78 protein-coding genes and 1 pseudogene (1 of these 79 only partly in view) are annotated in these 82,976 nt (G+C 67.1%); 35 read left to right on the forward strand and 44 right to left on the reverse strand.

The annotated features are described in order from the left end of the window. The 11 genes from AC1DY7_RS11895 to AC1DY7_RS11945 form a co-directional block, all read right to left on the reverse strand. On the reverse strand, nt 1-490 hold the 5' end (the start) of the coding sequence (locus AC1DY7_RS11895; protein ID WP_477493889.1) for a lipopolysaccharide biosynthesis protein. Its footprint begins 749 nt before the window's first position; the window shows 490 of its 1,239 coding nt (coding positions 1-490); its start codon is at nt 488-490; its stop codon lies beyond the left edge, outside the window. An 8-nt stretch (nt 491-498) separates the two neighbouring features. Next, complete coding sequence (locus tag AC1DY7_RS11900) at nt 499-1,350, reverse strand: glycosyltransferase (RefSeq protein WP_477493890.1); 852 nt, start codon at nt 1,348-1,350, stop codon at nt 499-501. 18 nt (nt 1,351-1,368) lie between these two features. Beyond that, a complete protein-coding gene (locus AC1DY7_RS11905) occupies nt 1,369-2,070 on the reverse strand; it encodes a YveK family protein (RefSeq protein ID WP_477493891.1) in 702 nt (233 codons plus the stop codon). Further along, nucleotides 2,054-3,277: an O-antigen ligase family protein gene (locus tag AC1DY7_RS11910; RefSeq protein WP_477493892.1), complete on the reverse strand. Its 1,224-nt coding sequence runs from the start codon at nt 3,275-3,277 to the stop codon at nt 2,054-2,056. Before AC1DY7_RS11910 ends, AC1DY7_RS11905 begins: the two co-directional genes overlap by 17 nt. Before the next feature lie 101 nt (nt 3,278-3,378). Then, nucleotides 3,379-4,155, reverse strand: coding sequence for a hypothetical protein (locus tag AC1DY7_RS11915; RefSeq protein ID WP_477493893.1), 777 nt, complete (start codon nt 4,153-4,155; stop codon nt 3,379-3,381). Beyond that, the gene (locus tag AC1DY7_RS11920; RefSeq protein ID WP_477493894.1) at nt 4,152-4,781 is read right to left on the reverse strand and encodes a YveK family protein; all 630 of its coding nucleotides are present in this window, start codon (nt 4,779-4,781) and stop codon (nt 4,152-4,154) included. The genes AC1DY7_RS11915 and AC1DY7_RS11920 overlap by 4 nt, the downstream gene beginning before the upstream one ends. A 19-nt stretch (nt 4,782-4,800) precedes the next feature. Next, on the reverse strand, nt 4,801-6,273 hold the full coding sequence (locus AC1DY7_RS11925; protein ID WP_477493895.1) for a sugar transferase: 1,473 nt from the start codon (nt 6,271-6,273) through the stop codon (nt 4,801-4,803). Nucleotides 6,274-6,301: 28 nt separating this feature from the next. After that, nucleotides 6,302-7,594, reverse strand: coding sequence for a WcaI family glycosyltransferase (locus AC1DY7_RS11930; RefSeq protein WP_477493896.1), 1,293 nt, complete (start codon nt 7,592-7,594; stop codon nt 6,302-6,304). Between the two features lie 386 nt (nt 7,595-7,980). Beyond that, nucleotides 7,981-8,949 (reverse strand): GDP-L-fucose synthase family protein, encoded by a 969-nt coding sequence (locus tag AC1DY7_RS11935; RefSeq protein WP_477493965.1) that lies wholly within the window; start codon nt 8,947-8,949, stop codon nt 7,981-7,983. Beyond that, complete coding sequence (gmd, locus tag AC1DY7_RS11940) at nt 8,946-9,989, reverse strand: GDP-mannose 4,6-dehydratase (protein WP_477493897.1); 1,044 nt, start codon at nt 9,987-9,989, stop codon at nt 8,946-8,948. Before gmd ends, AC1DY7_RS11935 begins: the two co-directional genes overlap by 4 nt. A gap of 1,047 nt (nt 9,990-11,036) precedes the next feature. Next, nucleotides 11,037-12,116 (reverse strand): NAD(P)H-dependent amine dehydrogenase family protein, encoded by a 1,080-nt coding sequence (locus tag AC1DY7_RS11945; RefSeq protein ID WP_477493898.1) that lies wholly within the window; start codon nt 12,114-12,116, stop codon nt 11,037-11,039. Nucleotides 12,117-12,365: 249 nt separating this feature from the next. Between AC1DY7_RS11945 and AC1DY7_RS11950 the strand changes: the two genes are divergently transcribed. Then, nucleotides 12,366-14,201 carry an acyl-CoA dehydrogenase gene (locus AC1DY7_RS11950; protein WP_477493899.1) on the forward strand — a complete coding sequence of 612 codons (1,836 nt, stop codon included), beginning with the start codon at nt 12,366-12,368 and terminating at the stop codon, nt 14,199-14,201. A gap of 64 nt (nt 14,202-14,265) precedes the next feature. Here the strand turns inward: AC1DY7_RS11950 and AC1DY7_RS11955 are convergent, their stop codons facing one another. Continuing rightward, nucleotides 14,266-15,165 carry a hypothetical protein gene (locus AC1DY7_RS11955; protein WP_477493900.1) on the reverse strand — a complete coding sequence of 300 codons (900 nt, stop codon included), beginning with the start codon at nt 15,163-15,165 and terminating at the stop codon, nt 14,266-14,268. Between the two features lie 220 nt (nt 15,166-15,385). Between AC1DY7_RS11955 and AC1DY7_RS11960 the strand changes: the two genes are divergently transcribed. Both AC1DY7_RS11960 and AC1DY7_RS11965 read left to right on the forward strand, forming a co-directional pair. Then, nucleotides 15,386-15,985, forward strand: coding sequence for a ClpP family protease (locus tag AC1DY7_RS11960; RefSeq protein WP_477493901.1), 600 nt, complete (start codon nt 15,386-15,388; stop codon nt 15,983-15,985). Continuing rightward, nucleotides 15,982-16,575, forward strand: a complete 594-nt coding sequence (locus AC1DY7_RS11965; RefSeq protein ID WP_477493902.1) for a ClpP family protease — start codon at nt 15,982-15,984, stop codon at nt 16,573-16,575. Before AC1DY7_RS11960 ends, AC1DY7_RS11965 begins: the two co-directional genes overlap by 4 nt. Here AC1DY7_RS11965 and AC1DY7_RS11970 read toward each other — a convergent pair. After that, nucleotides 16,572-16,865, reverse strand: a complete 294-nt coding sequence (locus AC1DY7_RS11970; protein ID WP_477493903.1) for a helix-turn-helix domain-containing protein — start codon at nt 16,863-16,865, stop codon at nt 16,572-16,574. The two genes, AC1DY7_RS11965 and AC1DY7_RS11970, sit on opposite strands and share 4 nt — an antisense overlap. Nucleotides 16,866-17,087: 222 nt before the next feature. Next, a complete protein-coding gene (locus AC1DY7_RS11975; protein WP_477493904.1) occupies nt 17,088-17,996 on the reverse strand; it encodes a TIGR03564 family F420-dependent LLM class oxidoreductase in 909 nt (302 codons plus the stop codon). A gap of 26 nt (nt 17,997-18,022) precedes the next feature. On the opposite strand from AC1DY7_RS11975, the gene AC1DY7_RS11980 reads away from it, so the two are divergent. From AC1DY7_RS11980 to AC1DY7_RS12000, 5 genes are all read left to right on the forward strand, one after another. After that, nucleotides 18,023-19,147 carry a TDT family transporter gene (locus tag AC1DY7_RS11980; protein ID WP_477493905.1) on the forward strand — a complete coding sequence of 375 codons (1,125 nt, stop codon included), beginning with the start codon at nt 18,023-18,025 and terminating at the stop codon, nt 19,145-19,147. A gap of 212 nt (nt 19,148-19,359) precedes the next feature. Beyond that, a complete protein-coding gene (locus AC1DY7_RS11985) occupies nt 19,360-20,274 on the forward strand; it encodes an NHL repeat-containing protein (RefSeq protein ID WP_477493906.1) in 915 nt (304 codons plus the stop codon). An 87-nt stretch (nt 20,275-20,361) separates the two neighbouring features. Further along, entirely contained in the window at nt 20,362-20,820 is a 459-nt protein-coding gene (locus AC1DY7_RS11990; RefSeq protein WP_477493907.1) for a hypothetical protein, read from the forward strand. An 11-nt stretch (nt 20,821-20,831) separates the two neighbouring features. Continuing rightward, complete coding sequence (locus tag AC1DY7_RS11995; protein ID WP_477493908.1) at nt 20,832-22,136, forward strand: hypothetical protein; 1,305 nt, start codon at nt 20,832-20,834, stop codon at nt 22,134-22,136. After that, complete coding sequence (locus AC1DY7_RS12000; RefSeq protein ID WP_477493909.1) at nt 22,133-22,825, forward strand: esterase; 693 nt, start codon at nt 22,133-22,135, stop codon at nt 22,823-22,825. The genes AC1DY7_RS11995 and AC1DY7_RS12000 overlap by 4 nt, the downstream gene beginning before the upstream one ends. Here the strand turns inward: AC1DY7_RS12000 and AC1DY7_RS12005 are convergent. Further along, entirely contained in the window at nt 22,822-24,120 is a 1,299-nt protein-coding gene (locus AC1DY7_RS12005; RefSeq protein ID WP_477493910.1) for an acetyl-CoA C-acetyltransferase, read from the reverse strand. The genes AC1DY7_RS12000 and AC1DY7_RS12005 overlap by 4 nt on opposite strands. A 46-nt stretch (nt 24,121-24,166) precedes the next feature. Between AC1DY7_RS12005 and AC1DY7_RS12010 the strand changes: the two genes are divergently transcribed. Together AC1DY7_RS12010 and AC1DY7_RS12015 are read left to right on the forward strand one after the other, a co-directional pair. Next, nucleotides 24,167-25,519, forward strand: a complete 1,353-nt coding sequence (locus tag AC1DY7_RS12010; protein ID WP_477493911.1) for a 3-oxoacyl-ACP reductase — start codon at nt 24,167-24,169, stop codon at nt 25,517-25,519. Between the two features lie 2 nt (nt 25,520-25,521). Then, nucleotides 25,522-26,367: a MaoC/PaaZ C-terminal domain-containing protein gene (locus AC1DY7_RS12015; RefSeq protein WP_477493912.1), complete on the forward strand. Its 846-nt coding sequence runs from the start codon at nt 25,522-25,524 to the stop codon at nt 26,365-26,367. Here the strand turns inward: AC1DY7_RS12015 and AC1DY7_RS12020 are convergent. Genes AC1DY7_RS12020 through AC1DY7_RS12030 form a run of 3 tightly spaced genes read right to left on the reverse strand, consistent with a single transcriptional unit; the run spans nt 26,364 to nt 29,202 of the window. Continuing rightward, complete coding sequence (locus AC1DY7_RS12020) at nt 26,364-26,975, reverse strand: TetR/AcrR family transcriptional regulator (RefSeq protein WP_477493913.1); 612 nt, start codon at nt 26,973-26,975, stop codon at nt 26,364-26,366. The two genes, AC1DY7_RS12015 and AC1DY7_RS12020, sit on opposite strands and share 4 nt — an antisense overlap. 51 nt (nt 26,976-27,026) lie before the next feature. After that, the gene (locus AC1DY7_RS12025) at nt 27,027-28,040 is read right to left on the reverse strand and encodes an alcohol dehydrogenase catalytic domain-containing protein (protein WP_477493914.1); all 1,014 of its coding nucleotides are present in this window, start codon (nt 28,038-28,040) and stop codon (nt 27,027-27,029) included. A 10-nt stretch (nt 28,041-28,050) separates the two neighbouring features. Further along, the gene (locus AC1DY7_RS12030) at nt 28,051-29,202 is read right to left on the reverse strand and encodes a glycoside hydrolase family 3 N-terminal domain-containing protein (RefSeq protein WP_477493915.1); all 1,152 of its coding nucleotides are present in this window, start codon (nt 29,200-29,202) and stop codon (nt 28,051-28,053) included. Between the two features lie 153 nt (nt 29,203-29,355). Here AC1DY7_RS12030 and AC1DY7_RS12035 point away from each other — a divergent pair, with 153 nt between their 5' ends. Together AC1DY7_RS12035 and AC1DY7_RS12040 are read left to right on the forward strand one after the other, a co-directional pair. Next, nucleotides 29,356-30,411 carry a sulfate ABC transporter substrate-binding protein gene (locus tag AC1DY7_RS12035; protein WP_477493916.1) on the forward strand — a complete coding sequence of 352 codons (1,056 nt, stop codon included), beginning with the start codon at nt 29,356-29,358 and terminating at the stop codon, nt 30,409-30,411. Then, nucleotides 30,411-32,135, forward strand: coding sequence for a SulP family inorganic anion transporter (locus tag AC1DY7_RS12040; protein WP_477493917.1), 1,725 nt, complete (start codon nt 30,411-30,413; stop codon nt 32,133-32,135). The genes AC1DY7_RS12035 and AC1DY7_RS12040 overlap by 1 nt, the downstream gene beginning before the upstream one ends. Here the strand turns inward: AC1DY7_RS12040 and AC1DY7_RS12045 are convergent. Further along, the gene (locus AC1DY7_RS12045) at nt 32,123-32,410 is read right to left on the reverse strand and encodes a hypothetical protein (RefSeq protein WP_477493918.1); all 288 of its coding nucleotides are present in this window, start codon (nt 32,408-32,410) and stop codon (nt 32,123-32,125) included. The two genes, AC1DY7_RS12040 and AC1DY7_RS12045, sit on opposite strands and share 13 nt — an antisense overlap. 30 nt (nt 32,411-32,440) lie before the next feature. Between AC1DY7_RS12045 and AC1DY7_RS12050 the strand changes: the two genes are divergently transcribed. Together AC1DY7_RS12050 and AC1DY7_RS12055 are read left to right on the forward strand one after the other, a co-directional pair. Next, complete coding sequence (locus AC1DY7_RS12050; RefSeq protein WP_064961435.1) at nt 32,441-32,614, forward strand: DUF2613 domain-containing protein; 174 nt, start codon at nt 32,441-32,443, stop codon at nt 32,612-32,614. Then, complete coding sequence (locus AC1DY7_RS12055) at nt 32,592-36,833, forward strand: alpha-(1->3)-arabinofuranosyltransferase (protein WP_477493919.1); 4,242 nt, start codon at nt 32,592-32,594, stop codon at nt 36,831-36,833. The genes AC1DY7_RS12050 and AC1DY7_RS12055 overlap by 23 nt, the downstream gene beginning before the upstream one ends. Here the strand turns inward: AC1DY7_RS12055 and AC1DY7_RS12060 are convergent. From AC1DY7_RS12060 to AC1DY7_RS12070, 3 genes are read right to left on the reverse strand one after another with little or no spacing between them, the layout of a single operon-like run. Then, complete coding sequence (locus AC1DY7_RS12060; RefSeq protein ID WP_477493966.1) at nt 36,770-37,786, reverse strand: PDR/VanB family oxidoreductase; 1,017 nt, start codon at nt 37,784-37,786, stop codon at nt 36,770-36,772. The two genes, AC1DY7_RS12055 and AC1DY7_RS12060, sit on opposite strands and share 64 nt — an antisense overlap. Nucleotides 37,787-37,833: 47 nt before the next feature. Beyond that, a complete protein-coding gene (locus AC1DY7_RS12065; protein WP_477493920.1) occupies nt 37,834-38,730 on the reverse strand; it encodes a metal-dependent hydrolase in 897 nt (298 codons plus the stop codon). Nucleotides 38,731-38,776: 46 nt separating this feature from the next. Then, a complete protein-coding gene (locus AC1DY7_RS12070) occupies nt 38,777-39,940 on the reverse strand; it encodes an acyltransferase family protein (RefSeq protein WP_477493921.1) in 1,164 nt (387 codons plus the stop codon). 91 nt (nt 39,941-40,031) lie between these two features. Here AC1DY7_RS12070 and pgfA point away from each other — a divergent pair, with 91 nt between their 5' ends. The 3 genes from pgfA to AC1DY7_RS12085 are packed head-to-tail and all read left to right on the forward strand — an operon-like array spanning nt 40,032 to nt 43,196. Then, nucleotides 40,032-41,243, forward strand: coding sequence for a cell envelope lipid trafficking protein PgfA (gene pgfA / locus AC1DY7_RS12075; protein ID WP_477493922.1), 1,212 nt, complete (start codon nt 40,032-40,034; stop codon nt 41,241-41,243). Between the two features lie 20 nt (nt 41,244-41,263). Then, nucleotides 41,264-42,871, forward strand: coding sequence for an MmpA family trehalose lipid delivery protein (locus AC1DY7_RS12080; protein WP_477493967.1), 1,608 nt, complete (start codon nt 41,264-41,266; stop codon nt 42,869-42,871). A gap of 40 nt (nt 42,872-42,911) precedes the next feature. Next, on the forward strand, nt 42,912-43,196 hold the full coding sequence (locus AC1DY7_RS12085; RefSeq protein ID WP_477493923.1) for a hypothetical protein: 285 nt from the start codon (nt 42,912-42,914) through the stop codon (nt 43,194-43,196). Nucleotides 43,197-43,199: 3 nt separating this feature from the next. Here AC1DY7_RS12085 and AC1DY7_RS12090 read toward each other — a convergent pair whose 3' ends face one another. After that, on the reverse strand, nt 43,200-44,363 hold the full coding sequence (locus AC1DY7_RS12090) for a glycosyltransferase family 4 protein (protein ID WP_477493924.1): 1,164 nt from the start codon (nt 44,361-44,363) through the stop codon (nt 43,200-43,202). Nucleotides 44,364-44,396: 33 nt separating this feature from the next. On the opposite strand from AC1DY7_RS12090, the gene AC1DY7_RS12095 reads away from it, so the two are divergent. The 3 genes from AC1DY7_RS12095 (at nt 44,397) to AC1DY7_RS12105 (ending at nt 47,035) form a co-directional block, all read left to right on the forward strand. Continuing rightward, nucleotides 44,397-45,167 carry a class I SAM-dependent methyltransferase gene (locus tag AC1DY7_RS12095; RefSeq protein WP_477493925.1) on the forward strand — a complete coding sequence of 257 codons (771 nt, stop codon included), beginning with the start codon at nt 44,397-44,399 and terminating at the stop codon, nt 45,165-45,167. Between the two features lie 52 nt (nt 45,168-45,219). After that, on the forward strand, nt 45,220-46,692 hold the full coding sequence (locus AC1DY7_RS12100) for an aldehyde dehydrogenase (RefSeq protein WP_477493926.1): 1,473 nt from the start codon (nt 45,220-45,222) through the stop codon (nt 46,690-46,692). Between the two features lie 121 nt (nt 46,693-46,813). Then, nucleotides 46,814-47,035, forward strand: coding sequence for a hypothetical protein (locus AC1DY7_RS12105; RefSeq protein ID WP_477493927.1), 222 nt, complete (start codon nt 46,814-46,816; stop codon nt 47,033-47,035). Here AC1DY7_RS12105 and AC1DY7_RS12110 read toward each other — a convergent pair. From AC1DY7_RS12110 to AC1DY7_RS12140, 7 genes and pseudogenes are all read right to left on the reverse strand, one after another. Beyond that, nucleotides 47,032-47,562, reverse strand: a complete 531-nt coding sequence (locus AC1DY7_RS12110) for a hypothetical protein (protein WP_477493928.1) — start codon at nt 47,560-47,562, stop codon at nt 47,032-47,034. The two genes, AC1DY7_RS12105 and AC1DY7_RS12110, sit on opposite strands and share 4 nt — an antisense overlap. 40 nt (nt 47,563-47,602) lie before the next feature. After that, nucleotides 47,603-48,016 carry a hypothetical protein gene (locus AC1DY7_RS12115; RefSeq protein WP_477493929.1) on the reverse strand — a complete coding sequence of 138 codons (414 nt, stop codon included), beginning with the start codon at nt 48,014-48,016 and terminating at the stop codon, nt 47,603-47,605. Between the two features lie 222 nt (nt 48,017-48,238). Then, nucleotides 48,239-48,718 (reverse strand): hypothetical protein, encoded by a 480-nt coding sequence (locus AC1DY7_RS12120; RefSeq protein ID WP_477493930.1) that lies wholly within the window; start codon nt 48,716-48,718, stop codon nt 48,239-48,241. Continuing rightward, on the reverse strand, nt 48,715-50,397 hold the full coding sequence (locus AC1DY7_RS12125) for a TNT domain-containing protein (RefSeq protein WP_477493931.1): 1,683 nt from the start codon (nt 50,395-50,397) through the stop codon (nt 48,715-48,717). Before AC1DY7_RS12125 ends, AC1DY7_RS12120 begins: the two co-directional genes overlap by 4 nt. Nucleotides 50,398-50,405: 8 nt before the next feature. Further along, nucleotides 50,406-50,708 carry an ESX-1 secretion-associated protein gene (locus tag AC1DY7_RS12130; RefSeq protein WP_477493932.1) on the reverse strand — a complete coding sequence of 101 codons (303 nt, stop codon included), beginning with the start codon at nt 50,706-50,708 and terminating at the stop codon, nt 50,406-50,408. Nucleotides 50,709-50,912: 204 nt separating this feature from the next. After that, nucleotides 50,913-52,744, reverse strand: a pseudogene (locus AC1DY7_RS12135) (acyl-CoA dehydrogenase). Between the two features lie 25 nt (nt 52,745-52,769). Continuing rightward, entirely contained in the window at nt 52,770-53,552 is a 783-nt protein-coding gene (locus AC1DY7_RS12140) for a crotonase/enoyl-CoA hydratase family protein (RefSeq protein WP_477493933.1), read from the reverse strand. A 180-nt stretch (nt 53,553-53,732) separates the two neighbouring features. Between AC1DY7_RS12140 and AC1DY7_RS12145 the strand changes: the two genes are divergently transcribed. Together AC1DY7_RS12145 and AC1DY7_RS12150 are read left to right on the forward strand one after the other, a co-directional pair. Next, entirely contained in the window at nt 53,733-53,867 is a 135-nt protein-coding gene (locus AC1DY7_RS12145) for a hypothetical protein (protein WP_477493934.1), read from the forward strand. Nucleotides 53,868-53,896: 29 nt separating this feature from the next. Continuing rightward, nucleotides 53,897-54,466 (forward strand): TetR/AcrR family transcriptional regulator, encoded by a 570-nt coding sequence (locus AC1DY7_RS12150; RefSeq protein ID WP_477493968.1) that lies wholly within the window; start codon nt 53,897-53,899, stop codon nt 54,464-54,466. Here AC1DY7_RS12150 and AC1DY7_RS12155 read toward each other — a convergent pair. The 4 genes from AC1DY7_RS12155 to AC1DY7_RS12170 all read right to left on the reverse strand — a co-directional run bounded on the left by AC1DY7_RS12155 (nt 54,463) and on the right by AC1DY7_RS12170 (nt 57,884). Further along, nucleotides 54,463-55,104, reverse strand: a complete 642-nt coding sequence (locus AC1DY7_RS12155; protein WP_477493935.1) for a hypothetical protein — start codon at nt 55,102-55,104, stop codon at nt 54,463-54,465. The two genes, AC1DY7_RS12150 and AC1DY7_RS12155, sit on opposite strands and share 4 nt — an antisense overlap. A gap of 916 nt (nt 55,105-56,020) precedes the next feature. Next, the gene (locus tag AC1DY7_RS12160; protein ID WP_477493936.1) at nt 56,021-57,037 is read right to left on the reverse strand and encodes a DUF1214 domain-containing protein; all 1,017 of its coding nucleotides are present in this window, start codon (nt 57,035-57,037) and stop codon (nt 56,021-56,023) included. After that, the gene (locus tag AC1DY7_RS12165; RefSeq protein WP_477493937.1) at nt 56,995-57,354 is read right to left on the reverse strand and encodes a DUF1254 domain-containing protein; all 360 of its coding nucleotides are present in this window, start codon (nt 57,352-57,354) and stop codon (nt 56,995-56,997) included. Before AC1DY7_RS12165 ends, AC1DY7_RS12160 begins: the two co-directional genes overlap by 43 nt. Further along, nucleotides 57,351-57,884, reverse strand: coding sequence for a dihydrofolate reductase family protein (locus AC1DY7_RS12170; protein WP_477493938.1), 534 nt, complete (start codon nt 57,882-57,884; stop codon nt 57,351-57,353). Before AC1DY7_RS12170 ends, AC1DY7_RS12165 begins: the two co-directional genes overlap by 4 nt. A gap of 27 nt (nt 57,885-57,911) precedes the next feature. Here AC1DY7_RS12170 and AC1DY7_RS12175 point away from each other — a divergent pair, with 27 nt between their 5' ends. Together AC1DY7_RS12175 and AC1DY7_RS12180 are read left to right on the forward strand one after the other, a co-directional pair. Beyond that, entirely contained in the window at nt 57,912-59,054 is a 1,143-nt protein-coding gene (locus AC1DY7_RS12175; protein ID WP_477493939.1) for an acyl-CoA dehydrogenase family protein, read from the forward strand. Next, the gene (locus AC1DY7_RS12180) at nt 59,051-60,034 is read left to right on the forward strand and encodes an acyl-CoA dehydrogenase family protein (RefSeq protein ID WP_477493940.1); all 984 of its coding nucleotides are present in this window, start codon (nt 59,051-59,053) and stop codon (nt 60,032-60,034) included. Before AC1DY7_RS12175 ends, AC1DY7_RS12180 begins: the two co-directional genes overlap by 4 nt. Nucleotides 60,035-60,082: 48 nt before the next feature. Here the strand turns inward: AC1DY7_RS12180 and AC1DY7_RS12185 are convergent, their stop codons facing one another. Then, complete coding sequence (locus tag AC1DY7_RS12185; RefSeq protein ID WP_477493941.1) at nt 60,083-60,922, reverse strand: arylamine N-acetyltransferase family protein; 840 nt, start codon at nt 60,920-60,922, stop codon at nt 60,083-60,085. A gap of 117 nt (nt 60,923-61,039) precedes the next feature. Here AC1DY7_RS12185 and AC1DY7_RS12190 point away from each other — a divergent pair, with 117 nt between their 5' ends. From AC1DY7_RS12190 to AC1DY7_RS12210, 5 genes are read left to right on the forward strand one after another with little or no spacing between them, the layout of a single operon-like run. Continuing rightward, nucleotides 61,040-61,849 (forward strand): 1-acyl-sn-glycerol-3-phosphate acyltransferase, encoded by an 810-nt coding sequence (locus tag AC1DY7_RS12190; RefSeq protein WP_477493942.1) that lies wholly within the window; start codon nt 61,040-61,042, stop codon nt 61,847-61,849. 52 nt (nt 61,850-61,901) lie between these two features. Further along, nucleotides 61,902-63,464, forward strand: a complete 1,563-nt coding sequence (gene fadD12 / locus AC1DY7_RS12195) for an acyl-CoA ligase FadD12 (protein WP_477493969.1) — start codon at nt 61,902-61,904, stop codon at nt 63,462-63,464. Continuing rightward, entirely contained in the window at nt 63,457-64,653 is a 1,197-nt protein-coding gene (locus AC1DY7_RS12200; protein WP_477493970.1) for an alpha/beta hydrolase fold domain-containing protein, read from the forward strand. Before fadD12 ends, AC1DY7_RS12200 begins: the two co-directional genes overlap by 8 nt. A 48-nt stretch (nt 64,654-64,701) precedes the next feature. Continuing rightward, a complete protein-coding gene (locus AC1DY7_RS12205; protein WP_477493943.1) occupies nt 64,702-65,340 on the forward strand; it encodes a GntR family transcriptional regulator in 639 nt (212 codons plus the stop codon). Continuing rightward, nucleotides 65,337-66,575: an MFS transporter gene (locus AC1DY7_RS12210; protein WP_477493944.1), complete on the forward strand. Its 1,239-nt coding sequence runs from the start codon at nt 65,337-65,339 to the stop codon at nt 66,573-66,575. Before AC1DY7_RS12205 ends, AC1DY7_RS12210 begins: the two co-directional genes overlap by 4 nt. 68 nt (nt 66,576-66,643) lie before the next feature. Here the strand turns inward: AC1DY7_RS12210 and AC1DY7_RS12215 are convergent, their stop codons facing one another. The 3 genes from AC1DY7_RS12215 to AC1DY7_RS12225 are packed head-to-tail and all read right to left on the reverse strand — an operon-like array spanning nt 66,644 to nt 70,159. Beyond that, nucleotides 66,644-67,435: a hypothetical protein gene (locus tag AC1DY7_RS12215; protein ID WP_477493945.1), complete on the reverse strand. Its 792-nt coding sequence runs from the start codon at nt 67,433-67,435 to the stop codon at nt 66,644-66,646. Between the two features lie 44 nt (nt 67,436-67,479). Beyond that, nucleotides 67,480-68,895: a WS/DGAT/MGAT family O-acyltransferase gene (locus tag AC1DY7_RS12220; protein WP_477493946.1), complete on the reverse strand. Its 1,416-nt coding sequence runs from the start codon at nt 68,893-68,895 to the stop codon at nt 67,480-67,482. Nucleotides 68,896-68,920: 25 nt separating this feature from the next. Beyond that, complete coding sequence (locus AC1DY7_RS12225; protein WP_477493947.1) at nt 68,921-70,159, reverse strand: alpha/beta hydrolase fold domain-containing protein; 1,239 nt, start codon at nt 70,157-70,159, stop codon at nt 68,921-68,923. Between the two features lie 124 nt (nt 70,160-70,283). On the opposite strand from AC1DY7_RS12225, the gene AC1DY7_RS12230 reads away from it, so the two are divergent. Beyond that, a complete protein-coding gene (locus AC1DY7_RS12230; protein ID WP_477493948.1) occupies nt 70,284-72,452 on the forward strand; it encodes an acyl-CoA dehydrogenase in 2,169 nt (722 codons plus the stop codon). Between the two features lie 52 nt (nt 72,453-72,504). Here the strand turns inward: AC1DY7_RS12230 and AC1DY7_RS12235 are convergent, their stop codons facing one another. The 6 genes from AC1DY7_RS12235 to AC1DY7_RS12260 are packed head-to-tail and all read right to left on the reverse strand — an operon-like array spanning nt 72,505 to nt 78,185. Next, nucleotides 72,505-73,302: an ABC transporter permease gene (locus AC1DY7_RS12235; RefSeq protein ID WP_477493949.1), complete on the reverse strand. Its 798-nt coding sequence runs from the start codon at nt 73,300-73,302 to the stop codon at nt 72,505-72,507. Next, a complete protein-coding gene (locus tag AC1DY7_RS12240) occupies nt 73,277-74,143 on the reverse strand; it encodes a 2-aminoethylphosphonate ABC transporter permease subunit (protein ID WP_477493950.1) in 867 nt (288 codons plus the stop codon). The genes AC1DY7_RS12235 and AC1DY7_RS12240 overlap by 26 nt, the downstream gene beginning before the upstream one ends. Then, nucleotides 74,140-75,306, reverse strand: coding sequence for an ABC transporter ATP-binding protein (locus tag AC1DY7_RS12245; protein ID WP_477493951.1), 1,167 nt, complete (start codon nt 75,304-75,306; stop codon nt 74,140-74,142). The genes AC1DY7_RS12240 and AC1DY7_RS12245 overlap by 4 nt, the downstream gene beginning before the upstream one ends. Before the next feature lies 1 nt (nt 75,307). Further along, nucleotides 75,308-76,360 (reverse strand): 2-aminoethylphosphonate ABC transporter substrate-binding protein, encoded by a 1,053-nt coding sequence (locus AC1DY7_RS12250; protein WP_477493952.1) that lies wholly within the window; start codon nt 76,358-76,360, stop codon nt 75,308-75,310. A 13-nt stretch (nt 76,361-76,373) separates the two neighbouring features. Next, the gene (locus AC1DY7_RS12255) at nt 76,374-77,060 is read right to left on the reverse strand and encodes a phosphonatase-like hydrolase (protein ID WP_477493953.1); all 687 of its coding nucleotides are present in this window, start codon (nt 77,058-77,060) and stop codon (nt 76,374-76,376) included. A gap of 9 nt (nt 77,061-77,069) precedes the next feature. Continuing rightward, complete coding sequence (locus AC1DY7_RS12260) at nt 77,070-78,185, reverse strand: TIGR03364 family FAD-dependent oxidoreductase (protein ID WP_477493954.1); 1,116 nt, start codon at nt 78,183-78,185, stop codon at nt 77,070-77,072. Between the two features lie 109 nt (nt 78,186-78,294). Here AC1DY7_RS12260 and AC1DY7_RS12265 point away from each other — a divergent pair, with 109 nt between their 5' ends. The 5 genes from AC1DY7_RS12265 (at nt 78,295) to AC1DY7_RS12285 (ending at nt 82,934) form a co-directional block, all read left to right on the forward strand. Then, nucleotides 78,295-78,798: an HD family phosphohydrolase gene (locus tag AC1DY7_RS12265; RefSeq protein WP_477493955.1), complete on the forward strand. Its 504-nt coding sequence runs from the start codon at nt 78,295-78,297 to the stop codon at nt 78,796-78,798. Further along, nucleotides 78,795-79,493 carry a GntR family transcriptional regulator gene (locus AC1DY7_RS12270; RefSeq protein ID WP_477493956.1) on the forward strand — a complete coding sequence of 233 codons (699 nt, stop codon included), beginning with the start codon at nt 78,795-78,797 and terminating at the stop codon, nt 79,491-79,493. Before AC1DY7_RS12265 ends, AC1DY7_RS12270 begins: the two co-directional genes overlap by 4 nt. A 10-nt stretch (nt 79,494-79,503) precedes the next feature. Next, nucleotides 79,504-80,409, forward strand: a complete 906-nt coding sequence (locus AC1DY7_RS12275) for an alpha/beta hydrolase (protein WP_477493957.1) — start codon at nt 79,504-79,506, stop codon at nt 80,407-80,409. A gap of 176 nt (nt 80,410-80,585) precedes the next feature. Then, nucleotides 80,586-81,350: a GntR family transcriptional regulator gene (locus AC1DY7_RS12280; protein ID WP_477493958.1), complete on the forward strand. Its 765-nt coding sequence runs from the start codon at nt 80,586-80,588 to the stop codon at nt 81,348-81,350. A 129-nt stretch (nt 81,351-81,479) separates the two neighbouring features. Beyond that, nucleotides 81,480-82,934 (forward strand): aldehyde dehydrogenase family protein, encoded by a 1,455-nt coding sequence (locus tag AC1DY7_RS12285; RefSeq protein ID WP_477493971.1) that lies wholly within the window; start codon nt 81,480-81,482, stop codon nt 82,932-82,934. Nucleotides 82,935-82,976: the final 42 nt, after the last annotated feature.

The following is an 82,976-nucleotide window of genomic DNA, read 5'->3' on the forward strand; positions in this document are numbered from 1 at the left end:
AAACGTAGAAGGATGCGACCGCGGCGAACGGGATCAGTCGATGGCCCAGCACCAACAGGTTCGCGACGAGGTGCCGGTCGGCGGCAGTCATGTGCGCCACCGCGAAGTTGACGAACGTATCACCCAGGGCAAGTACCAGTCCGGCGTAGACGGCCCAGTGCGGGGCGATCACCCCGTACACGACTGCGCATGCCGCGGATGCGCCGCCGACCATCACTGCATACACCACGAATAAGGCGCCCGGCGTGGCTTCGTGGTCAGCCCCGGCCCGGAGAACGCGTGACGGCGCACCGAGTCCGGACAAGATGCCGACCACCAGACCCACGGAGTAGGCCAGCATGAAGACGCCGAACTGATCGAGCGTCGTCATCCGCGCAACCAACGCCAGCGTGGCACCCAAGGCGACCGAACTGAGTGCGCGGGCACCGATGCGGCCCACTGCGCGGCGCGGCAGTCGTCGTCGGGTATCGGTTGCGGTCGGGGACTGCATGTTCTGACCTAACGCACCACGCCGCGACGAACCAGCCGTCGGAAGCTGCGATAGGCCGGTGTCAACCGGAGCCGGAACAGCGGGCCGGCGACGATATGTGTCAACGTGCCTATCCGTGCCGCGGATTGTTGCCGCGCTCCATCGGCGTGACGCATCCGGACGGCGTGACTCTCCCGGACGAATTCCCGCCAGAGATTGGCGCTCTTGGAGGCTTCGTGAAAACGCAAGGCCCCGATGGGCGTTGCGATGACGGTCTGTCTCGGATTCGCGGCCGCCATCCGCAGCTGGAGCGACAGGTCCATCACCGTGTGCAGGTCCGTCTCGAATCCGCCGATGCGCGACAAGAACGACGTCCTCATCAGGATGGACCCGGAGAAGGCCGCACAGCCGCCGGCCACCATGGCGGGTATGGACAACGGTTTTCCCGCATACGTGTCAACTGTCGAACCATCCGCTCGCACAACCTGACTGGCGCCCATCACGACGTCCAGATCGGGGTTGTCGTTCAGCACGTCCCGAAGAGCACCGATGGCGGATTTCAGCACCAGATCGTCGGCGTTCAGCCAAAGCACCCACGGATTCACCACGCGCCGTAACGCCCGGTTCAGCGCGTCCGATTGCCCGTAGTCCCGTTCGACCACCGTCTTCACGCGTGGATCGGTACGCGCGAGATCGGCGAGGAGGTCTTGCGTCCCGTCGGTCGAACCCGCGTCCTGAACTACGATCTCGTCATCCGCACCCAATTGGTGCAGTGCGCTCTCCAGGGCGTCACGGAGGTACACGCCCGGGTTGTACGACGGGATGATCACACTGATCGCCGTTCCCGTCGTGGTACGACGCTCGTCTACCTCAATCACCATCTGCTCCAGGTCACTTCGTCAACGAATCGAATGGCCGTTGGTGTTGACCAGAACCGCATGTCTGGGCGCGGAGACTTGGTTCAGCTCGGCCTCGGGGCCCGGACCCTTCTGCTTCGGTGTGGGCTCGGGCTTCGTCTTACGACGCGGCAGGACTCCGGCCAGCACGATCCCGGTGACGAAGCCGAGAAAGGCACCGAGCATGACGGGTTTCGGCTTGAACCGGCCCACCGTGGCGATACCGGAACTCGCGGGCTGAATGGTCAGCAGACCTTGGGCACGGGCACCGCCGTTGATGGGTGTCTCGACCTGGGTTGCCAATTCGGTCAATTCGCCGGCGACCGCATCCGCCAGTGCGGCGGCGACGGTCCGATCGTTGTCCGTGACCGTTATTTCCAGGATCACGGTTTCGGGTATCGGCACCACGGTCAACCGGCTGGCGAGGTCGGTGCCCGACACACCCGTGTGTGACCTCTGGCCCGCCCGCTCCAGCACCAGCGGCCCGGTCGCGAGCACCGCATACGTCTTGACCCGCGCCTGCCCCGCGATATCACCCTGCGCCGCGGCGATGGCATCGGTTGCGGAGGTGCTCACGAAGAGTCGAGCGGTGGCGCTGTAGCCCCCGCCTGTCGTGTAGCTGTAGCCGACACCGCCCGCCAGACCGAGGACAGTGAAAATCACCACCCAGACGAAGCGGCGCTTGATCTTATTGAGTGTTTCCATCGTTTCCCTTTCCGGACATTGCTCGGTGTCGCCCTACTGCTTCGTGACTCTTGGTCTTCTCTTCGACGTGGCCGATGGGTCTTCCCGGCCCACCGAGGAATGGCAGGATCGCGACGAAAGGCAGGATGGCCAACAGGTATGGGACATAGATCGACTCCAACGCCGAAATGGCAAGCAGCGTCGTGAAATAGAACAGCAAGGTGTCTCGCTCCGGGCTGTCGGCCAGGTAGAACTTGACAGCAACCGCGATGACCAGTACCAACAGTCCGGTGAGCCCGATCGACAGGGTGATATCCAGCCACGCGTTATGTGGCGAGTAGTTCAAATTGTGAATGGATGTCTGCGCCATGGTGAACCACGCAGTCGGACCTGATCCCAGCACCGGCCGGTCGGCGATGGCGAGACGGCCCTCATTCCACAGAAAGCCGCGGAAGGTGAACTGACTGCCGCCGAAGGGATATATCGCGGGAACGATGGAGAACGCGAGTGCCGTCGCAAATCCGGTGATGAGGATGGGTCGGCGCTGCGACGGCATCAGCCAGATGCACAACACGAGCAGCCCCGCGGTGACGATTCCGACCTCGGCCGTACGGCCGCCTGCGATTTCGGCGGTAAGGCCGACGGCGGCCAAGATCGAGAAGGTACTGACGAGATCGATGTTCGCGATCGCGAAAGGAATGAGCATCGCCATCGCCAGGCCCAGAATGTTCCCGTTCCCGGCGAAGGGTGAGGTCATGGTCTCACCCGCGATGCCGCATTTGTCCAGCCTGCACGATTCGAGCACCCTGGACGGATTCACCAGTACGGCGGCGAGCACCGCACCCAATATCAGCACGAGGCTCGCGCGGCACCCCCAGCCGACGGCTGCGGATCCTCGAATGTCGGTTGGCTTCACCAACGTCACCAGCAACAGGGTCATCGGTATCGCCAACTTTGCGATGTCCGATGTTCGCATGCTTCCCACCATCAAGAACGCCAGCGAGATCGCAAGGCTCGAATACTGCACGAGCGCAGCCAGATCGAACCGCGATCCTTCGGCGAACAGGCCGTGCACGAAATACACAGCCGCGAAGACAAAAGGCGGCAGGTACCACAGTGTCGGATGCAGCGGGCCTGCGCTTTCGGCATGCGTCCAGAACAGGGGTGCGACGAGGAAAGTCATCACCTGTGGCCAGCCGATGATCAACACCACATAGATGCCGACCAATTTCTCGTACTTGGTGAGATCGTGCCAGGTCCGATTCCGGTACGCGGCGAACCCGGCACAGGTCAGTGCCAGTACGGCCATGGCCACGACGAGGAGTTGCATCAGTCGGCCCACCCCGACCATATCTGGCGGATGACGGCCGGCGTCGTACCCGCGGTGGCCTCATGGAGTTCCCAATTCGACCATGCGCCAGACCAATCGCCAATGCGTCGGTCCGAGACATTGCGGACCTTGCCATTCGGCAATGCGATCACGAGGCCATCGCCGGTTCTGGTGATGTCGACGCTCCGATCACCGGCCAAGGGCGGCATGAAGCGCCCCTTGTCCAGCACCTCTTGGCTGCCACCGCGACCCCACACCGCGACGAGCCACGTTTCCCGTTCAAACACGAAGTGAATGCCCAGATTCGGGAACTCCGCCCCGGATGCCCCGTCCGACGGAATCGGATCTGCCGTGACGATGAGCGCCACCGCGCCGGGGACGCTCGGTGGGGGAACATCGAAGTTGGCCGTGACGCCGATGCGGTTGACCGCGCCGGGCATCTGGCGCTGAAGGTACAACGCCGAATTGTCCTCGGTGGCCGTGCCGAGAGCCAGTCCGCGCGGCGTCAGGGTGAGCGGTGATTCGTTGCCGCCACGGTAGATGACGTCGAATCCCGTCAACGCGTCGGCCGTGTCGGCCTGCTCCCCCGCGAAGGTCCGGTGATCGCTGGAACCGCCGCTGCGGGAAAGCAGATTCGTCCACCGCGTGGTGTCGACGGTGCACACCACCGCGATCAAGAAGGCGACGGCCAGCGCTGCCACGATGGCCTGACGATGCCGTCGGAGCCGGTCGGCGACACTCTCCCGCCGTACGTGACGAGCGCCCACATCGGTCATCGGACTCGCTCCGCTTGTCTACGCCCGCTGAGGCCGACCAAACCCCCGACAAGGACTGCCGCGAAGATGAATCCGAGCGCGGAGCATTGCAGGATGATTCGGCGCCGCTGCGGTTCGGCGGGCAACCTCGGCACCACTGCGCCTTCGGCGACCGTCGCACGCATCGGTAGCCTGGGCTCCCGTTCCGGGATCACCCTGGCCAACACATTCGCCGTCGCATTGGCCACATCGGCTGCGGTCACCGGCGAGCCCGACCGCACGGTGATCATGATGAGCGAACTGTCCTTCGGGGACGTCATTGTCATATCTCTGGAGAGATCAGCGGGCTTGACCGGCAGGTGATTCGTCTCGATGACGCGACGCAGGAAGGACTCGGTCGAAGCGAAGGTCGTGTATTCGACGATGCGAGACTTGATGAATGAGGTCGAGGCGAGTCCGCCGGAGTAGCGCGGATCGAGCGGATCCGTTGTGCCGTCGGCGAGTACGGCCATGACCTTCGCGGTGGCGATGTAGGTGGGCCTCGTCAGAGTCGACGCCGCTACGCCCGCCCCAGCGCCGATGGCCACCCCGGCCAACAACACCAGGATGTAACGGCGCACCACAGCCACCAACTCGTCTACTGTCAAACCGACGCCCCTCGCCCCATCAGAAGGCCCCGTCCGCACGCACCACAGCGCTGATCGTCTTGAGGATGATCCCCACATCGGTGATCATCGACCAGTTGTCGACATACGAAAGATCCAGTCGCACAGCCTTGTCCCAGGACAGATTTGCGCGGCCGCTGATCTGCCAGATGCCGGTGACACCAGGTTTCACCAAGAGCTTGCGCCTGATGTCCCCGTCGTAGTTCTCGACCTCACGACGCAATGGCGGCCGCGGACCCACCACGCTCATTTCCTGCCTGAGCACATTGATGAACTGTGGAAGTTCATCGATGCTGTAGCGACGAAGCACACGCCCCACCGGTGTCACCCGGGGATCGCCACGAAGCTTGAACATGACCCCGCCGACAATCTCGTTGAAGGGCAGAAATTCGTCGAGACGTTCCTCTGCGCCGACCACCATGGTGCGGAGCTTGATCATCGTGAACGGCTTGCCGTCCAGTCCGATGCGTTCCGATCGGTAGAAAACCGGCCCGGGGCTGGTGATCTTGACCGCGATCGCCGCGACGAGCAGCAGCGGCGCCATACCGATCAGTGCCAGCAGCGCAAAGCCAGAATCAAAGGCCCTCTTCTGAAAACGCTTGGCGCCGTGATACTGCGGCTTCTCTACGTGCAGCAGCGGCATACCCGCTACCGGTGTCATGGCGAGACGCGCACCCGCGACGTCGAGCAATCCGGGCGACACCACCAGGTCGACGTCCGATGCTTCCAGGCGCCAGCCGAGGCGCTGGATGCCGAAGACACCGAAATGCTCTGCGTCCGTCAGCGCAACGGTGTCTGCAGGACACCCGTCCCCAAGGGCCGCCAGGGCATCGTTCTCGTCACCGAGGATCGGAATCGCGATCTCGCCGATCTCGATGACGTCGCCTCGCTCGACACCGCCGCCTGGTATGCCCGCGCCGACCACCACGTAGCCGTCACCGGGGTCGTTCATCAACTCGCCGGCCAGGACGGCGATCGCAGTTCTGTCACCGATGGCGAGAACCCTCGTCTGGCAGTCACCGGCCCGGCGGCGGGCACGCAACCGCTGTCGCCAGTACTTGCGCCCGATCAGCAGGCCGCACGTCCCGAGTGGGAAGGCCAATGCCAGGTAACCCCGTGCAATATCCACCCGGGCGAGTAGAGCGACGATTGCCAGCACTCCGAATGTCCCGAACGACGCGGCGACCACGCGGCGGTATTCCTCGATGCCGGATCCGAGGATCGCCGCCGAGCGAGCACGGTGCAGGCTCAGCACGCCCAGCCACAAAGCCGCGAGAGCAGCCGAGTACACCATGAACTGCAGCGCTGTCGACCCGTCGTAGCCATCTGCGCCGCTGAACCGAGCCCACTGCGCGAAGAACACCGCAAAGACGACCATCGCAGTGTCGGCGATCAATATCCGACGCGCGAAAACGGGCTGCCACACCGTGCGCGAACGCGGGAGCCGCGTTGCTGCAGTGATGGAGAGCGTCATCGATGGATCCACATGGTCGATTCCCCGGTCAGTTGGTTGGCACAGCCCACAGAACGCGAAGATCTTTCAGTGGCGGCGCCGACAGACGGCGTCGCCGGTGCGTGCGCATCAGCTCTTCACACCAGGACTCATATCCGTCTATCGCCGCTTCAGGCTGAAGGATGCGTCGCGCGAAGGCTTTTCCGGCCGCACCGAGCCGCGCCCGGAGCGCCGGATCTGCCACCAGAATCTCGACACCGTGTACGAGTGCCTCCGGGTCTCCGCCGCGCACGACGATCCCCCCGGACGATGCGTTCACCTCACACGCTGTCGCACTTCTGGACTCGGTGGCCGCCAGAACCGGTTTCCCGACGGCAAAGTAGGACGTCAGCTTGCTCGGCAGGGCCATCTCCGCGATTCCCGGCAATTCGTTGACGAGCAGGATGTCGGCGGCGTTCAGGACCGCGCCGAATTTCTCTTCCGGCACGGGCGGAACGAACTGCACGGTGGACACGTCTCGAGCCATCTCCTGTAAGGCCGCCCGGCGGTTTCCGTCGCCGACGAGAACGAACTGGGGTGACTTCTCCGCAGACTGCCGATGTGTCAGACGGCCGGCGGAGATCACCGAATCCAGGCCTTGCTTGACGCCCATGTTACCGGCGTGCAGGACGACGACCTTGTCTCCACCCCAACCGAATTCGCGTCTGACGTCCGCGCTGCTCTGGCCCGATCCGCCCGTGTCGACGTGACTCCAGTTACGGATGATCGAGATCTTGTCGGCGGGTATGCCGAGCTTCTCGATTGACCGCGCGAAGCGCTCGTGAATCACGCTCACGCCGGTGGCATTCCGTAGGACAGCGGTCTCCAGGTCGGTCGTGAGTTTGGCGCCGCGACCCCCCATCGCAGCAGTCTCGACAACCGCGTGACTGTAGATGTCCTGGACGATCACCCCGACCGGTATACGCATGGCGCGTGCCTTGGCGACAACGGCGGCTGCAGACATCAGTGCCGGACTCACGGCGATGACGACGTCGGGATGCCCCCAATCCTTCGTCATGACCATCCGCGAAAAGGACAGCTCCATATGAACTCTGGAACTTGCGGTCAGTTGACTGGGCACAAAGTGGGGTACTCGCTGCACCGTCACGTTTCGGATGACGGAGGTTTCGCCATGGCTGTCGCGGTATCCCTCGGCCACTTTCCATTCGGGATAGTGCGGCAGGCCCGTGAGCACTTTGACGCTGTGACCCCGTGCAGCCAAACCTTCGGCCAACCCAGTTGTATATGGTGCAATGCCGGTGGCATCCGGCCAGTAGTTGAGACCGACGATGACAATCTTCATATCGAATTACCCTCGGAGGCAATCGATGTGTGAGAAATCGACCATGAGTGCAGTACCTTCCACGCTGAATGACGCACTACTTCGCCGAGACGGTGAGATCAGCCACACTCCTCAATCGAGAGTGCGAGAATCCGCTTGCCCCCTCCCCCGGAGAACACCTCGCGGTGTCAGTCGGATAATCGATCCGTACTGTGTGCCGTTGTATTGACAGTAGCGTTAGTTAACGCGAACGGGCGGTATTTCAGGAATATTCCAGCGCTCATCTTTTTCATGAAAAGGACAGCTTGACCTGCCCAGGCGCACCACTGACGGTGCCTTCCCGGGTTTCACGGAATTGGATCTTCGGCAAATCTTTTTCACGATGCGGCCCCACCCCTTTCATCCGCTCATACACGCAAGTCCTCCAGATGCGCGCGATACCAGTCGACGGTGGACGAGATACCCGTCCGCAGGCCGATACGGGGGGACCAGCCGGTGCTGCGCAGCAACCCGACATCGAGGAGCTTTTGCGGGGTGCCATCCGGTTTCGTTGTATTCCAGTGCGTTTCGCCGCCATAGCCGACTGCGTCGGCCACCATCGAGGCGACTTCGGCGATGGTGCAGTCGCGGCCGGTACCGATGTTCACCTGCCGTGCGCCGTGGTAGTTCTCCAACAGATGCAGGCATGCCGACGCCATGTCGTCGACGTGGAGGAACTCCCGGCGCGGCGAGCCGGTCCCCCAGTTTGTGACGGAAGGGGCTTCGGTCCGTACCGCGTCGTCGTAGCGACGTATCAACGCCGGCAACACATGCGAGCCGTCCTGTGAGAAATTATCCTCTGGCCCATAGAGATTCGTCGGCATCGCCGATATCCAGGGCAAACCGTACTGACGCCGAACCGCCTGCACGTGGATGATGCCGGCTATCTTCGCGATCGCGTAACCGTCGTTGGTCTCTTCGAGGGGACCCGTGAGCAGACTGGCTTCATCGATCGGCTGAGCGGCCAGTCGCGGGTAGATGCACGATGAGCCCAGAAACAACAGCCGCGGGGTGCGGTACGCCGCTGCCGCATCCAGAACGTTGACCTGGATGCGAATGTTGTCGGAGAGAAAGTCGACCGGATACGTACTGTTGGCGAGGATTCCGCCCACCCTCGCCGCGGCGAGGATGACAAGTCGAGGCCTGGTTTCGGCGAAGAACTCGAAGACCGCCTCACGCTCACGGAGGTCGAGTTCTTCAGAACTACGCCCCACGAGGTTGCAGAATCCACGAGCTTGTAGTGCGCGCCATAGCGCGGAGCCCACCAGGCCACGGTGGCCGGCCACATAGACCGGCGCCAAGGGATCGAGCGCTGTCGGCGGGTATGCAGCTGTCATACGGGCAATCGCCACCCCTCCAGCTTCACCGCGTCAACCCACGGGGTGCCGCCGTGCGCCACGGCTTCGATATCGGCGTCGACCATGATCCGGGCCAGTTCAGGGGCCAGCACCGTCGGCTTCCATCCCAGCAGGCCCTGGGCCTTGTCCGCGCAACCGATCAGCGCGTCCACTTCGGTAGGACGTAGGTAGCGCTCGTCGAACTCGACGTGTTCCCGCCAGTCCAAGCCCGCATGCGCGAACGCGAACTCGGCGAAGTCGCGCACTGTGTGGCCGACACCGGTGGCAAGCACGAAGTCTTCGGGCTTGTCGGCCTGCAGCATGCGCCACATTCCTTCGACGAACTCCGGGGCGTATCCCCAATCGCGCACCGCGTTCATATTGCCGAGGTGCAGGTGCTGGGGCCGTCCCGCCTTGATTTCCGCGACGGCACGGGTGATCTTGCGGGTGACGAATGTTTCGCCCCGCCGGGGAGATTCATGGTTGAACAAGATGCCGTTGACCGCGAACATGTCGTAAGCCTCACGGTAGTTGCGGGTTGCCCAGTATGCGTACACCTTGGCAGCACCGTAGGGCGAGCGGGGATAGAAGGGTGTCCCTTCGTGCTGAGGAGGCGGAGCAGCGCCGAACATCTCGGAACTGGACGCCTGGTAATAGCGGCAATTGAGCCCCACCATCCGGACGGCTTCCAGAAGTTGCATCGAGCCGAGGCCGGTGATGTTGCCCGTATATACGGGGTCGTCGAAGCTCACTCGAACGTGCGATTGCGCGGCGAGGTTGTACACCTCATCGGGCTGGATATCGTGCAACAGCGCGGCCAGCCGGCTTCCTTCGCTGAGATCTCCGTAGTGCAGGAACATGCGCGCGTGGGGATCGTGCGGGTCGCGGTACAGATGTTCGATACGCAACGTATTGAAGGTCGACGCCCGACGTATCAGCCCGTGGACTTCATAACCTTTGCGCAGCAACAGTTCTGCCAGATACGAGCCATCCTGACCGGTGACGCCAGTGATGAGTGCCTTTTTCGCCACGAAGCACATGCCCCCTTCAGTTCGCAGAACAAGCGCCGTGCGATGTGTCCGACTATCAGCCGGGGGCCACGGCCATCGAATCGTAACGGGCCGAACAGTTACGCAACCGTAAATTCAGCGATTTTTTCGTTAGCTCTTTCGGCGCGGTCGCCGGGTCTCAGCGTTGTCGGCACGAGCACACAGCCAGCCACCAGCCTGCCTGAATCCTTAGGTAGGCAACATAATCCGCGTTCGCACTTCCCGTCGGAAGGAACGGGAACACCTAACTTGTTTCGAAAGCAAAAAGTTCGCGGGCGTCGTTGCTGGGCCGCGCGTCGCCGACGTCAATTTGAGCAACGTTCCCGCGCGCTGACCGCGAAGCCCGCTGTGCCCCAAGGACATGCGCCCGGCGCCCGTCGAGTGCGCCGTGGCGAATCCCCGGGGAGCCGGCCGACACTGCGAACGGCAAATGCATCTGCCACCACCTTCAGGTCGAACGCGCCGATGGAACGCGACGCGCTCCGACGTCTGCACGAATGGTCGCTGACGATCGGGGCCAGCGGCGCCCACGATGATTGCGGTTGGCGGCGGCGATAACCGAGGACTCCGGCGTCACCCGTGCGCGTCGGCGAGCGGGTGCGAATGCAGCAAATCGTCCGAGAAATCATTGTCCCATCTCTACGAGGAAAGGGTCTGCGCCGACCGCCCGGCAGGTGTCACGCCACGCGATTCCCAGCTATGAACGGATAGCTCCCTCAGATAGTCGTGCTATACACGCACATATCGATCAGGCAATTTCCGAGTTCAGAATTCCGGCCACAATGTGGGAGCTCCGCCGATGAAAAAGACTGCGGTCGCGGTTGCTGCATTCGCGGCAGTAGGAATCGGCGCGTATGTCTGGCGTACGGTCTCGTCCTTCATCGCGGACTACGAAGCGCGGTCCCGGGCCATGGAACGTGCCAGGACCGGTGAGCCCACCCAGAGTTCCACAGGCCAACCGAAACGGTCGCGGGCAGACCAGCTGATCGGGTAGTTACACCGTATTGCGCGATTCGAGCAAACGGGCTGCCCTGACAACTAAGCCCAGCGCGTCGCTTCCACGTCGGCGGGCAGCGCCGAGCGCAGCGGCACATCCAGCCCGTCGTAGATTCCGGCGGGTTGGCCGGCCAGCCAGTCGATGGCACCCAGCAGCCGGTTGGCGGCGGTGGTGTTGCCGCCGTCGGCGCGGGTGCCCCCAGGCACGTCGGCGCGGGTGGTGATGGTCAGCTGCGGGTCGCCGTCGACGATCACGCGATGGTCGCCCACCCCCTCGTCGGGCTGCGGCCAGTCGGGCGCACAGCTCGGATGGATGCGGGTGATGTGCTCGATGATGACGCGCTGTTTTCCCTGCGACCATCCGATGACCTTGAGGAAGAACGCGCCCTGGGTGCCCTTCTCGAACGGCCCCATGACGGTGTCGACCGTCTCCTCCAGCGGCAGGCGCTCGACCTCCTCGGTGATCTCGTCGATCTCGATGCCCAGACCGCGGCCGATCAGCCGGACATTGCCGCCCCACACCATCGTCGGAATGGTCGAAAGCAGCATCATCGGCGTCTCGTCCATGGAGCCCCCGAATCCACACGACACCTTGACCGCGAACGGCTGGTTGTAGGTGGAGTAGTCGAAGATCTCCTGACAGGTGATCGTCTTGATGCGGGTGCACAGGCTCGCGGCCGTCACCGCGAGCGCGTCGTTGCCCCAGCCCGGGTCCACGCCGCTGACCAACAGGGAGGCCCCGCCCGCCTCGGCAGCTGAGGTCAGCCGCGCCAGCCATTCCGGCGGTGCCGAGCGGGGGTCGTAGAGCGAGTACAGCGACGGCGTCACCACGTGCGCGCTTGCCCGCAGCGCGCGTTCGATATCGGCGATGGCCTCTTCGGGCCGGATGTCGCCGGAGGCCATGTAGGCCACCGCATCGGCCCCGGCCAGGGTGGCGTCGACGTCGGTGCCGGCCAGAATGCCCGTCGGATCCGGTAGTCCGGCAAAGCCGGCCGCGTCCCGCCCCGCCTTCTCCTGCGACGACGTGATGACGCCGGCCAGTTCAAGACCCGGAAATCCGACCGTGGAACGGATCGCCGTCGAGCCCATATTTCCTGTTCCCCAGACCACCACACGCCTCATGCGCATCACACTAGAGGTTTGATGCAGCCCTTCGTGGCGAGCATCACAGATCGATCTAATGAGCAGGTCAGACGGTAAAAATGCCCGACACGGCGAGCCCAATCAACCAGGCGGTTGGTTCGCTGGCGACAATTTGCTCAGCACCCCTTTGCGATGTGGTTACCGGACGGTATAGTTCAGGGCAGTTACTGGTGGGTAACTTAGCCCTGAGTACCCAACCGACAGCTTCCATCTCATTGAGGAGAAATCGTGGGCCACTACAAGAGCAACGTCCGTGACCAGGTCTTTACCCTGTTCGACGTACTCGGTCTCGACAAGGCGCTCGGCGCCGGCTCGTACAGCGACCTGGACGCCGACACCGCCAAGGAAATGATCGGCGAGATGGCTCGGCTGGCCGAGGGCCCGGTGGCCGAATCGTTCGCCGACGGCGACCGCAACCCCCCGGTGTTCGATCCCAAGACGCACACCGTGAAGCTGCCGGAGTCGTTCAAGAAGTCGGTGAAGGTCACCATCGACGGTGGCTGGAACAAGGTCAGCCTCGACGAGGACCTCGGTGGCGTGCCTGCCCCCAAGGCGCTGCTGTGGGCGCTCAACGAGCACATCCTCGGCGCGAACCCGGCCGTGTGGATGTATGCCGGTGGCTCCGCCTTCGCGCAGATCTTCGCCCACAACGGCACCGAAGAGCAGAAGAAGTGGGCCGTCATCGCCGCTGAGCGCGACTGGGGCGCCACCATGGTGCTGACCGAGCCCGACGCGGGCTCCGACGTCGGCGCCGGCCGCACCAAGGCCGTCCAGCAGGAGGACGGCTCCTGGCACATCGACGGCGTCAAGCGCTTCATCACCTCTGCCGAGGCCGATGACATGTTCGAGAACATCTTCCACCTGGTGCTGGCCCGCCCCGAGGGCGCCGGCCCCGGCACCAAGGGTCTGTCCCTGTTCTTCGTGCCGAAGTTCCACTTCGACAAGGAGACCGGCGAGCTGGGCGAGCGCAACGGCGTCTACGTCACCAACGTCGAGCACAAGATGGGCCTGAAGGTCTCCACCACCTGCGAGCTGACCTTCGGCCAGCACGACAAGCCTGCCAAGGGCTGGTTGGTCGGCGAGGTGCACAACGGCATCGCGCAGATGTTCGACGTCATCGAGCAGGCCCGAATGATGGTGGGCACCAAGGCCATCGCCACCCTGTCGACCGGATACCTGAACGCACTGGCATACGCCAAGGAGCGCGTGCAGGGTGCCGACCTGACCCAGATGACCGACAAGGCCGCGCCGCGCGTGACCATCACGCACCACCCCGACGTGCGTCGTTCGCTGATGACCCAGAAGTCCTACGCCGAGGGCATGCGCGCGCTGTACCTGTACACCGCGACCTTCCAGGACAACGAGGTCGCCCAGGCACTGCACGGCGTGGACGAGAACCTGGCGCTGCGGGTCAACGACCTGCTGCTCCCGATCGTCAAGGGCTACGGCTCCGAGCAGGCCTACGCCAAGCTCACCGAGTCGCTGCAGACCTTCGGTGGGTCCGGCTTCCTGCAGGACTACCCGATCGAGCAGTACATCCGCGACGCCAAGATCGACTCGCTGTATGAAGGCACCACCGCCATCCAGGCGCAGGACTTCTTCTTCCGCAAGATCATCCGCGACAAGGGCCAGGCGCTGTCCTACATCGCCGGCGAGATCGACACGTTCATCAAGAACGAGTCGGGCAATGGTCGCCTGAAGGCCGAGCGTGCGCTGCTGGCCACCGCCCTGGAGGACGTGCAGGGCATGGCCGCCACCCTGACCGGTTACCTGATGGCCGCGCAGGAAGACGCCGCAAGCATCTACAAGGTGGGCCTGGGTTCGGTGCGCTTCCTGCTCTCGGTCGGCGACCTGATGGTCGGCTGGCTGCTGCAGCGTGAGGCTGCCGTCGCCATCGAGCAGCTCGACGCCGGTGCCACCGGTGACGACAAGGTCTACCTCGACGGCAAGGTCGCGGCTGCGTCGTTCTTCGCGAAGAACTTCCTGCCGCTGCTGACCAGCACCCGCAACGTCATCGACGGTATCGACAACGAGGTCATGGAGCTGGCGGAAGCCTCCTTCTGATCTTCAAAGACCAAGTGCCCCCGGCGATCCCGGGGGCACTTGTCGTTGTGGGGGCGTGTGTTCGTCACGCCGAGCGCGAGCGTGCAGTCAGATCGCGAATTGAGCGCTTTGGGTGATCTGCGTGCACGCTCGCGGCCCAAGCCAGCGACAACCTGCGCAGCACGTTTTGTTCACCATGCCGTTTGGTCACGCGAACCCGGCGCCAGTCGAGCTCGTCGAGGTCTTCCGAACGCACGATGTCCCGCGCGAACTGGATGGGGTCGTACCGATGGTGGTCGCCGTCGTACTCGATTGCGAGTTTGCGCGGCGCCCAACCCATGTCGAGGAAATAGCGCCGCTGCCCGTCTGCGCTGAGCACAGGTATCTGAGTGGTCGGCCGGGGATAGCCATTGCGGATCACCAGCAGCCGCAACCATGTCTCACGCGGCGACTCCGCTCCGGCGTCGTAGAAGTCCAGTGCCTCCACCAATCGGCGCATACCTCTGGCGCCGCTGTGTCGCTCACGCGCCATCCGCAGGACATCGACAGCTTTGAAGCCGGTTGCGTTTCCGAGCGCATCGAGACGCGCCACTGCTTCGTCGAGCGGATCCAGGCGACCGAGATCGAACGCCGTCCGCTCCACCGTCGTGATCGGAACACCGCCTCGATCGACTATCTCTGATGCGGCGATGCCGCCCTTATGCGTGACGATTCCGACGGGCGGCCTCCGGCTCGGCGAGTAGAGCTCAATGGGCTCGGTTTCCTCGACGTACCGCGCACCGTGCAGCGCCGACGCTGTCAGCCCCGCGATCACGCCGGCACGTTTCGACCACAGCCAGGCCGCGTACGCGCGCTCCCATGTGGTGGGCTCCTGCTCGCGGGGCACGTAGATATTGGGAAAGATCGCCGTGTACTGGGTACGCAACTGGTGCTTGTGCAGACGTCCCGATGCAACCGCTTCACTGCCGACGAACGGAAATGCCATGCTTCACCGTGCCGCAGCGTAGCGCCCACGGGGATAGTGCTCGGCTGCATCTGTGCATGAATCGGTGACTGTGAGCCGACGACCGTCGCCGAGCGTGCAGTGAGATCGCGATAATCGTGCCGAACGCACTCTCACTGCACCGTGGCGGCAAGCGAAAAAGCATTCTGCTCACAGCAGCGTAGGCAGCGCGCGCACCCCCCGACCCGGCAATGTCGACGGCATGACCGAGAAACCGCCCCTGTTCAGTCGGCAACTACGCGAAGACCTGTTCCGCAAAAGAGTTCTCGTGCTCGACGGCGCGCTCGACGACGACAACGGGACGGTGCTGGTCACCCAGTTCCTGACACTGGCCGCCGACTCCGCCGACGACATCTGGCTGTGGATCCACTCGCCGGGCGGATCGGTGCCGGCCATGTTGGCGATCCGCGACGTGATGCGGCTGGTCCCCAGCAGCGTCGGCACCTTGGCACTCGGGTTGGCCTGCAGTGCAGGACAATTCCTGCTGTCCTCGGGCACCCCGGGTAAACGGTTCGCCCTGCCACACGCCCGCATCCTGATGCACCAGGGTTCGGCCGGCATCGCCGGATCGGCCGTCGAGGTGGCTGTGCAGGCCGACGACATGCGCCACACCCGCGACACCGTGCTGGGCCTGATCGCGGCCGACACCGGCCAGCACGTCGACCGGATCTTCACCGACTCGCTGCACGACCGCTGGTTCACCGCCGAGCAGGCTCGCGACTACGGCTTCATCGACCACGTCGTCGGCGACTTCACCCAGATCGCTCCGAACCAGAAGCAGCAGTTGGGAATTCACGCATGAGCACCTACACGATCCCGAACGTGGTCGCGCGCACCCCCGGCGGCGAACGGATCATGGACGTCTATTCGCACCTGCTCAGCGAGCGCATCGTCTACCTCGGCACCGCGATCGAACCGGGCGTCGCGAACGCACTGATCGCGCAGCTGCTGCACCTGGAGGCCGACAACCCCGAGCAGGAGATCGCGCTGTACATCAACTCCGAAGGCGGGGACCTGTCGGCGATGCTCGCCGTCTACGACACCATGCGGTTCATCAAGGCGCCGGTGGCGACGACGTGCATCGGGCAGGCCGTCGCGGCGGGCGCGGTACTGCTGGCCGCGGGTGCCGCGGGCCGCCGAGCGGTGCTGCCGCATACCCGGGTGGTGCTACACCAGCCGGCCGCGCAAGGAAGGGGCACCATTCCCGATCTGATCCTGCAAGCCGACGAGGTGGCGCGGGTGCGCACCCAGCTGGAGAACATCCTGGCGCGGCACACCGGCCGCAGTACCGAACAATTACGCCACGACACCGACCGGGACAGGGTGTTCGACGCCGAGGCCGCGGTGGCCTACGGCCTGGCCGACCACGTACTCGATCAACGGAATCGCTAGGCCGCCATCAACATCGGGCCGCTCAGGTCCGTCGAGATGCCGCCGACCAATCGTGCCAGGTCGGTCTTCAGAGCCCCACACACCGCGGCGATCATCTCGCTGGAGGGTTCCTTGCGACCCCGCTCGATCTCGGAGAGGTACTGCGGTGAGACGCCGGCGCGCTCGGCGACGTCGACCAGGCGCCGCCCTTGCTCACGACGGGTCTCACGCAGTCGGCGGCCGAGCACCTCGCGCCACAGCGGTTCCAGCGGCTTCAGCGGCCGGGGATGGAAACGGATGACCTCGCCCATGCCTGCATCCTCGCCGCAATCGCGCGCGGGCGTCGGCCTGTTCACCATGGGCGCAAAAAATGGGCGGGTTCGGGAAGGACCCTTGAGGAGCGTCTTCTCTACCTTGCGGTATGGCACGCGGCCGGATCTTCACCTCTTGTCCCGGCTCTCTGGATCAGTCACTTCCCGAACCCGTCGTGCGGTCGACTGTACGCTTGTGATCAAGATCACACCAGGGTTGATTCAGTCCGAATCGAGCGACCGCAGCAGGGCCCGGGTGCGCGCCCTGACCTCGGGTGATGCGTCGAACAGCACGCCGACGTACTCGTCGACCCCGGCGGCTTTGAGCTCCTCGACGCGGGCCGTCACCGTCGCCTCGTCGCCGATCAGCGCCGCGTCCGCCGGTCCGGCATAACCCTCCCGATCCAGCATCGCCCGGTAGGACGGCAGGTGGCCGTACATGGCGAACTGCTCGGCCGCCTGGGCGCGGGCCCCGTCGACGTCATCGGTGACGGCGACCGGCAATCCGGCGACGACACGCACCGGCCGGTCCCCCGCCGCATCCCGCAGCCCGGGGCCGACATGACCACTGAGCGTCTTGGGTCCCGTCATCCAGGTGATGGTGCCCTCGGTCCGGCGCCCGGCGATCTTCAGCAGTTGCGGGCCCAGTGCCGCGATGTACACGTCCGGGCGCGGCGCTCCGGCGATCTGCAGGGCACCACGGGTGGTGACGGTCTCGCCGGGTGCATCGGCGGGTTCACCGGCCAGCAGCGGCAGCAGCCCGTCGAGGTATTCGTTGAGGCGCCGGACCGGCTTGTCCCACGGAATGCCCCACATGCCCTCGGTGACCGCGGCGTGCGTCATGCCGAGCCCCAGGATGAACCGGCCACCCGCGATCAGGTTCAGAGTGAGCGCACGCTGCGCCAACTGCATCGGGTGCTGATTCTGGATGGGCACCACCCCGGTGCCGACCTCGATCCCGTCGACCTCCCGGAACGCGACGGCAAGCACGGTGAGAAGGTCTGGCTCGTAAGGCATCTGGGTCATCCAGACGCGCCGGAAACCCTCTTCCTTGGCCTGCGCGAGGTACTTCACGGTGCCGTCCACCGGCGAACCTCCGCCGCTCAACGAGCCGAAGAGACTGATCTGCATGGCACGCTCCTGTTGAATATCGCACCATGACCACAGAGCAGTCACGGCTGGGCAATTTCGGGCCGAACTGGTTCGCCTCGGTGATGGGGACGGGCATCGTTGCGAACGCGGGCGCGACATTACCCATTCACCTCCCCGGACTGCGCGGCTTCGCTGAAGTGGTGTGGGTGGTGGCCGCGGCGCTGCTGGTGGTGCTGCTGGTGGCGGTGTCGGTGCAGTGGGTGCGCCACCCCACCGTGGCCCGCGGCCACGCGCACAACCCGCAGATGGCCCACTTCTACGGCGCCGCGCCGATGGCGCTGCTGACCGTCGGGACGGGCGCCATCCTGGTCGGCCGGGACCTGATCGGGACGCGCCTAGCCGTCGACATCGACTGGATCCTGTGGACGGCGGGCACGGTGGGCGGCCTGTTCACCGCGATGACGATCCCGTTCATCATGTTCACCCAGATCGACGTCGGCCCGGACGCGGCCTTCGGCGGGTGGCTGATGCCGGTGGTGCCGCCGATGGTGTCGGCCGCCGCGGGCGCCCTGCTGATCCCGCACATGGCGCCGGGCACCGGGCGCACCACCATGCTCTACGGCTGCTATGCGATGTTCGGGCTGTCGCTGATCGCCGCGCTGATCATCATCAGCCTGATCTGGAGCCGGCTGATGCACTACGGGACGTCCGGGACGGCGCGGGTGCCCACGTTGTGGATCGTGCTCGGGCCGCTGGGCCAGGGCATCACCGCGGCCGGACTGCTGGGCACCAACGCAATGCTGGCCGCTCCCGCCGACGTGGCAGCCGGGATGAGTGTGTTCGCGATCCTGTTCGGCGTCCCGGTGTGGGGCTTCGCGGTGCTGTGGATCTCGCTGGCCACCGCGCTGACCGTGCGCACGTTGCGGCGCGGAATGCCGTTCGCGCTGACCTGGTGGAGCCTGACCTTCCCCGTCGGCACCTTCGTCACCGGCACCACCCAGCTGGCCGTGCACACCGGGCTCCCGGCGTTCAAGGTGGCAGCGGTGGCCGCCTATGTCGGCCTGCTCTGTACGTGGGGTCTGGTGGCGGTGCGCACCGCCCGCGGCAGCCTGGGCGGCAGCCTGTTCGCGCCGCCGCCGAACGCGGGACCGATCACTGCGCACAAGGAACCGAAGGTCCCGCGTAAGTAACCCCGAGAAACTAAAGAGCCCCGTGTTGCCGTCGGGTCGGGGGGTCAGACGGCAACACGGAGCTATCCGGTGTATCGACGCACTTCCGGGCGGCGTTACAGGTTTCCGGAAAAAATTTTCGGAACTTTTCCCGCCTGCCGAGAATCGCCCCAAGAGTTCGCCAAGTCGGTCGCCGCAGCCTTCAGGAGACACTTTCCCCAGCAAGGGACGACATGACCATCTTGATCGCGAAGCGCAGGCTGACATCCATCGCGGCGACCGTTCTCCTGCTCGCCACGTGCGGCCACCCGAGCCCACAGGCAACCACGCCGACGAACATGCCCGCGCCTGCGCCCGTCCAGTCCGTGCTCGGGTTCACGGATCTGAACGGACCTTACGACGTCGCGGTCGACACCGAAGGCAATGTGTTCGTCTCCGACATCGCAGGCGGACGAAACGGATCCAATCGCGTCCTCGAGTTACCTGCCGGCTCGACTGTCCAAAAAGTGCTGCCGTTTGCACGCGCCACCGTGATGACCGATCCCGCCGGTGAGGTGTGGGTGCTCGACGGCAGGCAGGAGCCGGGCACGCTGGTGAAGCTGGTGCATGGAGCCGACCAGCAGACGGTGGTGCCTCTGCCCGACCTCGGTGAGTGGAGCGCCGTCCGGGCGGTGGACAGCACGGGCAACGTCTACGGCATGACCGACGGTGGGGTGGACTCGGGAGGCGGATGCTGCCTGCCGGTTCAGATTGCCAAGGCGGCGCCGGGATCGACCGCCGAACGGTTGCCGTTCCAGCACATGAACATCGTGGCGGGCATGACGCTCGACACCGCAGGCAACCTGTATGTCGATGACGGCAACGGCAAGCGCGTGCTGAAGTTGGCGCCGGGATCGAGTAGTCCGTCGGTGGTGGCGTTCCCCGGCCTCAACGGGATCATCGATTTCACTGTCGATGCCAAGGGCGCACTGTATGTGATTGACGCACAACGGGATCGAATCCTGAAACTCGAGCCGGGATCGAACACACCAACAGTTCTGCCCTTCACCGGTCTCAAACGTCCCGTCAGCGTCGCCGTGGACAACAAGGGCGCGGTCTACGTCGTCGACGACGGTCACCGCCGGGTCGTGAAACTGCAGGGGATCTGATGCCCGCACGCGTCCGGCCACGTGTCGGATGACAAGAATTCGCCAAGGCACAGACCTCAAAATTCTTGTGAAAGAGAGGAAACCGACATGACCCGACCCCACCGCACGTTCGCTCTGACCGCCCTGGCGGTATTCACCCTGGGCGCCGTCATCCCCGCGACCGCACATGCCGACAACGACCCGGTCAATCTGCCGGTCACCGACGAGGTCCGCACCGAGTTGGTCCACACCGGAGCGGTGCTCACCGGCAGACCGGCGAGCGAGTTCGGCGGGTTGCGCGAAGGAAGAACCTTCTACGCCCGAGATGCGAGCGGCGCCCAATGGGCGGCGGCCGCGTTGTACGCCAAACCGGACGAATACTGGGCCGCCATCGAGCTTCAGGACCAGAACAGTTACTTCGCTTTCGTGAAGCCGGCCGACCCCGGGTCGACGTGGATTCCGACCGCAATCGGCTTCGGTCCCATCCCCGCGGGCCAGGAACCCTGTCCGCTACCACAAACCGTCCGCGACCTGTGGGCTTGGCCCGCAGGCAAGTGCCACCCGTGAGGAATGCCGAGATGAAACATCCAACACTCACCGTGGCGAAGATCGCCATGGTCGCGCTCGCGTCGATCCTGCCGGTCGGCTGCGCGTCGTCATTGGGACCGACAGTGGTGCAAGCCAATTCGCCCACATCCAGCGCGGCCGAGCAGTCGGCGCCGCCGCGCGGCACACCGGCGGCAGCCCCCGTCGTCACACATGGAGTCGAGCGCGACAGGGCCGACGTGCCATGGCCGCAGGTCGGCCCCGGCTGGACGTTGGCCATGTGGAGCCCCGTGACACCACGCCGGCCGGGCGAACAGCCCGCTCCCGGGGAACCGAGCTCAGACACCGCCGACACGACGCTCTTTCTCGTCGACCCACGGACGGGCGACCGGTACCCGATCACCACCTTCACCCCTGACGAGCACGACCCGCGACTGGTCGACTGGTCGGGCGACGGCGGCTACGCGCTGTTCACCCAGGGTGCCGACGCCATCTCCGTCGACCTGCACACCGGCGAACGCACCGTCGTCCCCGTGCACGGAACGCCTGCGTACACGCGCCCCGGCGGGAAGGCACTGCGTGTCTCGACGAGTTTCAACGGCGACGAGCCGGGCACACTGACACGAATCAGCTTGTCGGGCAACGAACAATTGCGGTATCCGACCGGCGATCTGGGCGGAGCGGGTCAGTTCAGCGGCGACTACCTCGAATCTCCCGACGGAACCCAGCTCGTGCTCGGGACCGCGAACCTCGGCAACGAGATCGTTCCCCGCTCCGACAACAGCCTGGTGGTGATGTCCAACGACGGGTCGATCATCCGCACCCTCCCCGTGCCGGTCCCGAAGGCATACTGCGCACCGGTGAAGTGGTGGAAGCCCATGGTGGTGCTCGCCCACTGCACCGCCGAAGGTAGTGCGGCCGAGCAACTTTGGACGATACCGCTCGACGGCAGTGCGGCCACCGCTCTGACCGCGCTCAACACCCACGACGACCAACCCGGATTCGAGGGGAACTACGGCAACTGGAATGCGTATGAAGTGCCCAGCGGCGTCTTCCTGCCGACGGCGGGGGCATGCGGCACGTCGTTCGTGTCCCGGCTCACCCCGGACGGCCACACCTCACGCGTGGACATTCCGGGCCTCGGTGACAGCACCGACCTTGCCGGCGTGAGCGGTGACAAGCTGTTGGTGGTCGGTCAGACCGGATGTGGTGGCGGTACGTCGCTGGTGACCTACGACCCGGTGGCCAACACCTCCACCGTCCTGCTCGGACCGCCGATCAACGGCGGCGGCGTCACCGGCGGCCGCGTCTTCCCGACCGACGGCGCGGCCCGATGAATCGCAGGATTCTGGCGGCCCTGGCAGTCGCTGCGCTGGCCGCCTCCCTGGCGACGACGTCGCTGGCTGTCGCCGAAACCGAGGCGGCGCACGCGTGCACGGAACTCGGCGGCACGGTGAAGCCCGACTCCACCTGCCACGTGCACACCGAAACCGGCACGTACACCGTCGACATGAGCTATCCGGTCGACTACCCGGACCAGCAGCAGCTCCGCGACTTCATCACCCGGGATCGCGCCGAATTCGTCGATTTCATGGCGAAGGTGCACCCACGCGATTGGCCGTTCGAGCACGGTCTGACCCCGCAGACCTACTCGACCTCGGGAACCCGCAGCGTCGTGTTCGAGATCTACGACGACACCGGCGCCCACCCGGTGACCGGCTACAAGGCGTTCAGCTACGACCTGAACACCCACACGCCGATCACCTACGACACGCTCTTCGAAGCGGGCGCGGACCCGGTCGCGGTGCTCGACCCGATCGTCCAGCGCGCGATGGACAAGCGCTGGAGAGGTTATGGCGGCCCGGCACCGCGAAACACCCTCGGGGCACGGGTGTATGAGAACTTCGCAATCACCGACGATGCGGTGGTGTTCTTCATCCCGCAGGGGATGTGGCTCCCTGAGGTCGCCGGGCCGATGCAGGTCTCGGTGTCCCGCGAGCAGCTCGCGGGACACCTGAGAACCTAAGCCTCCAGGATCGCCGTGACGCCCTGGCCGCCGGCCGCGCAGATCGAGATGAGGCCGCGGACCGGCTTGCCGGTCTCCTTCTTCTTCTCCGCGAGCTGCTTGGCCAACTGGGCCACGATGCGACCGCCGGTCGCGGCGAACGGATGCCCCGCGGCCAGCGACGAGCCGTTGACGTTGAGCTTGGACCTGTCGATGCTGCCCAGGGCCTGATCGAGACCGAGGCGTTCCTTGCAGTATTCGGCGGACTCCCAGGCGCCCAGCGTGGCCAGCACCACCGACGCGAACGCCTCGTGGATTTCGTAGAAGTCGAAGTCCTGCAGGGTGAGCCCGTTGCGGGCCAGCAGCCGCGGCACCGCATAGGTCGGCGCCATCAAGAGGCCGTCGGGCCCGTTGATGTAGTCGACAGCGGCGGTCTCGGCGTCGACGAAGTAGGCCAGCACCGGCAGGTTGCGCTCGGCGGCCCATTCCTCGGTGGACAGCAGGGCCACCGAGGCGCCATCGGTCAGTGGGGTGGAGTTGCCCGCGGTCATGGTGGCGTCACCGTTGCGCACGCCGAAGACGGGCTTGAGCTTGGCCAGCTTCTCCGGCGAGGATTCCGGGCGCAGGTTGTTGTCCCGGTACAGCCCGAGGAAGCCGCTGACCAGGTCGTCGAAGAAGCCGCGGTCGTAGGCGGCGGCCATGTTGCGGTGGCTGGCGGCGGCCAGCTCGTCCTGGTCGACGCGTTTGACGCCGAACTCCTTGGCCGTGACGGCGGCGTGTTCGCCCATGGACAGCCCGGTGCGCGGTTCACCGTTGGTGGGGATCTCGACCCCGACGGCCGCGGGCAACTTGCCCACCAGCTTGAGCCGGTCCAGGTTGGACTTGCTGCGGCGCAGGCTCAGCAGCACGTGGCGCAGATTGTCGCCGAACGCGATGGGCGCATCGGAGGTGGTGTCCACGCCGCCGGCGATACCGGAGTCGTACTGCCCCAGGGCGATTCCATTGGCGACCGCGATGGCCGACTGCAGGCCGGTGCCACACGCCTGCTGCAGGTCGTAAGCCGAGGTGTAGGGCGACAGGGAGGTGCCCAGGACGCTCTCGCGGACCAGGTTGAAGTCGCGGCTGTGCTTGAGCACCGCGCCACCCACGACCATGCCGATCCGTTCGCCTTTGAGGTGGAAGCGGTCGATCAGACCGTCCAGGGCGGCGGTGAACATATCCTGGTTGGAGGCGTTGGCGTAAGCGCCGTCCGAGCGGGCGAAGGGGATCCGGTTTCCACCGAGGATCGCGACGCGGCGAGAATTTGTGTTAGCCATATCCCAATGTTACCCGCCGTTCTTACTCTGGAGTAAGTTAGATCCCATGGCTTCCGATTTGTTCACCCAAGTGGTCAGCTCCGGGCCCGGATCGTTCCTGGCCAAGCAACTGGGCGTGCCCCAGCCCGAAACCCTGCGTCGTTACCGGGCCGGCGAACCGCCGCTGGCCGGCTCGCTGCTGATCGGCGGGGAAGGCCGCGTGGTGGAGCCGCTGCGCGCCGCACTGGCCGGCGACTACGACGTCGTCTCCAACAACATCGGCGGACGATGGGCCGACTCGTTCGGCGGCCTGGTGTTCGACGCCACCGGCATCACCGAGCCGACCGGCCTGAAGGCGCTCTACGAATTCTTCACCCCGGTGCTGCGCAACCTCGGCTCCTCCGGCCGGGTCGTCGTGATCGGAACCACCCCCTCGGAGACGGCGACGGCGCACGAACACATCGTGCAGCGGGCGCTCGAAGGATTCACCCGCTCACTGGGCAAGGAACTGCAGCGCGGCGCGACGGTGTCGCTGGTGTACCTGGCCGCCGACGCGAAACCCGCCGTCACCGGCCTGGAGTCGACGCTGCGGTTCATCCTGTCCGGGAAGTCCGCCTACGTCGACGGCCAGGTGTTCTGGGTCGGCGCCGCTGATTCGGCGCCCCCCGCCGACTGGGACAAGCCACTGGCCGGCAAGGTCGCCGTGGTGACCGGTGCCGCCCGCGGGATCGGTGCGACCATCGCCGAGGTGTTCGCCCGCGACGGGGCCGCCGTGGTCGCGGTCGACGTACCGCAGTCCGAAGAGGCGCTGGAGCAGACGGCCGCCAAGGTCGGCGGGACCGCGCTGGCGCTGGACGTCACCGCCGCGGACGCGGTGGACAAGATCGTCGCGCACGTCACCGAGCATCACGGGGGCAAGGTGGACGTGCTGGTCAACAACGCCGGCATCACCCGCGACAAGCTGCTGGCCAACATGGACGAATCCCGCTGGGATTCCGTCGTCGCGGTGAATCTCCTTGCGCCACTGAACCTCACCGAAGGCCTGGTGGCCGCCGGTGCCCTCGGGGAGGGTGGCCGCGTCGTCGGGTTGTCCTCGATGGCCGGGATCGCCGGTAACCGCGGCCAGACCAACTACGCGACGACGAAGGCGGGCATGATCGGCATCGCCGAGACCCTGGCGCCGTCACTGGGCGAGAAGGGCATCACCATCAACGCGGTGGCGCCCGGCTTCATCGAGACCAAGATGACCGAGGCCATCCCGCTGGCAACCCGCGAGGTCGGCCGGCGATTGAACTCGTTGTTCCAGGGCGGCCAACCCGTCGACGTCGCCGAACTGATCGCCTACTTCGCCAGCCCCGCGTCGAATGCGGTGACCGGCAACACGATCCGGGTCTGCGGCCAAGCCCTGCTGGGGGCGTGACGATGAGCGACCAACCCAACGGCCTACTGAACATGGCGCGGGCCGTGGCCGGTGCGCTGCCGTTCGTGCCGCGCTCCGGCGGTCTGCCGGATCGGACGGTGCACGTGCCCGATGTCCGGATCGACGCGGCCAACGTCGCGGCGTACGCCGGCGTGACGGGCCTGAAGTTCGGCGACTCCGTGCCGCTGACCTACCCCTTCGCGCTGACCTTCCCGACCGTGATGTCACTGGTCACCGGATTCGATTTCCCTTTCCCGGCAATGGGTTCGGTGCATGTCGAGAACCGGATCACCCAATACCGGCCGATCGCGGTCAGCGACACCCTGGACGTGGCGGTGCACGCGGAGAACCTTCGCGAGCACCGCAAGGGCCTGCTCGTGGACATCGTCACCGAGATCAAGATCGGCAATGACGTCGCCTGGCACCAGGTGACGACGTTCCTGAACCAGCAGCGCACCAGCCTCTCCGGTGAACCGCGCCCCGAACCGCCCAAGCAGACCAAGTTGCCGCCGCCGAATGCGGTGCTGTCGATCAGCCCATCGCAGATCCGCTCGTACGCAGCCATCGGCGGGGACCACAACCCGATCCACACGAACTCGTTGGGCGCCAAGCTGTTCGGTTTCCCCACCGTGATCGCACACGGGATGTACAGCGCCGCGGCGGTGCTGGGCAACATCGAAGGCCAACTGCCGGACGCGGTGGCCTACACGGTGAAATTCGGCAAGCCGGTGCTGCTGCCCGCCAAGGCCGGGCTGTGGGTGGACCGTGACGCGGCGGGCTGGGAGCTGGCGCTGCGGCACCTGAAGAAGGGCTACCCGCACCTGACCGCGACGGTGCGCGGGCTCTAACCCTCGGCGGGTTTGTCGCTCGGCCGGCCCTTGAGGCCCCGCCAGAACAGGTTGATCATCAGCTCGGTGGCGTCGAGGACGTCGGCGTCACCGGTGCTGACCCGGTCGGCGATAGCCTCACCGGCGCCCACCAGCGCGACGGCCATCATGTTGAAGTCGGCGTCGGGCTCCGGGTTACGGGTGCCCGACTGCAGCAGCCGGCCGACCAGCTCGATGATCCGTTCGCGGCCCTCACGCACCGTGTGGGCGAACGCCTGGGAGCTGGTGGCCTGGCTGTACAACACGATCCACGATGAGCGGTTCTTGTCGATGTAGCCGAGGAAGGCGCCGACGGCGTTGCGCAGCATGTCTTTTGGGCTCAGCGTGAAGTCGATCTCGCTGCGCACCACCTCGACGAACCGGTTGAGTTCCCGGTCCAGGCAGGCCCCGAACAGTTCTTCCTTCGAGCCGTAGTACAGATACAGCATCGGCTTGGAGATCTGGGCCTGCCCGGCGATCGCGTCCATCGACGTCTCGTGGTAGCCGTTGACCGAGAACATCTGTACGGCGGCGTCGAGCATCTGCTGCTCACGCACCGCGCGCGGCAACCGCTTCGTTCCACCTGCCATTTATCCAGGGTATGCAATATTGCGCCCTTTTCCACAATCAGGGCGCGCGTTTCAGATGGTGATGACCCCGCGGTACCGGGCGTGGCCCTGCTCCATGGCGGCGTAGGCGTCGGCAGCTTGGTCCAGTGGGTACTCCTGGATCTGGGCCCGGACATTGTGCAGCACAGCGAAATTCAGGGTGTCCTCGACATCGGAGGCGGTCCCGGACGGGTGCCCCGCCACGGTGAGCGCCGGGGTGATGAGGTCCAGCGGGCTGATGGGCAGTGGATCGGCGGACACCCCGATGACGATCAACTCGCCGCGCGGATTGAGGCCGCCGACCGTCTGGCCGATGGCGGCGGCGTTGGCCGCGGTGGCCAGCACCACCGCGACACCTCCGAGCGCGCGCAGCGACTCACTGACGTCACCGGCTGTGGAGTCGACGTAGTGGTGGGCACCGAACTTGCGGGCGTCGTCGGCCTTGTCCTGGCCGCGGGCGACGGCGATGGTCTCGAATCCCATGGCGCGAGCGAACTGGATGCCGAGGTGCCCCAGCCCACCCACGCCGAGCACGGCGACCCGGTCCCCGGCGACCGCGTGCGTGGAGCGCAACGCGTGATAGACGGTGACGCCGGCGCAACTCATCGGCGCCGCGTCGACGAAGGACAGCGCCTCGGGAATCCTGGCCAGCGCGGTAGCGGGCGCCGTCACCGACTCGGCGTAGCCACCCGGGTATTGCCAGCTGGGCACCTGACCGTTCTCACAGTGGATGAACTGGCCCTTGCGGCACTGCCCGCAATGGTTGCAGTTACCGCCGAACCAGCCGACCGCAACCCTGTCACCGACCGCGAAACCTTCGACGCCGGAACCGATCTCGGCGATGGTGCCGGCGATCTCATGGCCCGGCGTCAGCGGCCACGTCATCCCCGGGAAGTGCCCGCTGACGAACTCGCGGTCGGTACCGCAGACCCCGCAGGCAGCCACATCGATGCGCACATGTCCCGGCGGGGGCGAGGACGTCTCCACATCGACGAGTTCGAGCGGGCCCTGGGCCGCACCGACATGCACCGCGCGATGTGAGGTCATACGCGCCAGATTAACCGCATTTCGCCGCGGCCAACCGGCGAAGCGAATCATCCACCCGAGGCTCCGCGAGCTGACCGGCATTGACCGACTTCTCCAGGTGATCCAGCACCGCGGGCACCTCGCCGGTGCTCACCCACAGCGCGACGTCGGCACCGGCCTGCAGCGCGCGCAGCACCGCCTCGGCCACGCCGTAGCGCGCGTTGATGGCCGCCATGCTGGACAGGTCGTCGGTGAACACCACCCCGTTGAATCCGGGGCCGCCGTAACCGCCCGAGCGCAGCAGTCCGTAGGCCGCCCCGCTGAGGCTGGCCGGGTCACTGCCCGTCAGGCCCGGCACCTGCAGGTGCCCGACCATGACCGCGACGCCGGGCTCGGTGGTCAACGTCTGATACGGCACCAGGTCGTTGGCCTTCAACGCTTCCAGCGGCGGGGTCGTGACACCGCCGGTGTGCGAGTCGCCCGACCCGTGACCATGGCCGGGGAAGTGCTTGAGCACCGGCGTGACGCCGCCGTCGCGCAGGCCGCGGGCGTAGGCCCCGGCGAATTCGGTGACCTTGGCCGGGTCCGAGCCGAAGGACCGGTCCCCGATGACCTCGTCGTCGGACTCCTCGGTGACGTCCACGACGGGGGCGAAATCGACGGTGATGCCGAGACCGCGCAATGCCTGACCCCGTTGCAGCGCAATCTGATACACCTCGTCGGACGACTTGGTCTGCGCCAGCACCCGCGGTGAGGGCTGCGCGCCGATCAGGCTGGACAGCCGCGACACCCGGCCGCCTTCCTCGTCGACGCTGACACCCAGCGGCAGCGCCGATGCCGCCCCGGTGATGTCGGCCAGCGCCGGACCGAAGATCGACTTGTCGGTCCAGCTGCCGATGAAGATGCCGCCGACGTGGTAGTTCGTCACCACGGCCTTGGCGTCGGCGGCGTCGGTGACACCCACCATCAGCAGCTGTGCCAGCTTGTCCCGAAGCGGGATGCCGGTGACGTCCCCGCACAGCGGCAACGTCGGCGACGGGACGGGCGCCAACGGCATGCTCGTGGACGCGGGCGTCACGCTGCTGGTCACGGGTGAAGCCGTCGGTTCGGGTGCGGAGTGCGAACACCCCAGCAGCAATCCGGACAGCGCTGTCAGGGCACCCAGGGTGCGGGACATCGACATCCCAGAAACCTTAGTCGGCGCGCGGCGTGGTCCTGACGAACACCTGAGACCGGCCACAGCGGGCGGTTGCAATCACACAGATTCTCGTCAGTGCTGAGAAAGCCCTCAGTCGTTAACGTCAGGCGCCTATCGCTGCAGATCAAGGGGTTGCGAATGAGCGAGGCTCACAGCTTGGGGACGGCACGGTTCGGCCGTGTCCCGCTGCTCAACATCGTCGGTGTGGTGGCGATCGTGCTCGCCGGCGTCCTGCTGACGGTCAAGAACCTGCCCGACGACACCCCCAACCAGTTGCTCAACGTGTCCTACGACCCGACCCGCGAGGTGTACGCGGCCCTGGACAAGGCGTTCGTGGCGCAGTACCAGGGCCCACTGGAGATCAAACAGTCACACGGCGGCTCGGGGCGCCAGGCCCGCAACGTCATCGACGGCACCGAACCCGCCAACGTGGTGTCGCTGGCGCTGATCAGCGATGTCGATGCACTGCGCAAACGCGGCCTGATCTCCGACGACTGGCAGAAGCGGCTGCCCAACAACTCGGTGCCCTACACCTCGACGGTGGTCTTCGTCGTGCACAAGGGCAACCCGAAGAACATCCACGACTGGCCCGATCTGGTGCACGACGGGGTGTCGGTGGTGACACCGAATCCGAAGTCCTCGGGTAACGGGCAGCTGAGTTTCCTGGCCGCCTGGGGTTCGGTGACCACCCGCAACGGCACCCCGGAACAGGCCCAGGAGTATCTGCGCCAGCTGTACCGCCACGTCGCCGTGTTCGACGCGGGCGCCCGCACGTCGGCCACCAGCTTCGCCGACCAGAAGATCGGCGACGTCCATCTCACCTGGGAGAACGAGGCGCTGCGCGAGGTCGCCGCCAATAAGGACGAATTCGAGGTGGTATATCCGCCGGTGAGCATCAAGGCCGAACCGGCCGTCGCCTGGGTGGACGCCAACGACAAGGACGCCGCCACCGCGACCAATGCGAAGGCGTACCTGGAGTACCTGTTCACCCCGCCCGCGCAGGAGTTGTTCGCGCAGTACGGATATCGGCCGATCCTGTCCGACGTCCTGGCCAAGCACGCCGACACACTGCCCGCCATCTCGCTGTTCCCGATCACCGCGATCGCCAAGGACTGGAACGACGCGCGGCAGAAGTTCTACGCCGACAACGGCATCTACGACACCATCTCCTCCCCTGCGAAGGCGGCAAACTGATGAGTTACACGTGGAGTCTGGGCCGCCGGGACCTGGTCGCGGGTCTCACCGTCGCCGCCGTCGCGCTGCCGCAGGGCATCGCCTACGCGCTGATCGCCGGCGTCGACCCCAAATACGGGGTGTACTCGGCCATCGTCGTGACCTTCGTCGCCTCGGTATTCGGGTCGTCCTCGCACCTGATCAACGGGCCGACGAGCGCCATCTCACTGCTGGTGTTCAGCTCGTTGGCGTTCATCGACCCGGAGAACCGCACGCTGCTGTTCGAGGCGCTGTTCCTGCTCGGCGTCCTGGTCGGCGTCATCCAGATCCTGATCGCCGTCCTCAAACTGGGCGACCTGACCCGCTATATCTCCGAATCGGTGATCATCGGGTTCATGGCGGCGGCGGCGCTGATCCTGGCCCTCGGTCAGATCGGCAACGCGCTGGGTGTGAAGAGCAAGGGCGACGCGCACACCCCGATCCTGCAGAACGTCTACCTCACCGTGTTCCACTGCGACAAGATCAATCTGAAGGCCGTGTTCCTCAGCGTCTCGACGATCGTGATCGCCGTGGTGTTGCGCCGCCTGGTCAAGCGCTACGGCCTGCCGCAGGTCGACCTGCTGACGGTGTTGATCATCGCCGGGGCGGTCGCCTTCCTGGCCGGCTGGTCGACGCCCGCCGGCGGCAAGACCGCGGTGAACCTGGCGGCGAAGGTGCCGCAGAGCCTGCCCGGTTTTCACATCCCGACCATCGACCTGCACTCGCTGGCTGAGTTGTCCCAGGGCGCGCTGGCCATCGCGTTCATCGGCCTCATCGAGGCGCTGTCGATCGCCAAGGCCATCGCGCATCAAACTCAGCAGAAGATCGACTACAACCGGCAGATCCTGGCCGAGGGACTGGCCAACCTGACCGGCGGTTTCTTCCAGAGCCTGCCCGGGTCGGGATCGTTGTCCCGATCGGCGATCAACCATCAGGCCGGTGCGGCGACGCGGTTCTCGGGCATCCTGGCCGCGGCGGCCGTCGCGGTGGCGCTGCTGCTGTTCGCGCCGCTGCTGCACTACATCCCGCAGGCCGCGCTGGCCGGATTGCTGCTGGTGACCGCGGCCCGGCTGGTCGACTTCCGGCGGTTGTGGACGACGGTGAAAGCGTCCCGTTACGACGCGGGGCTGGTCATCATCACCGCGTTGACCGGTGTGCTGGTGGACCTCGATAAGGCCGTGCTGCTGGGCATCGCCCTGTCGATCCTGTTGTTCGTGCCGCGTGCCGCCAAGCTGACGGCCGCCGAGCTGACGGTCACACCGGAGCGGGTGGTCCGGGAACGGGTCGACGGCGACGTGGCCGACAAGTCGATCGTCATCTACGACCTGGAGGGCGAGCTGTTCTTCGGTGCCGCACCGGAATTGGATCGCTACTTCGAGATCCTGCGCGAACGCATCAAGGCCGAGGACATCAAATTCGTGGTGCTGCGGCTCAAACGCGTGCGCCACCCCGACGCCGTCACCATCGAACGGCTGGAACATTTCGTCCGTGAAACCGACGGCCACGGCGTCACCATCCTGCTGGCCGGAGTGCGGCCGGACGTCGCGAAAGTGTTGACCAACATCGGCTTCGACTCCTGGTTCCCTGCCGAGCAGCTGTTCCCCGAGGAGGAGCAGGAGTTCTCGGCGACGCTGCGCGCCGTGCGTTACGCCCGCACGAAACTGGAACAGCGCGACCAGGACGCGCAGCTCTACTACCTGGTCTGAGTCGCGATCCCTTGCGCGTGCAGCCAGCTGCGCTCGCCCCCGGGCATGATGTCCCCCACGTGGGCGCAGACGGCGTCGAGCACATCGGCGTCCTCGCCCACGCCCAGGGCGCTGCGCAACGTGGGGAACTCGGCGGCCGCGACGGTGACGACGTATTCGTATCCGTCGAGGTGGGCGCGGTCGTAGCCGCTGAACCGCAGCGCGCCCACGTCGTCGTAGCCGATCCACACCGTGGCGTCGCCGCCACGCCAGAATTCGCGATCGGCGCTCGTCATCCTCATATTCTCGCGTGCTAGGTTGGCCGAATGGATCGGTTCGTCGTGCCTGCCGCGGCCAGCATCGTCGTCGGCCTTTTGCTGGGCGCGGCCGCGATCTTCGGTGTGACGCTGATGATCCAGCAGGACACCAAGCCGCCGGTGCAGTCGGGTGACCCGGCGTCATCGGTGCTCAACCGCGTTGAATACGGCGACCGGGCCTAGCCCCGAGGCAACCGCTGCCTTGTCACGTCGCTGGCTGTGGCTGGTCGGCATCGTCTCGCTGGCCCTGTGTTTCGCCCAGTCGCCCGGCCGTATCTCCCCTGACACCAAGCTCGATCTCACCGCGAACCCGGTGCGGTTCCTGGCGCGTGCCGCCAACCTGTGGAACAGCGACCTGCCGTTCGGCCAGGCCCAGAATCAGGCCTACGGCTACCTGTTCCCACACGGCGCCTTCTTCCTGCTCGGAGACCTGCTCGGGCTGCCCGGCTGGGTGACCCAGCGGCTGTGGTGGGCGCTGCTGCTGACGGTCGGTTTCTGGGGTCTGCTGCGGGTCGCCGAAATCCTCGGTATCGGCAGCCCCACCTCCCGGATCATCGCGGCCACCGCGTTCGCGTTGTCGCCGCGCGTCCTGACCACCCTGGGCGCGATCTCGTCGGAGACGCTGCCGATGATGCTCGCGCCGTGGGTGCTGCTGCCCGTGATCCTGGTGATGCGTGGCGACCCCAGGATCCGGACGCTGGCCGCCCGGTCGGCGGGGGCCGTCGCACTGATGGGCGCGGTGAACGCCGTCGCCACCCTGACCGGCTGCCTGGCGGCCATGATCTGGTGGGCCGCGCACCGCCCGAACAAGCAGTGGTGGCGGTTCACCGCGTGGTGGGCCCTGTGCACGGCGCTGGCCATCATCTGGTGGGCGGTGGCCCTGGTGCTGCTGGGCCGGATCAGCCCGCCGTTCCTGGACTACATCGAATCCTCGGGCGTCACCACCAGCTGGCTGTCGCTGACCGAGGTGCTGCGCGGCACCGACAGCTGGACCCCGTACGTCGCGACCACCGCGACCGCCGGCTCATCGCTGGTCACCGGGACGGTCGCCGTGCTGGCCACCACGCTGATCGCCGCGGCCGGGCTGGCCGGGCTGGCGATGCGCACGATGCCGGCCCGCGGGCGGCTGATCGCGATCCTGCTGATCGGCATCGTCGCGCTGGCCGCCGGTTACTCCGGCGGGCTGGGGTCGCCGATCGCGCATCAGGTGCAGCTGTTCCTGGACGCCTCGGGCACCCCGCTGCGCAATGTGCACAAACTCGAACCGCTGATCCGGCTGCCGCTGACGCTGGGGCTGGCCCAACTCCTGGGCCGCGTGCCGCTGCCCGGCAGCGTGCCCCGGCAGGTGTGGTTGTCCGCGTGGACGCATCCGGAGAAGGACCGCCGGGTGGCGGTGGCCATCGTGGTGCTGGCCGCGCTGGCCGCGGGGTCGTCGCTGGCCTGGACCGGACGGCTCACCCCGCCCGGCAGTTTCACCGCGATACCGCAGCACTGGCATGACGCGGCCCGCTGGCTGGACGAGCACAACACCGACCGGGGCCGTGTCCTGGTGGCGCCGGGCGCCCCGTTCGCCACCCAGGTGTGGGGCAACACGCACGACGAGCCGCTGCAGGTGCTCGGCGAGAACCCGTGGGGTGTGCGGGACTCCATCCCGCTGACGCCGCCCGAAACCATCCGCGCGCTCGATTCCGTGCAGCGGCTGTTCGCGGCCGGCCGACCCTCCCCCGGCCTTGCGGATACCCTTGCCCAGCAAGGTATTTCGTACCTGGTGGTGCGCAACGATCTGGATCCGGAGACGTCGCGGTCGGCACGGCCACTGCTGGTGCACCGGGCCGTCGACAATTCCCCGGGGCTGACGAGGGTCGCCACGTTCGGTGAGCCTGTGGGGCCCGGCCTGTTGGCAGGCTTCGTCGCCGACAGCGGGCTTCGGCCGACGTACCCGGCGGTCGAGATCTATCGGGTCGACAATCCCGTCACGGGTCCCTACCTGGTGGACACCGACACGATGGCACGCGTGGACGGCGGCCCGGAAGCGTTGCTGCGCCTCGATGAACGACGCCGGCTGCTCGGCAAGACGCCGCTGGGTCCCATGCTGCTGACCGCCGATGCCCAGCGGGCGGGGCTGCCCACTCCCCTGGTCACCGTCACCGACACCCCGCTGGCCCGCGAGACCGACTACGGCCGGGTGGACAACCACTCCTCCACCATCCGCACCCCCGATGATCCGCGGCACACCTTCAACCGGGTGATGGACTACCCCGCCGGTACCGACCCGGTGTACGGCGCCTGGTCGGGCGGGCGGCTCACCGCGTCCAGTTCCGCCGCGGATTCGACTGCGCTGCCCAATGTCTCACCGTCGACGGGGCCTGCCGCGGCAATCGACGGCGACTCGTCGACCAGCTGGGTGTCCAATGCGCTGCAGACGGCGGTGGGCCAGTGGTTGCAGGTCGACTTCGACCATCCGATCACCAACGCATCGCTGACCATCACCCCGAGCGCCACCGCCGTCGGGGCCCAGGTGCGCCGGATCGAGGTGTCCACCGCCACCGGCACGACGACCCTGCGCTTCGACCAGACGGGTAAGCCGCTGTCGGTGGCGCTGCCCTACGGCGAGACCCCGTGGATGCGGATCACCGCCGTGGGCACCAATGACGGGTCGCCCGGCGTGCAGTTCGGCGTCACCGATTTCTCCGTCACCCAGTACGACGCCTCGGGTTTCGCCCATCCGGTCAACCTGCGGCACACCGTCGACATCCCCGGGCCGCCCCCGGGTTCGGCTGTGGCCCAATGGGATCTGGGTTCCGAGCTGCAGGGCCAACCGGGCTGCGCCGCGGCACCGGACGGGGTGCGGTGCGCGGCGGCGATGGCACTGGCCCCCGAGGAGCCGGTGAACCTCAGCCGGACGCTGACGGTGCCCGCGGACGAGTCCGTCACCGCGACCGTCTGGGTGCGGGCCCGCCAAGGTCCGCGGCTGGCCGACCTGATCGCCATGCCCGGCACCGCCCGCGCGACCGGCGATGCCGACCCGATCGACGTGCTGGGCTCCGCCTACGCGGCCGCCGACGGTGACCCGCGCACCGCGTGGACCGCACCGCAGAATGTGGTGCAGTTCAAGACCGGGCCCAGCCTCACGGTGAAGCTGCCCAAACCCACCGAGGTCGCGGCGCTGATGCTGGCGCCGAGTTCCTCGGACCTGCCCGCGCATCCGACCATGGTGGCCATCGATCTGGGGGACGGCCCGCAGGTGCGCCCGCTGACGGGCACCAAGACCCAGACCGTCGAACTCAAACCCAGGGTGACCGACACGATCGTCGTGTCGATCCTGGACTGGCGTGACGTGATCGACCGCAACGCCTTGGGTTTCGACCAATTGAAGCCGCCGGGACTGGCCGAGGTGACCGCACTGGACCGGGCCCGCCGGCCCATCGCCGCAGCCGATGGTGCGGCCAACCGTGCCCGCGCGATCACGCTGCCGTGCGGCCAGGGGCCGATCATCGGCGTCGCCGGGCAGTTCGTGCAGACCTCAGTGGCCACCACCGTCGGCGAGCTGCTCGACGGTGAACCCGTCGCGGCCCGTCCCTGCCAGGACCGCCCGATCGCACTACCGGCCGGGCAGCAGGAACTGTTGATCAGTCCGGGTCCGTCCTTCTTCGTCGACGGCGTCCAGTTGGCCACTCCGGCCGCAAACCAATTGATCAGCGCGACAACGACTCCCGCGCAGCTCGGAAAATGGGGGCCGGATCGCCGCGAGGTCAGCATCGAGGCCGGCAGCCAGGATCGGATCCTGGTGGTGCCCGAGAGCCGCAGTCCCGGCTGGGTTGCACACACCGCGGGTGGCGACGCGCTGCGTCCGGTCACCGTCAACGGCTGGCAACAGGGTTGGGTCGTCCCGGCGGGCACATCGGGCCCGGTGACGCTGACCTTCCCGTCCAACGCGACCTATCGGGTAGGCCTGTTCGGCGGCCTGGCTCTGCTGCCCATCCTGGCTCTGCTTGCGCTGCTACCGATTCGGCGTCCTCGCGAAGGTGAACCGGTCCGGCCCTGGCAGCCCCGCCCGGTCGCGATCGGGGCCGCGGTGCTCGCGGCGGGCGGGATCATCAGCGGGATCGCCGGCGTGGTGACGGTCGCCGCGGCGCTGGGTGGGCGCCACCTGTTGCGGCACCGTTCCCGCCTGCAGGAGGTCGTCACCATCGGCTGCTGCGCCGGCGGACTCATCGTCGCGGGAGCGGCGCTGTCGCGCTATCCGTGGCGCTCGGTGGACGGATATGTCGGCCATTCACCGTGGGTGCAGATGGTGGCGCTGATCTCCGTCACGATGCTGGCGGCGTCGACGGTCAGTTACACGTCGAGCACGAGTCGCGGTGTCACCGAACGAGATACACAGGCCAGCATCGAGGACTGACGTTCATCGTCGGTGAGCCGGTTGTCCCGGTGCTCGGGCGTGCCCGCCAGTACGTCCACCTTGCAGGTACCGCAGAAACCCTGCCTGCACGAATACGCGACGTCGGGCCGCACCTTGATCAGCGCCTGCAGCAGCGTTTCGTCCGCCCCGACACCCACCACCTCGCCGGTGCGGGCCAGTTCGACCTCGAAGGCGCTGCCGTCGATGACCGGCGGCGCGCTGAACCGTTCGAAATAGAGTGCCTTCGAACCTGTTTCGGCGAATCCGTGCCGGATGGTCTCGATCATCGGGGGTGGGCCGCACACATAGACTGCGCCACCGCGGGGTGCGTCCCGCAGCAAGTCGGCCGCGGTGGGGATGCCGTGCTCGTCGTCGAGGCGGACAGTCACCCGGGCAGGGTCCCACTGCCAGATCTCGTCGAGGAACGGGATGGTGTCGGCACTGCGGCCGCAGTACACGAAATGCCAGTCGGTGCGCAGACGTTGGGCGGCCCGCACCATCGGCAGGATCGGGGTGATGCCGATACCGCCGGCCACGTAGAGCACCCGTGAGTGCGGGATGAACGGGAACCCGTTTCGCGGCCCCCGGACGGTGACGGTGTCGCCTTCGGTCAGGGCGTGCATCTCCAGTGAACCGCCGCCACCCGTCGGGATCTTGCGGACCGCGATGCGGTAACCGGACCGGTCCTGCGGATCGCCGCACAGCGAGTACTGGCGGCGCCGCCCCGACGGCAGGTGCAGATCGAGGTGGGCTCCGGGCTGCCAGGCCGGCAGTGGCGCGCCGTCGGGATCAGCGAAAGTCAGTGCCACCACGTCGTTGTCGCACGCGACGACGACCCGTTTGGCGAGCACCAGCGTCATCGGGTCGTCGGGACTGCGGACCGCGCGCTGGTCGGCGTAGCCCTTACGAGTCACCGGACGGAGCCAGAACCTGTCCAGCGCCGTGGCGACCATGTTGATGGCTCGGTCGTCGATGCGCGCTCCGACCGGCGGAACGTGCTTCACTGCGCGGCGGGCCGGGTGGCCGGCGAGGACGCCAGATAGGCCACCGCCTGCGCGGTGTCGCCGACGTCACCGGGGTGATACCACGGTGAGTAATACTGCATGGCGCGGATCACCAGGTGCCGAATGGGCGGTGTCACGCCGTGGCGGGCAGAGCGGAACAGCTTGCGCCACACGACCTTCCGCTGCCGTCGGGACAGCGCCACGTTGGGGTCGACGCGCATCAGGTACCGGATGCCCTGCCAGATCAGGTACAGCAGGATCGGTGCGACCACCACCTGGGCCCGGGCCCGCCGGAAATAGCTGCCGTCGAAGTAGTGCAGCACGTCGTGGGAGACCATCCGGTGCTCGACTTCTTCGGCACCGTGCCAGCGCAGCAGGTCCAGCACGACGTGGTTGACCGTGGTCTCGTTGAGGCGCTCGGCGTTGAGCACCCAGTCGCCGAGGAACGCGAAGATGTGTTCCAGTGCGGCGATGACGGCGAGCCGTTCGACGAGATAGTTGTGCGCCTCTTCGCCGGTGGTCTGGCGGGGCCCGAGCAGATGACCGAACACCCAGTTGGCCCGCTCGACCATCGGTGTCGGATCGATCCCGTGCCGGGTGAGGTAGTCATTGAGGCCCACATGGGCGCTGGCGTGCATGGACTCCTGGCCCATGAAGCCGATGACGTCCTCGCGCAGCCTCTCGTCCTGGATGTGCGGCAGGGCCTCCTTGAGGACGGTGATGAACCATTCCTCACCGGCGGGCAGCAGCAGGCTCAAGCCGTTGTACAGGTGGGTGGCGACGGGATATCCGTACACGTAGTGCGCAGGTACGGCGCTCAGATCGAACTGCACCGGACGGGCGTGCAAGGCGATGGCAGCGCCGTCCGGGGTGTCGGTGTCCAACAGCTCCATCGGCATGACGGTACCTGCGGTACCGGATAAAGTCGATCCCTGGCCGCTACCGCGCCACAGCCGGTTCCACTGCGTCCGTGACGGAGCTGTCCAGCGGCGGCGGTGCATGCCGGTACTCCCAGCGGCGCAGCGCGTTGCGGCACGGCGACTCGATCAGCGCATAACTGACCGCCGCGATCGCGAACCCGAAGACCACGGTGAGCACCAGCACCGTCGGCATGTGCCCGCTGAACGGGAACTGCCCGATGATGGGGAACACCATCGCCAGCGCCGCGAGGTGCCAGACGAACAGCCCGTAGGACCAGCGGCCCAGCGTCACCATCGCTGCACTGCCCAGCAGCCGGTGCGAGGTGTCGGGCCGGTCCAGCACCAGCGGCGCCAGCAGCGCCCCGGCCACCACCGCGCCCATCGTCACCTTCACCACGAACTGGCCCACGGTGCCCGGGGTCAGCCCTTCCGGGCCGGCCAGCGGCGACGCCGCCACCACGAACGCCACCGCCGCGACCGCCGCCATCAGCAGCCGGTTGCGGGCCAACCGGTGCGGCAACCCGACCGGTCCGACGGTGAGTTCGGCGAGCAACATGCCCGCCGCGAACCAGGAGAAGAAAGCCGGCGGCCAGTTCAGCGGGTTGACCCCGGCCGGCGGGTGCAGCGGCAGGAGGCCCCAGGCCAAACTTGCGACGGCCATCCCGACGATCGCCGGGATCCGGGCCCGCACCGGCAGTCTGCGCGCCAACAACGCGAGCAGCGGCAGCGCCAGGTAGAAACTGACCTCCACCGAGAGGCTCCACATCTGGGTGAGGCCGGCGGTCAGCGTCAGCGGCACATAGATCTGGGTGAGCGTCAGGTTGGCCAGCCAGACCGTGAAGCTCGCCTGGGCGTCGGGCAGCAGTGTGAGCACGACGATGACGGCCACCAGGTAACCGGGCATGATGCGCACCAGTCGGGACCGCAGGTAATGCCCGGTCGGAGGGCGTCGCCGTAGCCCCCGCGCGGCCGCGGCGTGACCGCGCCACAGCAGGAAACCCGAGAGCGCGAAGAAGACGGCGACCGCGAGATCGAAGCGGCCGAGCAACCGCCCGGACACCCCGCCGGTGTGTCCGGTCTGGAACGCCACGTGGGTGACGACCACACCGATGGCCGCGCAGGCCCGCATCCCCTCGACGGCGGGCAGGAAGTTTCGCGTCCCGCCGGTCTCGGAAGAGCTCATGGCGACCAGTGTGCCGCGCTAGAGGGAGTTGTCATAAACATCGGCCTTACGGTGTGCTGTTAGGGTCAGCTTCGACCGAAGGGAGCACGGGTTGAACCGCGCAGTGGCCCTGCGAATCGCAGCGTGCGGACTGATGGGGCTCGGCGCTGCCTTGCTCATCGCCGCGTTGCTGTTGTCCACGTACACCAAGGGCAAGATCGCCAAGATCCCGCTGGATCTTGAAGCCGACCTGATCAGCGAAGGCACCGGGACCGTACTGGACCCGGCATCGCTGTCCAAGCCGGATCGCTTCGTCATCAACAAGAACGTCCCGGTGGCGCAGCAGCAGCAGCTCAGCGTGGAGGCACCGGCCAACGCCGACGTCGTCACCCTGCAGGCCGGCACTTCGCTGCGCCGCACCGACAAGCAGCAGGACAACGGCCTGCTGCTGGCGATGGTCGACACGGTGACGCTGAGCCGGACCACCGCTGAGGCGGTGTCCACCGACACCAACCCCGGCGGTGCCGTGCAGAAGCCGCGCACCATCGAAGAGGACAACCCGCCGACCAACATCGCGCTGCCGCACGAGGGTCTGGCCTACCGGTTCCCGTTCAACACTGAGAAGAAGACCTATCCGTTCTTCGATGCGATCGCGCAGAAGGCCTTCGACGCCAACTACGACGGCGAAGAGGACATCAACGGACTGACGGCCTACCGGTTCACCCAGAACGTCGGCTACGACGCCGACGGGAAGCTCGCCGAGCCGATCAAGTACGCGTCGCTGTACGACAACGACATCGACAGCACCGTGACCGCGCTCGCGCAGCAGTGGGGCGTGGAGTCCGAGGATCCGTACCTGCCCGTCACCATGACCCGCTACTACGCGGCGCAGCGGACCTTCTGGGTCGATCCGGTGAGCGGCACGATCGTCAAGTCCAAGGACCACGCGTATCACTACTACGCACGCGAGGCCCTCAAGCCGGAGGTCACGTTCGCCGACTTCACGGTCACCTCGACCGAGGAGTCCGTCGAGGCGCAGGTGTCCGCCGCACGCGACGAGGCCGACAATCTCGCATTGTGGAGCCGGATCCTGCCGATCACGTTCGCGGGCCTGGGCCTGGTGACGCTGGTGGGCGGCGTGCTGCTGGGATCCTTCGGACTGCGCGCCGAATCCGCGCTCATCGATCCCGGCTTGGACGGCTCGGATCGGGGGTTCTTCAGTCGTCGTGACGACGAGTCCGGCCCGATGCCGGCGGCGGAAGCGCAGACCGAGAAGATACCGACCCGGCGTCCGACCGATCTGCCGCCGGACCGACCGGTCTGATTCGCCCTTCCAGAACTTGGATAGCGCCGGCGTACGCGCTGGCGCTATCTCTTTTGGTGACCGGCCCCCTGCTGGGGCCCGGCTACCTGTTGCTGCGCGATGCGGTGTCCACGCCGCGGTCGTATCTGTCTGACGCCGCCCTGGGCCTGACCGAAGCGGCGCCGCGGGCGCTGCCTCAGGACTTCCTCCTGGCTGCGGTGTCGCCCGTCGTCGACGGCGGCGTCGTGGTCAAGGTATTACTGGTGGCCGGTCTGTGGCTGGCCGGCTGGGGCGCGGCGCGTCTGGTCGCGGTGGTGCTGCCCGACACCGGGATGGCGGGCCAGTGCGTGGCGGTGACCCTGGCGATCTGGAATCCCTATGTCGCCGAACGGTTGTTGCAGGGGCACTGGAGCCTGCTGGTCGGTTACGGGTGTCTGCCGTGGGTGGCCGCGGCCGTGTTCCGGGCCAACTGGCCGGCGCTGGTGTTCTGGATCGCGGTCGCGGGCCTGACACCGACAGGACTGCTGCTTGCGGCCATCGTGGCGCTGGTGTGCGTGCGGGGTTGGCGCCCCGCCGGATTGGTGATCGCCGCGTCGGCCGCCGCCGCATTGCCCTGGCTGACGGCGTCGGCGCTGGCCGAGTCGCTATCGGGCACCGCGAGCGGGGGCGTACCGGCGTTCGCGGCCCGGGCCGAGCCGGGCCTCGGGACGTTGGGCAGCCTGGCCGGGCTCGCGGGCATCTGGAACGGGCAAGCGGTACCCGGTTCGCGGACAAGCCTTTTCGCTCTCTTTGCGACGGTCGTGTTGGTCGCGGTGGTGGCCGTCGGGCTGCCCGCGGTGTTGCGGGTGCGCGAGGCGCGGCCCCTCCTGGTGCTGGCACTGGTGGCCGTGCTGCTGCCCGCATTGCTGGCGACCGGGCCCGGACTGGCGTTGCTGGAGACGGTGGTCCGCACGGTGCCCGGACTGGGCGTGCTGCGCGACGGCCAGAAATGGGTGGCGCTGGCGCTGCCCGGTTACGTCCTGGCTGCCGCGGGTGTGGCGCGTCACGGCCGCGCGGTGGCCGTCGTCTGCGGCGCCGCGCTGATCGCGGTGCTGCCCGATCTGGCGTGGGGGGTGGGCGGGCAGATGCGCGCGGTCCATTACCCGCCGGGGTGGACGGCGGTGGCGGCGATGATCAACGCTGATCCCCGCCCGGTCGCGGTGTTGCCCGGCGACAGCATGCGGCAGTTCGCCTGGGCCGGACCGGCGCCGGTGCTCGATCCGTTGCCCCGGTGGGTTTCCGCCGACGTCTGGTCCAGCGGCGACCTGCTGATCGGCGGCAAGACGGTGCCCGGGGAAGGCACCCGGGGCCGCGAGGTGACGGCACTGCTCCTCGACGGCGCCTCGCGGGATCGGCTGGCCGACGCCGGTGTGGGGTGGGTGGTGGCCGAATCAGGCTCGCCCGCAATGGATCTTCCGGTCGCCTACCGGGACGATGAGCTGACGCTGTACCGGATCGGCGGGTCTGCGCCCGGAGCCACCGGGCGTGGCGTCCTGATCGCCGCACATCTGGTCTGGCTGGGGACGCTGGTGGGCGCCGGGGTGCTCGCGCTGTCGCGCCGGCGGCGGCCGGGATGCTTTGACCCGACGCGCGGCGTTCCTAGCCATTAAGGTTCAAACGCGATACACCGCACGACTACAGGAGCTCCACATGAACGCCGTTACTTCGCCCTGGCTGCGCCGCACCGCCGGCCTGCTCGTCTTCGCCTCGCTGGCGGCGGGATCCGTCGCCTGCTCCAACAGTGAGAAGGAAGCGCCGAGCACCAGCACCACGACGACCAGCACCACGACCGCACCGGCGACGAGCACGGCACCCACGGAGCCCACCGAGAAGAGCATCAGCCCGACCGGCGGCAACAAGTTCTCGCCGACGGTGAAAGCGCCTGGGCCGCAGACCGCCGCGCCCGGCAACCTGCCCGGTAACTCGCCGAAATAGCGGCTACACCACGCCGCTGACGTATCGGCCGGCGTGCACGGACTCCAGCACGACGCGCATGGCGTCGGCGCTCTGCTGCCAAGAGAATTCGGCGCTGCGCGCCTGCGCCTTCGCGCCGAGTTCGATCCGCAGGACCGGATCGGTCAGCAGGCGCGCCATGCCGTCGGCGAGTTCGGCGGGGCCGTCGACCAGCAGACCGGTGACGCCGTCGACGATCGAGTCGGTCAGCCCGCCCGAGGACCGGTAGCCGATGGTCGGGACGCCGTGTTGGGCGGCCTCGATGACGGCAAGCCCCCAGCCTTCCTTGCGCGATGGCATCAGGTGTACCCAACTTCGTTGGATCACTTGATGTTTGAGGTCATCACCGACGTGCCCGTGGAACGTCACCGCGTCGGCGATGCCGATCCGGGCGGCGTGGGCGACCAGCCGGTCCTCCCACCAGCCGCCGCCGACGATATCGAGATGAAGGTCAGGCAACTGGGGGCGCAGCGCCGCGACGGCGTCCAGCGCATCTTCGATCTGCTTGTGCGGCACCAACCGCGACAACACCGCCACCCGCGGCGTCACCGACCGGGGTTGCTCGAGCGTTCGCCCGGGCGCCGCATCAAGACCGTTGCGCACCACGGCGATCCGGTGCTTACCCACACCGAGTTCCATCAGATCGCGCGCCGAGGGCAGCGACACCGTCACGTACTGGTTGCGCCGGTGCAGCCGGGGCGAGAGCCGCGACTCCACGAACCAGCCGAACCTCCCGGTGCGACGGCCGGCCACCGGCCACTGCTCACGGTGACAGTGATGCACCAGCACCATCGAGCGCCGACCGAACGCGAGCCGGGCCAGGAATGGGATGCCGTTCTGGGTGTCGATGACGACGTCGGGCCGGGACCGGCGCAGCGGACCGAGGCCCAACCGGGCCAGCACCATGACCAGGCCGGCCCAGACGTACACCGAATAGGGGCCGCCGCCGCGGCTGACGGTGACGCCGTCGAGCACTTCGCGGCGCGGCGCGCCCGGATAGCGCGCGGTGCGCAGCGTGACGTCGACCCCGTCCGCCGCCAACCGGGTGCCGATGCGCTGCAGATACGCCTCGCTGCCGCCGCCCTGCGGGTGCCCCGTGTCACGCCAGCACAACAGCAGCACTGAGCGGACGGAACGGCGGACGGACATCGTGTCGAGAGTACCGGTGAGTAGTTTGAGCAGGTGCCGTCTGCCCTGAGCCTGCTGGCCCCACGCGCGACGTTGCGGCGGTCGGCCCGGTTACTGGGCGCCTTCCGCTTCGAGCAGAGCGATCCGGCCCGCTTCTACGGCGCGCTGGCCGACGACACGGCGGCCATGGTCGCCGACCTGTGGACCGGCGCCMCCTCCTCGGCGCCGGGCGGTGCGACGGTGCTCGACGTCGGCGGCGGCCCGGGGTACTTCTCGGCGGCCTTCGACGCTGCCGGGATGACCTATATCGGCGTGGAGCCGGACCCGAAAGAAATGCACGCGGGCCCCGCGGCGGCGCCCGGTGCGGGCATGTTCGTCCGTGCGTCCGGGTTGGCCCTGCCCTTCGCCGATGACAGCGTCGACATCTGCCTGTCGTCGAATGTGGCCGAGCACGTCGCGCACCCGTGGCGGCTGGGCAACGAGATGTTGCGGGTGACCCGGCCCGGTGGGCTGGTGGTGCTGTCGTACACGGTGTGGCTGGGCCCGTTCGGCGGGCACGAGATGGGGCTGACGCACTACCTGGGCGGTGCGCGCGCGGCCCAGCGCTACACCCGCAGACACGGGCACCGACCGAAGAACGACTACGGCTCGTCGTTGTTCGCGGTGTCCGTCGCCGACGGGCTGCGCTGGGCGCGGTCGACCGGTGCGATGGTCGCCGCATATCCCCGGTACCACCCGCGATGGGCCTGGTGGATGACGGCGATTCCGGGCTGGCGGGAATTCACCGTGAGCAATCTGGTGCTGGTGTTGCGACCGTCCGGCTAGCGCCAATTGCAACGTGTTCTCGTTTCGACCAGAACTGGGTAATGTGACGCTTATGACACAGAGCACGGCTTTGAAAACGACGTGGGACAAGCTGTTCATCGGCGGCGAGTGGGCCGATCCGTCGACCAGCGAGGTCATCGAGGTCTTCTCCCCCGCGACCGGCGAGAAGGTCGGGCAGGTTCCGCTGGCCGCCAAGGCCGACGTCGACGCCGCCTGCGCCGCCGCGCGCAAGGCCTTCGACGAGGGCCCGTGGCCGCGGATGTCGCCGAAAGAACGCGAGGCCGTGGTGGCCAAGGCGACCGCACTGATCGAGGCACGCGCCGACGAGTTCAAGGCGCTGCTCGCGCTGGAGACCGGCCAGCCGCCGACCATCGTCGACATGATGCAGTACGGCGCCGCGATGTCGACGCTGAACTTCTACGCCACGGCCGCCGACAAGTTCGCGTGGAAGGACATCCGCGACGGCCTGTACGGCCAGACCCTGGTGCTGCGGGAGCCGGTCGGGGTCGTCGGCGCCGTCGTGGCCTGGAACGTGCCGTTCTTCCTGGCCGCCAACAAGCTGGGCCCCGCCCTGCTGGCCGGCTGCACGATCGTGCTCAAGCCGGCCCGCGAGACCCCGCTGACCACCAACCTGATGGCGGACATGTTCGCCGAGGCCGGCCTGCCCGAGGGTGTGCTGTCCGTGGTTCCCGGTGGACCGGACACCGGCCGCGCGCTGACCGACAACCCGGCACTGGACAAGTTCACCTTCACGGGCTCCAGCGCGGTCGGCAAGGAGATCGGCAAGATCGCCGCCGAGAAGCTCAAGCCGTGCACGCTGGAACTGGGCGGTAAGTCCGCGGCGATCATCCTCGAGGATGCCGACCTGGATTCCACCCTGCCGATGCTGATCTTCTCCGGCCTGATGAACGCCGGGCAGGCCTGTGTCGGCCAGACCCGCATCCTGGCGCCGCGGTCGCGTTACGACGAGGTCGTCGAGAAGGTCGGTGCCGCCGCCGGCGCCATGCAGTGCGGTCTGCCCGACGATCCGGCTTCCATGATCGGTCCGCTGATCAGCGAGAAGCAGCGCGAGCGAGTCGAGGGCTACATCAAGAAGGGCGTCGAAGAGGGCGCTCGCATCGTCGCCGGCGGTGGCCGGCCCGAGGGCTTGGACGGCGGCTGGTTCGTGCAGCCGACGGTGTTCGCCGATGTCGACAACTCGATGACCATCGCCCAGGAGGAGATCTTCGGGCCGGTGCTCGTCATCATCCCGTTCGACGACGAGGCCGACGCCGTGCGTATCGCCAACGACTCGGTGTACGGATTGGCCGGTTCGGTGTACACCACCGACTACCCCAAGGCCATCGAGATCGCCTCGCAGATCCGCACCGGCACGTACGGCGTGAACATGTACGCATTCGATCCGGGCGCACCGTTCGGCGGGTACAAGAACTCCGGCATCGGCCGCGAATGTGGGCCCGAGGGCATCGGAGGCTACTGCGAGTCCAAGAGCGTGCTGCTGCCGTTCGGCTACACCCCTGAGTAAAACCCGATAGACGACGAAAAGGCCTGCGCCCGGACCAGATCCGGGGCAGGCCTTTTCCGTGCGGACAGCTGGCATTCAGGCTCGTCGGTTAACGTGACGCCCCCAACAACGAGGAGGCAACGTGGCAGTTTCGGTGGATCTGGCGAAGTCGCTGGACAAGGCGTACGAAGACAAGTCGGTCAAGGAGATCCTGGATGCGTCGCCCGCGGCGCTGGCCGGTGTGACCGACGCGGACGCCAAGCACCTCGAGGACGCCTTCGGCATCAAGACGGTGCGGCAGCTGGGCAGCAACAAGTTCTTCGCCGTCGCCGCAGCCCTGGCCGCGCTGGAGAGCGCGGGCTAACGCGGCGGTTCGGTCAGCTTCGGAAGTGGGGTGTCCGGTGCCGGTTTACCGGTGAACAGCTTGGCCGTGGCCGGCACCGGACCCACCACATAGGAGCGCATGACCGGGTTGTGCGCCTCGCCGGGCCAGCAGTCGGCCATGATCCGGTTGGCGGCGGTCGATCCAGCCGAGAACGTGAGATCGATGTCGACGGTGACGTGGTCGGTGTCCGCGCCCGTGACACGGGGGGCGATATCGCACGGCGGGGGGCCGGTCATTCCCGGCGGAATCTGCGAAGCGACCGACGGCGCATGGAAGTACACCGTGGCGACGGTGGTTCCGTCCGGGCCCGGCGCCGTCAGGTAGCCGATCATGTCGAGCTGCCCCCGGGTGGCGCCCGGCTGCGGCAGGAACGCCGGCACGCCGGGCAGGATGTTAGCAGTCGTGGACGTCGCGGAAGTTGTTGGTGCTGCGGTGTTCTCGTGCGCACACGACGTGACCAGCGTCGCGGCTGCGAGCACCGCGGTCGCGCCCGTGCGGAACAACATGAGGTGACTTTAGTCGACCACTATTGCGGCTGGTCCTCGATCAGCAACCCAGCCCCCACTCCTTCAAGCCATAGGCCCGGCGCAGCGCTCGAAGGTCATCGCACGCCTTTCGAGCGGAGTAGGGATCGTCGAACAACCGCACGACGCGGTCGAGGTTCTCGCGGGCCCACCGCACCTCTTTGACTGCCGGGAGAAATTCGATGTTCGCGTGATTCTCGACGTATTGCCGCAGCAACGAGATCCAGAAGGCTTCTGCCCCTTCCGACTTGTGGGACGGCCCGACCATCACGCTGAACTGACCGCGGTCGATCGCCAACGTCCACTCGAGCACCGGTCCGGTCACCGTCATCCCGGCGTTCGCCACGCTGCCCGTCCGAGAATCGGTAATCCGGTACCCGGGGTCGGAATAGAGGAAGTCGAAGTTCGCAAGGTAGAACTCCAACAGCTTCTTCATGGCCGCCTCTCACTCGTGTTGCCGATGATCAAGTCCACAACTTCGACGCAAACAGGAACAGACCCCAGTTGATCTTCCCTCTGTATTTGGTTCCCTCCCAGTTGAATTTGTGCATCTCGTGCTTAGGAGAACTGGATCTGACCAATAAGGAGCCGTAGCAGGTGGACCTCAAAGTCGAGGGGCTCACGGCTAGACAATGGGTTCATCGTCCTCCGGGAATGATCAAGAAGTTTCGTTGATGGTCTTTTGAAGCTCGTCGACGGATGCCGCCATCAGATGGCTGAAAATCGTAGCTTTCACAACGGATAAGATCGCTGAACCCGCCGCCGAGCTTATTTTTGCGAAACCTTCTCTGGCCTCGCTCACGGAGACCTCGGGCGAGTAACCGAGCGCGTAGAGATCAGCGCCGAGGCGTCCCGAAGCAAGGTCCTGACGCGCCGAAGATGCCCAAGTCCAAACCAAGTACTTTTCCAGAAGGTCGAAAGTCGAGAGCTGCGCAGTGTTGTTGTACCGCTTTCCGCGGTCGTTGACGCGATCGACAAGCCACCACTCTTTGTCTCGCCGGACGTGGTACGCCTCATCACTGGTAGCGAACGACGCTTCGCAATCGGGATAGTCGGTCGTTACAACTGGATGTTGCATCCCCGCTCGGGCAGTGGATTCCATCCAACTACTGGCTAGTCGCGAGAAATCGACCATCATCCACCCTTCGTTTTCAGATAGCCGGACTCAAGAAGCTCCGTCACGGAAGCGTCGATACCGTCGGGAGCAACGATCCGATACTGCACGCCTCCACCTGGCTGGTTGAACCAGGGCGCGACGTTGGATTGCTCGATCCGCCAACCCGGCGGGAGTTTACTAGCATCGGCCACAACGTATTCGAAGTAAGGCTTACCGGCACTTGCAGGCGGAAGGGCCCTCTCCGCGAAGGGCGTGCCCTCGGGCGAGAGCCATTCGCCGCCAGGGTAGCCAAATCTGTCCAACGCGGTGCCTGCCGGCAATTCCGCGTGAGGAACGATCGTCCCCTCGATGGCGTACGGCCTGCTCGGCAAACTGTCGTCAGGATAAATGAGATCGCCGTCGGCATGCGTGAACTGAGGGCCCGGGTCAACCGCGTGATATCCGTCGAACATCGGAGAGTGCGCAGGCAACGGCTGAGGCACGAGGTCTGGAGCCTGGTGGAGTGGCGCACCGAGCGAAGGCGTATGGCCTTGCGGAACAACCGAATCGGATACCTGCGGCGGATGGACCAGGTCGTTCGGCGCCCCCTCCGGAAGGTCGAGCCCTGCTCGCGCCAGGGCCCCTTCGCCGCCGAACATCAGTGTCGGCGCTGTCATGGCGCCTTCGGCGGACTTCTGCCCCAGGTAGTACGCAGCGTTCGGTGAATTGAGAGCAGCCTTGACCTCATTGACAGCTGGATTCAGGGGACCGAACGGACCGCTGAACTGCTCGGCTGTTCCCTTGAGTAGGTCACCCCAGGCCTCTCCTATGCCAGGCTCGCCCGGACCGCCTTGACCGACGAGGTTCCTGATCTGTTGCTCCGTACCGAACCACGTATCGGCGAACCCATCCCCGAATCCCGGCTCCGGACCCTTGACCTCCGGCGGCCGATACGAAGGTGGCAGAGGCTGGTTGGCTTTGGCCATCAGATCATTGACGCGTGCCTCTATCTGATCAGGCGGCACACCATCATTGACCATCACCTGTCGCAACGCTGCTTTGGCGCGTTCAGCTTCGGCGGGATCCATCGTCGGCCGAGGCTGCGGCGCGGGCAACGGACCCGAACCACCGACCAGCTGCCCCAACGCCTCATCCAACGAATTCGGCTGCGGCGGCGCCGGGCGCGCGGGTTGTGCGGCGACCGCCTGTGGCACCTTCGCCGCGGGCACCCCGGTTGCGGACGAAATTGCCTGCGCCAGCTCCGCATCCACAGCAGCACCCCGCGCCAACACCGCGGCGATTCGGCTCTGCAAGTCCGCGACCTTCGCCGCAACCTGCGCCGCCGCCACCTCCGTCAAATACGACGTATCCGGCGGGATCACCTGGTTGGTGGCGGTGTTCACCTGCACAGCCGGTGCCGCAGCAGCGTCGTTCAGGATCGCCTTGACATCCGCGGCCAGCGCCTCGGAATCCTTCTCCGCATGATCCATAGCGGTAGCGGCGTTGCCGATCCGATCGGCGGCATCCTCATGGTCGCCCGCGCTGGCGACCATCGCCTGCTGAGCAGTCGCGCCCGCGGCTCCTTCCCACGTCGACGCGCTCGCCAACGATCGATAAAACTCAGCCGACCGGTTATGCGTCGCCGCCGCATCATGGGTCGCCGACGCGAGGTTTCCGATCTCAGTCGGCCAGTCAAACAACTCCTGCAGAGTCAACCCCACGGGGTGACCTACACCGACGACGCGGCGTCGTCGATCGTCGCGGCTCCCGCAGAATCACCCTGTACATACCGCCCAGCGGCCTCCCGATGAGCATCTGCGTGGCAGGCGAACACCGTCCCGAACTGCGCCCGTTCGCCATCCCACGCCGACAACATCTCCACCAACGCGGCACCGGAGGCCGAACCCAGCGTCACACCCGCCGCCTTCACATGCGCGGCCGCATGATCAGCACTGAACGAACCCGCCTGCCCCTCCAACTGACCAGCAGCCATTCCCAACTCTTCAGGATCAACACGCAACGGCTCAGCCATCGAGTCCCACCCCACCCTCATATCTTTTGCCATTTTACGTAGTGATTTCGCCCGGACCGGACACGAAAATCGAGCGGAGCGCACGTCGACTCTCTTCTGCGTGCTCCAGCGAGATTGCCGTGAGGGTCGTGCAATCGGCTACATGCCCTCGCATCAACAACCCTGAGCGCAATCTCGCTGGAGCATCCAAGTCAGGGTGGTCTCCTAGAACGCGCCCTCCGGCAGTTCCATCGGCGCCAGACCCATCGCCTCGATGACCGATCGATCCGAGCCCAGCCGGGGCAGCACGTGGCGGGCGAAGAAGCCCGCCGCCCCGATCTTCCCGAGGTAGAAATCGCGATCACGATCGGTGGCGCTGTCGAGTGCGGCTTGTGCGATCTCGGCCTGCTCCAGCAGCAGCCAACCGATGAACAGGTCACCGACGGCCAGTAGGAACGGCACCGAGGACAGGCCGACGCGGTAGAGATCCTGCGAATTCTGTTGAGAATCAATCAGATACTTGGTCATCGCGGCGACCATCGCGGTGACATCAGCCAGAGCAGCACTCAGCGCGGCACGGCCGTCGGCCAGTTCGGGCCGGGCGGTGTCCCGGTCCAGGAAGGCCTGGATCCGGCCCACCACATGGGACAGCGCCGCGCCTTGGTCACGGGCGATCTTGCGGAAGAAGAAGTCCTGCGCCTGGATGGCGGTGGTGCCTTCGTACAGCGAGTCGATCTTCGCGTCGCGGATGTACTGCTCGATCGGGTAGTCCTGCAGGAAGCCGGACCCACCGAAGGTCTGGAGCGCCTCGGTCAGACATTGGTAGACCCGTTCGGATCCCGCCCCCTTGACGATCGGCAACAGCAGGTCATTGACCCGCTCGGCCGTCGCCTCATCCGCGCCGGAGACAATGGCGGCCGCCGCCGGGTCCTGATGCGCGGCGGTGAACAGATACAGGGCCCGCAAACCTTCGGCGTAGGACTTCTGCACGAGGAGGGCGCGCCGCACGTCGGGGTGATGCAGGATGGTCACCCGCGGCGCCGCCTTGTTCGACATCTCGGTCATATCGGCGCCCTGAATACGAGTCTTGGCGTACTCGAGCGCGTTCAGATACCCGGTGGACAAGGTGGAGATCGCCTTGGTGCCGACCATCATTCGCGCGTATTCGATGACCTTGAACATCTGCGCGATACCGCTGTGACTGTCGCCCACCAGCCAGCCGACCGCAGGCTCACCGTGCTGACCGAACGTCAGCTCGCAGGTGGCCGACGCCTTGAGCCCCATCTTGTGTTCCAAGCCGGTGACGAACACCCCGTTGCGTTCGCCCGGTGCACCGGTCGCCGGATCCGGGAAGAACTTGGGGACGACGAACAGCGACAACCTTTGGTGCCCGGACCGGCGCCCTCGGGCCGCGCGAGCACCAGATGCAGCATGTTCTCGAAAAGGTCGTCGGCATCGCCGTTGGTGATGAACCGCTTGACCCCGTCGAGGTGCCAGCTGCCATCGGGCTGTTCGGTGGCCTTGGTCCGGCCGGCCCCGACATCGGAGCCGGCGTCGGGTTCGGTGAGCACCATGGTGGCGCCCCAGTTCCGGTCGATCGCCTGGGTTGCCCATACGCGCTGCTGATCATTACCCAGTTGGAAGAGGATGTTCGCCAGGACTGGTCCGGCAAGGTACATGAAGGCCGCGGGCTGAGCACCGAGCGCGAACTCGCTGACCGCCCAGGACAGCATCGCCGGCCCGGGGACGCCACCGATACCTTCGTCGATACCGATCCGGAACCATTCACCCGCGTGCCATGCCCGCAGCGACTTCTTGAATGGTTCGGGAATGCTGACGACGTGCGTCTCGGGGTCGAACGTCGGCGGATGCCGGTCGGTCTCGGCGAACGCCTCGGCAAGCGGCCCTTCGGCCAGGCGGGCGGCCTCCGCGAGCATCTGCCGCACCGACTCGCCGTCGAGGTCCCCGAACTCGCCAGTGGCCAAGACCTTTTCGAGTTCATACACCTCGAAGAGGTTGAACTCGACATCCCGCACGTTGCTGCGATAGTGCCCCATGATGCGAGCCTATCGGCGCGAGCGGCTACCGCCCGAGGAATTGCGCGGGTCGACGCTCGACGAACGACTGCAATCCCTCGGCCGAATCCGCGGTGCCGAACAACCGGGCCACCTCCGGTCGCAACTGGGCGACGGCGTCACCTCCCGCGCGCGCCAGGTGCGCCGAACGCAGGGTGGCCGCCACCCCCAGCGGGGCCGCGTTCTCCGCGATGGTGCGCGCGATCTCCCGGGCCCGCGCCTGAGCTGCGACGGTATCGGCGGCTACCTCCTGCACCAGCCCGATCCGGTGCGCCTCCGCGGCGTCGAACTCGTCACCGGTCAGCAGCCATCGCATGGCGTTGCCCCAGCCTGTCAACTGCGGAAACCGCTGCGTCGCCCCACCGAACGGGAAGATGCCACGAAGAATCTCCATCTGCGCGAACCGGGTGTCCGCGGCGGTCACCCGGATATCGGCCGCCAGCAACAGTTCGATGCCGAGGGTCAGGCACCGCCCTTGCGCGGCGGCGACCACCGGTTTGGTCCAGTCACCGTCCAGCCGCCAGGGGTCGCGGCCGTCGGCGGGGAACGGATCTCGGCCTTCGGCGATGTACGGCCCGACATCCAGCAGGTCCAAGCCCGCGGTGAAGTGGTCGCCGTGGGCGATCAGCACGCCCGCACGCAAGGTGTCGTCGCTTTCCAGCAGCGCATAAGCGCGCGAAAGGTCCGCGAGCATCGCCACGTTGAAGGCGTTGCGTTTCTCCGGCCGATTCAGGCCGATCACCAGTACGTGTCCGTCGCGTTCCAGGGACACAGTGTCCAGAGTTGTCATGCCGAGCAGTCAACGCCGATCATCAAAATTATGCAAGACACCATAATCTTGCCTGTCGCTGAGACCAATCGACACCTTGTTCATCGTTTGTTAACCCACTACCAGCGGTTTTGACGGAAATGGCAATAGCCGCGCCGACGTTGGTGCTTTATGCTTAATGACATAGATAGGAGGCATCCGATGTTGCTCATCGAGCTCAACGTCGCCGGCCACCGGTTCACGCACCGGGTGGGCGAGCCCCGTCATACCTTCGACCGGGTCCGGGCACGGCTCAACCCGTTGAACATGTCGTGGCGTCCGTCGCGGGCGGCCTGACCCGCAAGCGCGGGTCGACGCGGCGCGCAATGCTCGTCACCGCGGTCGATGTGCTGCGCGAACGCGGCGCCGCCGGGGTCACCATCGACGAGGTACTGACCCGCAGCGGCGCCCCGCGCGGTTCGGTGTACTACCACTTCCCGCAGGGCCGCAGCCAACTTCTCACCGAAGCACTGAACTACGCGGGCGACTCCATCACCCAGGTCATCGACGCCGCAGCCGAGCGCGGTGGCATGGCCCTGGTGGGACAGTTCGTCGCCTTCTGGGAACGCGCGCTGGCCGGCAGCGCTTACACCGCGGGCTGCCCCGTGATGGCGGCAGCCATCAGCACCACGGAGGACGATTCCATCCTCGCCACGGCGGCCGGCGAGATCTTCGCGCGCTGGCGCGACGCGCTGAGCCAGACCTTCCGCACCGACGGATTCGAGGCCGCCGATGCCGCATCACTGGCCGTGATGTGTATCGCGTCCCTGGAAGGCGCCGTGGTGCTGTGTCGGTCGGCCGGCAACGCCGAGCCCCTGCACCAGGTCGGTCAGCAGCTCGAATTCCTGATCAGGTCAAGGGAATTCGTGCGGGTGTATGGCGTGCCGGGGCGCTAGTAACCCAACAGGTCGGCCAGCGCGACGAGCACGTTGACCGTGTCCGCCACGGTGACCAGTTTGGTATCCAACGTCTGCAGCGCGCCCACGACGACCGCACCGGCCGATCCCAGGTTCAGCGGCGTGGTGGTGACGTAGGTCAACGCGTTCTTCACCACCGTCTGCGCCACCGTCACCGCCGCCTTGACGTACTTCAGATACGGCGCAACCTTTTTCAGCGTCGCGAACGGGTCGGTGGGGGCAGGGGTGGCCGTGGCCGTGACCGCCTGTGCGGACACCTTGGCCGTGGTCGCGGATGCGAGTGCGGTGCTGACCGTGGTCGCCTGCTTCTTGGCCACCGGTTGCTCGGCGACCAGTCGGCGTGACGCGCCGAGCATCAGCAACTCGACGGGAGCGGGGGCCGGCACCCGCGCGGGCGAACCTGTGGAGGAAGACTTCTTGGTTACCACGACCGACGCCACCTTGACCACCACACCGGTGTCCGAGGCGTCCGATCCGCTGGGCTGAGCGGCGGCCGGTTGCGCTTGCGCCGGCGTCGAGTCCTGGGGCGTGTCCGTGGCTGCGACACTCGCCGCCGCGCGCTTGCGGTGCTTCCCTGGGGTCGACGCAGCGCTTTCCCCGGAGGACGCCGCACTCACGGTTCCGCTTGCGCCACTTCGCCTTTTTGTGCCGGTTGCCTTCCGGTCACCTGCCGGCTTCGCAGCCGGAGACGACGAAGCCGCTGAAGATGGCGATGACTGCGACGACGACGAAGCGCCCTGTGACGATTCGCCGGAATCGGCCGCCGCTGTGCCGCAACCGAAGGTCACCGCCGCGCCGATTCCCAGCGCCACCGCCAATCCGCCCACCCGCCCGACGTTTGCCCCTGCACCCATTCCTGCCTCCTTGGCATCGGTGGTGCGCCGACCCCCGGAGCACCAACTTGCAGCAGCGTAAATTACTTTCGTCCGCAATGTGCAGTTAGCTGAGAAACCCGATCCGGCCAGTTCCCAGCCACCCCACGGGGCGATCCCCCGCCGTACCGCTTGGTGAAAGTACAGTTAAATCAACGTCTTTCATGGCCAATCTTCCGGCAAGCACGTCCGGTCACCGAAATCACGCGACGGTGACCACCTCCCGAGACTCACCCCATTCTGGTTGCTGAACGGCTGCGCGACACGACCCAGTTGAATCAGCAAGGACCCGTGCGTCTCCCCGAACGCGGTGCCCGTACGCGTGCCGGCCGGTTCAGCAACGGGCAGCAGCCGGTGGGCGCCCCCACCCGGGGTTAATGCAGCGACTTATCCCCTGCCGGGTCAATGCTTTTCACCATTCTCGCTCCACGACGAAGCGAACACCGACCTACCGAGCCGGGTGCCGGCACCTGTGCTCAAACGGCGGGCCCAGCAATCTCGCGCGCCGGAACTGAGACACGGCCGGAGGCGACGTCCCAACGGCTAGATGCGGTGGGATTGAGGCTTTCACCGACGACTCGGCCATGCTCGCCATCCGGGCATATCTGACGCCGAGCGCCTGCCCGAGCAACCACCCGTCAGTGGCGGCACTCGTCCCCGATCACACCGCGGGTGCGATGTCCGGCAGGGACCACGTCCTGTCGAACAGGGCTTGTTGCGGTCCGTAGAGGCGGAAGAGCACCTCGAACCCGCGGCCGCCACGGGTCGGGATCCAGTTCGGCGCACCGGGGGGACGTTCCGGACCGAAGTAGATCTCCGTGGCCCCGTCAGGATTCCGCTGGACGTCTGTGGCAGTGGACGCGATGCTGACGCGCTCAGCATCAGGCAGGTGCGCATGGGTCGACCGGTCATACACAGTGGCCGACCAATACCGCGTCACCGGCGGGTCGGCGGGGACGGTGAGCACGTAGGTGCGGCCACCGTCGAGTGGGACCCCCATGGCATCGTCGATCGCCATCACGTAGAACTGCCCGGTGCCAAGGCGTTTGGCGCTGAAGTAGATGAAGGAGTACAGCACGCCCCTGGCGTCGACGGGATAGCTGTCCACATCGGCGAATCCGGACTGCATCCCGGCGATCACCTCGTGACCAGCGGGCACGGCCCAGTGGGTGCCCGGGAAGTACGGCGGCTCGAAGACATGCGGGTATTGGGCCTCCAGCCAGTCACGGGCCTCCCCGATGGCCTCGGTCAACAATGCGGTCGCGGGCCGGTCGGGCTGGAACGGCATGCCCTTGACGATGCCGATGGTCTTCAGCACGTCGATCATCGCGCGGTCGCGCTGCAGCCACGGCTCGCGCTGCACGAAGCGGTGCAACAACTCGAAGAACCGAACATCGTAGGGAATCTTGTTGTCGAACAACGTGTCCAGCGCATCCACGAAGACCGTGGCAGGCGGGCCGGCGGCCTGCGACAGCGGGTAGCAACCGATCCGGCGACCGTACGCGGCGGCCTTGTCCACATCAGCGTCACTGCTGCTGTCGATGTTGGATCGAATGGCGCCGAACCCGGTGAAGGTGTCCGCGGCCAGCACGATGTATCCGTCGGGCACCGGGCCGTCGTAGCCCGGCGGCAGAATCAGGTACTTCCCGCCACGGCCCCCGTCGGCACCCGTCGGCACCCGCGGGGCACGTCTTCCAGCGCGCACTGCCAGCCGTCGTCGACGGATCCGGTGAGGGCCCCGTCACCGGCGGGTGGGATGTCGAGCACCACCGGGCCGGTGTCACGGGTGTTGAAGAACGGGAAGAAGTACAGCGTGTCCGGGTTCGGTGTCAGCGTCTGGTTCTTCCAGCCCGGCAGCCGGGACCAGTAGATGATCTGATTGTCGGTGGCGCCCGCGTCTGCCGCAGCCTGGCGCAACAGTTCGAAGTTGACGGCCGGCATGCCCCAGATGACGGCCTGCACGGCACGTGCGCGCAGCAGATCCGCAGAGATCATCGGCCCAGCGTAGCGGCAACCCAACGGGCACAGACGAAATCGCCGTTGACGGTCGATTCGGCCAGCGTCCACTCCGAACGCGCCGGCAGCACCTGAGCGCCCTTCCCGAGGGTGCACGGGGCGTAACTCACGATCATCTCATCCACCAACCCGGCTTCGACGAATTGCGCGGCCACCACCCCGCCACCGACGACCCAGACATCGCGGTCACCCGCCGCGGCGACCAGCTGCGGATGCAACTCGGTGACCTCACCGGCGAACACCCGCACCGGGTGCCCGTCGACGACGATCCCCGGCCGGCTCGACAGCACCCACGACGGCTGTTCGTACATCCATGGGCCAGGTTGATTGCCCACCAGCCACTCGTAGGTCTGCGATCCCATCACCAACGCACCGACGGAGTCGTTGAAGGCCTCGTAACCGAACGGGCCCTTGACATCGATGTCGCGACTGAGCAGCCAGTCCAGGCTGTCGTGCTCGTCGACGACGAAGCCATCGAGGCTGGACGCCGTGTAGTAGATGGTGGCCATGATCCTCGAGGCTAGACTCCGTTCCCAGTGAGCGAATTCGATGCGCTGTGCGCCAACGACGGTGATCTGGCCGAGCTTCGTGCTGCGGTCCGGCAATTCATCAGCTCTGACCGGGCCACGCACGGCTGGGAACCCGAGATCGACTCGTGGCTGACCAGTTGGGATGCGGCGTTCAGTGAGCGGCTGGCCGACGCCGGTTATGTGGGGCTGACCATTCCACCCGAGTACGGCGGCCACGGTCGCGGTTTCCTGCACCGGTATGTCGTGACCGAGGAACTGCTCGGCCAGGGCGCTCCGGTGGCCGCGCACTGGTTCGCCGACCGGCAGGTGGCCCCGTCGCTGTTGTCCTACGGCTCGGAAGAGCAGCGCAGCCGGCTGCTGCCGCAGATTGCGGCAGGTCGGCTGTATTCGGCCATCGGGATGAGCGAACACGGCGCGGGCTCGGATCTGGCCGCCACCGCCACCAAAGCCACCCGCACCGACGATGGCTGGCTGCTCAACGGGACGAAAGTGTGGACCAGCGGCGGGCATCGCGCACATTTCGCGATCGTGCTGGCCCGCACCAGTGCGCTGGACCCTGAGCACCGGCACGCCGGGTTCAGTCAGTTCATCGTCCAACTCGACACCCCGGGCATCACGATCAGCCCGATCGCCACGATGGACGGGCACCACCATTTCAACGAGGTCGCCTTCGAGGACGTCCGGGTCGGCGACGGCGACGTGCTGGGCGAGGTGGGCGACGGCTGGCATCAGGTCACGGCGGAACTCGGCTTCGAACGCAGTGGGCCCGAACGGATTCTGTCCACCGCGATCCTGATCTTCGGGGTGATCCGGGCGCTCGGTCCCGACGTCGATGACCGGACTGCCGCCGCCGTCGGCGACCTACTGGGCCGGGCGATGTCACTGCGGCAATTGTCGGTGGCGGTGGCACGCGATCTGGCCGCCGGCCGCGACGCGGCCACCCGCGCCGCCCTGGTGAAGGACCTGGGCACCCGCTTCGAGCAGGAGTCCGTGGAACTGTGCGCCGACCTGCTGGAGTCGGTGGACGATCCCGGTGGGTTACGCGCCGTGCTGGCCATGGCGCGGCTGCATTCCCCGATGTTCACACTGCGGGGCGGGACCAACGAAGTGTTGCGTGGCGTGATCGCGCGCGGCCTGGGGGTGCGATGAGCGACGAACTTCAGCAACTGGTGGCCGATATCGGTCGCCGGTCCTATGACGAGAACTTCGGGAAGCGCAGGCTGCCAGAGGTTTTCGACGCAGCGCTGTGGCAGACGCTGGAGGAGACCGGCCTGAGCAGGCTGACCACCCAGCAGGATGCCGGCCCCGCCGAGGCTGCCGTGGTGTTGGCGGGGCTGGCCCGCTTCGCCGCGGCCGTGCCTATCGCCGAGACCGATCTGCTGGCCGGCTGGCTGGCGGCCCGGGCCGGTATCGACGTGCCAGAGAGCGGCCCGCTGACGGTGGCGATCGGCACCGGAGGCAGCGCGCCCGAGGTGCCGTGGCCGCGCGATGCGACCGTGCTGGTGGCCGACCGCTCGGCCGACGCGATTTCCGTTGGGCTGCTGACGGATCCGCAGAGCACCGACGACCACAACTTGGGCGGTGAACCGCGCGGCGCGATCAGCTACGACACCGCCGGCCTGACTCGGTTGGACGTGCAGGTCGGAGACGAACTGGTGCGCCGCGGCGCCTGGGCACGCTGCGTGCAGATCGTCGGTGCCTTCGATTCGGCGTTGCAGCTGACTGTCGCGCACACCTCGGAGCGGGTCCAGTTCGGCCGGGCGCTCAGCAAATTCCAGGCCGTTCAGCACTCACTTGCGGCGATGGCCGGTGAGATCGAACGGGCCAGGGCGGCAACCGATCTGGCGACCGCGGCCGTCACGGAGTATGGCTTTGCGGCGACGCAGGCCGACTACGCGGTGACGGTGGCCAAGGTGGCCGTCGGCCGAGCCGTCACCCCGGTGACCACCATCGCGCATCAGTTGCACGGCGCCATCGGCGTCACCATCGAACATCAGTTGTGGTCGGCCACCATGCGGGCCCGCAGTTGGAGCGACGAGTTCGGTAGCACCGCGTCCTACGCGCGACGGCTAGGCCGGCTGGCGTTGACGGCGGACGATCCGTGGGATGTCCTGATCAGCTGTCCCTGATTTCGGCGAACCAGTGCCGGCCACCGTTGCGCGTCCGACTCACGTCGGTCACGTATCCAACACCTGGCTGACACGGGCTTCCACGTCTCCCAGGCCATCAAGGTCGATACCGAACCGGCCGGTGAGCTGTTCGAGTACGTCGGCGGCGGAGGCCAGCCGGACCTTCTCGGTGCTGCCGTTGCCGTGGATTGCGAGATTGCGTCCCCGCAGATTCCACCGCGCGCTGTCGGTGACCAGCGCGACGGACAGCCCGACCACGAAGATCGCGCCCGGATACGTCGACGAATACCAGCTGCCGATGCTCAGATCGACCAGCGGCTGAGTGCGCAGGCTGAATTGGTAGAGCGGCAGCCACTCGCCACGGAGTTGGGTCTGCAGTTGCAATCCCTCGGGATGCTCCACCAATCGATAGGGCTCGTGCCTGGTCTGCTGGACGGGGCCGGCCGTCAGCCGGATCGGCGAGGACAGGGTCTGGCCGCCGAAGCCGACATCGACCAGAAAGCGGCCGTCCTCGCCCGGCACCGTGACCGACAGCACGTTGTGGGTGATCCCGGTCTGGGGCGCGTCCGGCGGCCGCATCCACACCACCCGCCCGGCCAGCCGATCCACGCCGTAGCCGAGGGATTCCAACACGTAGGCGAGCAGTCCGTTGTTCTCGTAGCAGAAGCCCCCGCGGCGCCGACGGACCAGCTTGGCCGTCAGCGCATCGGCACTCAGATCGTGCACGGGGACGCCCATCAGGGGATCGAGATTCTCGAACGGGATGGACCGGTTGTGGGCGGCGACGATCTGGCGCAAAGCGTCGAGGGTCGGCGCGGGTGAACTCTCGATGCCTATTCGGGTGAAGTATCCGGTTGCGTTCAGGCCCACCTCTCTATGGTGGAACATGCCAGATCGGGGTGGTCACATCGGGTGATCTGCACCGCAACTCTTTGACCACCCGACATCTCGCGTGCAAAACTAGAACACGTTCTATTTCGTCGCCGGCTTCCATGGAGGGTCCACATGAGCTCGACCGATATCGAACCCACGGAGATCACCAAGTTCGATCCCAGCCTCACCGAGAAGGTGATGGGTTGGCTGCGCCCGCTGTTGAAGACCTACCACCGCACCGAGGTGCGCGGCCTGGAGAACTTCCCGGCCGGTGGCGCCCTGGTGGTGTGCAACCACTCCGGCGGCCTGTTTCCCATGGATGTGCCCATTTTTGCGGCCGACTTCTACGACAAGTTCGGCTACGGCCGCCCCGTCTACACCCTGAGCCACGCCATGCTGATGGTCGGGCCCACCGCCGACTTCTTCAAGAAGACCGGCTTCATCCTCGCCAGCCGTGAGAACGCCGATGAGGCGCTGCGCTCCGGCGGCGTCGTCGTGGTGTTCCCCGGCGGAGACTACGACGTCTACCGTCCCAGCTCCGAAGCAAACAAGATCGACTTCGACGGACGCCAGGGGTACGTACGAGCCGCCATCAGCGCCGGGGTCCCGATCGTGCCGATGGTGGGCATCGGCGGCCAGGAGACCCAGCTGTACCTGTCCCGTGGCACCTGGCTGGCCAAGGCGCTCGGCCCGATTGCCCGCCTGGCCCGCACCAAGGTGGTGCCACTGTCGTTCGGCGTGCCGTTCGGCCTGTCGGCGGTCGTGCCGTTCAACGTGCCGCTGCCGTCCAAGATCGTCATGGAGGTACTGCCCCCCGTGCACATCGACACGCAGTTCGGCGAGACGCCGGACATCGACGAGGTCGACGCACACGTCCGCCACGTCATGCAGCGCGCGCTGAACGGACTGGCCGAGGAACGCCGCTTCCCGGTGATCGGCTAGAGGGGTGGGCCTCCTCGATCCGCTGACCACCACCGTCGGCCTGCTCAGCACGATGGCGCGTGCCGGGGTGATCGCCCCCCTGCGTCCGGACAAGTACTTGCGCATCGCCGCAGCGATGGCCCGCGAGAACATGAGCATCACTTCGGGCTTCGCGGGCGCCGCGGCGCGCTGCCCGGACCGGGTCGGTCTGATCGACGAGCTCGGGGCCCTGACGTGGCGCGAAATCGACCAGCGCGCAGACGCTTTGGCCGCCGGACTGCAGGCCATCGGCTCCCCCGGGGTGATCGGGATCATGGCCCGCAACCACCGCGGGTTCGTCGAATCGCTGATCGCCGCCACCCGGATCGGCGCGGACGTTCTGCTGTTGAACACCTCCTTCGCAGGACCGGCGATGGCCGAGATCGTGAGCCGCGAAAAGGTCGAGGCCGTCATCTACGACGAGGAGTTCACCTCGACAGTGGACCGGGCGTTGGCCGACTCCCCCGACGTGACCCGCGTGATCGCCTGGACCGACAGCGCCGACCCCGACATCACGGTGGAGAAGCTGATCCGCGACCACACCGGCAAGACCCCGGTGCGGGCCAAGCAGAAGAGCAGGGTGATCCTGCTGACCTCGGGCACCACCGGAAGCCCCAAGGGCGCCAAGCATTCCGGCGGCGGGCCCGAGGTGCTCAAGTCCATTCTCGATCGCACCCCGTGGCGCACCGAGGAAACCGTCGTCGTCGTCGCGCCGATGTTCCATGCCTGGGGTTTCTCGCAATTGGCGTTCGCGGCGTCGATGTCCTGCACGATCGTCACGCGGCGCAAGTTCGACCCGGAAGCCACCCTGGCCCTGATCGACACCCACCGGGCCACCGGATTGTGTGTGGTGCCGGTGATGTTCGACCGCATCGTCGAACTGCCCGACGAGATCCGTAACCGCTACAGCGGACGTAGCCTGCGCTTCGCCGCGGCCTCGGGGTCGAGGATGCGACCCGATGTCGTCATCAAGTTCATGGATCAGTTCGGCGATGTCATCTACAACAACTACAACGCCACCGAGGCCGGCATGATCGCCACCGCGACACCGGCCGACCTGCGCGCCGCCCCGGACACCGCGGGGAAACCGGCCGAGGGCACCACCATTCGCATTCTGGATCCCCAACTGCAGCAACTGCCGACCGGCGAGGTGGGCACCATCTACGTGCACAATTCCACCCAGTTCGACGGCTACACCTCCGGGTCGACCAAGGACTTTCACGACGGATACATGAATTCCGGCGACATCGGGTATCTGGATTCGGCGGGTCGACTGTTCGTGGTGGGCCGCGATGACGAGATGATCGTGTCCGGTGGGGAGAACGTGTATCCGATCGAGGTGGAGAAGACCCTGGTTGCCCATCCCGACGTCGTCGAGGCGGCGGTGATCGGGGTGGACGACGAGCAATTCGGGCAGCGGCTGGCAGCGTTCGTGGTGCTGTCGGGCGCCATCGGGGCCGACGACCTGAAGCAGTACGTGCGCGAGAACCTGGCCAACTACAAGGTGCCGCGCGAAATCACGGTGCTCGATGAGTTGCCACGAAACAGCACTGGCAAGATCGTGCGACGTGAACTTCAGGAGCGTGTCGGTGGGTAAGCGCCGCACCCTACTCACCGCGGCCGCCGAGACCGTCAACGCCGCCAATGCTTTCCGACCGCTGACCCGTCGCGGCTACGCGACGATCGGAGTGTTCGCGTTCGGCTGGCCGACAGCGGAGAACGTGCCACTGGTCGTCGGCACCTCGGCATTAGGCGCGCTGTGGCACGCGGTGCGGGGTGACTACCGGTCGACCGGCGGGCGAATTGCCCTGGCACTCAAGGTGATCTCCTGGGCAGTGCTGGCCGTGGTGTACCGTCGCGGCCTGGCGTCCCGACCGTTCTTCGAGAAACCGCTGGACGAGGTGCTCGGGCCGCAATTCCCGTCGGTGCCGCCGCGCCCGGGTGGGGTGTTCGCCACCGGTCAGACACGGCGCCGCTTCGTCGAGAAGACCGTCAGCTACGGGCCCTACAAATCCAACGTCGCCGACATCTGGGTCCGCCCGGATCTGCCCCGCGACGGCAAAGCGCCTGTGCTGCTTCAGGTTCCCGGCGGAGCCTGGATGATCGGGATGAACCGCCCGCAGGCGTACCCCTTGATGTCGCAGTTGGCCGACCACGGGTGGATCTGCGTGTCCATCGGCTATCGGATCAGCCCGAAACATGCCTGGCCGGCGCACATCGTCGACGTGAAACGCGCACTGGCATGGGTGAAGGCCAATATCGCCGAGTACGGGGGTGACCCCGACGCGGTGTACATCACCGGCGGTTCGGCCGGCGGGCATCTGTGCTCGCTGGCGGCGTTGACGCCGAACAACCCGGCCTTCCAGCCGGGCTTCGAGGACGCCGACACGTCGGTGGCAGGTGCGGTGCCCATCTACGGTCGCTACGAATGGGTGACCGAGAATTACCCGGACCGGCGCGAATTCGGCTCGGTACTGGAGCGGATGATCGTGAAGTTGCCGTTCACCGACAACCGTCAGTTGTACATGGACGCCTCGCCCATTGCGCACGTCGGCCCGGATGCACCGCCGTTCTTCATCCTGCACGGCGCCCACGACACGGTGATTCCGGTGCAGGAGGCGCGCGAGTTCGTCGAGGCGCTGCGCGACGTGTCGACAGCACCGGTGATCTATTCGGAGATCCCCTACGCCCAGCACGCCTTCGACATCTTCGGCTCGGCGCGCGGGCACTACACCGCCTCCGCCGTGGAGCGTTTCCTGGATTGGGCGCGCGCCACCCGGCAGTGATCAAGCTTGCATGCAACCTTGCATGCAAGGAGCGTAGAGTGATTCTCCATGAGCGATGGAGACTCCAGCGGGCAGCGCGCCTACCAGGCCACCAAGGATCAGATCCTGTCCGGCGCGGTGCGCGGCGGACAGCTGCTCAGCGAGGTCGAGGTCGCCGCATCGCTCGGAGTCAGCCGAACACCGGTACACGAGGCGTTCCTGCGACTGGCCGCCGAGGACCTGCTGGAACTCCTGCCCCGACGCGGCGCCGTCGTCGTCCCGGTGCCGCCCCGCGAGGCCACCGATCTGCTCGAGATGCGGCTGGCGCTGGAGTCGGCGGCGGTGCGGCGGCTGTGCCGGACGCCCGACGCGGTCGATGCGCTGTTCACCGAACTGACCGAGCTGATCACGCTGCAGCGCGAGGGTGCCGCCGCCGGCGATGAGCACCGGTTCGCCGTGGCGGACGACGCCTTCCATCACCGCATCGTCGAGGTCGCGGACAACGCCATCGGGCAGCGTTTCTACGCCTCGCTGCGGGACCGGCAGCGCCGGATGATGGCGGCGGCCGTGCGTTCCGACACCGCTCGAGCAGCGCGGCTGATCGACGAGCATGCCTTGTTGGCCGACGCGATCGCGCGGCGCGATCTGGCCGATTTCGAGGCGCTGCTGCTGGCGCACCTGCAGGCAACGTATGGGGTGGTGCTGTGAGGATCGGGGCCCGGAGGCGCCCCGGCGCCGACATTCGGCCCTGGGCCGCCGTCGCGCTGGCGGTCTTCTGCATCGGTTGGGGCGGCAACCAGTTCACTCCCCTGCTGATCGCCTACGCGCAGCATTCCGGCTACACCCGCGTCGACGTCGACATCCTGCTCGGCGCCTACGTGCTGGGCCTGGTGCCCGGACTGTTGGTGGCCTCGGCGTTGTCCGACCGGCACGGCCGCAGGCCCGTCATGGCCGCCGGGCTGGTGAGCTCCGCACTGGGCAGCGTCATCCTGGCCGTCGGCGACGACGCGGGATTCGTCGCCCTGTTCGGCGGGCGGTTGCTCAGCGGCCTGGCCGTCGGTATCGCCATGGCGGTGGGATCTGCCTGGATCGCCGAATTATCGCGGCCCCCTTTCGATTCCGCTCCCCCGGGAACCGGGGCACGACGTGCCTCCATCTGGTTGTCCGTCGGGCTCGGCGTCGGCCCGCTGTTCGCCGGAGTGCTGACGGCATTCGCCCCGCTGCCGCTGGTGCTGACCTACCTCGTGCATGCGGTGCTGTGCATCCCGGGGTTGTGGGCAGTGCTCTACCGGAGCGTGGAGACCCGCGACGCAGCGCATGACAGCGGGGCGTCGCTGCTGCGACGGCTGCGGGTGCCCGCGGCAGGGCACCGCAGATTCCTCCATGTCGTTGCGCCCATGGCGCCGTGGATCTTCGGGTCGGCGGCCATCGCCTATGCGATCGTGCCCGCATTGGTGGTGGACCGGCTCGGGTCATGGGCGCTGCTGTACACGGCGGGGTTGACGGTGCTCACCCTCGGTTGCGGTGTTGCGGTGCAACCGATCGCGCGCCGACTCGACGACCATTCCAGCGCCCGGGCCGTCGTGGTGTCGATGGTGCTGATGGCTGCCGGTGTCTTCGCGGCCGTCGCCACCGCCGTCACCCGCTCGCCGGTCATCGCGTTGTTCGTCGCGATGCTGCTCGGCAGCGCCTACGGAATCGCCATCGTCTCAGGGCTTCTGGAGATCCAGCGGATCGCCGAGCCTGACGAATTGGCCGGCATCTCCGGGGTGTACTACTCGCTGGCCTATGTGGGGTTCCTGCTGCCCGCCGTGCTGGCCGTGCTGGCGCACTACTTCAGTTATCCGGCCATGCTGACGGTCGTCGGGGTGCTGGCCGCGGTGTGCGCGGTGCGTTGCGCGACGGGGTGGTCCAAACACCTGGAGCCCGCACCCGCCGGCTGAGTGCCGCGAGATTGTCGTCATGGCGAGAAAGTCCGAGAGGCGACCGCCATAACTGCAATGTGGCGGCGTCAGCACAACCCGGTGTGCCGGCAGATGACGGACGGGACCTGCGGCTGCGGCAACGACGGCAGCTTGGGCGGCGGTGGGAGCCGCGGGTGGAACCCACCACGATTCCCGCCACCGTTGTCCGGAGCGGGCGCAGGTGCAGGAGCCGGAGCGGGAGCTGGTTCGGGAGCTGGTTCGGGTGCCGGGGCCCCCGGCGGTGGTGGCGGCGGCGGAGGCGGTCCCGGAGCCGGACCGGGCGCAGGGAGTTTCGCGGGCATGATCCAGATCGCGATCGACTGCGGCGTCAGGCCGTAGCCGGCCGGCGCGGCCGTCAGCGCCAACTGGGTGGGCAGCATGTCGGGCCTGATGTGGAAGAACACCCACCCGTCCGCATCGGCGGTGACCGGGGAGACCAGCGGCGGCGACTTGAGCACGGTAGGCGCCGAGGTGGGGATCTGTTCACCGCTGCTGACGTGCAGTTGGAAGCCGCCGTTGGGACCGGTGACATCGACCGGGCCGGTGACGCCGTCGAGGGACACCTCGATGCCCAGTTCCAGCTCGTTACTGGTGTCCTGGCGTACGACGATGAGATTGTCGGACTTCGGCGTGATCGTGGCGCCCTTGGCCGTCAGCGCCGTACCCAGTTGCGCCATGCCCGGCATGATCGACACCGCGGCCGGGCCGGTACTGGCACTCGCCTTGACCGGCGAACTTTCGGCCATCGGAGCGTTGCCCGGACCGTACGAACAGCCGCCCAGCACGAGAGTCGCCGCGAGGACCGAAGTCACCGCGCCGAGGTGCTTCGGCCATTCCATGGGTCTCATTGTGGCGCATGCATCCCGCCGACGCGGAGGGTGCCTCACACCATCGCGTTCTCGATGACCGTCAGGTCCTCGGAAATACCCGCCGCACGCCGGATTTCACGGAACTCGCGCACCATCGCGGCGGTGACCTCGTGCGGATCCTTCACCGTCTCGGTGTCGGAGAGCACCGAGATGTTGAGCTGGTCCACATAGCTCCACACCGTGATGTTCAGCCCGCTGGCCGCGGTGAGCGGACCCACCGAATAGATCTCGGTGACCGTCGCTCCGCCCACCTTGCCCTGCTCACGCGGGCCGGGAACATTCGAGATGTTGAGGTTGAGCACCTTGTTCTGGCCGTCCTTGTCCGACAGCCTGCGGAACAGCGCCTCCACGGCCGCGGGCGGCATGTACGACGCCCAGCGCGCCACCAGTTCGGGGCCGATCAGGTGGTGTGCCTCCTTGGCATGGCTGGCTGCCGCGCTCGCCTTCTTCACCCGCTCCAGGGTGTCGGGTTCGTCGACGGGCAGCGCCATCAGCACACCGCTGAACCGGTTACCCGAGATGCGGTCGGGCGAGAAGTCGAAACTCATGGGTACCGAGGCCAGCAGCGGATGGTCGGCCTTGCCCTCGTAATCCAGCTGCAGCGAGCGCAACGCGCCCGAGGAGATCGCCAGCACCATGTCGTTGATGGTGGCGCCCAACAGTTTTCCGGTCGACTTCACGTCGGCCAGCGCCAAGGTGGCGGTCGCGAAACGCCGTTCGGGGGTGAGGACGTGGTTCATGAAACTCGGCGGCGGGGTGAACGGACGAGTGAGTTCGGGCCCCAGCTTGTGGGTGCTGCGCCGCACCCGGCCCACCCCGTCGGCGGTGTACTTCATCAGGCCCGGCAGCCGGCTGATCTGACGGAGGTGATCGGTGAACGCCGACCGCACCAGCTCCGAGCCGGACGGCGCCGGGTCGGTGGCATACGAGTCGCGGTCGCGCTGCGGGCTGTCCTGCAGGTCCATGCCGCGGGCCAGCAGATTGGCCGAGGCGACCCCGTCGGCCAGCGCATGGTGGATCTTGCCGACGACCGCGATGCGCCCGTTCGCGAGGCCTTCGACGAAGTACATCTCCCACAGTGGGCGGCTGCGGTCCAGCGGCGTGCTGCCGATCTGCCCGATGGCTTCGTCGAGTTCGCGGCGCCCACCCGGGGCGGCCACCCGCCACGGCCGCACGTGGTACTCGAGGTCCACGTCGCAGTTCTCCCGCCACATCGGGTGGTGGAACTTGAATGGGATGTCGACGAGCTGATACCGGAACGGATCCAACTTGTAGAGCCGGTTGTGCAGCACGTTTCTGAAGTCGTCGACACCGAAAGTGCGGTCACCGAGACCGTCGAGCGCGATGACCGCGATCTTCAAGGTGTGCATGTGCACATTCGGTGCTTCTGTGTAGAGCAGGAACGCGTCCCACCCGCTGAGCCTCTTCACCGGCGTTCCTCCCCGTGCGAGGAGTCTATATAACTGCCTTTGCCCGCCTCGCCGGGGAGTTTCGGTGAATTTGGTTGAGGAACAAGCCGATTGCCGTGGCCATCGGTGCGGTCCGGGCGCCGTCGGTCATGTCGAAGGCATGCCCCGCACCCGGTAGCTCGATGTAGCTGACGGGGGCGTCGGACACCGCGTTGAGGCGTTCGACGAAGCTGCGCGCCTGCTCGACGGGGATGACCGAATCGCCGCTGCCGTGAATCACCAGGAATGGCGGCGCATCCCGGTGAATCTGCGCGATCGGCGACGCCTGCCGGAAGATCTCGGGATGCCGGTCGATCTTGCGCTTGACGACGACACGTTCCAGGAAGTCGACGAATCGCACGCGCTCCTCGGTGGAGCGGTCCTCCCAGTCATAACGGCCGTAGATACCGATGACCGCGTCCACGGAGGTGTCCGACCCTTCGGGGAGATCGCCCTGCACCGCCGGGTCGTTGGGTGTCAGGCCGGCCAGCGCTGCCAGATGTCCACCCGCCGAGCACCCCGCGATGGCGACGAACTCGCGGTCGCCACCGAATTTGTCGACGTTGGCACGCGCCCAGGCGATCGCGGCCTTCACGTCGTGCAGATGGCTCGGCCACTTGTGGTGCGGCGCCACCCGGTAGTCGATGGACAGGCACACCCAGCCCTGCTCGGCCAGATGCGACATCAGCGCGTAGCCCTGCAGCATCCGGCTGCCGTGCACCCAGGCACCGCCCGGCACGAACAACAGCACCGGAGCGGGTTCGACGGGCAACTCCTTGGGTCGCCACACGTCCATCAACTGGGTCGGGCTGTCGCCGTACCGCACCGACGTGCGATAGACGTTGCGCCGGTATCCGCGGGTGTTCCACAGCGGCGGCATCTGCTCCGGGGCGGGCCACTCGATGGCGAGGTCTGCGGCGGGCACCACCCCGCGCAGGGCTTCCTGGGCGATCGCGCTGGTCTGGTCGCGCTGTGCCTTGCGGATCTGACCGCTGCCCGGCGCCATCCAGCCCTTGGCCGAGGACGTGAAGAAGTCCGGCATGTGCCGAAACCCCCACACTCCCATCGCGGCGAGGGCGCCGAACGGCTCCAGATGCTTGCCGACCACCGGCAGGGACGCGGAGGCCACGGTCATGGCGAGTACCCGATCGGCCGGGCTGGCGGTGAACATCCAGCGGGCGCGGCTGCACATGGTGGGGCTGCGCCGTGCGGCCGAGGGCCCGGTAGGCCCAGAAGGCTCTGTCATGGCGCGAGCGTACCCCCGGGCGAGGGTGTTCAATCGACAACTTGTCGGACTTGTCTACTCCGATGCCAATTTGTGAGCTGCGTCACTTTCACCGGCTTCGGTTGGCCGGGTAACTTCGCTGATCATGAGCAAGTCGGCCCTGGCCATCACTGAAGAACACCGGGATCTTGCCGCCGCGGCGGCCGGGCAACTACAGCGCTCGCACAGCCTCGCGGCGGCCCGCGCCACGCTGGAGACTCCGGGCACCCGCCCCGCCGACATCTGGTCGGCCGGCGCGAATCTCGGCTGGAACGGGCTGGCACTGGCCGAGGAATTCGGCGGATCGGGTTTCGGGCTCGCCGAGCTGGCCGTGGTGACCGAAGTGGCGGGCCGTGAACTCATGCCGGGGCCGTTCCTGCCGACCGTCGCCGCCGCCGTCACCATCGACCGCTGCGCCCCGGACTCCGTTCGAGCGCAACTACTTCCCGGCCTCGCCGACGGCAGCGTGGTCGCCGCACTCGGGCTCAACATCAAGGTGACGTTGGGCGAGGACCACACCTCGACGGCCGAATGGCCCGCGGTGCTCGGCGCCCCCGACGCCGACATCCTGGTGCTGGCCGCCGGGGAGGATCTGGTCATCGTCACCGCCGACGCGCCCGGCGTCACCGTCACGCCGCTCGAACCGTTGGATACCACCCGCAGCATCGGCGCCGTGTCGATGCGGGGCGCGGAGATCCCCGCCGACCGCGTACTGCGCGGCGCCGCGCGGCGGGCCCGCACCGTGTTTCGCATCCTGGCCTCGGCCGAAGCGGTCGGTGTCAGCTGGGCGACGCTGGAAATGGCCGTCGAATACGCAAAGGTCCGTGAGCAATTCGGCCGGACCATCGGAACTTTCCAGGCCGTCAAGCACCACGCCGCGAACATGCTCGTCGAGGCCGAACAGACCACGTCGGCAACATGGGCGGCCGCCCGCACCGACGACCTTGATGCCGCCGCGTTCCCCGCCGCGATCGCCGCGTCGCACGCGATCCGCGCTCAGGTGTTCAACGCGCAGAACAACATTCAGCTGCACGGCGGTATCGGATTCACCTGGGAGCACGACGCACACCTGTATCTGCGCCGGGCCAGGACCATGGCCACCCTGCTCGGGGACGGCATCGACCCGCTGCTCGACATCGTCGACGCCCAACGCAGCGGCGCCGTCCGTGCCGCGACCTTCAGCGTGCCGGCCGAGGCCGAGCAGTACCGCGCGGCCGCTGCCGAGGCCGCGGCCACCGTGCGCCGGTTGCCCACCGAGAAACAGCGCGACTTCCTCGTCGACTCCGGATACATGGTGGCGCACTGGCCCACCCCGTGGGGTCGCGGGGCCGATGTGCTCGAGCAGCTGGTCATCGAGGAGGAGTTCCGGGACGTCGACATCCCCGACATGGGCATCACCGGGTGGGTGACCCTGACCATCGCCCAGGCGGGTACCGACGATCAGCGCGAACGCTGGGTCGAGCCGGTGCTGCGCGGTGAAGTGATGTGGTGCCAGCTGTTCTCCGAACCGGGCGCGGGCTCCGACGCCGCGGCCGTGCGCACGTCTGCCAAGAAGGTGGATGGCGGGTGGCGGATCACCGGGCAGAAGGTGTGGACCAGCCTGGCCCAGCACTGCCAGTGGGGCCTGGCGACGGTGCGCACTGATTTCGACGCGCCCAAGCATGCGGGCGTCACCATGATGGCCGTCGATATGAAAGCGCCTGGCGTGACGGTGAATCCGTTGCGCGGCCTGACGGGTGACGCCCACTTCAACGAGGTGTTCTTCGACGACGTGTTCGTCCCGGACGCCGATGTGGTGGGCGATGTGAACAAGGGGTGGCTGGTGGCGCGGGCGACGCTGGGCAACGAACGCATCTCCATCGGCGGCGGATCATCGGCGCCTACCGGCTTCAGTCCGGACGAGGTGGTCGAATTGCTGGACGCCGCACCACCGTTCACCGCCGCCGAGTACGTCCGCGAGGCGGGCGCGGTGATCGCCGAGGCTCACACCCTGCCGCTGCTGAACCTGCGCCGGGTGAGCCGCGCCATCGTCGGCGCCGGGCCGGGACCGGAGGGCAACGTCACCAAACTCCTGGTGGCAGAACATACCCAGCGCCTGACCGAGCTGGGCATGTCGCTGGCCGGCCCCGCCGCGGTGGTGGGAACCAAGTCGACACTGGCGCGGGCCTATCTGGGCAACCGGGCCATGACCATCGCCGGCGGCACCTCGGAGATCACCCGCAACACCATCGCCGAACGCATCCTCGGCCTGCCCCGCGACCCGCTGTTGAAGTGATTCGTGGAGTGYTACCCGTAACCATTACGGGTAGCACTCCACAAATCGCAGGTCAGCGGAGGGCGGCGCGGCCGCGGATCCGGCCGAGCAGCACCAGCGCCAGCAGCGTCACCAGCAGCAGGATCGTGGTCGACGCCGCCGCCTGGAGAGCCTGGCCGCGGTCGGTGAGCCCGAAGATGGTCACCGGCAGGGTCTTCCACGTGGCCGGGTACACCATCACGGTCGCGCCGAGCTCACCCATGGACAACGCCACCGCCAGCCCCGCCGCCGCACCCAGCGCCGGCAGCAGCAGCGGCAGCGTCACCTGCAGCAGCACCCGGACCGGTCCTGCGCCGAGGGATTCCGCGGCCTGCCGGTAGCGGGGGTCCAGCCGGTCCAGCGCCGCCGAGACCGAACTGAACGCGAAGGCCAGCACCAGCACGGCATGCGCCAGGATGACGATCCAGCGCGTCCCGCCCAGCAGCAGCGGCCGCGAGTTGAACGCGATGAGCAACCCGAGGCCGATGGCCACCGACGGCACCGCGATGGGTAGGTGGAACACCGCATCGGTGAAGCGCCGCAACCACATCGGGCAGTCCTGGGCGGCCAGCGCGGCCCAGGTGCCCAGCACCAGCGCCAGCGCGCCTGCGAGGAACGCGGTCTGCAGGCTCACCGAGAGGCTGGCCAGATTCTCACCGGTCAGGGCGGTGCCGAACCGGTCGAACCCCAGGCCCGAGGGCAGCGCGCCCGTCCAGGAGCCGGCCAACCCGGCCAGCAGCACCGTCACCAGCGGAGCGACGAACACCACCAGGACCACCAGCCCGAACACGGTCAGTGTCACGGCCCTACTTCGCGGGTTCCACAGCAGCATCGGCGCCGCCCCTTCCAGAAGTCATGCGGGCGAAGATCATTCGGTAGGTGATGTAGAGCCCCAGCGACAGCGCCACCTGGACGGTGGCGATCACGGCGGCGCCCGGCAGGTCGAAGGTGACGATGCCCCGGGTGTAGATGAGCACCGGCAGCGTGATGACACCCTTGGCACCGGTGAACAGCACGATGCCGAACTCGTTGAGCGTCAACAGCAATACCAGGCTGCCGCCGGCCATCAGGGCCGGCCAGGCTTCGGGCAGCACCACCGAGCGCAGCACCCGCAGCGGGGAGCCGCCCAGGCTGGCGGCCACGTCGAGCTGCGCGCGCGGCAGCAGGGCGAACGCCGCGAGCAGCGGCCGCACCACGAACGGGGTGAAGAAGGTGATCTCCGCGGCGATCACCCCGGCCGGGGTGTACAAGAAGTTCAGCTGTGTGCCGAGCATGGCGTTCAGCACTCCCGCCGATCCATAGAGGAACGTGAACGCCAAGGTGATCAGGAACGACGGCAACGACAGGATGGTGTCGATGAGCCGGCCCACCAGACCGGACCCGGGAAACGGCACGAACGCCAGGATGACCGCCAGGAAGGTGCCCAGCACCAGGCAGCCCAGCGTCGAGGTGGCCGCGATGGCAACGGTGCGCCACAGCGCATCCCGGAACTGCTCGGAGCTCAGCACCTCCGCCCATTTCCCGGGCTGGGTCGACTCGCCGAAGACCCGCAGCAAGGGGTACACCGCGGCGAGCAGCACGACGAGCAATGGGGGCAGCACCCACCAGTGCGCGCGGCTGCGTTTGGGCGCCAGAGCCGTCGGCGCCTCGACGGGCTCCAGGAGTGATGTCACGAGCCGGCCCGGACCAGCACCCCGGCCGGCTCCGGAATCCGTACGCCGACTTCGGTACCCACCGCGAACTGGACGTGGCCGGGCACGTCGATCTCGATGAGCTGGTCGGGCATGCTGGTGATGGCCAGCACCAGCCTGGTGGTGGCCCCCCGCCAGACGGCGGCGTTCACCCTGGCGCGCAACGCGTCCCGGTCACCCAGCGAGACGACCCGCAGGGCGTGAGGCCTGATGCACAACAGGGCTTCCATACCCGGCGCCCAGTCGATCTTGCCGACGGACGGTTGCGGCGCCTCGGCGCTGACCGTCTTGTGGGACACCGTCACCAGCGCCGAGGTGCCGATGACCCGACCGACGGTGCACGGAATCAGGTTGGCACCGCCCAAAAATGCGGCCGTGAAACTGGTCGGCGGCCGCTTCCAGAGATTCTCGGCGGTGTCCACATCCATCAGCCGGGCGTTGTTCATCACCACGATGCGGTCGGCCAGGGCCAGTGCCTCGGCCTGATCGTGGGTGACGTACAGCATGGCGGTGTCGGGCAGCGATTCCTTGAGCTGCTGCAGTTCGGCGAGCATCGACTGACGCAACTGCGCATCGAGGGCGGACAGCGGCTCGTCCAACAGCAGCACCTTCGGCCGGATGGCCAGCGCCCTGGCGATCGCGATGCGCTGCTGCTGGCCGCCGGAAAGCTCACGCGGCAGACGCTTTCCATAGGCCGACATGCCGACCATGTCCAGCGCTTCGGCCACCCGGGCACCGATCTGAGCCCGCGGTACCCGCTGCGCCTTCAGCCCGAAGGCAACGTTCTCGGCCACCCGCATGTGCGGAAACAGCGCGTAGGACTGCAGCACGACCCCGATGCCGCGCTTGGCCGGTGGCAGATCGGTGACATCGCGGCCGTCCAGCCGAACCCCGCCGGAGGTCGGCCGGACGAATCCGGCCAGTGCGTTGAGTGCCGTGGACTTCCCGGAGCCACTGGGCCCCAACAGCGCCACCGTCTCCCCTGCAGCGATCCGCAGGTTGAAGTCGACCAGGGCGTGGGTGATCTTGGCGCCCCGGCCGTAACTGACCCCCACCCGGTCGAAGACGATGGCCGGGGTGGCCGTCTCGGGGTCGCGAGTTCCCTTGCGCGCTACGCGGCCCCGCGCGACCTTGATCTCGGCCATATCAGTTGCCGGTCGCCTTCTGGTACGCCGCGACGTCGGCGTCGAGGTCGGCGAGCACGGCGTTCCAGTCCGGCACCCAGATCTGCACATCCTTGAGGACCGCGGCCGGGGTGTTCGGTGCCGGCGTCTCGGCGGCGACGGTGCGGATGGCGTCGCGCACCGGCATACCGAGGGCGTCGGGTTCCACCGTCTTCTGCACCTCGTCGGACAACAGGTACGTCAGCAGCTTCTTGGCGTCCTCGGCGTGCGGAGCACCCTTGGTCACCCCGGCGACATACGGCAGCGACACGGTGGTGCGGGTGCCGTTGTGGGCGGGAATGAAGATGTCGAACTTGGAGCCGTCATCCTTGATGGAGCCCAGATTCATCTGCACATCGCCGTTGGCCACCAACAGTTCTCCGTTGCTGACCTTGGGCTGCAGCTTGCCGGTCGAGGACGACGGGCCCACGTTGTTGGCCTGCAGCTTGCTCAGGTAGTCCAGTGCCCCCGGCTTCCCGAGCAGATGCTGCAGCAGAACCAGCACGGCGGTACCGTCCCCGGCCTGCCCGGGCGTCGAATACTGCAGCTTGCCCTTGAACTCCGGTGCGAGCAGGTCATCCCAGGACACCGGCGCGGGCTTGGCCGCCGGGTTGGCGATGAAGCTCAGGGTGTTGTCGACGATCGGCACGTAGCGCGCTTCCGGTCCGACCTGGTCGGCGGCGATGCCCTTGGTGTCGGCGCCGCTCGCCACCAGAAGCCCTGACTTGTCGGCCTTCTGGATGAACGGCGGTAGGGTGACCAGGAGGTCGGCCTGCGGATTGGACTGTTCCTTCTCGACCCGGGAGACCACCTCGCCGGAGCCTGCCTCAACCAGGTTGACCGCGATGCCGGTGTCCTTGGTGAACTTGTCGAACTGGGCCTTGTACCAGGTGGCCAAGCCGTCGGCGCTGTACACGGTCAGGGTGGTGCCGCTGCTGGACCCACTCGATCCGGTGCCGCCGCACGCGGCGGTCAGGGTGGTGGCGGCGACAACCACCGCCACCGCGGTGGCACGAAAAGCGTTGCGGAGTTTCATGATTTCCTTCGGGTCAGCGGGTGGACAGGAGCAGATCGGCGAAATCGACGACGGAGCCCACCACGTGGGTGGCGCCGGCGGCGCGGAGGTCTTCCTCGCTGTGCGCGCCGGTGAGGGTGCCCGCGGCGATCGCGGCCCCGGCCCGCAGGGCGCTCTCGACGTCGGTGCTGGTGTCACCGAGCACCGCGACGTTGTCGACGCTGTCGGCCCCCAAGCGCATCAATGCCGTCAGCACCAAATCGGGGTAGGGCCGGCTGCGCACCCCGTCGCCGGGGGCGAGCGCCAGGTCGGCCAGTTGTTGCCAGCCGAGCGCGGCGAGCAGTTTGCCTTGGGTGGCCGCGGAGAACCCGGTCGTCAGCGCCACTTTGATACCGGCGTCGCGCAGCTCGGTGATGGCCTCGGCGGCACCGGGAATGGGTGCGGCGTACCCGTTGTCGATCAGCTCGGCGTAGGCCCGTTCGAACTCGGCGTTGGCCCGCTGGGCGCGCTCCTCGGCGCCGAACAGCGCGCGGAACACGACGATCTTGGACTGTCCCATGGTGTCGAGGACGTAGCGGCGCGCCTGGTCACGTTCGGCGCCGTCGGCGGGCAGGCCCGCGGCGGTGGCGGCGGCCTCGAAGGCCCGCACGACCAGGCCGTCATCCGCGACGGTGGTGCCGGCCATATCGAGGACAGCGACGTGAATGGGGTTGTCCGACATGTGTTCTCCCTAGAGTCCGATCAGATCGGCGGTTTGTTCGGCGATGGCGGGGCCCAGCGTCATCCCGCGTCCACCCGGTCCGGTGACCACCCACACGTTGTCCTCGGGCGAGGTCCGGCACACCAGCTGGTGTGGATCGATGCACTGGCTGTAGACGCCGGCCCAACGCTGCCGGATGGCGGGCAGCGGCCTGCCGAGAAACTCCTCGACCCGCGCCACCAGGTAGGCATACGGTTGCTCGGTCACGTCGAAGGCGAACGGTTCGTCGTACTCATGGGTGTCGCCGATGGTCAGTCCACCGTGCAGGCGTTGCACGCAGAGCAGTTGCATGTGCTCGTCGGCGGCCACCGGTTCCTGTGATTCGTTGCGGCGCAGCGCATCCAATGCCGGACCCGCGAAGCCGGGATAGTAGCGGAAGCTGTCGGCGTCGGCGATCGCGGTGGTGAGTGTCTGCCCCAGTGGCTCGGTCTGCATCATCTGCAACCGCACCCGGCGCACCGGCAGGTGGCCGGCGAGTTCGCGGACCAGGCCGCCGTGCGCGGCACCGGTACACACCACCACCAGGTCGGCGCCATGACGCTCGCCCCGGTCGTCACGCACCGTCAGGCCGTCCACCGACCTGGCCTCGACACCAGGCAGAAAGGTGTAACGCCCTGTGCCGAGCAGGTATTCGCGGATGGCCGGTAGCGCCTGCCGGGACTCGACGGCGGCGTCCAGGGCGCAGTGCAGCCCACCGAGGAACTTTCCGCGCAGGGCCGGGTTGAGGGCCCGCACCTGATCGGGATGCAGCAGGGTGAAGCCGCGGTGGCCCGCATCGCCACGGTCGGCGGCCTCGCGCGCCACCGCCACCTCGGCCTCGGTCCGCAGCAGGGTGATGGACCCCGCGGGGCGGAAGCCGATGCCGGGGATCTCGGATCCGAGCTTCTCCCACAGTTCGCGGGAACGCAGGGCGGCGTCCAATTCGGCGGTCGACCGGCCGGACAGCCAGATCAGGCCGAAGTTGCGCACCGTGGCACCGCGCGCCTCGGCTTCGCGCTCCAGTTGCACCACGGTGTGGCCGCGTCGGATCGCTTCCACGGCATGGGCGGTGCCGAGGATGCCGCCTCCGATGATCGTCACACGCATGGTGGTTGACCATTGACCCCCGCCACGACCTGCGACCCACCTGGCCATGTTGAGGGTGCGAATACTGAGTGAACAATTGGTATAGACCAAAGTGGGGTATCGTTGGGCCATGCGGATTCTCGCTGAGGTGGACACCGTGCTGCGCTCACTGCGCGGGGTATGGGACGAAGAGTCCGTCGACGAGTTGGACCACGCCCTGCAGTCCGCCGCCCGGGCCATCGACGACGACGCGGATGACGAACTCGTGCTCGCCGCCGCGCTGCACGATCTGGCACACAGTCCCCTGATCGGCGCCGGGCCGGACCACGACAAGGTGGCCCGCGACTGGCTGACCCCGCGGTTCGGTGCGCGCGTCGGCTGGTTGGCCGGAGCTCATGTGGCCGCCAAGCGCTACCTGGCCGCCACCGATCCCGGCTACGCCCCCTCGCAGGTGTCGGCGCTGTCCTTGGACCGACAGGGCGGCGCCGCCGTCGACGCCGCGTTCGTCGGCCACCCGTGGTGGACGGACGCATTGCGGTTACGCCGCTATGACGATGCCGCCAAGGATCCGGACGCCCGCGCCGCGACCATCGAGGACGTGCTGACCGTGGCGCAGCGGGTCCTGCGGCGATGACACCGCCGCTGCCCAAGCCCTACGTCGTGCGCACCGGGCTGGACGAGATCCTCGCGTCGCTGCACGAAGGCGACGCGGTCCCGCCGGAACGCGAACTGGCGGTCCGCTTCGGGGTGGCCCGCGAGACCGTCCGGCAGGCACTGCATGAACTGCTGGTCGAGGGCCGCATCGAGCGACGGGGCCGCGGCACCGTGGTGGCCGCACCGAAGCTGGTGCAGCCGTTGTCGTTGCGGTCCTACACCGAAGGCGCCGCCGAGCGGGGCCGGATCCCGGGACGGCTGCTGGTGAGTTGGGAGGACGTCGACGCGGGCCCCGACCTCGCCGCCGCACTGGCGATCAGCCCGGGCAGCGCCGTCATGCAACTGGAACGCGTGCTGCTCGCCGACGGCCGCCGGATCGGGCTGGAGAGCACCTTTCTGGCTGCCAAGCGGTTCAAGGCGTTGCGCAAGACCTTCGACCCGACGACGTCGCTCTACGCGGCGATCCGGGCCACCGGCGTCGTGTTCGGCACGGCCACCGAGCGCATCGAGACCGCACTGGCCTCACCCCGCGAGGCGGGCCTGCTGGAGACCACGACCGCGATGCCGATGCTGCTGCTCAACCGTCGTTCCGTCGACACCGACGGGGTGCCCATCGAAACGGTCCGCGCGCTGTATCGCGGCGACCGGATAGCGTTCGAGACTTCCCTGTCGTAATACTGGGCGGGTGCCCAGTCCCGTACCCGATGTCGTGTACCACCCCGAGCTGGCCCGCATCGCGCGTTTCCTCCCGCGCCACCTGGTCAACGCCCGCACCGCTCCGGTGATGCAGTACCTCACCCGCCGAATGGGACGACGCGCCGCCCCGCAAGGCGTCGAGGTGCTCACGCTGAGTTCCGGGGTCAAGCTGCGGCTGCACCGCCCGCGCGGATCGATCGCGCCCGGCCCGGCCCTGCTGTGGATCCACGGCGGCGGATACGTGCTGGGCAACCCGGCTCAGGACGACCGGTTGTGCCGGCGCTTCGCCACCGCGCTCGGTGCCACGGTGGCCGCGGTGGAATATCGGTTGGCACCGAAGAATCCCTACCCCGCCGGGCTCGAAGACTGCTACGCGGCGCTGACGTGGCTGGCGCAGCTACCCACGGTCGACCCGGCCCGGGTGGCCATCGGCGGGGCCAGTGCCGGTGGCGGCATGTCCGCCGCGCTGGCGCTGCTGGCCCGCGACCGCGGTGAGGTGCCGTTGGCCGCTCAGATCCTGGTGTACCCGATGCTGGACGACCGGTCCGTGGGCCCGGAGTTCGACGATCCCGGGCACCGGCTGTGGACGCAGGGCAGCAACGCCTACGGCTGGCGGGCGTACCTCGGCGGCGCCGATCCCGAGGACGCGGTGCCCGCACGCAATCCCGATCTGTCCGGCCTGCCACCGGCCTGGATCGGCGTCGGCACCCTCGACCTTTTCCACGGCGAGGACCTCGCCTACGCGCAGCGGCTGCGCGAAGCCGGGGTGCCGGTCGACGTCGAGGTGGTCGACGGGGCGTTCCACGGATTCGACGGCTTGGCACCGAAAACCGAAGTGTCGCAAGGATTTTTCGACAGCCAGGTGGCGACACTGCGGCGGGCGTTCGCCAGCTGATCGCAACTACCCGACGCCGAAACGGTTGCCCTGAGGGCAGCCTCGGCACGGCGGAAATGGTCTAGTCACATCGCGACCAATGGTGCACAAACTCTGTCGAACCCTGAGACACCGCCGGTTGAAATTGGGTATACCAATAAGACCGTCGGGATCGCAGGGGTGACTAGGGGGCACGGGTGCCAACTCACAGTGAGGAGTTGCGGCGCCGGATCGTGGCAGACGTCAACGCCGGCACCCTCGGGGCCAAGCTCGGCAGCGAACGGGATCTGGCCGAGCGTTACGGCACCAGCCGGTCCACCCTGCGCCAGGTCCTCGCGGCGCTGGAAGAGGCCGGCCTGGTGCACCGGGTGATCGGACGGGCCGGCGGCATCTTCATCAGCCACGGGCAGGTCGAACGCAATCTCGCGGACGTGGTCGGGGTCCCCGCGTTCCTCGCCCACCAGGGCTACGTCGCGGGCACCCGGGTGCTGTCCACGAAGATCGGGGTGCCCGATCACGCGACGCAGCACGCGCTCCAGCTCGGGCCGGCGGACTACGTCGTCGAGATCCAGCGGGTCCGGCTGGCCGACGGATCGCCGATCTCGTTGGAGTTCGCGCAGTTTCCGGCCGATGCGGTGCCCGGGCTGCTCGAGCAGCCGCTGCGGGGTTCGCTCTACGAGATCCTGGAGTCCGAGTACGGCCTGACGGCGGGCCGGGCCGTCGAACGCATCGAGGCCGTCAGTGCCACCAACGACGAAGCCACCCTGTTGGGCATCAAGCCCAAGGCGGCACTGCTGCTGATCACCCGGGTGACGCACGACCAGCACGGCACACCCTACGAGTACTCCCGCGACCTGTTCCGCGGTGACCGCACCACGCTGGCCGTCACCGCGCGGGGTCGCGGGCTGGCCGGTGCCGACGGTGAGCCCGCCTCCATCTCGTTGCAGCGCCAAACCGGCTGACCTCGCCATTCGGAGAATCGGATTCTCCGATTTTGCGAATGAGTATTGACCTGCCCGTCGCCGCAGTGCTAAGCAGGTGCTCAGCACTGCGGCGTGGTCGAGCGTCGCGGCATGACGAGAGGCTCAACGATGGCGTTGCAGACGGTTCTGGACGAGATTCGGAAGCGTCCCGGGACAGGTGATGTCATCCCGATCATCGATCCCGTGACCGAGGAACAGATCACCGAGTTCACCGACTGCGGTGCCGACGGTGTCAACGAGGCGGTCGCCCGCGCCAAGGCGGCGTTCGAATCCGGGGTCTGGTCCGGGCTACCCGGCCGTGAACGGGCCAAGATCATGTGGCGCATCGCCGATCTCATCGACGAGCACGCCGCCGAGTTCGCGGCGATCGACTCCGCCAACACCGGCATGATGAAGCTGCAGTCCGAAATGGTGGTGCCCACCTGTGCGGAGTTCTTCCGCTACTACGCAGGCTGGTGTTCCAAGATCAACGGCACGTCCTACGACGTGAAGACCACCGGCATCGCGGCCGAGAGCTACGTCGACCTGCACGCCTACACGCTCAAGGAGCCCTACGGTGTCGTCGGGCTGATCTTCCCGTGGAACGGGCCCATCTTCAACGCCTGCGCCAAGATCGCCCCGGCCCTGGCCGCCGGCTGCAGCATGCTCGTCAAACCCGCTGAGGAGACGCCCCTTTCGGCGCTGCTGCTGGACCGCCTGATCCACGAGGCCGGCGTGCCCGAAGGCGTGGTCAACCTCATCACCGGCTACGGCCACACCGCGGGTGCGGCCATCAGCGCCCATCCCGATGTCGAGAAGGTCGCCTTCACCGGGTCCACCGAGGTCGGCAAGATGATCGTGCAGGCCTCGACCGGCAACCTCAAGAAGGTGATGCTGGAACTCGGCGGCAAGTCTCCGGTGCTGATCTTCGACGACGCCGATCTGGACAAGGCCATCTTCGGTGCGGCGATGGGCATCTTCGTGCACTCCGGCCAGGGCTGCGTCTGCGGCTCGCGGATCTTCGTGCAGCGCGGGGTCTACGACCAGGTGGTGCAGGGCATCGCCGGGGTCGCGGGTTTCATGAAGTACGGCGGGCCCAGCGAAGAGGGCGTCATGAGCGGACCGCTGATCAGCGCCAAGCAGCTCGACCGCGTCCTCGGCTTCATCGACGAGGGCAAGCGCGACGGCGCCGAGGTGGTCACCGGTGGGCACCGGCTGGATCGCAAGGGTTACTTCGTGCACCCGACGGTGCTGACCAATGTCAATCCCGGCATGCGCCTCTATCGCGAGGAGATCTTCGGCCCCGTCGTGTCGATCATCCCGTTCGACGACGAGGACGAAGCCATCGCGATGGCCAACGACACGAGCTACGGGCTCGCGGGCACGGTGTGGACCACCAACATCAGCCGCGGCCACCGGCTCGTGAAGCGCCTGCAGGCGGGCAGCGTGCAGATCAACTGCCAGCTGATCTTCGACCATGACGTGCCGTTCGGCGGCTACAAGCAGTCCGGCTGGGGCCACGAGTTCGGCAAGGAAGGCCTGGACGGCTACCTGAAGACCAAGACGGTCTGGGCGCAGCTCTAATTCTCCGGTGATTTCGGCGCGCTGACCCGCGGCACGCGCGGG

It is taken from the genome of Mycobacterium sp. P2_H7 (genome assembly GCF_056403275.1).

Bases quoted from the DNA above. Each gene is read 5' to 3' on its own strand.
- AC1DY7_RS12140 (WP_477493933.1), bottom strand. From the start codon at position 53,552: ATGACAACTCTGGACACTGTGTCCCTGGAACGCGACGGACACGTACTG.
- AC1DY7_RS12205 (WP_477493943.1), top strand. From the start codon at position 64,702: ATGAGCGATGGAGACTCCAGCGGGCAGCGCGCCTACCAGGCCACCAAG.
- AC1DY7_RS12045 (WP_477493918.1), bottom strand. From the start codon at position 32,410: ATGACGAGCGCCGATCGCGAATTCTGGCGTGGCGGCGACGCCACGGTG.
- AC1DY7_RS12010 (WP_477493911.1), top strand. From the start codon at position 24,167: ATGGCTTCCGATTTGTTCACCCAAGTGGTCAGCTCCGGGCCCGGATCG.
- AC1DY7_RS12040 (WP_477493917.1), top strand. From the start codon at position 30,411: ATGAGTTACACGTGGAGTCTGGGCCGCCGGGACCTGGTCGCGGGTCTC.
- AC1DY7_RS11905 (WP_477493891.1), bottom strand. From the start codon at position 2,070: ATGGAAACACTCAATAAGATCAAGCGCCGCTTCGTCTGGGTGGTGATT.
- AC1DY7_RS11945 (WP_477493898.1), bottom strand. From the start codon at position 12,116: ATGAGGCGTGTGGTGGTCTGGGGAACAGGAAATATGGGCTCGACGGCG.
- AC1DY7_RS11925 (WP_477493895.1), bottom strand. From the start codon at position 6,273: ATGACGCTCTCCATCACTGCAGCAACGCGGCTCCCGCGTTCGCGCACG.
- AC1DY7_RS12150 (WP_477493968.1), top strand. From the start codon at position 53,897: ATGCTCGTCACCGCGGTCGATGTGCTGCGCGAACGCGGCGCCGCCGGG.
- AC1DY7_RS12215 (WP_477493945.1), bottom strand. From the start codon at position 67,435: ATGGAATGGCCGAAGCACCTCGGCGCGGTGACTTCGGTCCTCGCGGCG.
- AC1DY7_RS11995 (WP_477493908.1), top strand. From the start codon at position 20,832: ATGAAACATCCAACACTCACCGTGGCGAAGATCGCCATGGTCGCGCTC.
- AC1DY7_RS12120 (WP_477493930.1), bottom strand. From the start codon at position 48,718: ATGATGGTCGATTTCTCGCGACTAGCCAGTAGTTGGATGGAATCCACT.
- AC1DY7_RS12265 (WP_477493955.1), top strand. From the start codon at position 78,295: ATGCGGATTCTCGCTGAGGTGGACACCGTGCTGCGCTCACTGCGCGGG.
- AC1DY7_RS11955 (WP_477493900.1), bottom strand. From the start codon at position 15,165: ATGGCATTTCCGTTCGTCGGCAGTGAAGCGGTTGCATCGGGACGTCTG.
- AC1DY7_RS11975 (WP_477493904.1), bottom strand. From the start codon at position 17,996: ATGCAGATCAGTCTCTTCGGCTCGTTGAGCGGCGGAGGTTCGCCGGTG.
- AC1DY7_RS12170 (WP_477493938.1), bottom strand. From the start codon at position 57,884: ATGGCCACCATCTACTACACGGCGTCCAGCCTCGATGGCTTCGTCGTC.
- AC1DY7_RS11990 (WP_477493907.1), top strand. From the start codon at position 20,362: ATGACCCGACCCCACCGCACGTTCGCTCTGACCGCCCTGGCGGTATTC.
- AC1DY7_RS12060 (WP_477493966.1), bottom strand. From the start codon at position 37,786: ATGGTCGCCACGGCGCTGGACAGGTTCTGGCTCCGTCCGGTGACTCGT.
- AC1DY7_RS12180 (WP_477493940.1), top strand. From the start codon at position 59,051: ATGAGCGACGAACTTCAGCAACTGGTGGCCGATATCGGTCGCCGGTCC.
- AC1DY7_RS12190 (WP_477493942.1), top strand. From the start codon at position 61,040: ATGAGCTCGACCGATATCGAACCCACGGAGATCACCAAGTTCGATCCC.
- AC1DY7_RS11965 (WP_477493902.1), top strand. From the start codon at position 15,982: ATGAGCACCTACACGATCCCGAACGTGGTCGCGCGCACCCCCGGCGGC.
- AC1DY7_RS12165 (WP_477493937.1), bottom strand. From the start codon at position 57,354: ATGATCTCTGCGGATCTGCTGCGCGCACGTGCCGTGCAGGCCGTCATC.
- gmd (WP_477493897.1), bottom strand. From the start codon at position 9,989: ATGTGCTTCGTGGCGAAAAAGGCACTCATCACTGGCGTCACCGGTCAG.
- fadD12 (WP_477493969.1), top strand. From the start codon at position 61,902: ATGGCGCGTGCCGGGGTGATCGCCCCCCTGCGTCCGGACAAGTACTTG.
- AC1DY7_RS12035 (WP_477493916.1), top strand. From the start codon at position 29,356: ATGAGCGAGGCTCACAGCTTGGGGACGGCACGGTTCGGCCGTGTCCCG.
- AC1DY7_RS12090 (WP_477493924.1), bottom strand. From the start codon at position 44,363: ATGTCCGTCCGCCGTTCCGTCCGCTCAGTGCTGCTGTTGTGCTGGCGT.
- AC1DY7_RS12145 (WP_477493934.1), top strand. From the start codon at position 53,733: ATGTTGCTCATCGAGCTCAACGTCGCCGGCCACCGGTTCACGCACCGG.
- AC1DY7_RS12015 (WP_477493912.1), top strand. From the start codon at position 25,522: ATGAGCGACCAACCCAACGGCCTACTGAACATGGCGCGGGCCGTGGCC.
- AC1DY7_RS12270 (WP_477493956.1), top strand. From the start codon at position 78,795: ATGACACCGCCGCTGCCCAAGCCCTACGTCGTGCGCACCGGGCTGGAC.
- AC1DY7_RS11960 (WP_477493901.1), top strand. From the start codon at position 15,386: ATGACCGAGAAACCGCCCCTGTTCAGTCGGCAACTACGCGAAGACCTG.
- AC1DY7_RS12070 (WP_477493921.1), bottom strand. From the start codon at position 39,940: ATGAGCTCTTCCGAGACCGGCGGGACGCGAAACTTCCTGCCCGCCGTC.
- AC1DY7_RS12225 (WP_477493947.1), bottom strand. From the start codon at position 70,159: ATGACAGAGCCTTCTGGGCCTACCGGGCCCTCGGCCGCACGGCGCAGC.
- AC1DY7_RS12025 (WP_477493914.1), bottom strand. From the start codon at position 28,040: ATGACCTCACATCGCGCGGTGCATGTCGGTGCGGCCCAGGGCCCGCTC.
- AC1DY7_RS11930 (WP_477493896.1), bottom strand. From the start codon at position 7,594: ATGAAGATTGTCATCGTCGGTCTCAACTACTGGCCGGATGCCACCGGC.
- AC1DY7_RS12235 (WP_477493949.1), bottom strand. From the start codon at position 73,302: ATGCTGCTGTGGAACCCGCGAAGTAGGGCCGTGACACTGACCGTGTTC.
- AC1DY7_RS12030 (WP_477493915.1), bottom strand. From the start codon at position 29,202: ATGTCGATGTCCCGCACCCTGGGTGCCCTGACAGCGCTGTCCGGATTG.
- AC1DY7_RS12185 (WP_477493941.1), bottom strand. From the start codon at position 60,922: ATGTTCCACCATAGAGAGGTGGGCCTGAACGCAACCGGATACTTCACC.
- AC1DY7_RS11915 (WP_477493893.1), bottom strand. From the start codon at position 4,155: ATGACCGATGTGGGCGCTCGTCACGTACGGCGGGAGAGTGTCGCCGAC.
- AC1DY7_RS12230 (WP_477493948.1), top strand. From the start codon at position 70,284: ATGAGCAAGTCGGCCCTGGCCATCACTGAAGAACACCGGGATCTTGCC.
- AC1DY7_RS12285 (WP_477493971.1), top strand. From the start codon at position 81,480: ATGGCGTTGCAGACGGTTCTGGACGAGATTCGGAAGCGTCCCGGGACA.
- AC1DY7_RS12245 (WP_477493951.1), bottom strand. From the start codon at position 75,306: ATGGCCGAGATCAAGGTCGCGCGGGGCCGCGTAGCGCGCAAGGGAACT.
- AC1DY7_RS12005 (WP_477493910.1), bottom strand. From the start codon at position 24,120: ATGGCTAACACAAATTCTCGCCGCGTCGCGATCCTCGGTGGAAACCGG.
- AC1DY7_RS12050 (WP_064961435.1), top strand. From the start codon at position 32,441: ATGGATCGGTTCGTCGTGCCTGCCGCGGCCAGCATCGTCGTCGGCCTT.
- AC1DY7_RS11985 (WP_477493906.1), top strand. From the start codon at position 19,360: ATGACCATCTTGATCGCGAAGCGCAGGCTGACATCCATCGCGGCGACC.
- AC1DY7_RS12085 (WP_477493923.1), top strand. From the start codon at position 42,912: ATGAACGCCGTTACTTCGCCCTGGCTGCGCCGCACCGCCGGCCTGCTC.
- AC1DY7_RS12020 (WP_477493913.1), bottom strand. From the start codon at position 26,975: ATGGCAGGTGGAACGAAGCGGTTGCCGCGCGCGGTGCGTGAGCAGCAG.
- AC1DY7_RS12130 (WP_477493932.1), bottom strand. From the start codon at position 50,708: ATGGCTGAGCCGTTGCGTGTTGATCCTGAAGAGTTGGGAATGGCTGCT.
- AC1DY7_RS12110 (WP_477493928.1), bottom strand. From the start codon at position 47,562: ATGTTGTTCCGCACGGGCGCGACCGCGGTGCTCGCAGCCGCGACGCTG.
- AC1DY7_RS11935 (WP_477493965.1), bottom strand. From the start codon at position 8,949: ATGACAGCTGCATACCCGCCGACAGCGCTCGATCCCTTGGCGCCGGTC.
- AC1DY7_RS12255 (WP_477493953.1), bottom strand. From the start codon at position 77,060: ATGTCGGACAACCCCATTCACGTCGCTGTCCTCGATATGGCCGGCACC.
- AC1DY7_RS12260 (WP_477493954.1), bottom strand. From the start codon at position 78,185: ATGCGTGTGACGATCATCGGAGGCGGCATCCTCGGCACCGCCCATGCC.
- AC1DY7_RS11970 (WP_477493903.1), bottom strand. From the start codon at position 16,865: ATGGGCGAGGTCATCCGTTTCCATCCCCGGCCGCTGAAGCCGCTGGAA.
- AC1DY7_RS12000 (WP_477493909.1), top strand. From the start codon at position 22,133: ATGAATCGCAGGATTCTGGCGGCCCTGGCAGTCGCTGCGCTGGCCGCC.
- AC1DY7_RS12100 (WP_477493926.1), top strand. From the start codon at position 45,220: ATGACACAGAGCACGGCTTTGAAAACGACGTGGGACAAGCTGTTCATC.
- AC1DY7_RS11980 (WP_477493905.1), top strand. From the start codon at position 18,023: ATGACCACAGAGCAGTCACGGCTGGGCAATTTCGGGCCGAACTGGTTC.
- AC1DY7_RS12250 (WP_477493952.1), bottom strand. From the start codon at position 76,360: ATGAAACTCCGCAACGCTTTTCGTGCCACCGCGGTGGCGGTGGTTGTC.
- AC1DY7_RS12115 (WP_477493929.1), bottom strand. From the start codon at position 48,016: ATGAAGAAGCTGTTGGAGTTCTACCTTGCGAACTTCGACTTCCTCTAT.
- AC1DY7_RS11900 (WP_477493890.1), bottom strand. From the start codon at position 1,350: ATGGTGATTGAGGTAGACGAGCGTCGTACCACGACGGGAACGGCGATC.
- AC1DY7_RS12065 (WP_477493920.1), bottom strand. From the start codon at position 38,730: ATGGAGCTGTTGGACACCGACACCCCGGACGGCGCTGCCATCGCCTTG.